The organism is Winogradskyella sp. 4-2091 (assembly GCF_045765065.1).
GTDB lineage: Bacteria > Bacteroidota > Bacteroidia > Flavobacteriales > Flavobacteriaceae > Winogradskyella.
On sequence record NZ_JBJKOD010000011.1, the window covers coordinates 1 to 115,343 of the forward strand.

At 31.5% G+C, this 115,343-nt stretch carries 101 protein-coding genes (1 of these 101 running past the window's edge); 47 read left to right on the forward strand and 54 right to left on the reverse strand.

Annotated elements, in window-relative coordinates; genetic code table 11:
• Positions 1-149 precede the first annotated feature (149 nt).
• From ACJBCC_RS13440 to ACJBCC_RS13455, 4 genes are all read left to right on the forward strand, one after another.
• A complete protein-coding gene (locus tag ACJBCC_RS13440) occupies positions 150-653 on the forward strand; it encodes a two-component regulator propeller domain-containing protein (RefSeq protein ID WP_407557463.1) in 504 nt (167 codons plus the stop codon).
• Positions 625-2,274, forward strand: a complete 1,650-nt coding sequence (locus tag ACJBCC_RS13445; protein WP_407557464.1) for a triple tyrosine motif-containing protein — start codon at positions 625-627, stop codon at positions 2,272-2,274. Before ACJBCC_RS13440 ends, ACJBCC_RS13445 begins: the two co-directional genes overlap by 29 nt.
• 162 nt (positions 2,275-2,436) lie before the next feature.
• Positions 2,437-2,622 carry a hypothetical protein gene (locus ACJBCC_RS13450; protein WP_407557465.1) on the forward strand — a complete coding sequence of 62 codons (186 nt, stop codon included), beginning with the start codon at positions 2,437-2,439 and terminating at the stop codon, positions 2,620-2,622.
• A 346-nt stretch (positions 2,623-2,968) separates the two neighbouring features.
• Positions 2,969-3,238 carry a hypothetical protein gene (locus ACJBCC_RS13455; RefSeq protein WP_407557466.1) on the forward strand — a complete coding sequence of 90 codons (270 nt, stop codon included), beginning with the start codon at positions 2,969-2,971 and terminating at the stop codon, positions 3,236-3,238.
• On the opposite strand, the gene ACJBCC_RS13460 is transcribed toward ACJBCC_RS13455, so the two are convergent.
• A complete protein-coding gene (locus tag ACJBCC_RS13460; protein WP_299099935.1) occupies positions 3,228-3,959 on the reverse strand; it encodes an NrtR DNA-binding winged helix domain-containing protein in 732 nt (243 codons plus the stop codon). The genes ACJBCC_RS13455 and ACJBCC_RS13460 overlap by 11 nt on opposite strands.
• A gap of 259 nt (positions 3,960-4,218) precedes the next feature.
• Between ACJBCC_RS13460 and ACJBCC_RS13465 the strand changes: the two genes are divergently transcribed.
• The 10 genes from ACJBCC_RS13465 to ACJBCC_RS13510 all read left to right on the forward strand — a co-directional run bounded on the left by ACJBCC_RS13465 (position 4,219) and on the right by ACJBCC_RS13510 (position 15,135).
• Positions 4,219-5,124: a hypothetical protein gene (locus tag ACJBCC_RS13465; RefSeq protein WP_407557467.1), complete on the forward strand. Its 906-nt coding sequence runs from the start codon at positions 4,219-4,221 to the stop codon at positions 5,122-5,124.
• A 51-nt stretch (positions 5,125-5,175) separates the two neighbouring features.
• Positions 5,176-6,240, forward strand: coding sequence for a substrate-binding domain-containing protein (locus tag ACJBCC_RS13470; RefSeq protein WP_299099939.1), 1,065 nt, complete (start codon positions 5,176-5,178; stop codon positions 6,238-6,240).
• 17 nt (positions 6,241-6,257) lie between these two features.
• Complete coding sequence (locus ACJBCC_RS13475) at positions 6,258-7,772, forward strand: sugar ABC transporter ATP-binding protein (RefSeq protein ID WP_299099941.1); 1,515 nt, start codon at positions 6,258-6,260, stop codon at positions 7,770-7,772.
• A gap of 23 nt (positions 7,773-7,795) precedes the next feature.
• Positions 7,796-8,764: an ABC transporter permease gene (locus ACJBCC_RS13480; protein WP_299099943.1), complete on the forward strand. Its 969-nt coding sequence runs from the start codon at positions 7,796-7,798 to the stop codon at positions 8,762-8,764.
• A gap of 24 nt (positions 8,765-8,788) precedes the next feature.
• Positions 8,789-10,285, forward strand: coding sequence for a mannitol dehydrogenase family protein (locus ACJBCC_RS13485; protein ID WP_407557468.1), 1,497 nt, complete (start codon positions 8,789-8,791; stop codon positions 10,283-10,285).
• Positions 10,286-11,170, forward strand: coding sequence for a carbohydrate kinase family protein (locus ACJBCC_RS13490; RefSeq protein ID WP_299099947.1), 885 nt, complete (start codon positions 10,286-10,288; stop codon positions 11,168-11,170).
• A gap of 257 nt (positions 11,171-11,427) precedes the next feature.
• The gene (locus ACJBCC_RS13495; RefSeq protein WP_299099949.1) at positions 11,428-12,480 is read left to right on the forward strand and encodes a serine hydrolase; all 1,053 of its coding nucleotides are present in this window, start codon (positions 11,428-11,430) and stop codon (positions 12,478-12,480) included.
• 70 nt (positions 12,481-12,550) lie between these two features.
• Entirely contained in the window at positions 12,551-13,405 is an 855-nt protein-coding gene (locus ACJBCC_RS13500; protein WP_299099950.1) for a CPBP family intramembrane glutamic endopeptidase, read from the forward strand.
• A 63-nt stretch (positions 13,406-13,468) separates the two neighbouring features.
• Positions 13,469-14,194 (forward strand): NAD(P)-dependent oxidoreductase, encoded by a 726-nt coding sequence (locus tag ACJBCC_RS13505; RefSeq protein WP_407557469.1) that lies wholly within the window; start codon positions 13,469-13,471, stop codon positions 14,192-14,194.
• 47 nt (positions 14,195-14,241) lie between these two features.
• Complete coding sequence (locus ACJBCC_RS13510) at positions 14,242-15,135, forward strand: alpha/beta fold hydrolase (protein ID WP_407557470.1); 894 nt, start codon at positions 14,242-14,244, stop codon at positions 15,133-15,135.
• 58 nt (positions 15,136-15,193) lie between these two features.
• Here ACJBCC_RS13510 and ACJBCC_RS13515 read toward each other — a convergent pair whose 3' ends face one another.
• Positions 15,194-15,487 (reverse strand): hypothetical protein, encoded by a 294-nt coding sequence (locus ACJBCC_RS13515; protein WP_407557471.1) that lies wholly within the window; start codon positions 15,485-15,487, stop codon positions 15,194-15,196.
• Between the two features lie 307 nt (positions 15,488-15,794).
• Between ACJBCC_RS13515 and ACJBCC_RS13520 the strand changes: the two genes are divergently transcribed.
• From ACJBCC_RS13520 to ACJBCC_RS13580, 13 genes are all read left to right on the forward strand, one after another.
• A complete protein-coding gene (locus ACJBCC_RS13520; RefSeq protein WP_407557472.1) occupies positions 15,795-16,403 on the forward strand; it encodes a hypothetical protein in 609 nt (202 codons plus the stop codon).
• A gap of 33 nt (positions 16,404-16,436) precedes the next feature.
• Positions 16,437-17,006 (forward strand): hypothetical protein, encoded by a 570-nt coding sequence (locus ACJBCC_RS13525; RefSeq protein ID WP_407557473.1) that lies wholly within the window; start codon positions 16,437-16,439, stop codon positions 17,004-17,006.
• A 70-nt stretch (positions 17,007-17,076) separates the two neighbouring features.
• On the forward strand, positions 17,077-17,640 hold the full coding sequence (locus ACJBCC_RS13530) for a hypothetical protein (protein ID WP_299099962.1): 564 nt from the start codon (positions 17,077-17,079) through the stop codon (positions 17,638-17,640).
• A gap of 335 nt (positions 17,641-17,975) precedes the next feature.
• Complete coding sequence (locus ACJBCC_RS13535; RefSeq protein ID WP_407557474.1) at positions 17,976-19,721, forward strand: tetratricopeptide repeat protein; 1,746 nt, start codon at positions 17,976-17,978, stop codon at positions 19,719-19,721.
• A 135-nt stretch (positions 19,722-19,856) separates the two neighbouring features.
• Positions 19,857-20,378: an RNA polymerase sigma factor gene (locus tag ACJBCC_RS13540; protein WP_407557475.1), complete on the forward strand. Its 522-nt coding sequence runs from the start codon at positions 19,857-19,859 to the stop codon at positions 20,376-20,378.
• 4 nt (positions 20,379-20,382) lie between these two features.
• Positions 20,383-21,051 carry a hypothetical protein gene (locus tag ACJBCC_RS13545; protein ID WP_407557476.1) on the forward strand — a complete coding sequence of 223 codons (669 nt, stop codon included), beginning with the start codon at positions 20,383-20,385 and terminating at the stop codon, positions 21,049-21,051.
• A gap of 134 nt (positions 21,052-21,185) precedes the next feature.
• The gene (locus ACJBCC_RS13550; protein WP_407557477.1) at positions 21,186-22,313 is read left to right on the forward strand and encodes a serine hydrolase domain-containing protein; all 1,128 of its coding nucleotides are present in this window, start codon (positions 21,186-21,188) and stop codon (positions 22,311-22,313) included.
• Positions 22,314-22,433: 120 nt separating this feature from the next.
• A complete protein-coding gene (locus tag ACJBCC_RS13555) occupies positions 22,434-23,075 on the forward strand; it encodes a hypothetical protein (RefSeq protein WP_407557478.1) in 642 nt (213 codons plus the stop codon).
• Between the two features lie 6 nt (positions 23,076-23,081).
• The gene (locus ACJBCC_RS13560) at positions 23,082-23,942 is read left to right on the forward strand and encodes an SDR family oxidoreductase (RefSeq protein ID WP_407557479.1); all 861 of its coding nucleotides are present in this window, start codon (positions 23,082-23,084) and stop codon (positions 23,940-23,942) included.
• Positions 23,878-25,101, forward strand: coding sequence for a serine hydrolase domain-containing protein (locus ACJBCC_RS13565; RefSeq protein ID WP_407557480.1), 1,224 nt, complete (start codon positions 23,878-23,880; stop codon positions 25,099-25,101). Before ACJBCC_RS13560 ends, ACJBCC_RS13565 begins: the two co-directional genes overlap by 65 nt.
• 198 nt (positions 25,102-25,299) lie before the next feature.
• Positions 25,300-26,412 carry a hypothetical protein gene (locus ACJBCC_RS13570; protein ID WP_407557481.1) on the forward strand — a complete coding sequence of 371 codons (1,113 nt, stop codon included), beginning with the start codon at positions 25,300-25,302 and terminating at the stop codon, positions 26,410-26,412.
• Between the two features lie 533 nt (positions 26,413-26,945).
• On the forward strand, positions 26,946-33,215 hold the full coding sequence (locus ACJBCC_RS13575; RefSeq protein ID WP_407557482.1) for a hypothetical protein: 6,270 nt from the start codon (positions 26,946-26,948) through the stop codon (positions 33,213-33,215).
• Entirely contained in the window at positions 33,172-33,942 is a 771-nt protein-coding gene (locus ACJBCC_RS13580) for a hypothetical protein (protein ID WP_407557483.1), read from the forward strand. Before ACJBCC_RS13575 ends, ACJBCC_RS13580 begins: the two co-directional genes overlap by 44 nt.
• 737 nt (positions 33,943-34,679) lie before the next feature.
• Here ACJBCC_RS13580 and ACJBCC_RS13585 read toward each other — a convergent pair.
• The 3 genes from ACJBCC_RS13585 to ACJBCC_RS13595 all read right to left on the reverse strand — a co-directional run bounded on the left by ACJBCC_RS13585 (position 34,680) and on the right by ACJBCC_RS13595 (position 36,648).
• Positions 34,680-35,411, reverse strand: coding sequence for a DUF6090 family protein (locus ACJBCC_RS13585; protein WP_407557484.1), 732 nt, complete (start codon positions 35,409-35,411; stop codon positions 34,680-34,682).
• Positions 35,412-35,425: 14 nt separating this feature from the next.
• Entirely contained in the window at positions 35,426-36,301 is an 876-nt protein-coding gene (locus ACJBCC_RS13590) for a YihY/virulence factor BrkB family protein (RefSeq protein ID WP_407557485.1), read from the reverse strand.
• Positions 36,302-36,456: 155 nt separating this feature from the next.
• Positions 36,457-36,648, reverse strand: coding sequence for a cold-shock protein (locus ACJBCC_RS13595; RefSeq protein WP_299099989.1), 192 nt, complete (start codon positions 36,646-36,648; stop codon positions 36,457-36,459).
• Between the two features lie 205 nt (positions 36,649-36,853).
• On the opposite strand from ACJBCC_RS13595, the gene ACJBCC_RS13600 reads away from it, so the two are divergent.
• Positions 36,854-37,117 (forward strand): hypothetical protein, encoded by a 264-nt coding sequence (locus ACJBCC_RS13600; RefSeq protein WP_299099991.1) that lies wholly within the window; start codon positions 36,854-36,856, stop codon positions 37,115-37,117.
• A gap of 438 nt (positions 37,118-37,555) precedes the next feature.
• Here the strand turns inward: ACJBCC_RS13600 and lpxD (ACJBCC_RS13605) are convergent, their stop codons facing one another.
• The 6 genes from lpxD (ACJBCC_RS13605) to ACJBCC_RS13630 form a co-directional block, all read right to left on the reverse strand.
• Entirely contained in the window at positions 37,556-38,545 is a 990-nt protein-coding gene (gene lpxD / locus ACJBCC_RS13605) for a UDP-3-O-(3-hydroxymyristoyl)glucosamine N-acyltransferase (protein ID WP_407557486.1), read from the reverse strand.
• 305 nt (positions 38,546-38,850) lie between these two features.
• Positions 38,851-39,969 carry a DEAD/DEAH box helicase gene (locus ACJBCC_RS13610; RefSeq protein ID WP_407557487.1) on the reverse strand — a complete coding sequence of 373 codons (1,119 nt, stop codon included), beginning with the start codon at positions 39,967-39,969 and terminating at the stop codon, positions 38,851-38,853.
• 109 nt (positions 39,970-40,078) lie between these two features.
• A complete protein-coding gene (locus ACJBCC_RS13615) occupies positions 40,079-40,720 on the reverse strand; it encodes a DUF4251 domain-containing protein (RefSeq protein WP_407557488.1) in 642 nt (213 codons plus the stop codon).
• A 44-nt stretch (positions 40,721-40,764) separates the two neighbouring features.
• Positions 40,765-42,315, reverse strand: a complete 1,551-nt coding sequence (locus ACJBCC_RS13620) for an SDR family NAD(P)-dependent oxidoreductase (RefSeq protein WP_407557489.1) — start codon at positions 42,313-42,315, stop codon at positions 40,765-40,767.
• A 12-nt stretch (positions 42,316-42,327) separates the two neighbouring features.
• Positions 42,328-42,777: a KTSC domain-containing protein gene (locus ACJBCC_RS13625; RefSeq protein ID WP_299100003.1), complete on the reverse strand. Its 450-nt coding sequence runs from the start codon at positions 42,775-42,777 to the stop codon at positions 42,328-42,330.
• A gap of 86 nt (positions 42,778-42,863) precedes the next feature.
• Positions 42,864-44,420, reverse strand: coding sequence for a DEAD/DEAH box helicase (locus ACJBCC_RS13630; protein WP_299100005.1), 1,557 nt, complete (start codon positions 44,418-44,420; stop codon positions 42,864-42,866).
• Between the two features lie 204 nt (positions 44,421-44,624).
• On the opposite strand from ACJBCC_RS13630, the gene ACJBCC_RS13635 reads away from it, so the two are divergent.
• Together ACJBCC_RS13635 and ACJBCC_RS13640 are read left to right on the forward strand one after the other, a co-directional pair.
• The gene (locus tag ACJBCC_RS13635) at positions 44,625-45,554 is read left to right on the forward strand and encodes a peptidoglycan DD-metalloendopeptidase family protein (RefSeq protein ID WP_299100007.1); all 930 of its coding nucleotides are present in this window, start codon (positions 44,625-44,627) and stop codon (positions 45,552-45,554) included.
• A 59-nt stretch (positions 45,555-45,613) separates the two neighbouring features.
• A complete protein-coding gene (locus ACJBCC_RS13640; RefSeq protein WP_299100009.1) occupies positions 45,614-47,848 on the forward strand; it encodes a type IA DNA topoisomerase in 2,235 nt (744 codons plus the stop codon).
• A gap of 3 nt (positions 47,849-47,851) precedes the next feature.
• On the opposite strand, the gene ACJBCC_RS13645 is transcribed toward ACJBCC_RS13640, so the two are convergent.
• From ACJBCC_RS13645 to ACJBCC_RS13665, 5 genes are all read right to left on the reverse strand, one after another.
• On the reverse strand, positions 47,852-48,322 hold the full coding sequence (locus ACJBCC_RS13645; protein ID WP_299100011.1) for a GyrI-like domain-containing protein: 471 nt from the start codon (positions 48,320-48,322) through the stop codon (positions 47,852-47,854).
• Positions 48,323-48,442: 120 nt separating this feature from the next.
• Positions 48,443-49,021 carry a fasciclin domain-containing protein gene (locus ACJBCC_RS13650; protein ID WP_299100013.1) on the reverse strand — a complete coding sequence of 193 codons (579 nt, stop codon included), beginning with the start codon at positions 49,019-49,021 and terminating at the stop codon, positions 48,443-48,445.
• A gap of 177 nt (positions 49,022-49,198) precedes the next feature.
• Complete coding sequence (locus ACJBCC_RS13655; RefSeq protein ID WP_194241988.1) at positions 49,199-49,657, reverse strand: cold-shock protein; 459 nt, start codon at positions 49,655-49,657, stop codon at positions 49,199-49,201.
• 237 nt (positions 49,658-49,894) lie between these two features.
• Positions 49,895-50,356 (reverse strand): hypothetical protein, encoded by a 462-nt coding sequence (locus ACJBCC_RS13660; RefSeq protein WP_407557490.1) that lies wholly within the window; start codon positions 50,354-50,356, stop codon positions 49,895-49,897.
• A gap of 2 nt (positions 50,357-50,358) precedes the next feature.
• Complete coding sequence (locus tag ACJBCC_RS13665) at positions 50,359-52,830, reverse strand: zinc-dependent metalloprotease (protein WP_299100017.1); 2,472 nt, start codon at positions 52,828-52,830, stop codon at positions 50,359-50,361.
• A gap of 135 nt (positions 52,831-52,965) precedes the next feature.
• Between ACJBCC_RS13665 and ACJBCC_RS13670 the strand changes: the two genes are divergently transcribed.
• Together ACJBCC_RS13670 and ACJBCC_RS13675 are read left to right on the forward strand one after the other, a co-directional pair.
• Entirely contained in the window at positions 52,966-53,262 is a 297-nt protein-coding gene (locus ACJBCC_RS13670) for a DUF3817 domain-containing protein (protein ID WP_299100020.1), read from the forward strand.
• On the forward strand, positions 53,255-54,487 hold the full coding sequence (locus ACJBCC_RS13675) for a mechanosensitive ion channel family protein (RefSeq protein ID WP_299100023.1): 1,233 nt from the start codon (positions 53,255-53,257) through the stop codon (positions 54,485-54,487). The genes ACJBCC_RS13670 and ACJBCC_RS13675 overlap by 8 nt, the downstream gene beginning before the upstream one ends.
• Positions 54,488-54,489: 2 nt before the next feature.
• On the opposite strand, the gene ACJBCC_RS13680 is transcribed toward ACJBCC_RS13675, so the two are convergent.
• The gene (locus tag ACJBCC_RS13680; RefSeq protein ID WP_407557491.1) at positions 54,490-54,882 is read right to left on the reverse strand and encodes an acyl-CoA thioesterase; all 393 of its coding nucleotides are present in this window, start codon (positions 54,880-54,882) and stop codon (positions 54,490-54,492) included.
• A gap of 199 nt (positions 54,883-55,081) precedes the next feature.
• Here ACJBCC_RS13680 and ACJBCC_RS13685 point away from each other — a divergent pair, with 199 nt between their 5' ends.
• Positions 55,082-55,498, forward strand: coding sequence for a glyoxalase (locus ACJBCC_RS13685; protein ID WP_407557492.1), 417 nt, complete (start codon positions 55,082-55,084; stop codon positions 55,496-55,498).
• Positions 55,499-55,503: 5 nt separating this feature from the next.
• On the opposite strand, the gene ACJBCC_RS13690 is transcribed toward ACJBCC_RS13685, so the two are convergent.
• The 3 genes from ACJBCC_RS13690 to ACJBCC_RS13700 form a co-directional block, all read right to left on the reverse strand.
• Complete coding sequence (locus ACJBCC_RS13690; protein WP_407557493.1) at positions 55,504-56,181, reverse strand: DUF2461 domain-containing protein; 678 nt, start codon at positions 56,179-56,181, stop codon at positions 55,504-55,506.
• A 92-nt stretch (positions 56,182-56,273) separates the two neighbouring features.
• Entirely contained in the window at positions 56,274-56,459 is a 186-nt protein-coding gene (locus ACJBCC_RS13695; protein WP_407557494.1) for a hypothetical protein, read from the reverse strand.
• A gap of 111 nt (positions 56,460-56,570) precedes the next feature.
• On the reverse strand, positions 56,571-57,479 hold the full coding sequence (locus tag ACJBCC_RS13700) for a mechanosensitive ion channel family protein (RefSeq protein ID WP_407557495.1): 909 nt from the start codon (positions 57,477-57,479) through the stop codon (positions 56,571-56,573).
• A gap of 296 nt (positions 57,480-57,775) precedes the next feature.
• Here ACJBCC_RS13700 and ACJBCC_RS13705 point away from each other — a divergent pair, with 296 nt between their 5' ends.
• Complete coding sequence (locus ACJBCC_RS13705; RefSeq protein ID WP_299100035.1) at positions 57,776-57,997, forward strand: hypothetical protein; 222 nt, start codon at positions 57,776-57,778, stop codon at positions 57,995-57,997.
• Between the two features lie 136 nt (positions 57,998-58,133).
• On the forward strand, positions 58,134-58,547 hold the full coding sequence (locus ACJBCC_RS13710; protein ID WP_407557496.1) for a hypothetical protein: 414 nt from the start codon (positions 58,134-58,136) through the stop codon (positions 58,545-58,547).
• Between the two features lie 70 nt (positions 58,548-58,617).
• Here the strand turns inward: ACJBCC_RS13710 and ACJBCC_RS13715 are convergent, their stop codons facing one another.
• The 23 genes from ACJBCC_RS13715 to ACJBCC_RS13825 all read right to left on the reverse strand — a co-directional run bounded on the left by ACJBCC_RS13715 (position 58,618) and on the right by ACJBCC_RS13825 (position 85,978).
• Positions 58,618-59,403, reverse strand: a complete 786-nt coding sequence (locus tag ACJBCC_RS13715; protein WP_407557497.1) for a tRNA pseudouridine synthase A — start codon at positions 59,401-59,403, stop codon at positions 58,618-58,620.
• Between the two features lie 186 nt (positions 59,404-59,589).
• On the reverse strand, positions 59,590-61,230 hold the full coding sequence (locus ACJBCC_RS13720) for a T9SS type A sorting domain-containing protein (RefSeq protein ID WP_299100042.1): 1,641 nt from the start codon (positions 61,228-61,230) through the stop codon (positions 59,590-59,592).
• 418 nt (positions 61,231-61,648) lie between these two features.
• Complete coding sequence (locus ACJBCC_RS13725) at positions 61,649-64,762, reverse strand: zinc-dependent metalloprotease (protein ID WP_299100044.1); 3,114 nt, start codon at positions 64,760-64,762, stop codon at positions 61,649-61,651.
• Positions 64,763-64,878: 116 nt separating this feature from the next.
• The gene (gene hisIE, locus ACJBCC_RS13730) at positions 64,879-65,526 is read right to left on the reverse strand and encodes a bifunctional phosphoribosyl-AMP cyclohydrolase/phosphoribosyl-ATP diphosphatase HisIE (RefSeq protein WP_407557498.1); all 648 of its coding nucleotides are present in this window, start codon (positions 65,524-65,526) and stop codon (positions 64,879-64,881) included.
• A gap of 39 nt (positions 65,527-65,565) precedes the next feature.
• Positions 65,566-66,321 carry an imidazole glycerol phosphate synthase subunit HisF gene (hisF, locus tag ACJBCC_RS13735; protein ID WP_407557499.1) on the reverse strand — a complete coding sequence of 252 codons (756 nt, stop codon included), beginning with the start codon at positions 66,319-66,321 and terminating at the stop codon, positions 65,566-65,568.
• Between the two features lie 89 nt (positions 66,322-66,410).
• Positions 66,411-67,136 (reverse strand): 1-(5-phosphoribosyl)-5-[(5-phosphoribosylamino)methylideneamino]imidazole-4-carboxamide isomerase, encoded by a 726-nt coding sequence (gene hisA / locus ACJBCC_RS13740; protein ID WP_407557500.1) that lies wholly within the window; start codon positions 67,134-67,136, stop codon positions 66,411-66,413.
• A gap of 65 nt (positions 67,137-67,201) precedes the next feature.
• The gene (gene hisH, locus ACJBCC_RS13745) at positions 67,202-67,783 is read right to left on the reverse strand and encodes an imidazole glycerol phosphate synthase subunit HisH (RefSeq protein ID WP_407557501.1); all 582 of its coding nucleotides are present in this window, start codon (positions 67,781-67,783) and stop codon (positions 67,202-67,204) included.
• Positions 67,784-67,872: 89 nt separating this feature from the next.
• The gene (hisB, locus tag ACJBCC_RS13750) at positions 67,873-69,006 is read right to left on the reverse strand and encodes a bifunctional histidinol-phosphatase/imidazoleglycerol-phosphate dehydratase HisB (RefSeq protein ID WP_407557502.1); all 1,134 of its coding nucleotides are present in this window, start codon (positions 69,004-69,006) and stop codon (positions 67,873-67,875) included.
• 91 nt (positions 69,007-69,097) lie between these two features.
• Complete coding sequence (gene hisC, locus ACJBCC_RS13755; protein ID WP_299100057.1) at positions 69,098-70,141, reverse strand: histidinol-phosphate transaminase; 1,044 nt, start codon at positions 70,139-70,141, stop codon at positions 69,098-69,100.
• A gap of 109 nt (positions 70,142-70,250) precedes the next feature.
• Positions 70,251-71,543, reverse strand: coding sequence for a histidinol dehydrogenase (hisD, locus tag ACJBCC_RS13760; protein ID WP_407557503.1), 1,293 nt, complete (start codon positions 71,541-71,543; stop codon positions 70,251-70,253).
• Between the two features lie 57 nt (positions 71,544-71,600).
• On the reverse strand, positions 71,601-72,458 hold the full coding sequence (hisG, locus tag ACJBCC_RS13765; protein WP_407557504.1) for an ATP phosphoribosyltransferase: 858 nt from the start codon (positions 72,456-72,458) through the stop codon (positions 71,601-71,603).
• A gap of 267 nt (positions 72,459-72,725) precedes the next feature.
• Complete coding sequence (locus tag ACJBCC_RS13770; RefSeq protein WP_299100063.1) at positions 72,726-73,538, reverse strand: prohibitin family protein; 813 nt, start codon at positions 73,536-73,538, stop codon at positions 72,726-72,728.
• Between the two features lie 17 nt (positions 73,539-73,555).
• Entirely contained in the window at positions 73,556-75,589 is a 2,034-nt protein-coding gene (locus ACJBCC_RS13775; RefSeq protein ID WP_407557505.1) for a VWA domain-containing protein, read from the reverse strand.
• A 191-nt stretch (positions 75,590-75,780) separates the two neighbouring features.
• Positions 75,781-76,371 (reverse strand): DUF6515 family protein, encoded by a 591-nt coding sequence (locus ACJBCC_RS13780; RefSeq protein WP_407557506.1) that lies wholly within the window; start codon positions 76,369-76,371, stop codon positions 75,781-75,783.
• Between the two features lie 222 nt (positions 76,372-76,593).
• Positions 76,594-76,893: a hypothetical protein gene (locus tag ACJBCC_RS13785; protein ID WP_407557507.1), complete on the reverse strand. Its 300-nt coding sequence runs from the start codon at positions 76,891-76,893 to the stop codon at positions 76,594-76,596.
• A gap of 130 nt (positions 76,894-77,023) precedes the next feature.
• On the reverse strand, positions 77,024-77,752 hold the full coding sequence (locus ACJBCC_RS13790; RefSeq protein WP_407557508.1) for a LytR/AlgR family response regulator transcription factor: 729 nt from the start codon (positions 77,750-77,752) through the stop codon (positions 77,024-77,026).
• A 2-nt stretch (positions 77,753-77,754) separates the two neighbouring features.
• Entirely contained in the window at positions 77,755-78,729 is a 975-nt protein-coding gene (locus ACJBCC_RS13795) for a sensor histidine kinase (RefSeq protein ID WP_407557509.1), read from the reverse strand.
• 69 nt (positions 78,730-78,798) lie between these two features.
• A complete protein-coding gene (locus tag ACJBCC_RS13800; RefSeq protein WP_407557510.1) occupies positions 78,799-80,019 on the reverse strand; it encodes an ABC transporter permease in 1,221 nt (406 codons plus the stop codon).
• Positions 80,020-80,021: 2 nt separating this feature from the next.
• Complete coding sequence (locus ACJBCC_RS13805; RefSeq protein WP_299100077.1) at positions 80,022-80,765, reverse strand: ABC transporter ATP-binding protein; 744 nt, start codon at positions 80,763-80,765, stop codon at positions 80,022-80,024.
• A gap of 5 nt (positions 80,766-80,770) precedes the next feature.
• Complete coding sequence (locus ACJBCC_RS13810; protein ID WP_407557511.1) at positions 80,771-81,976, reverse strand: efflux RND transporter periplasmic adaptor subunit; 1,206 nt, start codon at positions 81,974-81,976, stop codon at positions 80,771-80,773.
• An 11-nt stretch (positions 81,977-81,987) separates the two neighbouring features.
• The gene (locus ACJBCC_RS13815; protein WP_407557512.1) at positions 81,988-83,316 is read right to left on the reverse strand and encodes a TolC family protein; all 1,329 of its coding nucleotides are present in this window, start codon (positions 83,314-83,316) and stop codon (positions 81,988-81,990) included.
• Between the two features lie 135 nt (positions 83,317-83,451).
• Complete coding sequence (locus tag ACJBCC_RS13820) at positions 83,452-84,687, reverse strand: hypothetical protein (RefSeq protein ID WP_407557513.1); 1,236 nt, start codon at positions 84,685-84,687, stop codon at positions 83,452-83,454.
• A complete protein-coding gene (locus tag ACJBCC_RS13825; protein WP_407557514.1) occupies positions 84,680-85,978 on the reverse strand; it encodes a DUF4270 family protein in 1,299 nt (432 codons plus the stop codon). The genes ACJBCC_RS13820 and ACJBCC_RS13825 overlap by 8 nt, the downstream gene beginning before the upstream one ends.
• Positions 85,979-86,252: 274 nt before the next feature.
• On the opposite strand from ACJBCC_RS13825, the gene ACJBCC_RS13830 reads away from it, so the two are divergent.
• The 4 genes from ACJBCC_RS13830 (at position 86,253) to ACJBCC_RS13845 (ending at position 89,516) form a co-directional block, all read left to right on the forward strand.
• The gene (locus ACJBCC_RS13830) at positions 86,253-87,260 is read left to right on the forward strand and encodes a Kelch repeat-containing protein (protein WP_407557515.1); all 1,008 of its coding nucleotides are present in this window, start codon (positions 86,253-86,255) and stop codon (positions 87,258-87,260) included.
• Between the two features lie 122 nt (positions 87,261-87,382).
• A complete protein-coding gene (locus ACJBCC_RS13835) occupies positions 87,383-87,736 on the forward strand; it encodes a DUF4907 domain-containing protein (protein WP_299100090.1) in 354 nt (117 codons plus the stop codon).
• 21 nt (positions 87,737-87,757) lie between these two features.
• Positions 87,758-88,804 carry a sensor histidine kinase gene (locus ACJBCC_RS13840; protein ID WP_407557516.1) on the forward strand — a complete coding sequence of 349 codons (1,047 nt, stop codon included), beginning with the start codon at positions 87,758-87,760 and terminating at the stop codon, positions 88,802-88,804.
• Positions 88,785-89,516, forward strand: coding sequence for a LytR/AlgR family response regulator transcription factor (locus ACJBCC_RS13845; protein WP_407557517.1), 732 nt, complete (start codon positions 88,785-88,787; stop codon positions 89,514-89,516). The genes ACJBCC_RS13840 and ACJBCC_RS13845 overlap by 20 nt, the downstream gene beginning before the upstream one ends.
• Positions 89,517-89,599: 83 nt before the next feature.
• Here the strand turns inward: ACJBCC_RS13845 and fabG are convergent, their stop codons facing one another.
• The 10 genes from fabG to ACJBCC_RS13895 form a co-directional block, all read right to left on the reverse strand.
• Positions 89,600-90,346: a 3-oxoacyl-[acyl-carrier-protein] reductase gene (gene fabG / locus ACJBCC_RS13850; protein ID WP_407557518.1), complete on the reverse strand. Its 747-nt coding sequence runs from the start codon at positions 90,344-90,346 to the stop codon at positions 89,600-89,602.
• A gap of 172 nt (positions 90,347-90,518) precedes the next feature.
• Positions 90,519-93,491 (reverse strand): M16 family metallopeptidase, encoded by a 2,973-nt coding sequence (locus tag ACJBCC_RS13855; RefSeq protein ID WP_407557519.1) that lies wholly within the window; start codon positions 93,489-93,491, stop codon positions 90,519-90,521.
• A 118-nt stretch (positions 93,492-93,609) separates the two neighbouring features.
• Entirely contained in the window at positions 93,610-94,482 is an 873-nt protein-coding gene (gene sucD / locus ACJBCC_RS13860) for a succinate--CoA ligase subunit alpha (protein WP_299100101.1), read from the reverse strand.
• A gap of 73 nt (positions 94,483-94,555) precedes the next feature.
• Positions 94,556-94,966, reverse strand: a complete 411-nt coding sequence (locus tag ACJBCC_RS13865; RefSeq protein ID WP_407557520.1) for a nuclear transport factor 2 family protein — start codon at positions 94,964-94,966, stop codon at positions 94,556-94,558.
• Entirely contained in the window at positions 94,966-95,901 is a 936-nt protein-coding gene (locus ACJBCC_RS13870; RefSeq protein WP_407557521.1) for a UDP-3-O-(3-hydroxymyristoyl)glucosamine N-acyltransferase, read from the reverse strand. The genes ACJBCC_RS13865 and ACJBCC_RS13870 overlap by 1 nt, the downstream gene beginning before the upstream one ends.
• A gap of 46 nt (positions 95,902-95,947) precedes the next feature.
• Complete coding sequence (gene efp / locus ACJBCC_RS13875; RefSeq protein ID WP_299100107.1) at positions 95,948-96,514, reverse strand: elongation factor P; 567 nt, start codon at positions 96,512-96,514, stop codon at positions 95,948-95,950.
• A gap of 47 nt (positions 96,515-96,561) precedes the next feature.
• Positions 96,562-97,347: an acyl-ACP--UDP-N-acetylglucosamine O-acyltransferase gene (gene lpxA, locus ACJBCC_RS13880; protein ID WP_367179558.1), complete on the reverse strand. Its 786-nt coding sequence runs from the start codon at positions 97,345-97,347 to the stop codon at positions 96,562-96,564.
• 82 nt (positions 97,348-97,429) lie between these two features.
• Positions 97,430-98,836, reverse strand: coding sequence for a bifunctional UDP-3-O-[3-hydroxymyristoyl] N-acetylglucosamine deacetylase/3-hydroxyacyl-ACP dehydratase (locus ACJBCC_RS13885; protein WP_299100109.1), 1,407 nt, complete (start codon positions 98,834-98,836; stop codon positions 97,430-97,432).
• Positions 98,823-99,851 (reverse strand): UDP-3-O-(3-hydroxymyristoyl)glucosamine N-acyltransferase, encoded by a 1,029-nt coding sequence (lpxD, locus tag ACJBCC_RS13890; protein WP_299100111.1) that lies wholly within the window; start codon positions 99,849-99,851, stop codon positions 98,823-98,825. The genes ACJBCC_RS13885 and lpxD (ACJBCC_RS13890) overlap by 14 nt, the downstream gene beginning before the upstream one ends.
• Before the next feature lie 51 nt (positions 99,852-99,902).
• Positions 99,903-101,132: an HD domain-containing protein gene (locus ACJBCC_RS13895; protein ID WP_299100113.1), complete on the reverse strand. Its 1,230-nt coding sequence runs from the start codon at positions 101,130-101,132 to the stop codon at positions 99,903-99,905.
• 191 nt (positions 101,133-101,323) lie between these two features.
• Between ACJBCC_RS13895 and ACJBCC_RS13900 the strand changes: the two genes are divergently transcribed.
• The 8 genes from ACJBCC_RS13900 to ACJBCC_RS13935 all read left to right on the forward strand — a co-directional run bounded on the left by ACJBCC_RS13900 (position 101,324) and on the right by ACJBCC_RS13935 (position 109,794).
• A complete protein-coding gene (locus tag ACJBCC_RS13900) occupies positions 101,324-102,871 on the forward strand; it encodes a PglZ domain-containing protein (protein WP_407557522.1) in 1,548 nt (515 codons plus the stop codon).
• A 181-nt stretch (positions 102,872-103,052) separates the two neighbouring features.
• Positions 103,053-103,508: a tRNA (adenosine(37)-N6)-threonylcarbamoyltransferase complex ATPase subunit type 1 TsaE gene (gene tsaE, locus ACJBCC_RS13905; RefSeq protein WP_407557525.1), complete on the forward strand. Its 456-nt coding sequence runs from the start codon at positions 103,053-103,055 to the stop codon at positions 103,506-103,508.
• A 244-nt stretch (positions 103,509-103,752) separates the two neighbouring features.
• Positions 103,753-104,307 carry a hypothetical protein gene (locus ACJBCC_RS13910; protein WP_299100117.1) on the forward strand — a complete coding sequence of 185 codons (555 nt, stop codon included), beginning with the start codon at positions 103,753-103,755 and terminating at the stop codon, positions 104,305-104,307.
• Between the two features lie 112 nt (positions 104,308-104,419).
• The gene (locus ACJBCC_RS13915) at positions 104,420-105,619 is read left to right on the forward strand and encodes an alanine dehydrogenase (RefSeq protein WP_299100119.1); all 1,200 of its coding nucleotides are present in this window, start codon (positions 104,420-104,422) and stop codon (positions 105,617-105,619) included.
• A 48-nt stretch (positions 105,620-105,667) separates the two neighbouring features.
• Complete coding sequence (locus tag ACJBCC_RS13920; RefSeq protein ID WP_299100121.1) at positions 105,668-106,045, forward strand: hypothetical protein; 378 nt, start codon at positions 105,668-105,670, stop codon at positions 106,043-106,045.
• Positions 106,046-106,136: 91 nt separating this feature from the next.
• Positions 106,137-107,156: an NAD-dependent epimerase gene (locus ACJBCC_RS13925; protein WP_407557523.1), complete on the forward strand. Its 1,020-nt coding sequence runs from the start codon at positions 106,137-106,139 to the stop codon at positions 107,154-107,156.
• A gap of 157 nt (positions 107,157-107,313) precedes the next feature.
• Entirely contained in the window at positions 107,314-108,693 is a 1,380-nt protein-coding gene (locus ACJBCC_RS13930) for a nucleotide sugar dehydrogenase (RefSeq protein ID WP_299100125.1), read from the forward strand.
• A gap of 99 nt (positions 108,694-108,792) precedes the next feature.
• Positions 108,793-109,794, forward strand: a complete 1,002-nt coding sequence (locus ACJBCC_RS13935) for an acyltransferase family protein (RefSeq protein ID WP_367179564.1) — start codon at positions 108,793-108,795, stop codon at positions 109,792-109,794.
• 232 nt (positions 109,795-110,026) lie between these two features.
• Here ACJBCC_RS13935 and ACJBCC_RS13940 read toward each other — a convergent pair whose 3' ends face one another.
• A protein-coding gene (locus ACJBCC_RS13940) for an Ig-like domain-containing protein (protein ID WP_407557524.1) crosses the window boundary here: on the reverse strand, positions 110,027-115,343 show its 3' portion. Its footprint extends 1,757 nt past the window's final position; only the last 5,317 of its 7,074 coding nucleotides appear in the window; its start codon lies beyond the right edge, outside the window; the stop codon is at positions 110,027-110,029.

Genomic DNA, 115,343 nt, shown 5'->3' on the forward strand with positions numbered 1-115,343 from the left:
ATCTCAATTGAATTTGGATTTTCACTTTAATAATTGAATTCATTGAGTTTGTGACGAACACATCAATAATAGTGATGAATATTTTAAACGTTTTTGTTGTAGATATTTGTATGCTATTAAAAATAGTATTTTTGTAAAAACCTTATGTGTTGATTAACTATAAACATTCATTTTTAGTTGTTTTATTACTAACTATATTTTTCTTTAGTAATGCGCAGGAATCCATTTATAAACACTATGGCGTTGATGAAGGTTTGCCAAGTTCTGAAATTTATGATGTCTATCAAGGTAAGGATGGAAATATTTGGTTTGCTACAGATAAAGGATTGTCTCTTTATAATGGTTATGAATTTAAAAACTTTGACATTAACGATGGACTACCAGGCAATGTAGTACTTCGTTTTTACCCACAAACAAATGGTCAAATTTGGTGCTATACCTATCATAATCAAGCGTTGTTTTATTTTAACGAAACTTTTTATGGATTTACTGCATATAAGTACAATAACAGGTTACAAAAGGAATTTAGTCCTTCGAGTATTATAAAAAGTTGTTTTATTGATGAAACTAATACAATACATATTGGTGGTACAAATATAAATGGCGAGTTACTGATTAGCAAAGATGGAGAAGTTACCAAAAAAACATACTAGTGATGCTTATTTTCGTTTTGATTTTTTTCCAGAGCGCTACGTTGTTCTAAATAAATACTCTGAAGAATCTATATCTTATTTTACGTCTTCAGATAAGGACGTCTTATCTAATCGGTTTTACAAAAGAAGAGGTATTGGAACACACTTATATGCTTCTTGGCTCATACCTAATAAAAAAGCCATTTTTATGGATGGAGATTCCATTGAAATTATTAGTGATAAAAAACACATTAAATTAAGGAACTCTAATAGCAAAGCACTTGGCATAAAAGTAATAGATAGTACACAGTTTTTTATTGGCTATTTATTTGGTGGTAGTAAAATATTAAATGACAAAGGTGAGGTTGTCAAAGCATTTTTAAAAGGTAAATCGGTTACTAATTTCTTAATTGATCACGAAGGTGGTTATTGGTTTACAACCTCAAATTCAGGTGTTTACTATATTAAGAATCCATTAGTTTCTATTAATTTATTTCCTAATGGTAACACTTCGTCTCATATAAATTCTTTAATAAGAAAAAATAAAGATCTCATCGTTGGTTTTAGAAATGGAACGGTAGCCACAATTACTTCTGATAAAACGATAACCTATACAAAATCGAATACATCTAATGCACCTTCAGCTGCTTATGTAGAATATGATTCCATTCTTAATACAATATATACAGCCAGAAATAATTTATTTGAGTTTAACCATGAAACACAGCATGATTTCTATTTAACCAAATTATCAGAACCCGTAATTAACCAAACTATATATGCGAGTAACCCAAATGGTTTATTAGATTTAAGAAAAAATGAACTTATAAAACTTCCCAAACGTGTACAAGATGTCTGTATTTATAAAAAAGATACTTTAATAGGAACACCTTTTGGATTGTTTAAGAAGCATAAAGACAGTTTAGTGACTTTATCTCATCAATCCGAATTATTAAACTATAGAGTAGAAGACATTGATTTGAGTAAAAACGGAGAATTGGTATATATCGCTACGCAAGGAAAAGGTATTGTAGTTTATGGAAAGGACGTATATAACATCTCAACAAAAGAAGGTCTTACAAGTGATGTAATTAAAGAAATTTTTGTAGACAATGATTCCACTATTTGGGCATGTACAAATAAAGGTTTAAACCGAGTAGCGTTTAATGAGTATGGTTTTAATATTACAAGTATTGATAAAAATGCTGGTTTATTAAGTAAGGAAGTAGAAGATGTTGAAATTATAAACGACACCTTATGGGTTGGTACAAAGGATGGATTATGTTATTTTCCAAAACGCGCTTTGGACTATAAAGAAATTAATTCTAGTTATTTAAAATTAGAAAAAGTTACTGTTAATGATAAAGATTATCTTAATGAGGATACACCTAAATTATCTTATAAAGAAAACAAAATTACGCTTTTAGTTCAAGGTATTTCTTTCGCCAATAATAGTAATATAGAATATCAATATAGATTAAAAGAAGTTGACCAATCTTGGAACACTTCTAAAAGCCGAATTATAAGTTTTCTTAACCTAAGTCATGGCACATACACATTTCAGGTTAAAGCTTGTATTGGAAATACTTGCTTTACAGAAGAACAAATAGAATATAAATTTATTATAAAACCACCATTTTGAAAATCTGCATGGTTTTATAGTTTTTGTTTTATTGCCTTTGTTGGTTTAGTCTATCTTTTCTTTAAAATAAGAGTTCTGTCTTATAATAAAGATATTACAAGAGAATTTATTCGTTTACTTGTAAAGAGATTAAAAGGCGATGATAAATTTTTAGAAATAAGAATGAATGGCGAGGATATTAAAATACCAACTAACGCAATATTATACATTAAATCTTCAGGTAATTATTTAGACATTTTTACAGTTTCTAAAACCTACACCATACGTTGTAAAATTGGAAACTTTATAGCTACAACACCATACGCATTAGAATATTTGCGTATCCACAGTCTTATATTATTAGAATAGATAAAGTTACTGGCAAATCTAAAAATTCAGTAACCATAAAGGAGCAAACTATTCCGGTTGGAGAAACTTTTTTAGATCAATTAGATAAAATACACTTCTAAGTCAATTTTTTTTCTGAAGACATACTTTCTTCTAGCGCTCAGGCTAAACGGTCATGTTTTTCCGTTGTAAAACACATTCTTTTAATCAATTAAAATAAAAGTTTCATCACTAATTTATAGGGTATCCGTCACAAACACAATGTTTATAGCGGTTTTGGTGTTAACAATTAAATAAGTTTGATCCATATAATTAAAACCTACAATATTTTATGCAATCAATTAAACGCAATTTAAAACGAAATCAATTGAAAAAAGTAACCTACAAAATGGTGCTTGTAATAGGCTTCTCTTCTCTAATTGCATGTGGAGGAGGCTCAGAAAAACAACCAGCAATTGCAGACGGTTTTTCGGATATAGAAAATGATATAAAAAATGAATTTGGGAGCGATGCTTATTACACGGATTTAACTATAACCTATAAAAAATCTATTGGCAATATTATTGGTGTTACAGTAACTGAAGATCTAAGCACTTTAAAAATAATTTTAGCCATAAACACTTTAATTACATACTAATTAAATAATTTTTCTGAAACATTTTATCATAAATATCTACACTAAACATATATAGTTGTGAAGGTTTTTTAGATATACCAACTTGTTTCTCATCTAAAGCAATTATGTATTTTTTATTAATTAGTTTTCTTCTAAAGTTTCTGTTATCAATATCTATACCAAGAATAGATTGATATAAATCCTGAACCTCATTGATAGTAAATTTATCTGGAAGTAATTTAAAAATAATTGGCTCAGACAAACATTTTACCTTTAAATCTTCATACGCTTCTAAAATAATATTTTTATGATCGAAACCAAGTTCTGGTAAATCATTAATAGGAAACCACTTTGCTCTATACTTGTTTTTGTTTAAATCTACATCTTCTGTTTTTAATAAAAAGTAATAGGCTATTGTAATTGTTCTCAGATTAAATTCTTCATTTTTAATCCAAACGAGATCTTTGTCACCCATTAATCGATCTGGACTTCCAAATGCTTTAAACTGTTTTTTATATTGATTAGTTAAACCTGTTAATTCTTTTAGAACTCTAGTTGCCGTCTCATCTAAAGTTTCATGTTGATAAACATGATATCCAGTTAATACATAATCATCTACCAAGATTTCGTTTTTAGATTCTAGATAACGTTTTATTAATAAAACATTTAAAGACTTAGTTTTTAGATCATATCCAAAAACAACACAATCCACAGATATATTCAATATTTTTTCGAATTCCATAAACTAATTTAAATACAAAAATAACTAAATGTTTTGTTTACTTCAAAAAAAACAATAATTAATAAACGTCAAAAGTACATTAAATGTGTATTACATCAAATACAATAAAAACTTAACATATTAATTATTTGACAACAATATATTATCATAAACACAAATAAATTACAAATAATTTGGTTATTACTATTTTTTTACAGTACATTTGAAAAACAAGCGTACTTATGACGTTTATAAAAACTAACTAATAAACTAATATAATATGGAAACAAATTTTAAAAGGCGTAGTGATGATCTATCATTAATTAATGTAAATTTTCAACTTAAATCTAAATCCCCAACTAAATCGATTTTATTTTGTTTTATAATGCTCCTATGCATAACATTTGCTGATGCTCAAGATGAAAAAATCGAACAATTTGAAAACGACAAATCTGATTCTACAATGATGGAAAATTATAAGCCATTTAAGTTTGGAGCTCATTTAAAAAACATGCATACCTGGCATGGATTCGTTGTGCAATCGGGTCCAATATTTGCAACTAATTTAGAATATAATACTAGAAATAAGAAGTTTACTTTTGGTTTTTGGGGAGGAAGTAGTTTTGGTACTTCTGGCAATTCTTATAAGGAATTTTCAATTTATGCGGTGTATAGATTTACGGATAAGTTTTTTACAGAGATAGTAACACATAATAATTATACAGGAGTTGAAGAGCGAGGAGAAAAACTTCATTATTGGGCATACGACAAGACAACTAGCTATAATTTTGTTGATGTAAATTTTGGCTATAATTTTAATAAATTCTCAGTATATTATGGTATCATACTTTTTGGTCAATCTCAAGATGTTGCCAAAGATTCAAGTGGAGCCTTATTATACGATGCAAATGGTAATTTAGAAGATAGTTGGACTAACTACGCTGAAGTAAAAGCTACTCTTTATGAAAAAGAAGGCTATAAATTGAGTGGTTTTGTAGGTGGAGCTTGGTCTTTTCATACAGATAATACGTTTTACACGCAACATAAAGGGAATATTATTAATGTAGGTCTCGCTTTAGCTAAAGACGTAGATGTTATTGGTTATAAGCTACCAGTGGAAGTTACTGCTATGTGGAATCCAGAAAAGCAAAAAACAGTACTACAATTAGATATTACTTTATTTTAAAAAACAATAAACAAACAACAATAAACAAACAATAATATAAAGACAACAATTATGAAAACACTAAATTTTAAATCCGCTTTAAAAAGTATGTTATTACCAATAATGGTATTAGCATTGATGGTAAACTTAACTGGTTGTGTAGAACAAACAGCTACAACCGACGAAAATGTAAATAGTGCTGAAGACACAAGTGAAGTTGTAAAAAGTACTATAGACTTAAAAGGAAAGAAAATAGGATATGCAACACCTTCATTAAATGCACCTTATTACCAAGCTTTATTACAGAGTATAAAAGCTAGTACAGAAAAAAATGGAATGACATTTTTGTCAGCTGATGGCCAAAATGATATAAACAAACAAATTGCTGCAGTAGAGGATTTAATAACCAAAGGCGTAGATGCTTTATTATTAAATCCTAAAGATCCAGATGCATTAGTAGGTGTAACTAAAATAGCTAAAGCAGCTGGGATTCCTGTATTTATTATCGATAGTTCTATTGATCCATCTGCGGATTTTGTAACCACTATTCAGTCAAATAATCACGCAAATGGAGCTTTAGCAGGAGAATGGGCTGCTAAAAAGTTTGGAAATAAAAAAATGAATATAGCTTTATTAAGTGGTAATGCTGGTAATCCTGTAGGAAGAACACGTAAGCAAGGTTTATTAGAAGGTATTACAGAAGAACAACTAAGAACACAAGGAAAAATTAATTTAGATGTAAGAACGCAGATGTATACCGAGTGGTCGTATGCTGGTGGTTTAAAAGCAATGGAAGATGTTTTAGTTGCCCATCCTGATATTAATGTAGTTATTACAGAGTCTGATGTTTGTGTATTAGGTGCTATTAAAGCAATTAAGCAAGCCGGAAAAACTGATGATATTTTAATTGTAGCAGGAGCTGATGGACAAAAAGAAGCTATAAAATATATAATGGATACAGATTTTTACGGTTGCACAGCAATGAATAGTCCAGTTCAAATTGGCAAAAATGCTGTTGAATACGCTATTCAATATATGAATGGAAAAAGAGATTTTCCTAAAACCTCATTTACACCACCATTATTAATCACTAAAGAAAACGCAGCAAAGTATTACAACCCAAAAGCATTATTTTAATATAAAACTTATTTGATATGAATAATTCAGAAAGTGAATACCGAGTTGAAATGACCGGAATATCAAAGAGTTTTGGTGTTGTTTCAGTACTCGAAAATGTAAATTTAAAAGTAGAGCACGGAGAAATCCATGCTTTACTTGGCGAAAATGGAGCTGGCAAATCAACATTGGTAAAAATATTAAGTGGTGTCCATCAAAAAGACGGTGGCAAAGTATTGCTTAATGGAAAAGAAATTAATCCTAAAAACACCCACGACGGGCAGGTTTTAGGTATTAGCGTAGTATATCAAGAGCTATCTTTAGTAAATGATTTATCAGTTGCAGAAAATATTTATTTACACAAATTAGGTGCAAGTAAATTTTGGATGAACTGGAAACAACTCATTAAAGATGCACAAGAACTAATCGACTCTTTAGGTTTTGAAATTGATGCTTCCGCAAAAGTGCGAGAATTAAGTATTGTTCAAAAACAAGTCGTAGAAATTGCAAAAGCATTATCAGAAGACACTAAAGTTCTCATTTTAGATGAACCAACTACTGTTTTTGACCCTACTGACACTCAAAAATTATTCGACAACCTATTCAGACTAAAAGAAAAAGGAATCTCAATTATTTACATTTCTCATCATTTAGAAGAAATATTTAAAATTGCAGACTCTGTTACCGTTCTAAGAGATGGACTTGATACAGGAAGTATGTCAACAGCAGAAACAAACACTGATGGCGTAATTAGATTAATGATTGGTAGAGAGCTTACTGACTTATATCCTAAACGTGATGCGAAAATCGGTAATAATCCTATTTTCGAAGTTAAAAATTTAACAGCAAGAGATAACCTAGTTCATAATGTTTCTTTTAATGTTAAACCAGGGGAAGTACTTGGAATTGCTGGTTTAGGGGGAAGTGGGAGAACAGAAACAGCAAAACTTATTTTTGGAGCAGACAAGAAAAAGTCTGGAATTTTAATGTTAGATGGTAAAGAAATAAAAACTAAATCACCTGTAGATGCGGTTGCTCAAGAGATTGGTTTTGTTTCAGAAGACCGAAAAGAAGAAGGAGTCTTTTTACCGTTATCTATAAGAAGAAATATAAGTGTTACTAGCTTTAGATCTATTTCCGGTAAACTAGGCTTTATTAATACAGATAAAGAGTATAAAAAAGTTTTAGGTCTAATAGATAAGTTAAACATTAAGGCTCCAAACTCCGAGGTTGATGTTAAAAATCTATCTGGTGGAAATCAGCAAAAAGTAGCCTTAGCAAAATGGTTAAGTATTGATAGTAAGATAATTCTTATTGATGAACCAACTCGTGGTGTAGATGTTGGTGCAAAAGTAGAAATTTACAACCTAATTAACGAAGTCGCTAAGAAAGGGGTTGGCGTAATAGTTATTTCTTCAGATATGCCAGAAATAATGGGGATTTCAGACAGGATACTTGTAATGCATAAAGGTACTATTTATGGAGAATTAGCAAAAGAGAAATTCTCTGAAGAAAATATTTTGCGCTATTCTATTGGAGAACCAATTAAATAATAATTCATTAAATAAACGAAATTATGGCTTTAACTATAAAAGAACAATTTAGTAGTCCTGGTGGCATACTAAAGTTTTTAATAAAATATAATACAATATTTATTTTCATATTACTGGTTGTTTTTTCAGCAGTAATATCAGATGTGTTTTTTACATCAGTAAATTTATCTAACTTATTAAAACAAGTTTCAGGTATTGGAATAATTAGTATAGGTATGCTAATTGTTATTTTAACTGGTGGTATTGATTTATCCGTAGGATCTATGGTAGCATTGTTAGCTGTTACATTTGCTATATTAGTCAATACAGTTGTCTTACCTATTGCAATTGTACTTACCATTATAATAGGATTTTCATTAGGCAGTGTTGCTGGTTATCTCGTTGCTTTTCAAAAAATGGCACCATTTATAGCCACATTAGCACTTATGACTGTTGCTCGTGGCTTAGGTTTTATTTATTCAAAAGGTTCACCAATTACTTTTAAGACACCTGGAGGAGAATTCATGTCTAATTTTGCAAATAATTCTATTTTAGGTATTCCAAATATTGCTCTTGTATTTTTCATTATCGTAGCTTTTGCCGCTGTGATGTTAAGATTTAATGTCTTCGGACGACTCATTATAGCGATGGGAAGTAACGAAGAAGCTTCACGATTATCTGGTATCAAAGTAAATAAATATAAATTTTTAGTTTATGCTATTTCTGGCTCATTAGCTGCAATTGCAGCAATTATTGTTGCTTCTAGAACAAATTTAGGATCCCCAAATATGGGTATGGCATGGGAATTAGATGCTATAGCTGCTGTTGTTATTGGTGGTGCTAGTCTAAATGGAGGTAAAGGATCTGCTATAAATACTTTAATGGGTGTTTTAATTTTAGGTCTCATAGGAAATATACTTAATTTATTAAATGTACCATCTTATCCGCAACAAGTTGTAAAAGGGGCAATTATAATTTTTGCAGTGTTATTGCAACGTTTTGACAATAAATAACTTTTAATTATTCAAGAATTCTCAATGAAAAATTTTAAATTAAACAATCAAAATATATCTCAATTTAGCGAGATCGTTTCTATCCCTAAGTATGATAGATCTAAAGTAAAAACAGGGATAGTTCATGTTGGTGTTGGTGGCTTTCATAGAGCACATCAGGCACTTTACACAGATCAATTATTACACGATAATTCTGTTACTGATTGGGGAATTTGCGGTGTAGCTTTATTAGACTTTGATCAAAAAATATATAATACGCTTAAAGACCAAGATGGATTATATACTTTAATACTAAAAGAACTAGACGGTTCATTAACTAGACGTGTAATAGGTTCTATCGTAGAGTATTTATATGCTCCAGAAAACCCAATGGTTGTTATTGAAAAAATGGCGCATCCAGATGTAAAAATAATTACTCTAACTATTACAGAAGGCGGTTATAATTATAATGAATCGACAGGAGAATTTGAGTTTAAAAACCCAAATATTATACACGATCTTGATAATCCAAAAGCTCCAAAAACAATTTTTGGATTTTTAACTCAAGCCTTAAAATTAAGGAAAGAAACAGATAGAAGTGGTGTAACTATTCAATCTTGTGATAATATTCAAGGAAATGGTCACATTACTAAAAAAATGGTTTTAAGTTATATTGAGGTTGCTGCCCCAGAAATTCTGACTTGGGTTAAAAACAATGTCTCTTTTCCAAACAGTATGGTAGACAGGATAACACCTGTAACTTCGCCATTAGATATATCCAAACTAAAAGAAGATACTGGTATTGAAGATGAATGGCCAGTTGTTTGCGAACCATTTAAGCAATGGGTTATCGAAGATAATTTTATTGCTGGTAGACCACAATGGGAAAATGTAGAAGCGCAATTTGTTAAAAATGTAGAGCCTTATGAAAAAATGAAGTTAAGTTTACTTAATGCTGGTCATTCAATTTTAGGGATTTTGGGAGCTTTAATGGGGTATACTACTATTGATGAGTCCGTTAGTAATGCATCAATTAGTAATTTTCTAAGAATTTATATGGGTAACGAAGTGACTCCCACCTTAGACAATTTAAATGGTATTAATCTTAAAAACTACAAACATTCATTAGTGCAGCGTTTTGGAAATGAATACATAAAAGATCAGATTGATAGAATTTGTTCCCAAAGTTCTGCTAAAATCCCAATATTTATTATACCAACTATAAAATCCCAATTAAAATATAAAGGAAGTATTAAGCATGCAGCTTTTTTGATTGCTGCATGGGCAAAATATAGTTTAGGTAAAAATCAATATGGAAAAGAATTGAACATTATTGATGTTATGAAAGAGTCATTAAATGAAAAAGCAATATTAGCAAAAGAAAAACCTGAAGAGTTTTTAGAATTAGAAACCATTTTTTCAAATCTAAAAAACGATCCGATTTTTGTCAGCACATATACAAATGCTTACAAAAATATTTCAGCGTATGGCATACAAAAAAGTATAATAGATATTAACAGTACTATATTAAACGAAATATAAATGAAAGACTTGGTTTGTTATGGAGAAGTGCTCTGGGATGTATTTCCAAAGCATAAAAAAATTGGAGGAGCTCCATTAAATGTTGCCATACGGTTACAATCACTAGGTAACAATGTTGAAATAATTAGTTGTATTGGTAAAGATAAAAGAGGGGATAAAATAAATACGTTTTTATTAGATCAAGGTATAAATACCGATAATTTACAGGTTAATGAGAAGTTAAAAACAGGAAATGTAAAAGTTATACTGAACCAAAAAGGTTCGGCTTCTTACGACATAAAATTTCCGAGAGCGTGGGATAATATTCAATTAACAGAAAGTGCAAAACATAGCGTAAAAAATGCAGATGCCTTTATTTATGGTAGTTTGGTTGCAAGAGATGATACATCTAGAAACACATTATATCAGTTATTAAAAATAGCTAAATATAAAATATTCGATATAAATTTAAGAGAACCTTATTACACTATTGATTTATTAAAATATTTAATGAATGAAGCAGATTTTATTAAATTTAATGATGACGAAATTTTTGAAATTGGCAAAGCTTTAAATTCAAAAACGCATTCTTTAGAACAAAATATAAAATACATAGCCTCGATTACAAATACACAATCTATTTGTGTTACCAAAGGTAAACATGGGGCTATTCTTTATTATAACGAAAAATTTTACTATAACAGTGGTTACCAAATTGAAGTTATAGATACAGTAGGTGCGGGAGACTCTTTCTTAGCAACTTTAGTTGATTATTTAATAAACAGTAAGAATCCTCAAGAAGCGATTAACATTGCTTGCGCTGTTGGTGCATTAGTAGCAGGAAGTGAAGGGGCTAACCCCAAATTAAATTTAGAAATTATCAATAAATTTGTTAATCAAAACTGAATTTTTAATAATTAACTATCTTCTATTTATTATACAAATTAGCTATTTCTTAATTAAAATATAAAGGAAGTAAAATAGAATGATGATAAAAACTATATTATAAAATTAATAATTTTTTACTTTAAAATTAATCCAACGTAAATAATAATAATAATAACAATTCATCATACTTATCGTACAGTTCAGAATTATATAATACACTTTCATTTACAGTTAACATATTTTTGACTAATATTAATATTTTTTTAGTTAGAATTATGGAAAATATAAAAAGGAAAACTAGCAAAGGCAAGCAAGTATTTAGAGTATTGTTACTTCTTAGTACCTTTATTTCCTTATGGTTTGTCCCTTGGATATTATTAAAAGCATGGATTCTACCTTTACCAGAGACAGTTCAAGCGCAAGTAGAGCAATCATTGAGTTATGGGTTCGATGGTGTTATTGTATATGTAGATGAAGCCGGAAAACCACCAGCATTTTATACCGCAGGATATCATAATACAAAAGAGAAAATACCTGCCAGACCTGATGCCTTATTCAAAATTGCGAGTATTAGTAAGTTGTACGTTGCTGTGTCCATTAGTCAATTAGTTAACGAGGACCAAATTTCTTTGGATGAAACTGTAGCATATTATTTTCCTGAGCTTAAAGATAGAATAGAGAATTCAGATAAAATTACAGTGAGGATGATGGTTCAGCACCGAAGCGGCATTCCTAATTTTACTGATAATCCAGAGTATTGGGAAAACCAACCTAACACCAATATAGACGTGCTTAAATATGCGCTAGATCTACCAGAAAACTTTGAACCAGACCAAGAATACGGCTATTCTAATACCAATTATTTATTGCTTTCTAGAATAATTGAAAATGTAACAGGTCTTAACCGACAAGACTATTTTAAAAAGAGAATTTTTACACCTCTTGGTCTCAATAATACGTTTGGTTCAATTAGTGAAGTGAAAAATTTGGATAACGTGATGAGTGGGTATTATGTTGGTTTAGATGACGATTTTAAAACAGAAGACCAAGGTATGATAGCCACAGCAGAAGATGTTGGGATATTCTTAAGAGCTTTAAATGATGGTAGCTTACTTAATGAGGAAGAAGTGAAAATTTACGCATCACTTTATGAATTTAATCATGGTGGATTGGCAGCTGGTTATCAATGTATGGCAGAATACCATAAAGATATTGATGCTGTAGTTATTCAATTTATGAATACAACGGATTTTGAAGGTTACCAATGGAATTTATTAGAAATAACACATAGTCGTGTTGTGAAAATTTTACGGAAGGCAAAGGAGTAAAAGCACTATTTGTGCAACGCTGTAACAAATTAAGAAGTATCTCTTCGATTTATAAATAAATCAATCAATCATGACAGAATCAATCGAAAGTAAATATAAAACCTGGAAAACAATTTTTATATTTCTCGGGCTTGTAATTGCATTAACTTCACCTTTTCATTATGCCATAGTCAATTTATATCCATCAAGAATCTATGTTGGAGCAATTATGTGGTGTCCTGCAATAGCTGCAATTATTACTTTAAAAATTAAAGGACGTAAAATTTCATCTTTAAACTGGAATTGGGGAGATTGGAAATATATACGATGGTCCTATTTTGTGCCTGCCGTATATGGCGTAATCACATATTTATTAATCTGGATTTTTGGATTCGGAAGCTTAGCTAATGAAGACGTAATTACAGAATGGGGAAAAGAGCTTGGTTTGTTTGGCATAGGAACTTTAAGCCCAACAGCAATAACAATCATCGCTATTATTTTATTAGGCACTGTTGAAGTGATAAGAGCTTCGGCAACAACTTTAGGAGAAGAAATAGGATGGAGAGGATTTTTTATATATGAATTAAGAAAAGTACTGTCCTTTACTGGTGTTTCTATTTTTAGTGGAATTATATGGGCTGCGTGGCATTGGCCACTGTTGGTTTACTATAGTAGTAATGTGTTATTAGAATTCATAACATTCTTTATTGTAATCATTTCTATGTCATTTGTTATGACTTACTACACTTTTAAATCTAAAAGCCTGTGGCCTGCCGTAATTTTTCACGCCGTAAGTAATGTCTATATCCAAAAAATAATGCCTTCGCTAACCATAAAAGTAGAAGGAACTGAACATTGGCTTGGCGAAAACGGAATTATGTTCGCCATAGTAACCTTTGTTTTTGGGTTATACTTTTGGAGAAAGGCAGTAAAAGAGAATTTATAGAAATAAAAATAGATCATCAATCAATCAATCAATCAATCAATCAATGAATCAATCAAAATCAGTATGACAGTTTTAGTAGTAGGCGCAAGTGGTGCCACAGGACAAAAATTAGTAGAACAATTACGTCTTCAAAAACATAAAGTTAAAGTCATCGTTAGGTCACCAGAAAAATTACCAAAATCATGGCAAAACGATGCTCATATTCAAATAATTTCTGCAAGTGTTTTAGATTTAAGTGATAGCGAAATGTGCAATATTGTAAGGGGTTGTAATGCAGTGGCATCTTGCCTTGGACATAATCTAACGTGGAAAGGAATTTACGGACAACCAAGAAAATTGGTTACAGATGCTACAAAACGGTTATGCAACGCCATAAAAGCAAACAATCCACAAACGCCAATAAAGTTTGTTCTAATGAACACTACGGGAAATAGAAATAGAGATCTCAATGAACCTATTTCATTTGCACAAAAATGTGTCATTGGGTTGCTTCGTATATTATTACCACCTCATGTAGATAATGAAGCAGCAGCAGATTATTTAAGAACTGAAATTGGGCAAAATAATACTGCAATAGAGTGGACAGCAGTGCGGCCAGACGGATTAATTAACGAAGACGAAGTCTCTGAATATGAGGTTTACAAGTCGCCAACACGAAGTGCCATTTTTAATGCCGGAAAAGTAAGTCGAATTAATGTAGGTCATTTTATGGCTAGTTTAATTACAGATGATAGCTTATGGGCAAAATGGAAAGGTCAGATGCCTGTCATTTATAGTGTATCACATTAGGTATTATCAATCAATCAGAATTCATCAATCAACAAATTAAATCAATCATGTTTTTTAAATCAGAAGAAGGAAAAACAGAGATCCTCGAACTTTATAATCAAAAATTACAAGAACTCAACATTATTTATACGGAAGAATGTATAGATACACAATTTGGAAAAACTAATGTTATCATAACTGGGAATGCTCAGTTGCCACCATTAGTACTTATTCATGGTACAGGTGGTTGTGCGCCATTAATTTTAGAATCCTTTTCGGATCTTTCTAAACATTATCGTGTATTTGCTGTAGATGTTTTGGCTCAACCAAATAAAAGTGATGAGCATCGCTTAGACATAAAATCCTTAGACTATGGTCATTGGCTATTAGAAGTAATTATTAAATTAGGTCTTAAAAATGTTACTTTAGTTGGGTTTTCATTTGGCGGACTTATTAGTCTAAAAGCCCTTGAGTTTAGTCAAATTCCTATAAAAGAAGTATTTCTTATTGCTCCTGTTTATATTGTAAATGGAAACCCATTTGTAAACATATGGAAACTATTTATTCCATTAAAAAAGTTTATTAAAACGAATGATAAAGAACAGATTACTAAAGTGATGAATGCACTTTTTTCAGAGTATGATGATTTTGCTCTTAACTTCTTATCGAGAACGTTTCAATATTGCAATATGGATTTCTCATCATTACCAATTATAACTAAAAATAGTGCAAAGGACATTGATACACCAATTACAATCTTTGCGGCTGAAAATGATATTATTTTTCCAGGTAAAAAAATGATAAAAAGAGCTAAACGATTATTTCCATCATTAGAAGAAGTTATTTTATTAAAAGGCTCTAAGCATGTGCCTAATAAAACGGATTTTAAAATAATAGAAGAAACTATAATAAACGCAGCAGAAACATCTATAAATAATGAGTTCAAAAGCTTTACGAGATAATGTCAGCTTTTGAACAAATTATTTAAAATAAGGTAATAATTTTAAAGTTGAATGCAAATTATGAACCTTGAGAATTATCAATATTTAATTCTAAATTCTCATTATGAGAACTACCTAAACTATGATGGCGGTTTTCTTCATCAGAAAGCTTAGCATTTGTTAAAGGTCTCGATGCTCTACTACTAGGTATATCTAAATCTTTAGCGGCAAAATCTGGTTCAATTTCTCGTTTTTTAAGAATTTCATCGTCACCATTATCTTGTCTTAGATTTCCAGACTTATCGCCAAGTATGTTTTCGTCTTCTTTAGTGATTTCAGAATTATAAGATTCTTTATTTTTTTCATTTTTCATAATATTTTGTTTTGAGATGAATTCAAATTTAGAATTTAACTACCGCGTATATTGACGTTAAACCTTAAAATATTGATGCTTTTGATAAATGCGACGCGCGTTTAATAACCTCTCTTTTCATAATGAAAGTTTGGTTGATGTCATCCTTTTTGCAATAAAAATAGAGTGTTTATACATCGTTAACAATTCATCATTTTAAATCAACAGTTCAGACATTAAACTTCAAAATCATCAATTAATCTTGAGAAATTTGAAAAATCATTAATCAATAATTAATTAATCAAAATCAATTTAAAAACGAACAATTATGAAAACAATTAAAAAACAAATTATGTTAAGAATGGCTTGTGTAGCCTTTGTATTATTATCGAGTATAACATATGCACAAAACACAGAATCAAAATTAGAAAGCACTACAGTAAGAGAAGGATTTATTATAGAATTCGTAGTAGGAGGAGGTGTTATCAGTGTAGAAGATTGTGAAGGCATCCAAACTTTTGATAAATCTCAAGGTTCATTTATTTTTCCAGATTTAAAATTGGGATACATGTTAAATGACAAACTGGCTATTACTGCCGCAATGCCAGGAGCGATTTACGAATTTCAGGATAACGACAGACACTTTGGTAGTTTTATACCTTCTGTACAATATTGGGTAAAAGACCGTTGGTGGATTCATGGTGGAATTGGCCTAGCTATTGATGCACCAGCATTGTATGATATAAAAGACGATGTCAATGATGATTGGAATTTTGGATGCGCAGTAATGGCAAGTACAGGTTATGAAATTTACAAAAAGAAAAATTTCGCACTTAATTTACAATCAAATTTAGTGCTTGGTCGTGCAAAATTAGATGGCGATGCGCATAGAGATGCCGTTACTTTTAATATCGGATTAGGGTTTAGCTGGCTCTAGGTTAGAATTAACAAATTCACTTAAATTTTTATTATGAAAAAAACAATATTTACGTTGATTTTGTGCGGACTAACTTTTATCGCGAAATCACAAAACACAAGTGTAGAAAAATCAATATTTGGATTACAAACTGGAGTATTAGGAATCTGGGCATATAATGAAGCAAGACTTTCAAATACCATAGCATTAAGAACAGAACTTGGTTTTGATTTTGGTATTTGGGAAACTACTTTTTACGATGATTATGATGCTCCATTTCTATTAACACCTGTTATAGTTGTGGAACCAAGGTTCTATTACAACCTCAAAAAACGCTCAGAAAAATCAAAAAGAATTGATGGTAATAGTGGCAATTTTATTGCTTTAAAAATGGGCTACCATCCAGATTGGTTTGTCTTATTCAATAAAGACAATGCTCCTGTTGTGAGTGATTTTTCCATTATACCAACTTGGGGAATTAGACGAAATTTAGGCAAACATTTTAATTATGAAGCAGGTCTTGGAGCAGGATTTAGTCACACATTTGCTAAACGAGCTGGTTATTCAAAGGACAAGAGTGAGATGGAATTAAATATGCACTTACGTATAGGGTATAGATTTTAACTTAAAAAAAGAAAATACTAAACATTAATCTATTACCGTGTATTCTATTGCTAGCACTTATTTGAAAAAAATGAAACGATTAACCAATTTTATTGAAAAGAATAGTTCAGGAAAAAAAGTTTTAGGACTTTTTATCTTGACAAATGTTGTTTACATCTTTATGCTCACTGTTACAATTCCTAAAACAATGGAATTCTCTAACGGAATGAAATTACTGGATATGATGCCTATAGGTTATGATTTAAATTATGTAAGTGAATTATTCAGTTTGCTTGGAGAAAATGGACGTTTGACTTATCTAACTAACCAAATACCTGTGGATATGATTTATCCTCTACTATTCGGACTCTCTTACTGTTTGCTTTTGGGATATTTCTTAAAAAAACTGAACAAATTCAATTCCCCTTATAGCTTTCTCTGTCTATTACCCATAATTGCCGGGATTGCAGACTATTTGGAGAATTTCGGAATTATTACAATGCTTAAAAATTATCCTGAATTGAAAGAGGCTACAGTTTATGCAACCAATATATTTTCGGTTATAAAAAGCATTTCAACAAGTATATTTTTTATTGCATTGATAGTAATATTAATAGCACTTGGAATTAAAGTATTAAACAAAAAAATTAAATGAAAAAAGCGTCATGGATGACTATATAGGCTTTATTTTCGGGGTTTCTATTTTTTACTATTGAGTTCATGAATCTCGCATACTCTATTTGGGTTAAAAGCGCATATTAGTAATCTTATTCTATAAAAATTTAATCTATAAACTTTTTCTCTCAGTTATTGGAACACTCTTTTTAAGGATGGGTAATGGAATGGAAGAAAATATGTGGAATAGTTTGCAATATAATGACTTAATAGGATTTTTTTTTGATTCTATTATGTTTTCATACTTTTACATTGCTTTAAGTAAACTATACGTTGATTAACCAAAAATCTATAGCTGTATTACCTTTTGTCAATATGAGTAATGATATTGATAACGATTATTTTTGTGATGGAATTACAGAAGAAATAATTAATGCACTTACCAAGGTAAAGGGTTTAAAAGTTATAGCAAGAACCTCTTCTTTTGTATTTAAGAACAATAATTTAGATGTTAGACACATTGGCAACAAATTAGGTGTAGCGACAGTTCTAGAAGGAAGTATAAGGATTTTCAATAAAAGAATACGTATCAATATTCAATTGATACGCACAAATGATGGTTTTCAGGTTTGGTCTCAAAATTTTGATAGAAAATTAGATGATGTATTTGAGCTTCAAGATGAAATTAGTTTAATCATTGCAGACCAAATAAGAGAAAATTTTGGTCATCTGGATATTTCAAAACGAATCTCTGTTGTTGGCACTAAAAGTATTGATGCTTATAAGCTGTATTTAAAAGGGAGAGCCTATCAATTAAATTGGATTTTAGAAGACTATATTGAAGCCATTAATTACTACAAAAAAAGTATAGAAATAGATCATAATTTCTATGATGCCTACTTTGCATTAAGTCGATCTTATGGTATTTTATCAAGTTGGGGATGTATTGATAAAAAGATAGGAGAGGAGAGCGCTAATCACTATTTAAATCAAGGTTTAAAGATTAATTCAAAATCTTATTTAGGTTATTTTTCTGAATCTTCATTAAGTTTTTGGAACGAGTGGAATTATACCAAAGGCATAAAACTTTTAAAAACGACCTTAGTTAAAAATCCGAGTTATGCTATAGCTTACGAAGGTATTGCGGAAATTTACATGGCCACCAATCAATTAGATGAAGCCCTATCAAATATTAATAAGGCCATAGAAATTAGTCCATTATCTCCTAATCATCATTTTACAAAAGGGAATATCTATTTTCTAAATCGAGATTATATTGAGGCCGTAAATCACTTAGAAGAATGCTTAAGAATTGATCCTAATTTTACTTTAGCAATTGAAACAAAATTGGCGTGTTTCATGTTTTTAAATGATACTTCTAAGTTCAAAGATTATATCGCTACGATGCCACAACTTATAAGCCCTAAAGTTTGTGAAATTCTATTTAACCTTATTAATAAAGAAGCCTCTAACAATGTGATAAATGAGGATCTTATTGATATCGAAACGAGTTTTAAAAGCATTTATCCTTGGCATTTTTATTACCTCATACATGCTGGTAAAATAGAAAAAGCATTACAAATATTTGAAGACAAAATGAAATTGAAAATTGGGCAACTTATCAATTTTCAATTAGATCCATTTTTAGATCCTTTAAGAAAGTATGAACGTTTCCGGTTTATTGAAAAACAAATTATGTCTTCAGGATGCTCTACTTCAAATAATAAAGCCTCAAATAAAGTAGAAAATGAATCGCCAAAACCTCTTACGCATTCCGAAATTGAGAATTACAAGGTCGTTATAGCAAACTATATAAAGGATAATGAACCTTATTTGAATTCTAATCTTTCATTAAAAGAACTCGGTAATAGTATCAAGTTGCATCCTAATAAACTGTCTTGGTTGCTTAATGCTGAATTTAATAAGAACTTCAACGATTATATAAATCAATTCAGATTAAAACATTTTAAAACCATTGCTTTAAACCCAAAATTCAATCACATCACAATTTTAGGATTGGCTTATGATAGTGGGTTTAATTCTAAAAGTGTATTTAATACTTACTTCAAAAGAACAGAAGGCATTACGCCAAGTCAATGGGTGAAATCCAATAAAAAATAACTGTTCAATACCAATTTATTTTCTGCCGTATTTAGGTTCTGAATTATATATCAGAACGATTGATGCTGTCTTAACTTCTAAGTTTGAAAAAGTTTTTTCGTGAAATGTGTGATTTTATTCAGCATGTAACGATTAATGGATAAAGAAGCTAAAATAGCAATGAAAGGCTCATCGACAGAGATTGACATATCAGATATTATAGAACAAAACAAAAACCTTATTTACAAGGTTGTGAATAGCTATTGCTCAGATATCAATGAGCAGGAAGATTTAATTCAAGATATTATTTTTCAGGTAATAAAGAGTTATAAAACATTTGATCATAATGTGAAAGTTACAACATGGTTGTATAGAGTGGCATTTAATTTATCAATTTCATATTACCGAAAACTAAAAACTAGACAGAAACATTTAGTTGCTATGCCTTCAAAAATGGTGTCAATCCAAGAGGAGCAAACGAATAATACAGATGAAAAAATCAAACAATTAAGACAGTTTATACAAGAGTTTGACCCATTAAATAAAGCCATTGTAATAATGTATTTAGATGGTAATAGTCATAAAGAAATTTCTGAAACCTTAGGGATTTCAATTAGTAACGTTGGCACCAAAATTAGTAGGATTAAAAATCAATTAAAGAAAAAATTTAAACAATAAAATCATGGAACACATCGAAATCATAAACCTTTGGAAAAAAAGTGAATCTCTATTACAAGAGAACAGAATTTTAAACTTAAAACTTTTAAAAGAAATAAAACTAGAAAAAGCAAAAACGTCCATAAAAAACTTACTGTTTTTGCCAATTAGCTCATTAGTGTTTTATACCATACTGGGATTCTATGCTATGTATTTTGCGATTTCATACGCTCAACATTGGTATTTTACATTCTCTGGAGTTGTAGTTGCATTTTTCTCATTCTGGTTAGTTTGGTCTTCTATAAAACAGCTCAAACTCATTTTTTCTATTGACTATTCTAAAGCAGTAGTCAATATTCAAAAAAAGTTAGTAAAACTTAAAATATCAGTAGTTCAAAATTTCAGAATTGTGGCTTGGTTATTACCATTTGGTCCGTTTGTTGGTATTTTCTTTTTCAAAGTATTATTTAACCTGGACGTTATGACTTTACTCAACTTTAATATGATTATATCTTTTAGTATAACCACAGTTTTACTAGAAGTAGTTTCATTAATGCTATTAAAGGCATTACATCCAAAAAATATCAATTCAAAATGGTTGAATTGGTTATTAAAAGGTAGCGGAAGTCAAGTTAATGATGCGTTGCAATACCTCAATGCTATTGAAGAATTTCAAACTGAACCATCGCACTAAACACACATCATATTCAAAATAATTAAAAGAAATAATTCCGAACGTTTGAAATTATAATCTAGAACGATTGGAGTACTCTTAAATTCCAAATTTGCATCATCAAATAATTATCAATCAAGTAAAAACGAACACAAATGAATTTATCAAATCAATTAGTCTCAAACTTTACTAAAAATAGTATGAGTAAAACATTAAACCAATTAAAGATCGTTGTATTTCTATCTGTATTAACCTTAGCAACATCTTGCGCAACAGATGATGACAACAACACGCAAAACAATAGTTATACAAGCGCAGAAAATGTATTAACGGATATTGGTTTTCAAGGGTATGCTATTATCACTAAAAACGGAAATGATTTAGTGCGTCAAGGTTTTGGATTAGCAAACCAAAGCAGTGCAAAACCTCAAGATTATAATCTTGCTTACCGCATTGGTTCTGTTACAAAAACATTAACTGCAGCAGCTATTGTGCAACTTAAACGCGATGGACTAATTAATAGTTTTAATCAAACATTAGATGAATTTGATCCAGAGTTTCCAAACGGCAATCAAATTACAATTGCACAATTATTATCACATCAATCTGGTATTCCAGATTATCAATTTGTAGTTGAAGATGCTTATGAGCAAGGTGCAACTTTAGATGAAGAAGATATATATGAAGTTATAACCTTAATGATCTCAGAAAATGGTCTCAATTTCACACCAGGTTCAGGTAAACAGTATAGCAATTCAAACTTTCTTATTGCGGCTTTGCTAGTACAAGAATTATCTCAAATGTCTTACCACGATTACATTCAGCAAAATATTTTTACGCCTTTAGGAATGACAAATACTTACAAGGGTAACAATAGTATTAATACAAATAACCATGCAGAAGGTTATAAAAATGGTAATGTGAATAGTACATATCCTATGACTATTGCATTTGGTGTAGGCGACTTTAGTAGCACACCAAATAATATGGAAATTTGGACAGATGCCGTAAAAGCAGATTGGTTTACAGATTCTGAAAAAGCCGAAATATTTGCTCAGAATGTGCCAAGCGGATTTGTTGATTTTGGTTTAGGTTGGTTTACAACTCAAGAAGGTGATACAACTATGTATTGGCATGGAGGCGATATAAATGGGTATTGGAGCATGATAGGTTTTGTGCCAGAATATAACGCAACCATTGTGTTGTTAAGTAACAAGCAAGATGATTCTGGTTCACAACGAAGTACAATTATAGAGCAACTATTAACAAACGAGTTTAATTAAGCACGTGTATAGTTCAATTAAAGGCTGTGCTGTTAAAGCAGAAGCATTAAATCAGTCGCTTTACCAGTTCAGCCTTAAGTAAATACGTAGTTAAAACAATCAATCAAATTAACACTAAAAATGAAAAAACTTTTAATCATAGGTTTAATGCTGTGTACTTTAAATGGATTTGCACAGAACGAAGAAAATACCATTAACGATAACGCAGATTATAAATATAGAGTGAGTTTTCCTGCAATAATACTAGGAAACATTGGCAAAGGAGGTGAAAGAACCAATACAGAACACATTGAGCTTCATTTTAAACGCGAATTAGATGCCAAGAATATAATAGGTTTAAAATTTGCAACTTGGAGATTATTCCAACCAATGGGAATACAATGGTGGGACGGTCTTTTAGATAAAATAGATTCTAAAACTGAGTTTTATCCTGGTCATCTTAGAGAAACAGGTGTAGGATTTACGTATCAACGTATGCTTTGGAAAGGCTTATTTGCGTCCGTAGAAGTTTTGCCACAACTCAAAACTTATTTAGATGAAAAAGACAAAAAGATAGCGAACGGTTTCAAACTCTACACGTCTTACCATGTTGGGTATCATTTTTCATTTGGCAAAAAGAAACGATTCTTTATAGAGCCTCAAATTCATTGTCAAAACTGGATTTTCGATACCAATACACCAGCAGAATTTAAAGCGATAGATAATCAATGGAAATCTTACTTTCTGTTTGAACCGAATTTGTATATAGGATTCAAATTTTAATGTAAAATGAAAAAATACAATTCACAAACCGTATTATTGGCAGGTGCAACAGGTTACTTAGGCGGCTACATTGCTAAGGCATTAGTAGAAAGCAACTTTAACGCTAAACTTATTACAAGGTCATCTAAAAAATTGCAACAATTTAATAGCAACGCCGTAAAAATAATAGAAGCAGAAGTCACTAAAACAGAATCTATAAAAGGTATTTGTGAAGGTGTAACTACAGTTATTTCTACCGTTGGTATTACAAGACAAAAAGAAGGATTAACGTATATGGATGTAGATTACCAAGCTAATGTTAATTTACTAAACGAAGCCAAAAGGGCAGGCGTAAAGAAATTTATTTATGTATCTGCTATAAACGGTAATAAGTACAGACATCTCAAAATATTTGAAGCCAAAGAAAAATTTGTAGATGTTTTAAAAAATTCTGGTTTAGAATTTACAGTAATTCGTCCTAATGGATTCTTCTCAGATATGAAAGATTTTTTGGATATGGCCAAACGCGGAAAAATATATCTATTTGGAAATGGCGAGCAAAAATTTAATCCCATTCATGGTGAGGATTTGGCAATTGTGTGTTTACAAGCTATTAACACAGCAAATAATGAAATTGTTGTTGGTGGTCCAGATATTTTAACCTTAAATGAAATAGGTGAGATGGCCTTAGATGCGCTTGAGAAACCAATAAAAATCATTCATCTACCAGATGGGTTGAGAACATTTGCAATTTGGAGTTTGCGTACATTTACATCATCTAAAACTTATGGACCAATTGAGTTCTTTTTAACGCTTATGGCTGATGATAATATTGCACCAAGATTTGGGAGTAAACGGTTGTATCACTTTTTTAGGGAAAACAAATAATTATAATGAGGTTATGTTAGTAAATTATAAGATTCTAAAAGCGAAAATACTAGTGATCTGTCTATTGTTTTTTTCAAATATAATCATAGGTCAAAACGATTCTATTAGTCAAAGAATTATTAGTAACATTAATCCGCACTCAGAAGCTCCTGTTCATAGTATTTTGCTTTATTTAGAAAATGAGAATAGTGGCGTCATTTACAACGAAGGTTTTGGTACAGCCTCAAAATTAGGCCATGCGGTTACAAAACTTAGCGCTTTTAAAATTGCGAGCAGTACCAAACTTTTTGTGTCTACTATTATTCTTCAGCTTGAAGAAGAAGGTAAGCTTAGCATAAATGACACCATTAGCAATTACTTAGATGCTATTGATTACCTCGATTTTAATAATCTGCATATTTTAAATGGTATAAAACATGCACAAGAGATTACTATAGAGCAATTATTAGCACATCGTTCTGGTTTAGCAGATATTTTTACGGATCGTGAAGATGAATTTTTTGAACTGCTTTTTCAAAATCCAGATAAAAATTATACTCCAGAATCTATAATTGAACTTTACTATCAGTTCAATTTAAATAAAGAACCAAAGTTTATACCTGGTCAAGGTTGGCATTATTCTGATATTAATTATCTCTTATTAGGCTTAATTATAGAGCAATTAGATACTAGTAAACTAGCGCAATCTATACGAAATAGAATATTGCAACCCTTAGAAATGAAACATACATTTTTTGAGTATTATGAAAATCCAATAGCCAAATTAGATAAGATTCATCAATATTTTGGTGCTATTAATTTTTCTAAACTTAATACCTCATTCGATTGGGCAGGAGGAGGGCTTGTATCTACAAATTCTGATTTGGTGCTATTTATAAAAGCATTATTTAATTATAAACTTATCAATAAAGAATCTTTAGCCAAAATGATTGATGTTAAAAGCACAAAGGACAACGAAAGCCGTTATGGACTTGGTGTTTATGAGTTTAATTTAAATGGAAATATCTACTATGGCCATTTTGGATTTTATAACACCTTTATTGGTTATTGTCCTGCATCAAAATTAGTTCTTTCTTATAGTATAAGTCAGGCGAATCCAGATTTTAATACTTATGGGTTTATCAGTGAATTGAGCACTCTTTTTGCCAATAAACAATAAGAAAGAGCTTTGTAGAAAGTGTACGAAATATTTTATTTAAATTATTTTCATATATTTACGTAATCATTTGATAATAAGTGGTTAATCCTCCTTGAAAATTACTGATAATTGCAGGTTATTCCCTTTTTAATAGATTTTATTCAATCTATTACTATTAGCTATTAATTTTATTTAACCGTTAACCAAAAAGCAATTATTATGAGACTATTTTACTTCTTTATTCTAATCCCAATGGGATTATTAGGACAAGACTTGCAGAAATCTAATTCTACAATCGACTATTTAAAAGATTTTAGTTTATCGCAATCTGACTATTTAAAAAAACTAACGTTTAATGCAGCCATTAATTCTAAAAATAATTTATATGAGGAATATGAATTAGCAAAAATGGCACCACCAACTAATGGACCAAATCAATTCCATATTGATTTTGTAGGTACAGCAAATTTGCAACAAAATATTAACGAAGCTAATGAAGATGTCCAAGGTTCTGCTGGATTAGGAGTTATTTTTGAACGTTACTTTCTTAAAAAAGGCAGTGATGGAAAGCCAGATAGTGACTCTAAAATGAAGCTCGTAGAAAGTTTAGATATGGAAGCTTATATAAATGTGGCGTCGAGTATTGATTCATTGAGAGCTAAGGTGGTTTCAGATGAAGTAACAAATCAAAGGTTATTTGGACATTATATTCTTAATCCTGTAAGCCCAAAACAATCTATTTTTATAAATACAAATATCTATTTTAACCCAGAGCTCGACTGGGAAAAAGGGAGTTGGATTACAAAAGTTATAAGCGGCATGAATATGAGAGTTAACGCCTCTAACGTACTATGGAACTACAATAACGGAACAGATAACATTAGCCAATATGCTGGTTCAATTAGTTTTAGGTATGGTTTTTTTCATGAGTTCTTACCCAATGATAGAATAAGAGACGATGAAAACAAGAGACGATATAGTGTGCGTTTTGGATTATACTATGGATCTAGACATGTCACAGGAGACATATCATCTGAAGCAAATAACGATTTAAGAAATCAATTTTTAGGAACTGTAGATAAAAATTATAGTGGACTAGAACCCGCTTTTAGTTTTAGACTAAATAACATAATAGCAGAATTTACAGCTCCAATGATGCGTGGTTCATCAGAAAGTGCTATTGAAGGATTAACAGATATCCAATTTCAATTTTCCATTCGTTTTGTCGGAGGATTTAGTTTAAAGGTAAATGAAAAAGCTAAGAATGATGACGACGATGACGATGACGATGATGACGGTATTAAAACTGTTGAAGAAGTTAAGGAGGAGTAATATGCTTTTATGCAGCCCGCATTGAGCGCTAATGAAATGTAAAGATGCGCTTTATTCAAAGGTTTCTATTATGAATTACCGAGTTCGTGAATCGTCGTGTCTCGATGTGGTTAAAAGCGCATGTTAAATATTACTTTTCTTTATTTAATGTTTCTCTACTCAGTTAATGACATCAAGGTACGAAGATTCATGAACTCAACTAAAACAATATTATCCTTGTGAATAAACACTCTTTTTCTGAAATCGAGGAACGAAGATTCACGAATTCCCATTTATTAAAATATTAAACAATGAGTAAAGGGCAGTGGAGTGGATAAAATGTGTGTGGAATGTATATAAGAAGTTAATAACTTTCAATTATTTATATTTTTACATCAGAATAATTCTTACAAATTTAATTACATTTAAGTTCTCCCTTAATTAAAAGCTTTTTAAATATTGTTTAGTTTTAATATATCTGTGGATATTTATTAATATTTACATGAACACAAGATTTTTTCAAATAGAAAACTCAAATTATAACAAGAGTCCTAATGAAATTAGAAGACAGCACAAATAAGTTAGTATCATATTCACGAGCTGGAGATGTGTTTCATTATCGTTGGGCAGCTAGGCGTTGTTTGAGACTAATACAACCAACTTCAAACCTGATTAAGGTTATTATCGAAGGATCAAAGGAAAGACGTAAAGCAGGCGAGTATGTTATTGATGTATCCGAATATTACAATGATGTTGACTTAAAAAAGAGAATTGAGTATTATCAATTGAAACATACCACAGTACAGCAGAACAAGCCTTTTACTCTAAGTGGATTACAAGATACTATTATAGGTTTTTCTGAGAGATATCAGCAACATGTAAAAGAGAAATCCTTGAATGGAGTTTCCTTTACAATAATTACAAATCGAAAAATTGACGAAACCTTTAAGCAAAATTTAATAGACATTATAAATGGTAATAAGGTAAATAAGAGATTTAGCGAAACTCTAAAAAAGTATACAAAACTTAACAATAAAGAATTAATTACTTTTTGTGGTTTATTGAATTTAGAAGATAGTGAAGGTGATTATAATAGCCAGAAAGAAGAATTAAAAATTGAAATGGCAAGGCTTCAGCCTGGTTCAATTGACCCAGCTCAGTTGGCTAGTATAGTTTCCTTAGTGCAAGAGAGAGTTCTTCCTGACTCAAACGGAGAAATAATTAAGGAAGATATACTTAGACCTTTCGGAGTTACTTCTGAAAAACATTTGTTTCCCGCACCTTCAATGTTCGAAGAGTTAGAAAAAATTACTATGAGAGACCAATATCTAGACATATTGGATATCATTAAAACGGAAGATCAACCGCTAATTATTCATGCAGAAGGTGGTGTTGGAAAATCCGTATTTAGTAATTACATACAAAGAGCATTACCTGAGGGTTCATTAGGAATAGCTTATGATTGTTTTGGTTCTGGTAAATATCGTAGTCGTAGCGAACCAAGACATAGACACAGAGATGCACTTGTTCAAATATCCAATGAATTAGCATCTTTCGGGCTCTGTGAGAGAATTCTAGTTAAGGATACCACTCAGGAAAGTGATATTATGCGTGGTTTTTTAACCAGAATCAGGTCATCAATTAGTTCATTAAAAAATGTGACTAAATCTGCGAGACTAGTTATTTTAATTGATGCTGCCGATAACGCAGAAATGGCGGCTCAAGAATTTAGTGACTCATGCTTTGCTAGTGAATTATTAAGGGAAGAATTTCCTCAAGATTGTAAACTCGTATTACTTTGTCGACCTGAACGTACTCATCTATTAAAGCCTTCAAATTCTATTACTCAATTGAGCCTTCTTCCGTTTTCAAAAGAAGAATCTTTTGAGAATTTAAAAAATTGGTTTCCAACAGTGAATGAAAGTCAGGCTTTTGAATTTCATCGATTGACAAGTGGAAACCCTAGAGTGCAAATGAACTCGATAGCTGCAGGTCATTCTTCTATGAGTAAATTATTAGAATACCTCGGACCTTATGGAACAACTGTTGAAGAACAAATTGAACAACAGTTGAATAGTGCTGTACAAAAAATAAAAGACAACTTACCGTCTAACTATCAATCTTATGTAGACAAAATATGCACAGGATTGGCAAGTTTGCCACCTAATATTCCTATTCAGGTTTTATCCCAAGTTTCTAAAGTGAAAGTTGAAGATGTGAAAAGTTTTGTTGCAGATATTGGTCGTTCATTATGGATGCTGGATTCGTCAGTACAGTTTAGGGATGAACCAACTGAGACATGGTTTCGAAATACATACTTAGGTTCACAAGAAGACTTTGCTAATTATATTAATGTACTAGAACCACTAGCTAGTAAGAATACCTATATAGCACAAGTACTTCCTCAACTTTATCTCCAAGCTGGTCAATACGAGCAACTAATTAACATGGCGTTGTCTGATAATTTTTTACCTAAGGAAAATCCAATAGATACTAGGAATATACTAGTATATCGACTTCAATTTGCTTTTAAAGCAGCTCTGAGGTCAAATAAGTATGGAGATTCAATCAAACTTGCTTTAAGAGCTGGCGAAGAAATGGCAGGAAATCAAAGACAACAGAATCTTTTTCAAAACAATATAGATCTTCTTCCTGTTTTTCAAGACAAATCAAAAGTTCAGGAAATTGCTTTTAAAGGCCTATTAAAAAGTGAATGGGTAGGTTCTGAAAATGTATACACAGCCTCTTTACTCAGTGAAATTCCAGAATATCATGGAGAGGCTAGTGGTTATTTGAGATCTGCTCTCAATTGGTTACACATATATTTTAGAGAGTCTAAGAATGATCCAGATAAAGATAGAATTAACAAAGTCAGCTCAGAGGATATTCTGGAAATAGCTTTAGCTTGTCTAAATCTTAATGGAGTAGAATCATCAATAAAATTTCTTAATGGTTTAAAACCAAAGAAAAACATATTTTGGATAACCAAACGACTTATTAGTCAACTAATTGATGCGAGTAGATTTAATGAAATTGATGAAATTCTTAGTTATACAAAAAATAACAAATATCATGTTATTGCTATTGTAAGTGAATTAATGCAAGTTGGACATTTTGCCGAAACAGTTTATCTGGAAAGATGCTTGAGTCTATTATCTCAGAATAAATCACGTATTAAGAAATCGAATGATTATTTCAATGATAATATAAATCATTCAATTGTATCTTTTTTAGAAGTATGCCTTTACCGAAAAATGAATACTAAAACCATTCTTCAGGTACTGAATTATTATATTCCGAATATAGGAACTAGAGGTGTAGGTACAAGGTTTAATTCAAATGAACGAACAGTATTTCTTAAAGCTCTTTCTATTAGAAGTGTTATTTCAAAGAATTTCGCTGTCAATTTAGATGAATTAATTCCTGATGTTTATAAAATTGATAATAAAGAGCGAGACTATTCTGAAGAAATTCGCGACTTCAAAGAATTGGTCGGTGGCCTGTATCCATGGTTTTTGCTTAGATTACAGTTAATTTTGGGAGATATTGATGATTTATATAAACGCTCAAAACAAACAAATGAAGATTCCAATAAAGCATATGCTAATCGATATAGATCCTATGATGATCTACCTAGAGAAATAGCTAATGTGTCATCATCTGTTTTGTTTTATTGCCATCAACAGAAACCTATTATTATCAAACGGTACTATGATAATTATATTAAAGACAATGCTTCTATTAAAATTCCTCAGCAAATAAACTTATTGAGAGTTGGTAATAGAGTCAGCCATTTAAGTTCTGTATTATTAGAACTAGAGCGTTCCACATATGACTCAATTAAAGGGTTGAAAGAGTCTAGCCCTGAAGAAATTGCTGATTTCTATATTTCATTAGCACGTGCCATTTTACCAAGTTCTAAGGATGATGCAGCAGTCTATTTTGAAGATGCTATAAATATTGTGTCTAAATTTGGAGATGAACTTGTTCAACGATGGAATGCAGTTGATGCTTTAGGAGATAGATCTGCCACAGAATCCACAGACGAATTAGCTTACAGGTTTATCCGTTGTACCGAATTGGTAGGGGAATTTGTATATCGAGAAAAACATTGGGATAGGTCTGGTGCATTAGTCACTTGTACAAAAATGTCTCCCCAAATTGGATTATCAGCGCTAAGCAGATGGCGCGATAGAGAGATTGGGAGATTTGAGTGTCAAATGGAATCACTCTTAAATTATTTAGTAAGATCAGAAACAATTAACCCAGAGGAAGGATGGTCAATGATTCGTTTTTTATCTGATCATCATTTAAATAAATTATTAGAAATCTGTTTGGAAAAAGCATCATCAATAAGCTTAAAAAATAAAATTTTTATTGATGCATATGACTTATTAAGTAAAGAGGGTAGTGGTCCTAATTATTGGAAGAAAATGAAGTCTATTGCGGTTAAACACCAAATAAGTATAATAGGTTTGGACAATCTTTCAGGTTTTAATAATACCAAAAAGTCGAATAATTCACAAAAAAATAAACTAGTAAAAACTAGTACTAAAGAGATAAAAAAATGGGAACGTGTATTTGAAGACTTTAATATATTGAGCCTTGAAGGGTTAGCTACTTTGACAGATAGATTCTCAAATGAATTTTTGAAAGGAAAAAATCATCATTATTTCAGGTTAGTTGATTTATATAAGGAAATTCTTAACCGAATCAAGGCTAATGAATTATATGATTTTATTGATCTACTTTTTATTTCCGATGAAGTAAACTATTATGAATGTAAAGAAGTTCTTGCATCAATACCCGATTTATGGAAGAACAAAGTGAGCTTTAAAACGAAATGGCCATCTATTATTAATCGATTAGGCACCCGATATGCTCACGAGCTTGTCAATAATTACTCTTTTGTTTCGGCAGTAAGAGATCTGAATATTGATGATAACTTAGAAACGGATTTAAGAAAGGGGATTTTTCATGGATTATCACAAGGACAAGAATTCGCCGATGCTAGTGTACTTTTTGGATTTGTAGAACGTGCATCGACTTTTATAAAAGCTAGCGAGGCATGTGATTTAGTTGATTATGCTTTATCTAGGTTCGAATTGCATATAGAAAATGATTTTGGTGATGGTCCATGGAATAAATGGTTGCATGTCTCGGATGACATCAATAACAATATTGCTGGTTTTATCTGGTCGGCATTAAGCTCACCACATTCTAAAACTCGATGGAATGGATGCCATGTAGTTAAGAAAATTGTAGATTTCAATTCTTCTCTAGTTTTAAATTCTCTGATTCATTGGCTGGAACAAAATGAAGTAGGAGCCTTTGGCAGTAAACACTTTCCATTCTATAACTTACATGCACGACAGTTTCTATTAATTGCGCTTTGCAGGGTTTCAGTTGACTATCCTAAACAATTAATTAGCTATAAGAATGTATTTTTAAAATTAGCTCTTTTCGAGTCGCACATATTAATACAAAAGTTTTCATCTGAAATTGCATTGAACATTGAGAATGCTTACTCCGGAGCTTATAGTTCTAGAGAAATTTCCTTATTAGAAGAAATTGGTAAAAGTAAAGAAGCAAGAAAGGAAAAATATGGATATCGCGTAGATAGCTATCTACATGAAGCAGGACAAGTTGACACTAATTTAGATTTCAATTTTGGGTGGGATTTTGACAGATATTGGTATCAGCCTCTAGGTGAAGTTTTTGGAGTTTCAGGGCAACAAATTCAAGATCTATGTGCTAATGTGATTATTAAGGAATGGAAAATAAAAGCGAAAGGTGGTTATAATAATGATCCACGTGTTATTCTTTGGAATAGTTCTCATGATCGGGGCACGTGGCATGATCATGGACGCTATCCAAAGACAGATAATTTTGATTTTTATTTATCATATCATTCAATGTTAGTTACTGCAGCTAAGTTGGTCAAAAATATGCCAGAAATTAATACAAGAGATTGGAATGAAGAAGGTGCATGGAATTACTGGTTATCTTCCCATATATTATCCAGATCAGATGGTAAATGGTTATCGGATTGTAGAGATCATCTACCAAATATAAGACCTGATTGGACAGATAAAGACCAATATGAGGGGTGGATAACAGATATTCAAGACCAAGATTTTTTAAAAAGCATTAGAACTAAGGTTGAAAATAAAACTTGGCTTAACATCAAAGGCGGTTGGACAGAAAGAGACGATTCAAGGTATGAAACGTATTCAGTTTCAGCAGCCTTAGTTTCAAAAGAAGGATCTGATTCACTGCTTAGAGCCTTGTCAACTTGTAGCGATTATCATGACTATAAAATTCCTGATTACGAAGAAAGTAGGGTAGAAATTGATCAAGATATATTCAGACTTGAAAGTTTCATAGTCAATCCAGATGTATCTAATGGTATTGATAAATTTGACCCATACGGTGAGAATATAACGTATCCTCAGTTTTCATTAAGTGAAGAATTTGTTAAAAAACTTAACCTTTCATCAGATAGTGAAGGCAAAATATGGTATTCTAGTAATGGACAGGTGGCTTTAAAATGTGATGCTTGGAATAGTAATCTCAATAGATACAGTGAAGAACCTGATCAATCTGGTATGCGTTTAAGTGCGTCATTAGATACGCTCAAAATAATCTGTCAGGTGTATGATTGTAATTTAATTATTGATGTGAATATAAGTCGAAATATTGATTACAGGTATCGATCCAACAAAGAGAAAGACAAATACGAATACATAACAAATCATAAAATTTATTTACTGTCTGAAGATGGAAGACTTAAAAGTGCAACAGAAGATTATAGAATTAGGTAAGACAATAGTAAAGGAGTTAAAACTAGATCCAGGTGTAGATACGCTATCAAAATGGATGGCTCATTACCTTGCTGAAAAGATAGAATTAACCAAAAGCTTAAAAGGGGAGAAGAAAAAGAAAGCTGATAAAGAGTGTGTTGAAATTATTTTGAAATTATGGGATCGTAGATGGTCAATTCCAAATAAGAAATCATTTTTTAGTGATTTTGAGCCTCTAATGGAAACATTAGAAAAGCTCAACCCAGAAAGAGAAATACCTTTTTTTTATAATCCAATTATTCAACTTGGACTTGAAAAAGAGGATAAAAATAATGAAAGGACTCAAACACATTTTGATGATGCACTCAAAGTTGATAAAATTGCTAGATCAATCATTTTCGATTTATTAAGTCACGCAGTAAACGAATTAGAGTTAAGTGATGATAGAGAAGAGTTAATAAGAAAATCTATTAGCAGTATAGATTATATAGATAGTCGAATTATTACAATTACAACTGACTATAATAAGTTACTTAAAAGTAAAAATGAACGCGCTAATAATGAGTATGAAGAGGAAATAGAAACCCTCAAAAATAGAATAAATAATTTGGAAGAATTTTCAGATCTTAGAGATTCATTAATTAGTAAATATAAGGAAAAGCTAAAAATCTTAGAGAAACTATCAATTACTAATAAACAAAAAAAACTAAAAAATAAGATTTTAAAAATTAGACATTATGTAAAATAGAATTTTAATATTTAGCTCGGCCTCATAAAATTTTGGTCAAAACAATAGGTGAAGTGAGCGTATATGTTTTAGGGATCTAGCAATACATTACATAAAGGAAACTAGCTATAAATAGGACTTCAAAGCAATCTTAATCAGTTCAGAAGTTTCCTAAAATATAGCGAATAAGCCGTTAATTGTTTCCAAAATTATATGCAGCCTTGAATTTTTGTTTCTTTTGTTTCAAGACAAAAGATATTAGAAACTTAAAAAAGACTGTTTGGAATTCTAAATATAACAAGTGCATAGAATTTTGTTTTTTTCAAAATTTATGCTCTTGTGGCAATCCACGAGAATCGTCTAAAATTTTTTATCACTTACATTTTGTCATTTACACGATTTTTAAATAGTAATCAAAAGCTAGCTTTTATTGTGCGGCTGGCAAGCGGCTGGAAATTGCATATAAAATAAATTACAATAGTAATTTGATTTTATCAACGCAATATGCGGTTGACAGCGGACATTTGACATAATATTCAATTTCAAACCCGCAATTAGCTTGTACATAATCTATAACGTTATATAACAGTATAGCTGTCATAGAACTCAGATTATGTCAAATATCGCCAAAAAGCGCTATTACGCTAATTGTTATAATTGTCCTATAATTTATATTATGTAAAATAGAATATTTCTGAACCCATATTCTATTTGAGTTCTTTTATATTAGCAAGATGCTCTATGTAAATATTAAAAACCTATTGATCTTCTATAAGAGCGTTCAATTCTTTTAAATGTGTTGCATACATTTGTTCTACTTCAGCAAGAATTGAGTCGTAACCGTCAACATATAAAAAACGCATGTGTAGCACACGGTTTTTATAATCATCCGAGCCAAAATATTTATATTCTTCAACCGTAAAACTTCCGTTATCGCCAACCAATTTTTCATACCACGAGAAATTGTCCTTAATGTGATTAATGTTTTTTATTAATTCATCTTTCATAATATCTTCCATTGGTCGCAATGTTTTGTCAACAACATTGTAATCTTGTTCTATTTCTAACAGTTTGTTAGCCAATACGGTATTTTGAGATGATACTTTATCTAATGACGATGATAATATTGGGTTTACAGGTAAAAACTGAATACCAATGGTTACTAAAAATGGTGCTTGAGATACAATTGTTAAACGTTCGGCTTTCGTTTTATCCTTTTTGAGGTATAAATTATACAGTTTTAAATTCTCGTTAATTTCTTCGCGTGTCTCTTTAATTATAGTAATATCAGAAGTTAATTTTTGCTGTATTTGCTTGGCTATTTTCAAACATTCTTTCTCTGCTTTTTTATCTTCATTATAGTTATTAATTGCCACAGCAACCAAGATACCAATCACTACTAATATAATTTCGCCTATGGCGTAGAGAAGATATTTTTTAAGGCGCTTCCCTTCTATCATTTTAAATCTGTTCTTGTTAAATAACTTCATATATAGGCTTAAAGTTAAGAAATATAATCGCCTTCAACATACTGATCTGCATATTGTTTGGTAAAATGTGCACCAAACAATAAAATTAAACTCGTATAAGATACCCAGAGCATTATTAAAATAATAGAGCCTGCCGCACCATATGTTGAACCTGGTTCCATGGTATTAAAATATAAAGCCAGTAGATATTTACCAATTAAGAAAAACACTGTGGTTAAGCCTGCACCTACGCGCACTGATTGCCATGTAATTTTGGCTGATGGCAAATATTTAAACATGGTTGCAAACAATACGTATATAAATCCTAAAGAGATTAAAAAATCTACTAAATATAAGTAATCAAACCAATTATCTGGTAATAAACGATTTAACTGTGTGCTAAATGCGCTTAATAATGATGTTAATACAAAACTGGTTAACAACAAAAAACCTAAAATTAATATAAAACCAAAACTTTTTACTCTACTCATTAGTGTAGAGATAATGCTGTTTTTGTACGTTGGAATTTGTTCCCAAATCGTATCTAAGGCAGATTGCAATTGAAAAAATACACCTGTAGAACCATATAATAAAGTGGCAATACCTATAATAGTCGCAAATATTGATGTTTTCTTTTCACTTTGGTTTTCAATCATTGTTCTTATCGCATCTGCAGCATCTGGCCCTATAGCCTTTGTAATTTCGTCTAATAATTCACCTTGCACTAAGTCTTCTCCCCAAAAATTACCCACTACTTTTAAAATAATAATCACTAAAGCAGGCAACGACAACACAGCGTAATATGCAACAATTGCACTACGTTGAAATGGTTCTCCTGCAAACCATGATTTAAATGATTTAACAAGTAAACTTGGTAGATGTGTAATGTTAAATGTTTTTGTTTTGGCCATATACGTCAAACTTTCACCATAAAATTATTAATTATTCTCCACGTGAATTAGCTTATATGCTATGATTGTTGTCTTATAAAATCGCTTTTATAAACAAAAAAAAGCCCATCAAATTAATGATGAGCTTCCATAAATTCTAGGTTAAGCCAAATATTTTAGATAACTTTTACGTTTACTGCGTTTAATCCTTTTTTGCCTTCTGTAAGATCGAATTCTACGGCATCGCCTTCACGTATTTCGTCTATCAATCCTGAGATGTGTACAAAATGCTCCTTGTTTGAACCTTCTTCTGTTATAAATCCGAATCCTTTGTCATCGTTGAAGAATTTTACTGTTCCTTTAATCATTGTATTTATATTTTATTTTAATAATTACTTAGTAGTATTCAACAATGATGCCAAAAATTGAAAGGTTGTTAATTATCCGATTTTAAGGTGATTACATCCATATCGTCGGAGAAATGGGTTGGTTTAACTCTCATTTTAGTTGTGGTATCCATTAGTCAATACCTTCGTATGTAGATATCCCTCAGTCTATTAAAACCTATATATTATGGAAACAAAATTCTCTTTGTTTAACCAGATTAATAGTTTATGTTACTGGTTATTAATTTCTAGTGAGTACCGAACTTCAGTAAAACTAGATGCTGACAACGATACCTACAGCGTTTGCATTATGCATGCTGGTGTTGAACTCTATGCCAATACTATACAAGGATTTAGTAAACGAAATGCTAATTTTTTAGAACATGAATTAGACGGTATGGTTGCAGGTTTGTTGCATTTAAAGCAAAATGTAGAACAGAAATCGGCTTAAGATAGTTCACGGTTTTACTTCATTCAGTTGTGTATATTAACTAAATCAATATTGGTTTATATTTTTTTAGATTCTGAAACAAGTTCAGAATGACAAATTAATAGGAACTATGAAATATGAGGATAGTTAATTTTTCTAGCTTTATAATTATTTTATGAACTGTCATACTGAACTAGTTTCAGCATCTCTATAAGGTTTAAAAACTGAGCCATTCATCACTTCTGAGATTTAATAGTCTGTCATGCTGAACTAGTTTCAGCATCTATCTATCTATCTATCTATCTATCTATCTATCTATCTATCTATCTATCTATCTTCGGCAGCAAAATCAGTCATCACTCTAACGTAAGAATAAATAGATATAATATTAAAAGACTTATAGATTTAATAGTTTGTCATGCTGAACAAGTTTCAGCATCTCAATTCTGTAATAAATTACTATCGCGCTAATTTCCTAAGCGCAACCCATTGCTTAAGCATTTCTCTAGAGTCTACAGCAGGATAACCCAAAACGGTTTTTCCGGCAGCAACATCATTCATTACACCAGAACCAGCACCAACTGTAGCACCAGAATGAATAGTAGTATGATCTTTTATAGAAGCAGATCCACCAATTATTACACCATCACCAAGCGTTACAGAACCTGCAAGTCCTGAACTTCCTGCCATAATGCACGAGCGTCCTAATACACAATTATGTGCAATTTGAACCAAATTGTCAATTTTACAACCATCACCTAATATAGTAGAACTAAATTTCCCACGATCTACACAAGAATTGGCACCTATTTCAACACCATTACCAATAACAACATTACCAATATGTGGAATCTTCACCAAACCTCTACCATCATCACTTGGTCTATAACCAAAACCATCTGCACCTATACTTACATTATTATGAAAAATACAATGCGCACCAATTACAGATCGCTCTCTAATAATGGTACCAGACCAAACCGTAGTATGATCTCCAATGGTTGTATCATCGAGTATCGTTACGTTTGGGTAAATAGTAACATTATTTCCTAAAACAACATCTTTACCAATGTAAGAACCAGCACCTACTCTACTTCCACTGCCGATTTTAGCAGATTTATCAACCGTAGCTGACGGATGAATTTCAGTTTCAAAATGAGGTGTTTCAGGTGTAAAAGACTCTAATAATTTAGCCATAGCTAAATCGGCATTCTTAACTTTTATCAATACGCGATTATCGCCAGGTTCTATATCTAAATTGTCATTCACAATGGCCAAACTTGCTTTAGAATCCTTCCAAAGCGCAGCAAATTTTCTATTGCCTATAAAAGTTGCTTGATTTTTATTTGCCTTTTGAATTTGCTCTAATCCGGTAATTTTATTTGTAGTTGTACCTACAACTTCGCCATTTATAAAGGCATTGATGTCTTCAATTGTGAATGATTTCATTAGTGTAATCGTGTTTGTTGTTTATTAGACACACAAGATAGTATTAAAATACGACAATGCAATTCTATCTTGCTATGAGATTGGGATTTTTGTACTTGAGTTTTGTGGAAGTTATTTAGTTTTTAGAACAATCTCTCTCGATTTGTCATTCCGAATGAGGTACGAAGAGGAATCTCATCTCTTAATGCTTTTAAATGTATGGTAAAAAGATATGAATATCAAAACTAGAATTATTCCATGTGATTTCTCGTCGCTCGTTCCTCACTTTGTCGAAATGACAAGTAAGTTCTAAAACTTAAAACCAACTACATCGTTATCTCTCTAAACACAATACCTAAAGCTTTCTGAGTATCAATTACTTTCTGCATTTCACCAGGAATAATAAGAGCTATAGATTGTCCTGTTTTTCCTGCTCTTGCTGTTCTTCCGCTTCTGTGTGTATAGTAATCTAAATGTTCTGGTAATTGATGATGCAATACAAAAGCTAAGTTATTAACATCAATACCTCGTGCTGATACATCTGTAGAAATTAAAACTTGAATGCTTTCATTTTTAAACGCACGCATTACCTTATCGCGTTCCTTTTGTTGCATATCACCTTCTAAAGCACCAACGGCAAAACCTTCATTTTGTAATTGCTCAGCTAAGGCTTTTGTACCTGCTTTTGTTCTGCAGAAAATAATACCTCGCTCGTCTTGACGTTTATCCAAAATTCGGATAATCATATTAACCTTGTCCTTTATTGATGTTTGAATAAAGTGATGTGAAATATTTTCATTTACCAAAGCATTTTTATTCACTTCAATTCTTACAGCACTTGGCGACATGTAGTTTTTAATTATGTTTTTTATTTCTTCAGGCATGGTTGCAGAAAATAACCATGTATTTCTTCGTGACGTGTTGAATTTTAAAATTTTATTTAAGTCTTCCTTAAAACCCATACTTAGCATTTCATCAGCTTCGTCTAAAACTAAGGTTTTAATCTTCGAAATATCTATAGAACCTCTTTCAATTAAGTCTAATAAACGGCCAGGAGTTGCCACAACAATATGAGTGGTTCTTGTTAGGTTTCTAATTTGTTTATCAATTTTTTCACCACCATATACACCTTCTGAAAATATCTTTTGGTCTACATATTTAGTAAATCTGAAAAGTTGTTTTTGAATTTGTTGAACCAACTCACGTGTTGGCGCTATAATCAAAGCTTGCACGTCAGAATTATTAGTGTCAATACTATGCAAAACAGGTAAGCCAAAAGCTGCTGTTTTTCCAGTTCCTGTTTGAGCCAAGCCTATCAAATCAGTTTTAGATTCAAGTAAAATTGGAATTACGGTTTCTTGAATTTCCGTTGGATTAACAATGTTGAGTTCTTTTAATCCTTTTATATAAGATTTATGAATTCCTAATTCTTTAAATGTAGCCATAGTGTATTTATTGTTGCGCAAAGGTAATTTGTCCTTTGAATAAACACTACAATTTATTGTAAAATATAAAGGATATTTCTAGTTTATGCTTTAGAGGCTTAACGCGTCTCTATTCAGATTCATTTTTTTCTCTGAGTCTTCCGCTATATTTAATAAAAGTCTTATACGTCGATGTAATATTGACAGCTACTTTACTATTAGGAAATAGTTCTAGTTTTACGTTATAAGTTTCTGAAGGCTCATCAATTTGCTTAATTTCAAATTCAATGTCGAGTCTTTTTTTGGACTCATTAATAGTCTTTACATATTTTTCGGGAATTCCATTAAACACAATACCACTATTGCGACCACCATAATTACCTGCGCTTAAACGTCTTTCTCCAAAAAATGACAAATTACCTGATACAGAATCGGTATTTATTTCGATAAAATGTCCGTCTCCTGTGACATCTATTCTACTCGCATTATTGCCTGTTTGGGATAAAAATAAGGCATTGGCTACTCGTTGAGTCGCTGCTGTATTAAAAGGATAAACAACATCGATATCTATGTAATATTCCTCTCTTTCCAATAACATTTGTAACGTGTTAATGGCATCAGACGGTTTCTCAGCATCATCAACGTTGCTAGATTTACAACTCCACATCGTCGTTAATACAACAAAAAATATAATTAGATTAGATTTCTTAACTATTGCTTTTTTAACCATAATAACTAAGATAGCAACAAAAGATTGAATTATCAGTAACATTAACAGTCTTTTATGTTATGAAATCTTTGCTAAATAACTACCAATTACCAGCTAATGGGTCTATAATCTTTTAAGAATTTGCCAGACCAATGCTTACCTGTGTTTATACCATCAAATAATGGATCCATAACACGTGCTGCACCATCTACAATATCTAAAGGTGGCTGAAAATCGTGCAATTCTTGTTTGCGTTTTGCTAACTCAGCTGGATCTTCATCTGTAACCCAACCAGTGTCTACAGCATTCATAAAGATACCTTCTTTAGCTAAACTACCAGCTGCAGTATGCGTTAACATATTTAAAGCTGCTTTTGCCATATTAGTATGTGGATGACGATCTTCTTTAAAGAAACTATGAAACTTGCCTTCCATAGCTGAAACATTGATAATGTGCTTCTTACCTGTATTCTCTTTCTTCATTACTTCAGATAGACGATTGCACAAAACAAAAGGTGCTACAGAATTTACTAATTGGACTTCTATCATTTCTGTGGTCTCAATTTCTCCAAGTTTTAATCGCCAACTATTGGTTTTTCTTAAGTCTACTTGTTGCAAATCAGCATCCAGTTTTCCTTCCGGGAAAACTTCTTGAGAAACTAAGGTATTATCAAAACTATATGGAATTTGAGATAATTTAGCTGAAGCTCTTAATCCAATACCTGGTTCTGGTCCATGCCAAGTCACTGGCATATTTTTATTAGATGATGCGCCAGAGGTTAGTTGTTTTAATTCATCTAAACATTCTGTATGATCATTGAGTAAATCACGTGCAAATTTCGGTAACTCCTCAATTGGTCGTTCTTCATTTGGCATTAAATGGCTATAAAAACCTGCTGGTCGTCTAACGGTTTGTGCTGCATTATTGATAAGTATATCAAGCTTTTCGTAACGTTGCTCTATAAAATTACAGAAGATCTCAACACTTGGAATATGTCTTAAGTCTAAACCATGAATTTTTAGTCGGTGTCCCCATTCTGTAAAGTCTTCCTCTTTAGAAAAACGCAATGCAGAATCTACAGGGAAACGTGTTGTGGCAATTACTGTTGCACCACCACGTAAAAGCATTAATGTAATATGATAACCAATTTTTAATCGAGAACCAGTGATTACAGCGACTTGTCCTTTTACATCTGCAGTTTGAAAACGTTTAGCATAGTTAAAATCGCCACATTCTTCACACATGGTATCGTAAAAATGATGCAGTTTAGTAAACATCGTCTTACAGACGTAGCAATTTCTAGGTGATTCTAGCTCAAATTGTTCTTTGGCTTTTAGATCAGCTTCTGGCAATAATTTTGGCGCAACAAAAATATGCGCTTCTCTGGCACTACGTATACCTGTTTCTTTACGAGCATTTTTATCTCGTGCAGCCTGTTTTCGCTTAGCGGCTTTTTTTGCGTCTTTTTTACGACGCGAAAATTCTTCTCTACTAGGACGTGATAATTGTCCGGAAGCCTTTATTAAAGCCGTTCGTTGTGGCTTAGGAATTTCAAATATCTGATCTGTATCAGCAACTAAACGTTCTAAAATAGAAATGCAGTTTTCAATCTCATTGATAGAGATATCGTCAAGTTTCTCTGAATTTTCGTTGCTCATAACTAATTGATATTATGCTTCTTGAAGTTCCCTCTTAGATTTTCTGTATAAATACGAATTAAAAATACTTCGTCTTGCAAAACGCATTTGTTTATCAGAATTTAAAAATTTGATAAAAACACCTTTAGGCACTCCAAAATACTCATAAGTAGAACCGTCTAAAAATGTGATTTCTAAAAGTTGACCTTTATGCTGAAAATCTAAAATTGAAGAATTTGTTATTGTATTGGTATATTCTTCAAGATTTAAAGCTTTAGTTTCTGGCGCAATACTCACTAAAAAATGATAGCCATCGATAATTTCAACACTCTTTTGCTCTGCCTCTTCTTGGCCAGCATCTCCATCTTGAAATTTATCTGGATGCCACTTTTTTACAAGGTTTCTATACGTTTTCTTTAAAGATTTTAAATCAATAGAATCTTCAATTGAAAATAACTTTTTGTACTGGTTAATACGTTTCATTTTTAGTGCTTTAATTTGAGGCGCGAAACTACGCTAATTTATGAAGCATAAAGCAATTAAATGACTTTAATTACAAAGTCCTTGGTTTACTCATCCTCTGGAGGAAACCCGTGGATTTCTTCAAATTTTTCATCGAAATTAGTCCTTAAATATGAGTTTAACTTCTTTTGATAATCATCCTTCAACCATTTTAAGAAGTTGTAAGTACTTCTACTTATACACTTGGCATAGGTCTCAATACGTTGATTAATATCTTCCTTAAGAAGTTTTGCTAAAGCAAGGGCATCGTATACATCTTCACTATTTTCAATACAAATTTTAGCATGATGTTCAATAGAACGTTCTAACACAACTTTACTAGATTCTCCTTTAGCAACAGCATCCTTATAAGTTTGTTTAATATCAAAATATGTGTCTTCAGATTTTGAAAACTCTTCTTTAACTTCCTCTGATAAATCGTGCTTAAAATTAGACTCAATAGCCTCATCATCTTTAATACGATCAGCATACCAATTTGGTGACTTAAAAATAAGTTGCCAATCTAAATCTGCGCCCCAAGGACCAAATCTGTAAAGGTTGTTTCCTAAATCTATTGTTGTAAATTTAGATTTGTTGTTTAGAATACGAGAACCACGACCAATCATTTGATAATATAGAGTCAATGATTTTGTAGCTCTGTTTAAGATAATAGTATCAATGGTTGGTTCATCAAAACCTGTAGTTAAAATACTTACTGAGGTTAAGATAGCATCTGGCGTTTCATGGAACCACTCTAAAATTTGTTTACGTTGTTTTTTAGTCGCTGTATTATCTAAGTGCATAATAGGAATTCCGGCTTCCTTAAAGGCATAATACACACTAATAGAAGTGTTAATTCCGTTATTAAAAATTAAAGTCTTTTTACCTAGCGAATGTCTTTTATATGCATCAATCAACTTTTGCAACATCGCAGGACTAGAATATAAATCTTCAGAAGATTTTACAGTATAATCGCCATTAGATCCTACTTCTAAAGAGGTTAAACCCATATCATAGGCATACGTTTCTGCACGTGCTAAAAACTCATTCTCGATAAGATTCTCAATTGTTTCTCCTGTAATAAGTTCGTCGTAGTTATCCTTCATAGGTAACTCTTTATTAGAACTTAAAGGTGTTGCAGTAACACCAAGAATAAAGGATTTTTCAAAAAACTTAAACAGTTTGGTAAAAGAATTATAATGGGCTTCATCAATAATAACTAAACCAACGTCAGAGATATCTAACATATTATCGTTTAGTCTATTGTTAAGCGTTTCTACCATGGCCACAAAACAAGAATAGTCTGCTTGGTCATCTAAATTAGCCTTACTATTAACCACTTTGTTTGTAACACCAAAACCATCTAACATTTTAGAGGTTTGATTACAAAGTTCTACTCTGTGCGTCATAATCAAAACCTTCTTTTTGTGATTCTTTAGGTATTGACGCACCATTTCAGAGAAAATAACCGTTTTTCCACCACCTGTTGGTAATTGATACAGTAAGTGATAATCTTCGCGTTCGGAATCAAATTTTTCGAAAATCTGACTTATGGCACCTTGTTGGTAGTCATATAATTCTTTATCAGTTTTTTTTGCTTGAACAGCTTGATTTGTTTGAGACATAAATATAATTTCGGATTATCTTTTGAAGCTGCAAATTTACAACACTTTCGCTCACAAAAAAAGTATCAATCCTATAGATACGTAGTAAAAGTAAAAAAGAATAATTTTAATAAAAATTGAATAACTGATTTTAGAAATTAAATATTGAAAATAATATTTATTATATATTTACGTTTCAAAAATTATTAGATCATTAATCCCTCTATGAAATATCTTTTTTTCTGTGTTGTTTTTGTCTGTACTAGCTTATTTATTTACGCACAGAAAGACTCAATTTCTACTTCTTTAAAGATTGAATTAAACACAAGCAAGTACAAAAAAGGTGTAATTAAGGAAGCTATTGAAATTCCATTAATTGTAAAACCTACGAAACCTGTAGTAGATATAAAAGCAGATCATTGGGATAATACAGATCATCATCCATATCATGACTTTGGTCAAAAATTTCCTTTAGAGTTGTTTTTTACCGATAGTACGTATGCTTCACCTGTTTCACATAAAAAAGTCATTACATCGCATTATGGTTGGCGACGAGGACGACCTCATAATGGTATTGATATTGACCTAGTGACTGGTGATTCAGTAGTTTCCATTTTAGATGGTATTGTGAGAATTGCGAAATACTCCAACGGATTCGGAAACGTTGTTGTTGTTAGGCATTTTAATGGATTAGAATCTACTTATGCGCATTTATCTTACATTGCAGTAAAAGCCAATGACACTATAAAGAGAGCACAATATTTAGGAAAAGGTGGTAATACAGGAAATTCAAGGGGAAGCCATTTACATTTAGAACTGAGTTATAAAGGTCAACCCATCCATCCTGAATATTTATTTGATTTTTCTTCAAATAATAAAATTAGATCTAAGCATGTTTGGGTAACACAAAAATGGACACACGCACGTTTTCACAATTCAAAACGCGTAAGTAAAATTAAAGTAATTAAGTCTGCAGATGAAGCTGCTATGGCTAGTTTAGCTAAACAGCCTAAGTTCTATGTGGTAAGAAAAGGAGATACGCTCTATGGTATTTCTAGACGAAATAATATGTCTGTTTCCAGACTATGCAAAACAAATGCTATCAATCAAAATACAACCTTAAAGATTGGGCAAAAATTAGTTTTAGAACTCTAATAAATTCCTTATTCAACTATAAAATTCTGTATTTTCGCAGTCATTAAACTGAAATCTATTTGAAAGTCTGTATAGCCGAAAAACCAAGTGTTGCAAGAGAAATTGCAGCTGTTTTAGGAGCAACCACGAAGCGCGATGGTTACTTTGAAGGCAATGGCTTTGCCGTAACCTATACTTTTGGACATCTCTGTACCTTATACGAACCAGCAGATTATAAACCGTATTGGAAAAGTTGGGACCTAAACAACTTACCAATGTTACCAGAGAAATTTGAGGTTAAGGTGGCCAAAAATGATGGTATTAAAAAGCAATTTAATATTGTAAAAAGTTTATTTGATAAAGCCGACTTAGTCATAAATTGTGGTGATGCTGGCCAAGAGGGAGAATTGATACAGCGTTGGGTCATTAATAAGGCGAATTACAAAGGTAAAGTACAACGCTTATGGATTTCATCTTTAACCACTGAAGCAATAAAAGAAGGCTTTAAGAATTTAAAGCCTGCAGAAAATTACGATAATCTTTATTACGCTGGTTTTTCTCGTTCTATTGGTGATTGGCTTTTAGGAATCAATGCAACCAGGTTATATACTGTGAAACATGGTGGATATAAACAAGTGCTTTCTGTTGGTCGTGTGCAAACTCCTACGCTTGCGATGCTTGTAAACCGTTTTAAGGAGATTGAGAATTTTGTACCACAACCATATTGGGAATTACAAACTCTTTATAGAGACACACTTTTTAGTTATGAAGAAGGTCGTTTTCTTAAAATGGAAGATGGCGAAATATTAGCCAATAAAGTCAAGGAAGATCAGTTTGAAATTGTATCTACAACCAAAAAGAAAGGTACAGAATATGCACCTAAATTATTCGACTTAACTGGGTTACAAGTATATTGCAACACCAAGTTTGGTTTTTCTGCAGATGATACGCTTAAAATAGCTCAAAAACTATACGAGAAAAAAGCAGTAACTTATCCTAGAGTTGATACTACATTTTTACCAAACGACGTGTATCCTAAGGTAAAAGGCATTTTATCTAAATTAACGGATTACGCGACGCTTACAGCACCTGTTTTAAGTAAGAAGATTAAGAAATCTGCTCGCGTATTTAACGATAAAAAAGTAACAGATCACCATGCCATTATACCAACAGGTATGCAAACACATCTGCAGTATAATGAACAACAAGTTTATGATATTATAGTCAAACGATTTATTGCTGTTTTTTATGACGATTGTAAAGTTTCTAATACAACGGTAATTGGTAAAGCAGCAGATGTCAATTTTAAAACCACAGGAAAAGAGATTATATCTAAGGGTTGGCGTGTTGTTTTTGAGAAAAAAGATGAAGGAATAACCAGCAGCACATCAAAAGATAAATTATTACCAAATTTTGAAAAAGGTGAAAAAGGACCACATGAACCGTCATTTTTAGAAAAACAAACTAAGCCACCTAATCAGTTTACAGAAGCTTCGCTTTTGCGTGCTATGGAAACTGCAGGAAAACAAGTTGAAGATGACGAGTTAAGAGACTTAATGAAAGAAAACGGTATTGGTCGTCCGTCTACACGTGCCAATATTATTGAAACACTTTTTAGACGTAAATACATAAAACGAAATAAGAAACAGATACTACCAACAATAACTGGCATCCAACTCATTGATACCATACAAAATGAGCTGCTTAAATCTGCAGAATTAACGGGTTCATGGGAAAAACAATTAAAGGATATTGAAAAAGGTGAATTTAGTGCAACAGCTTTTATTCGTGGAATGAAACGTATGGTTGATGCCTTAGTTTACGAAGTACGAAGCGAAAAAGTAGAAACTAGAATTTCTGCGGTTAATAATAAACCTGTTGGAAAATCTAAACCTAAAAGTAAACCGAAGTCAGCAGCTTTAGTTGGTAGCGCTTGCCCAAAATGTGAAACTGGCTCACTTTTAAAAGGAAAATCTGCTTATGGCTGTAATTTATACGGTAAATCTTGTGATTTTACATTGCCGTTTAGTTTCGGAAATAAGAAAATATCTGAAAAGCAATTTATTCGTTTAATCACTAAAGGTTCTACTGTAAATTTAAAAGGCTTCAAAGTTGAAAATCAATCTGTTGAAGGGCTAATACGCTTTGATGATAATTTTAAACTAAAATTAGAACCTAAGCAAACCACTAAAAAAGCAGTTTTAAAAGCAGGAGATGCATGCCCTAAATGTAAAACAGGGAAAGTGCTAAAAGGAAAAACAGCATTTGGTTGCAGTAATTATAAAGTAGGTTGTGATTTTAGAGTAGGATTTTAGAATTTAATTAATTACTAATTTTACTGGTACATAAAAATCTTCTTCAGAATCAGGACTTCCATTAATGTACTTTGCTCCCATCACTTGAAAATGTGGTCTATTATCTATTTTATAACCAGAAGACGGTAACCATTCGGTCATAATTTTTTGATAGGTTTCTGATGCATTAATGCCTTTATGAAGAAAAATAGCATAGTCTCCACTAGGTATTGTAAACGTTTCCATTTCAGTTGGTATATTTTCAAAATTAGAAACTTCGGCACAAGCTCTTATTTCAAATGGTTTATCCATAGCATTAAAATTACTATATACTTGAATAGCTATTAATTCTGTATTTATTAATGCTTTAATTTCATTTTTCCGAGGCATAAATTGTTTCCAAAGTGCAATAATTTTTCCGTATTCGCCATGACGCATTGTACTTTTCTTGCCAATTAGTTTTTTCTCTGAAATCGAAATTATTTTTGGTGTCATTTACTAGTTATCATTAGAAACTTAAAGGTATAAAAAAAAGCACAAGTATAAACTTGTGCTTTTCCAGAATTAGCTAACCAATCAACAAAAAAGCTAATTCTTCCCTAACCAATTTATATATTACATTCCTGGTAATACTACAGTATCTACAACGTGGATAACACCATTTGACTGATTTACATCGCTTATTGTAACCATAGACGTGTTACCAGATTCATCTTTTAATACTAAATTTTTTGCATCCATCATTGCAGTTAACGTTCCACCTTGTACAGTTGTAAACGTTGCTTTGCCATCTCCTTTTTTTATAGCTTTCATAATATCTTTTGCGCTATATTTCCCTGATATGACGTGGTATTTCAATACAGCTTGTAGACTTTCTTTGTTCTCAGGCTTAAGTAATGTTGCAACTGTTCCTTCTGGTAGTTTATCGAAAGCTTCATTAGTTGGTGCAAAAACAGTAAAAGGACCATCACCTTGTAATGTTTCTACTAAATCCGCAGATTTTACAGCAGCAACTAATGTTGTATGGTTTTTAGAGTTTACGGCATTAGAAACAATATCTTTTGAAGGATACATAGTAGCTCCTCCTACTATTTTAGTGTCTTTATCCATTTTAGAATCTTGAGCCATTACGGTAGATCCAAATATTAAAGCAAATGCAAATGCTATTGAAGTAATTATTTTTTTAGTTTTCATAATATGTGTTTTAAGTTTATTGTTACTCTATTTACGAAGTTATTAGAAGTATGGTTTTACAAAACTCGATATTTTTTTAAAAACACCTCTAAGTACTTGATAAACAATTCATATAAATGCATAAAAAAAAGCCACTATCTAAGATAATGGCCTTCAATTTTATAAGAAGTAAAAGAATTAAGCTTGTTTTACACGTACGGCATTCATTCCTCTTTGTCCTTTTTCTAATTCAAAAGTCACTTTATCGTTTTCTGCAATATCGTCAATGATACCACTAACGTGAGTAAAGTGTTTTTCGTTTGTTTCTGTATCAATTATAAATCCGAATCCTTTAGAACTATCATAAAAAGAAACTTTTCCGTTTCTAATTGGATCAAATTCTTCTACATCAGAATCGTCTTTTTGTGGTATTCCAATAACAATGTTTTCGGCTTTAACCTTTACTTTCATTGAAGGATCTGGTGGAGTATCTGTAAGATTACCATTATGATCTACATAAGCAAGTGGAATTCCACCTGAACCATTCTCTTCCTTTTGAAGCTTACGCGCTTCCATTTTCTTGCGCTTGTCTTCTCGTTTTTTTAATCGTTTTTTTTCTTTTTCACTTTTACTAAAAGTTTGTTGTGATTTAGCCATTCGTAGTTTTAAAAATTAATATATGTGTGCTTTTGAAAATATTGTAATGCAAACAAGTTAATTAACTTAACAATGAATAGTATTAAAATCTAGCACAATAACTTATAAATTAAGCTATTTTTTGTAGTATATCTTCAATAAGACAGTTGCAAAGATACAATTTCTATACCAATTATTAAAATGTCCTCAACACAAAATAGAATTTCTATTACGTTACACTTGATATAATTAGTTTAATTAAAGCTTAACTAATTTACCACCATAATTTAATTCGTTACCATCCATTTTTGTAATGACCAAAAATGCATTGCCATTGGGTTTTACTTCAATTGTAATCTTGTGCGATATGGCGTCAATATCAATTAAAACTTCCTGCTTTTCATCATTATAATCTACGCTAATTTTACTGTTATCCTCATTTATTGATAAAATCATTCTATCTTTTGAAAAACCATTTAAGCGACCAGATACAGATGATTTATTAATTTGAATATTATTAAGCTCACCATCTAATGTCTCTCTGCCTTCATCATTATAGATCACATTCGCTACAAATTGATAATTGTCTGATTTTATGGTAGACTTCGTGATATTATAGATAGGTTGAAATCTTTCTTTTTGAGTTTGTTTAGTCTGTGCAGTAACAATACTACCAGCAGATAAACTAAATATTAAGGCTATTAAAATTAACTTTTTCATAATTATTTTGGGTCTAAAATTGCATTTATTCTTTCAATACCGTCTTTATAATGATATTGTGTCTCAGTGTTAATATTAGTTCTTGATGCTGAAGTTAACATGCGCTTAACAACATTTAACTCGCCTCTAACTAAGGCTCTAACATCTGATTGATTGACATTATAATATTGTCTGCTTCGTCTAGGATCTAATTCTTCTGTCATTAAATTAAACATAGCATCCAAATATACACGTTGCAAGTTACGTCTAAATACTGAAACATTTTTACCAGAATTGGTCTCAGACCATATCCCTTTTCTTAAATCTCTAAGCATTTCTAATGCTGAATAGTTTTTTGAATCTAATGCGTCATGATCTATAAGACGTCCTAAACGTTCAAAACTCAGTAAGTTATTTAAGTGCCTGGCTTGGTAACGTCTAATTTTTTCTGTGTAACTCGCGTAATCAATGTTTTGAAGAATACTTTTATCAATCAAAAATGTTGGTGTTTCAAAAGCATTTTTATGTAACCATTGAATAGCAGATTTCTGATAAGCCTTATCTACCGGATTATAAACCAAACCGTCTTGCGATGGATTTTTTGTATCTTCCACAACACCACCAACGTGTGTTACGACATGGCCAATATAACGGCTCCAAACACTTAACAATTCGCCGTAAAGTTCTTCTAAGTCTTCATAGTTATCAGTTTTATCACTTGTCCAAGACGGTAAATTTTCAGCAACAATTTTTAGGTTTTTTATTCCATAAGTACTAGCTAATATGCTGTTATTTCCTATATCTTCAGTCTGTGCTGTTGGATCAAAACGACTACTCTGCTTACCAAATTTATAAATTGGATCATTTGCTTTCTCTATAATCCATTTATTTAAAGTTTCTTTTTCATCATCTGCAGATTTTGATGCATCTATATATCTATATCCATAATTAATAGCATAATTATCATAAGGTCCTAACTGCCTAACAAACCTTATGTTTTCATCACCTGGTTGCGCTATGTAATTGTAACGTGCGTAATCCATTATAGTCGCAGCAATTCCGTTCTTTTGCGTAAAAGCACCATCTCTATAGCTCTCTACATCATAAGCGTAGCTTGCACTCATGTTATGTGGCAGACCTAAAGTGTGACCGACTTCATGTGCAATTACCATTTTCATCATTTCTCCAATTTCTTCATCTGGTGTATTTAACGTTCTTGCAGAAGGATTTGCTGCACCTGTTTCTAATAAATAACGATTACGATAAGAGCGTAAATGATTATGGTACCAAATAATATCACTTTCAATTATTTCGCCACTTCGCGGATCTGAAACACTTGGTCCTGTAGCATTTCTTGTAGTACTAGCAACATATCTTACTACTGAGTATCTAATATCCTCTGGGCTAAAATCTGGATCTTCTTCTTTAGTTGGTGGATCTTTAGCTATAATAGCATTCTTAAAACCTGCAGCTTCAAAAGCTTGTTGCCAAAGCTCTATACCATCTTTCATATAAGATCTAAATTTCATTGGTGTTGCAGGATCTAAATAATAAACTATAGGCTTTATTGGCTCAACTAGCTCTCCTCTATTATAAGCTTCTATGTCTTTTGGTATAAGTTTCCAGCGTCTCAAATAAGTTTTTTGGTCAGCTTTTAATTCTTCACTACTATAATCGTATTTACTTAACGTAAACCAACCTACACGTTCATCAAAATGTCTAGGTTGCATTGGTATTTTAGGCAATAAAATCATCGACTGATTCATTTGTACACTAATCGTTTCGTCTCCTGTATTTACAGGAGGATTAACCGCGTTGTATGTGAAATCTTGTACAACTTCTATGTTTTCAGGAAAACTTTTGACAGAATTTATGAAGCTTCTACTCTTATCTAAATTTTTAACTTTATAGGCAGATCGCAGTCGCGATGACATACCACTTATGGACTTTACATCAGATCCATAAAATTTAGTTACATCAATAACTACTGATGTTGAATCGTTTGAAAAGGCTGCGATATCAAAAGCGTATAAAGTAGGCTCATAATTATTAGCCTTAACAGACACATTAATTGGTAAACTATCTGATGCAACTGCACTTGAAGATTTCTCTTTAATTAGTATTTTAGATTTAAAACGTTCCCAATTTATCAATCTTGTATTAGTTTTTGTACCAGCGTTTACATAACCACCTCCTAAGTTAGACGGTAATTTGGCAAAACGACTCACTAACAACATATCTGTATTTAGATATTCCATTGGAATTTCAAAGAAATACTTCTCGCCTACTAAATGCACATCAAATAATCCCTTATCGGTTATTGCATCTTTAGTAATTACTTGGCTATAAGCTTTTATTTTACCAGATTTCTTTTTAGTTGATGGAGGTTTGGTTTGCGTTGTATTAGAATTACTTTTCTTTTTAGCCGTAGATTGTGCAGTGGCACAAGAAAGTACAATTAGAGAACTAAGAGCTAATGTCAAGATTTTTTTCATGAATTGTTACGTGTTTTAAAGAATCATTTTGCTAAAGATACTTAAAGAATTATAGTTATAAAAAAAATCTTAAAAGCTGTTAAATTCTACTCTTATCTCTTCAAACTACAGTACTTTTGCAGCAAAATTTAAACCATGTTAAAAGTCTTACCTATTTTTAGAATTGTTGCGTTATTAGAAGGTATATCTTATATCTTATTATTATTTATTGCGTCTCCTTTAAAATGGTTTTATGATGATCCTCAGTACGTAAAAATGTTAGGAATGCCTCATGGTATCTTGTTTATGATTTACGTTGTCATGGCAGTACTAATTAGTTCTGATATGAAATGGACAACACGTACCTTATGGATTGTATTAATTGCATCTATACTACCTTTTGGTACATTTTATATTGAAAAAAAATATTTAAATAAGACGAGTCGTGCTTAATATTAGACACATTGTATACGATATTTTAATAGATAATGGTCTCTCTGTAGAAACCGCTATTTTTATAAATATGTTAGCATTATTGTTGGCAGTATTAATAATAGCATTTGTAGTAGACTATATTACAAAGCGTTTACTTTGGCGTTTTTCTTCGGCAGTAGCTGCACGTACCAAAACTAATTTCGATAATATTTTAGTAGATAATAGGTTGCCAAGAAATATAGCTCACATTGTGCCTCTTATTATTTTAATAGAATTTGTACCACAAATTTTTTCAGATTTTGAATACGCAGAAACATTTATAAGTAAAACACTTAGAGTCATTGGTATTGTACTTACTTTAAGTATTATTAGAAGTTTTTTAAAATCTATAAAAGATTACCTCAAAACAAAATCCAGTTATAAAGACAAACCTATAGATAGCTATATACAAGTCTTTATGATCTTTGCTTGGCTCATTGGAGGTTTTTCTGCAATAGCTATTTTAACCGGAATTTCATTTATAAAATTTGCCACGACTTTAGGTGCAGCATCAGCGATAATTATCCTTATTTTTAAAGATACCATTTTAGGATTTGTAGCAAGTATACAAGTCTCTATAAACGATATGGTACGCATTGGCGACTGGATTACTTTTGAAAAATATGGCGCTGATGGTGGTGTTACCGAAATAAATTTAGCAACAGTAAAGGTTCAGAATTGGGATATGACTATTACCACCATTCCAACCTATGCGTTGATTTCTGATTCGTTTAAAAACTGGCGAGGCATGAAAGATTCTGGTGGTCGTAGAATTAAGAGGTCTGTAATTATTAAAGTTTCTACGATTAAATTTTTGAATGCTGAAGACATTGAAAAACTTAAAAAAATTCAGTTAGTTTCCGATTATATAGAAAATAAATCAAAAGAAATCATTGAATATAATACTGAACATGGCGCAGATAAATCTGTTTTGATCAACGGAGTTAATCTTACCAATTTTGGTGTGTTTAGAAAATATCTTCAAACTTACGTAGAAAACCATTCTGCTATCAATGAAAATATGACATTGATGGTACGTCAGTTAGAGCCTACTGCTCAAGGCATCCCAATGGAAATCTATTGTTTTAGTAAAGATCAACGTTGGGAAAACTATGAGTTTATAATAGGTGATATTTTTGATCACGTTTTAGCGGCTGTTAAGTATTTTGATTTAGAAATTTACGAGTTGGCCTTAAGTAAATAAGTTTATTTATCGGCTAATCTATCTTTTACAAATTCAATTTCAGTTTTTCCATGTGGCTTAGGTTTGCCATCCTTTCCTAAGTTTACCATAACTATATTATCTACAGTTAGAATTGTCTCTCTTGTCATCTTATTTCTAGCTTCACATTTTAATGTAATTGATGATTTGCCAAACTTAATTACTTCAATTCCTAGCTCAACAATATCTCCTTGTACAGCAGAACTCATAAAATTAATTTCGGATATGAATTTGGTAACAATTTTTGAATTTTCGAATTGTATTATCGTATAAAGTGCAGCTTCTTCGTCTATCCAAGCCAAAAGTTGTCCTCCAAACAAGGAACCATTTGGATTTAAATCTTCGGGTTTGACCCATTTTCTAGTATGAAATCTCATATGTATGTTTTATTTTTTTTGTTATAATTATACTATAAAGGTAAAGCTTCAAGTAACAATTTTCTTCAAATCTTCATTCGTTTTTTAGATACTAAAATGCACATTGTTAATAACAGCGTTAACAAGAAACTGCTATTCTAAATTTAGCGGTATCTTAATTACTTAATTTAGTTGAGTATTAATCCTTAATGTTTTCAATATGGCTTCAAGATTGAACAACCTACTCTCTATAAGACCACAAATATTATCTGCTAAAGTCTATGAAACTACGAGTGCAGAAGAGTCCTTTCAGAATAAAACTTTAAGACCAATAATAAAATTACAACATGATTTATTAATAGCTGTGTTTAAAAACTATATCAGAAAACATAAGAATGTTTTCTTAGATTTAAATTTAGATAAACAACTGAATTACATTTCTAATGCCATTAAAAAAGACATAAAATTTAGAAATTCTTTAAAAGGAATGGTTATAGGTCAGTTTACGGTTGATGAATATGAGGAATACATTAAAAACTCATCTGCCCTTAATAAACGAATGACGAATATTATAAAGGAACGTTTAATACAAAGTGTTCAGCTTTTTAATTCTGAAGAAGTGCTTCAAAACTTATAATTTGTTTAGAGTAATGATTCTCCATTAAGGTTGGTGGTAAGTACATCACTCATATAATCAAAAAATGGTCTTATGTTCTTAAAAGATTCATTGACTTCTTCAATAAAACCATCTGCTAATACTTCCTTATCTGTGTAGTTTTTGGTAAATATAAATTGCTTCTTACGTATTAGATCTATTGCAGAATGTTCTTTATTGAAGCCTTTAGGTGCTGTTTTTAATTCCTCACCCACAAAATTCCCCCAAGTTGATTTAAAGGTTTTGTTGTTTAGAATGTCTCGCATCTCACTGTCGTCCATTTCAAACTCTTTTCTAATTCTTAATAAATCTTCTTTACTAGGTTGCCAAAAACCTGTTGCTATAAACGATTCGTTATTAGGCTGAATATGTAAATAATAGCCACCTCTTAATTCAGGTTTTTTTCTCGCAAATGAGCCGCTAAAGTGAGTTTTATATGGCAATTTATTCTTTGAGAAACGCACATCTCTATATATCCTAAAGATTTTAATCTTTTCAATCTGATCATGAGTATTCATTAAGTCGCCCAGATGATTATAAATGGTTTTCATTTTGGCCTCAATAGTTTTAAACTCGGGCTTATTATCATTAAACCATTCACGGTCGTTATTTTTTTCGAGTTTTTTAAAAAAATTAAGGACGTCTTTAGGTATTGTATAACTCATAATATATCTGAAATTTGATAATCTAATTTTTATAAAAATATAAAAAGCCATCGAAATGATGGCTTTTTAATTTTAGTATTTAATAGACACTATTATTTATTATCGTCTACAGCATCTTCTACTTCATCTGAAACATCCTCTGCTGCATCTTCCATAGCATCACCTGTATCTTCTACAGCGTCCTCAATTTTTTCTCCTGTACTTTTTTGCTCTCTGCAGCTTGTAGTTAATAAACTTAAACTGAATAAGGCTATAAATAAATAACTTAATTTTTTCATATTGAATTGTTTTAATGATTATTATATTACAAATATCGCATTGATATTATTGTTGCGTTTGCTCTTATGAGTATTATATTAACTTGTATCACATTAAGCAAAAACAGATTATTAGTTTTGATTATTAGCGAATGCTTCTTTTAAATTTGAGGCTTTAACATCTAACTTATTATCGAACTGTAATGTTCTTATAGGGAATGGAATATTGATATCTTCCTTATCGTAAGCTTTCTTTATTTCAATAATGGCTTTTGTTTTTGCTCTCATTTTCTCTAGCATACTTTCTGCATCAATCCAGAATCGACATAAGTAATTAATAGAACTTCCACCAAACTCTGTGTAATAAAACTCTACATCATCAGCTGATTTAACTTGATCGAAAGTGTTGGCAATAACATCTTTTGTTAATTGTTCTACTTTTTCTAAATCAGATTCATAACCTACACCACATTCTATAAATACTCTCATTTTTGTGGTAAGTGAGTAATTTTTTAGTGGATTATCTAAAATTGTCTTATTTGGTATAATCACAATGTTGTTATCTGCTTCTTTAAGTGTAAAATCTTTAAGATTTATATCCATCACTTCTCCAGAATACCCTGTAGTCTCTACCCAATGTCCTATTTGTATTTTCTTTCTAAAAGACAGAATTAAACCTGCAAATGTGTTTGCAAGTGTGCCTTGAAGTGCCAAACCTATAGCTAAACCAACTACACCAGCACCTGCAAGTAATGACGTTAAAGCTTTTCCTAGATTTAGAACTCCTAATGCCATGAATAAACCAAGTGCTACCACAATTACTGCACTGACTCTAGATATTGCTCCTTTAATTGATTTTTGCTCCACCCTTTTATCAATAAGTTTAGTTACTAACTTACTGACGTATTTGGCCGCATAATATGCAGCAACCATAACGACAATTGCTAGTATCATATTCGGTATGCTTTCAATAATGGCATTGAACCAACCGATTAATTTTTCATATAAATTTCCTAACGCTGTATTAAATTGCTCTTTCATTTATTTAAATGTTTTTAAAATATTAATGTAATAGAAACATGGATATAGACGTAGATCTTAAAACTGCCTCAATTTGGACCAATATTATTGGTTTAATACAAAGGTGCAATTCCTTGTTTGATATGATTTGCTCTAATGCAATAAGTCTTAACTCAAAACAATAATCCCTGAAAACATTTAAAATAAGTGAGATAAACTAATAGTGGATAAGTGGTTGACAATTGTTCAATAATAAACTTGTGAGTTGTGAGATTTTTTGCTATTATGCACTACTTTTAAAAACATATATAATATTTATGGGTAGACCAGCAACAAGACCAACTAAACTAAAGGACGGTTACTATATTGAAATTAGAAATAAAGGCTCAAGATCAGGTGTTAAACTATACAGTGGTACTAAATTACAGATGCATCGTGCAATTAAAATGTACGAACGTTCTAAAGAGGTACTAATCTTAGGTGAATCTGTTGACGGAAAATTTGTAAACAAAGAGCCAAAGCTTCATGTTGTAGGTTAAACTTTTTAACCTTATTATAAATTAATTACATATTGCAATTCATAGTTTTACAATTTTTTTCATAAATTGTTAATTGATATGGTGTGAAATTTCACTAATAACTAACTAATTAATTAACTCTATTATGATTAACTCTATGAACAAACCTCCAATTTGGTATTGGATAGTGAGTGTATTAGCATTATTTTGGAATGGTGCTGGTGTTATGGCTTACTTAGCAAGAGCATTTGTTACTGATGAAATGATTGCTCAGTTACCAACAGATCAACAAGCAGAATATTTAATTGAATATCCTACTTGGTATACGGCAGCGTTTGCGTTGGCTGTTTTTTGTGGTTTTTTAGGCTGTATTGCCTTATTAATTAGAAAAAAATGGGCACATGTGCTTTTTATTATTTCGGCGTTAGGTGCGATAACTCAACATGTTTATTTATTTGCAACTGTTGATATGACTGGAGTCACTATTATTATGCCTATTATGGTAATCGTAGTATGTATATTTTTAATATGGTTTGCAAAGCTTGCAATAAAAAAGCAATGGGTTAATTGAAATTTAATAATCAACCAATTAAAAAAAGGTATTAGATGTAAATCTAGTACCTTTTTTTGTGATTACACATTTATTGAAATTCTACAGAATGTAAAATTAAACCTGATGCGGGAGCTATGTAGTCCATAACCTCTGTACTATCTGGCTTTAGGGTAGATTCAATATAATCTAATGTAACTTCTCCTCGGCCCAATTTAATAAGGCAACCAAACATTAATCGTATCTGATTTCTCATAAAGCCTTTTCCAACAACTTTAAAAACATATGATGATTCTGGGAAGAAATTAGCCTTATAGATTGTATTGTCAACAATTTCTGAAACCTCGATTGCTCTATAGTACTCTCCTTTATCTGTTGCTCTATAACAGTAGGTTTTAAAATTATGAGAACCTTCAAATAGATTTGCTCCTTTCTTCATTAAATCAACATCTAGAGGTTCTAATATTGTTGTTAATATTGGTGCACAAAATGGGTGGTTTTTTCTACCTTCAGAAAATACGTAGTGATATTCTTTTAACTTTGAATCTTGAATAACATTAAATTTATTATCAACTTCTTTAATGGATAAAGCTCTAATATCTTGAGGCAAATTATGATTAAATAGATCTAAGAATTCTACAAAATCTAGAATAGGTTGATTATATATAAACAATTCTAATGCCGCTTCATTTGCAGAAACCATAGCATCTGTTCTCCCAGCGCCTAATGTTTTAAATTTTATATCTTTAAGAATGTACTTTAAAGTACGATCTATCATTAAATGAACCGTTTTTACATCAGGTTGTTTTTGCCAACCATGAAAACGATAACCTAGATATTGAATTTTAATGAGGTAATAATAACGTTTATCAAACATCTTAACAAGAACGTTATTTTAAATTAAATTCCAAAAGTATTCTGAATTTTAAAATTGTAAAAAACAAAAAAATGAACAGAGATAACTCTATTCATTTTTTTTAAAAACTACCATAATCTGGGTTAGGGCATCGATTATGGTAGCTATTAAATAAACAACAACTTAACTAACAATCAATAAAATCATTTAATTTATAATTAATTTTTCTACTCTCTTTTCATTTGCTTTATTTCCATTTAATGCAAGGATATAAACTCCTGGAGTTAAATATTTAACATCTAAAATTTGAGTTGTACTTTTTGAATTTAAGGCGCTTTCTAATATTAAACGACCATTTGTATCATATAATTCGGCTTTTGTATCACTATATAACTGTCCTTTTATCTCAATTGTTTCATTATTATTATTAGAAATAATACTAATCGCTTCTAATTCTGAATCCACTACACTCAATGCGTTAGTAGTATAGTTAAGATAAAAACGACCTGTTCCTGAAATATCTGATTCTGGAGTGAAAACAAAATCATTTGTATTTAATAATGTTGACGTATTATTTAATGTATCTTCTAAATAGATTTCTACATTATCTGGCATATCAGTATCTAAAATACTAATAGTAACTAATTGACCTTGTAAAGCATTAACACCTAATGGCACTACAGCATCATACATAGAATCTGGATTTAATGCCTGAATAGCAAGAGCTACACCTGTATTCTCTTCAACTAAATTAGAGTATATTGAAAATTCTGGAGCCGTTTGTCCATAAAGACCTGTATCATATCCTGGATCAAAGCTGCTTGTTGCATTACTATTGAAGTATATATCGGTACTAAAATTAGAACCATCAGAACTAGAATTTAATTTAATATATCCATGGTGAGGTGAAGTTGTTTCTGATCTTCCTGCGATGAAATCATCTGAAGTTCCAGTAGTACGCATAGAAGCTGTAAAATCAACTGATCCTCCTCCCATTTTAGACTTTACAAAAAACGCTTGACCTGGAGCTAATTTTTCTGTTGTTATAGGAGAATCAATAACTGCTTGGTTCCAAATTACCCATCCGTCTGAGGCATCACCATCGTAACCATATATAGCTTGATAAGCACCTGTCTGAAACTGAGTTTTATTATGATCAAAGAACGCTTCGAAATCAATGTAAGAAGGATAAGGGTTTCCTATTAAATTCCACTGAGCTCCAAAGGCTCCATCAGAAATAGGAATTCCTAAAACATCACCAGTTTCAACCGTACCAGTAAAGGTTAATCCAGCGCCATCAGTTGTCGCAGCTCTATATCCTTGTCCTGCACTTATAAAAGTGGTAGCATTACCTAAGACATCATAATTAATATAAGATCCTAAAGACGTATCAAAAGGTCCAAAAGCTCTAAGGTTTCCTGAAGATGCTAAGTTCGTATTAACAGTAGCAAAAGCTGCAAAGGCTTGACCCGAAACTGGTGCTGAGATTAAATCATTAGTACCAATTTGTTCTGTATGTCTATGGTAGTTAGCTAAACCAATGTAAGTTCCTTCACATAAAAAACTAGAATATGATGATGATGTAGATTCAAGATCTATTAAAGTGGCTGTTAAAGTAACTCCTGTCTCTACAGTTAAAATAGATCCTGGTTTTACAGTAATGGTTGCAACAGTCATATTAGTATTTATATTTAAAGTACCAGACTGAATGATTAAATTATCTATTGATGTAATAACACCTGAAGGACTCCTAATACCATCGATATAAGTATAATCAGTTTGAGCACCAATAAGATTTGTTAAAGAAAGGGTTAATAACGCAAGTAAAGTAATTTTTTTGAATTTCATAATATTTGATATTTAAGTTAGGTTAAATTTCTGGTTCAAAATTATAAAACATTCACATACAATCGATTAAACGCAAAAAAAATCGATTAAAAAAATTATTTAATCGATTAAAGATACAAAAATCCGACAAAAGGTATATTTGTTCGATAAACGGTTAAACGTCTAAAAAAGTAGTTCATCGATGAAGTCCACGACTTAATGGATTGTCTGCTTAGTAGCCAATATGCAGTACTTAAAAAGGATCCAAACCACTAAAAAACGCCATTATAGCCTTATTAAACAATTGTTTATGTATATATTGAAAGTCTTGTAAACTTTCTATTAATTATATTTGAGCCTATATACTATTTATAACTACGTAAAATTATTAAGGCCACTAATATATAAGTAGCCTCAATATTAATTTATTTTATAGATTTTATTTTAGTACTACTTTTTTAGTTTTGAAGTTATTTTGGTCTGAAATTTTTAATATATAGATACCAGTACTTAACGAAGACACGTTTATCCTATTAGAAACATTGGAAGAATTTAATTGTTTATTGAGTACAAAACGTCCTTGTATGTCATATAACTGAGCTATACTGCCTGAGTTCAATAATCCATCAATTACTATGCTATTAGTAGATTGCTCTGTAAATATAGTAAGGTTGTTTAATTCATTATAATTGACTGATAATGATTGAGTGGCATATTGAATATAAAAACGTCCTGTACCAAAAAGATCTTGAGATGGCGTAAAACTATATTCACCTGTATTTAATAATACTGATGTATTTTCTAAAGTATCATTGAAATAAATATTTACATCTGTTGGTATGTTAGAAAAGCTATCAATTGAAATTGTTATTTGTTCATTCGCAGTTGAGTTAATACCTATAGGTACTATAGTATTGTTTAAATCATTATATGGTAACGATTGTATAGCGAGGTCTAACCCTTCATTATCCTCTACTAAGTTAGAGAATATTGAGAACTGACCAGCACTACCTCTATAAGAACCTGCATCGTAACCAGAATCTAATCCTCTTGTAGTTCCCTCAATAAAATAGATTTCTGTCGAAACAGTCTTAAAATCACTAGTTAAATTTAGCTTACAAAATGCAACATTAGAATTTGAACTTCTACCAGCAATGAAATCATCCGACGTTCCAACACGCCTCATACTTGTGGTAAAATCAATTAATCCGCCTCCAGATTTAGATTTCACATAAAACCCTTGTCCTGGAGCAATTAACTCTGTTACTGTTGTGTTTGCAATAGTTGCTAAATTCCAAACCGTCCATCCATCATTGGCATCACCATCATAACCATATACAGCCTGAAAAGCTGTTCCAGTAGCAAGTTCAGTAGAATTCTCAGTGAAAAAGTCTTCAAAATCAATATAAGATGGATAAGGGTTACCTATTAAATTCCAAGCAAAGCCAGCAGAAGCATCTGTTATAGGTATATCTAATACATCAGTATTAATTGGAGAACCAATAAATGATAATGTTCCTCCATCAGTGGTAGCAGTTCTATAACCTTTACCAGCTTCGATTGTGGTTAGTAAATTAGTTACAATATCATAATTTTGGTATTCACCTGCAGCTGTATTGTAAGGTGCAAATGCTCTAACTAAAAGTGAAGCTGGCAAATTAAGAACATTTAATGTTGCAAAATCAGGAAAAAGTTGTCCAGATATTGGAGCAGAAATTAAATCGTTAGTTCCACCAATTTCAAATCCTACCAAGGACACATATCTATTATACACAACTGAACCTGTTATAGAGCCATCCGAAATTAAACTAGAAAATTGTTGTGAAGTAGAATTTAATGTCACTAAAGAAGTAGAAAGTATTACTCCCGAATCTATAGTAAGGGCTGCTCCTGGATCTACCGAAACCGTATTACAACTTGTATTAGCAGAGATATTTGCAGTACCTGCTTCAATTATGAATGTATCCGAAGAATTTGATACACCTATTGGGTTGGTTGGTGACCAACCATTATTATAAGTATACGTTGTATTTACATTGGATTCCACATAAATTGAATAATCTTCTGATTGACCATAGATTAACGACGAATAACATGATGAATTAATTAGACCTACACCAGTATAACCATCATCTACATCGGTTATTAATCGCATTCTCACATAGTCTCCATACGGTATTGCTGTTGGATAGCTTAACACGATAGGTACAGTTGCGTTAGCAGATATATCTTGAGAAAAATGCTGAAATTCAGAATCATCGTCAAAATCTCCGTCATTATTCCAGTCTATCCACACACCTAATTGTTGAAAATTATTAGTATACATTCCTACATTTAAAGTATTAGAAACCGATGCATCTATAATAAAAGAATTTGAACAAGAAGCGAGATCTATGTTTCCACCATCATTTTGTGAATATGAAGATGATTCAATATTTCCATTTAACTCTACGCTTAATATTCCGGCATATACAGAAGGAGAAGAATTAGTGCTACATGCTGTCATAGGAGCAATATAACTCGGATCTAATGGCGTAGCTCCTTTAGATTTAACAATCAATGTGCCTTCCATTATCCCTCTTACTCTAGTTTTTTGATCGTTTGTAAGTCGGTCTGAACAGCTATAATAACCCATTATATTATTGATGGTATTGCTATCTACCCATGGCAGTCCGGTACAACTATTAATTACAGGACATGTACTTGTTTCTCTTCTATGTGGCACTGTATCTGCACAACCATCACTATCTGTACCAACAACAGCATCTAATGGGCAATCATTTCCTATACCATCACCAATAAATGTATGATGTAAATTTAAATAATGACCTGCTTCATGAACTACAGTACTATTATCTCCATTTGAATTTAATCCCCAACCATTTGTATTTCCTGGGTCGTAACCAAAAACGGAAGCCATCATTACAGAGCCATGATTCGTATAATTTTCACCATAATAATAGGCGTAGCCTTGATAGCCATATCCGCCATCATTATTATCTAATTCCGTGACAATCCATATGTTGAAATATTCATTTTTAGGCCAACTACTAAATGTTACAATATCCGAATAATCAGCTCCATTACTATTTGAAACATTTACACCATAATCAGAATAACCAGGTAATCCTGAAGCATCAACTCTCAGAATTCCATCTGTTGCGTTACAGTTGGGATCTCGTTGTGCTAATACAAATTCAATCTCAAAGTCCACTGCACTTGTTGGAATTTGACCACGATAATAATCATTAAGATTATCTATGCTACTTTGTATTTGAGCATCTGATATATTTGAGCCTACACCTTCTGCCTCTCCTAAATGCAAAACATGTATAACAACTGGTATTGTTAAGACATTTGTCATTTTAGATAGGTCTCTATTTTTTAAAGCCTCCATAGCCTTTTCCTCAGTTAACCTTTCTAATTCAACAAAATTAGGATCTAAAAGCAATTCTTGTCTTTTTATGTCAGTAGCACATTTCTGTTGAGCTTCAGAAAATGTTGAAAAAGTAAAAGCAATTAATAGTGCAAGAGCAAGATTGAAACGATACATATTAAAGAAATAAAAGAGTTATTTTTAACAAAATTATTCCGTAAAATACTTATTTAAACGATAATACGTTTAAAATTTACATTTATTCTTAAAAATTTAAATTATATGCAAAGATTTTAATTTCTCTTTAACAATACGTCAACCACATCATTTAATTTAAACCCTTTTGCCTGAAGTAACATTAAATAATGAAACAATAAATCTGCACTTTCTTCTAAAAACAAATCATCATTATCATCTTTTGCTTCGATAACCACTTCTACAGCTTCCTCCCCTACTTTTTGGGCAATTTTATTAATACCTTTTTCAAATAAAGAAGCTACATAAGACTTTTCAGAGTTACCGACTTTTATTCTCGAAGCAATCGTTTCCTCTAATTCTGAAATAAAACCATAGGTTTGAGCATTAGTTTCGTTCCAACATGTATCTGTTCCTTTATGGCATGTAGGACCTGCCGGACTTGCTTTAACTAATAAAGCATCACTATCACAATCTAGTTTTATATCTACTAAATTTAAAACATTGCCACTCTCCTCGCCTTTTGTCCAAAGTCGCTGCTTAGACCTGCTAAAAAATGTGACTAATTTAGTATCAATGGTTTTCTTTAATGCATCAGCATCCATATAACCCAACATTAATATTTTGTTAGTTGCCGCATCTTGAATTACTGCTGGTACTAAGCCATCTGGACTTTTATTAAAATCTACGTTCATAATTATTTCTTTTTTGTCATTTCGACAGAGCAAAGCGACGAGAAATCTCATAATTAATTGTGAGATTCTTCACTTCGTTCAAAATGACATTTATATTCTCACAGGAATATCCTGTTTTTTTAATTCTTCTTTTAATTCTAATATTGGTATTTCGCCAAAATGAAACACGCTTGCTGCTAATGCTGCATCTGCTTTACCATCTTTAAAGGTATCTACAAAATGTTGAATAGTTCCTGCACCACCTGAAGCTATAATCGGGATATTAACCAAATCAGATAAATGTGCTAAAGCCTCATTTGCAAATCCGGCTTTTGTACCATCATGATTCATAGACGTAAATAGTATCTCTCCTGCGCCTCGTTCTTCTACTTCTTTTGCCCAATCGAACAATCTTATTTCTGTTGGAATAGTTCCTCCTGCTAAATGCACCAACCATTCGCCTTCAACCTCTTTGGCATCAATAGCTACAACAACACATTGACTGCCGAATTTTTGAGATAACTCACTAATTAATTCTGGTCGTTTTACCGCCGAAGAATTAATAGATACTTTATCTGCGCCGCAATGCAACAAATCATCTACGTCTTCAATAGATGAAATTCCACCACCAACTGTAAACGGAATATTGACTTGTTCCGCTACTTTTAAAACCATATCATGCATGGTTCTTCGATTTTCTAAAGTCGCAGCAATATCTAAAAACACCAATTCATCTGCACCTAAGTCTGCATATTGTTTTGCCAATACAACTGGGTCGCCTGCATCTCTTAAATCTACAAAGTTGACACCCTTAACGGTTCTTCCGTTTTTAATGTCTAAACATGGTACTATTCTTTTTGTTAACATAGTTTTCTGTCATTCCTGCGAAGGCAGGAATCTAATTATTTAATTCTTCAAAGTGGATTCCTGCCTTCGCAGGAATAACAACAATTTGATTATCCATTAATTATAAAATTCTCTAATTCTTTTAAACTTATTCTATTCTCGTAAATGGCCTTACCAATAATAACACCTTCGCAGCCCATTTCTTTTAGTTGAGGCAATTCATCAAATTTTGAAATACCACCAGAAGCAATAAGCTTTATATTCTTATTTTCCTCTAAAATCCTCTCATACAACTCAAAACTTGGGCCTTCTAACATACCATCCTTTGAAATATCTGTGCAAATCACATATTGAATACCTTTAGCTTGATAGTCTTTAATAAAAGGAATCACTTCTAAAGTACTTTCTTCTTGCCATCCACTAATCGCGATTTTTTCATTATTGCAATCGGCTCCAAGAATGATGCGCTCTGCTCCAAATTTTGAAATCCAATTTTGAAAAACATCTGGATTCTTTACTGCAATACTTCCTCCTGTAATTTGATTGGCTCCAGAATTAAAGGCGATTTTCAAATCTTCGTCAGATTTTAAGCCTCCACCAAAATCTATTTTAAGATTGGTTTTAGTTGCAATGCTTTCTAAAACTTTATAGTTTACGATGTGACTCGCTTTTGCTCCATCTAAATCTACAACATGAAGATACTCAATACCTGCATCTTCAAAAGATTTGGCGACTTCTAACGGGTTTTCGTTATATATTTTTTTAGTGTCGTAATCACCTTTTGTGAGTCTTACGCACTTTCCTTCTATGATATCTATTGCTGGTATTATTCTCATCTTTTAGCTTTTGGCTTTTCGCTTTTGGCTCTTAGCAAAGGGCTAACAGCTAATAGCAAATAGCTTTATAATTCAATAAAATTCTTTAATATCTGCTCTCCTGTCTTTCCACTCTTCTCTGGATGAAACTGAACACCATAAAAATTATCATTTTCTAATGCCGAAGCATATTCTAATTCGTAATTTGATGTGGCAATGGATTCGTCACAATTTTCAACATAATAACTATGTACCAAATACATAAATTCGTTATCCTTAATATCTTTAAATAAATCAGATTTTAAGTTTGAAATGGTATTCCAACCCATTTGAGGCACTTTGACCTTGTTTGAAAACCGTTTCACTTCAGTATTAAAAATCCCTAAACCTTTAGTATCGCCTTCCTCAGTGTGGTTGCACATAAGCTGCATACCCAAACAAATACCTAAAACCGGTTGTTTTAATGTTGGAATCAATTGGTATAAACCACTTTCTTTAAGCATTTTCATTGCTGAACTCGCTTCGCCTACTCCTGGAAAAATCACTTTATCTGAAGCAATAATTTCATCTGGATTGTTACTTAAAACAGCTTCTACACCTAATCGCTTAAAGGCGAATTGGATGCTTTTTATGTTTCCTGCTCCGTAATTTACTATTGATAATTTCATTGACAATTTATTGTCATTCCTGCGAAGGCAGGAATCTAATTATTTAATTCTTTAAAGTGGATTCCTGCTTTTGCAGGAATGACAAATCTTTACAACATTCCCTTTGTACTCGGCAAAATCATTTTTTCCACATCTTGCTTTACAGCCATTTTAATCGCTTTTGCAAAGGCTTTAAAAATGGCTTCAATTTTATGATGTTCGTTATCGCCTTCTACTTTAATGTTAAGGTTACATTTTGCGCCATCTGTAAAAGACTTGAAAAAATGATAAAACATTTCTGTTGGCATTTTTCCAATCATTTCACGTTTAAATTCGGCTTCCCAAACGAGCCAATTCCGACCTCCAAAGTCAATACCTACTTGCGCCAAACAATCGTCCATTGGTAGAGAAAATCCGTAACGTTCTATACCTAGTTTGTTTCCTAAAGTTGTAGCAAATACTTCGCCAAGTGCAATTGCTGTATCTTCAATAGTATGGTGTTCATCAACTTCCAAATCGCCATCAACTTTAATGTTTAAATCTAATTGACCATGACGCGAAATTTGGTCTAACATATGGTCGAAAAACGCAATACCAGTATCAATGTTGCTTTTTCCGGTTCCATCTAAATTTAGGTCGATTTTAATTTTTGTTTCATTGGTGTTTCGTTCTATAGAACCAACACGTTCTGTGGTTTTCAGGAATTTATAAATAACTTCCCAATCGTTTGTTTCTAAAGCGATGTAGTCTTCTAATTCAGCATTACTAACGGTAACTTCATCAGTTCCTAAATTGGTGTTGTCATTAATAAAAATGCCTTTAGCACCTAAATTCTTAGCTAATTCTACATCAGTTAATCGGTCTCCAATGACAAATGAATTTGCTAAATCATAATCCTCAGAAAAATACTTGGTTAATAAGCCTGTATTTGGCTTTCGGGTTGGCGCATTGTCTTTGGCAAATGTTCTGTCAATGAACTGTTCTTTAAAAACTATACCTTCAGCTTCAAACGTTTTTAGAACAAAATTATGAACTGGCCAAAAAGTATCTTCAGGATAAACCTCAGTGCCTAAACCATCTTGGTTGGTTATCATCACGATTTCAAAATTCAATTCTTTAGCGATTTTGCTTAAATATTGAAATACTTTTGGGTAGAACTCTAATTTCTCAAACGAATCTATTTGCTCGTCTGCAGGTTCTTTAATTAGTGTTCCGTCTCTGTCTATGAATAATACTGGTTTCATCTTTATCTGTCATTCCTGCGTTGGCAGGAATCTATTTTAAATTATAGTTTATCATTTTGGATTCCTGCCTTCGCAAGACTGACAACCATTGTTATAATTGGTTTAATACTTCGATTAATTTCTCATTCTCAACCTGAGTTCCAACTGTGAACCTCAAACAATTTTCACACAAAGCTTGAGTTGTTCTATTTCTTACCACAATTCCTTTTTTAACTAATTCCGCATATCGTTTATTAGCATCATCTACCTTGACTAGCAAAAAGTTAGCGTCTGATAAGTAAACTGTTTCTACAAGTGAAATATCTTTTAACTTTTCCGCTAATAATTCGCGTTCAGATAAAATTGTGCTAACTTCTTCCTTTATTGTTTCCATAGTATTTAATCGTTCTGAGGCTTTATCTTGCGTTAGTTGATTAATATTATATGGTGGTTTTATTTTGTTTAAAACAGATATAATTGCTTCAGACGCAAAACAAATTCCTAATCGGATTCCGGCTAAACCATAAGCTTTAGACAAGGTTTGTGTTACGATTAAATTTGGAAATTCTTGCAAACGTTTTAACCAACTTTCTTCTTTTGAAAAATCGATATACGCTTCATCAATCACTACAATTCCTTTAAACTTATGTAATAATTCTTCTATTCTATTCGCTTCAAAACTATTGGCTGTTGGATTATTTGGCGAACACAAAAACAACACCTTCGTTTGCTTGTTGGCAGCTTCTAAAATTGATTCAATATTCGGCTGAAAGTCCGATTGTAATTGAATTTCTACATTCTCCACCGCATTAATATTAGCCAACACAGAATACATGCCGTAAGTTGGTGGCAACGTAATAATTTTATCACGATTTGGTTCGCAAAACGCTCTAAATATTAAGTCTAACACTTCATCACTTCCGTTTCCTAAAAGGATATTTTTTTCTGAAACTCCTTTTAAATCTGCTAATTGACGTTTCAATTTGACTTGCTGAGGGTCTGGATAACGATTTACGTTTGTATTAAACGGATTTTCATTGGCATCAATAAACAGCATTCCGTCTGTAATGTCCTTATATTCATCTCTTGCGGAAGAATAAGGTTTGATGTTACGAATGTTATCTCTTAATAGATTATTTATGTTGAAATTTTTCATATTGTCATTCTGAATTTATTTCAGAATCTTTAGTTTAGTTGAGATACTGAAACAAGTTCAGCATGACACAACATTTTATTTTTAACTTATTTATAATACTGAAACGAGTTCAGTACATTTTCTCCAAGTCTTTCAATCTTAGAGTTACCGCATTCTTATGCGCTTGCAACCCTTCTGCTTCTGCCATAAGTTCAATAGCATTTCCTATATTTTGAATCCCTTCTTTCGATATTTTTTGAAAGGTCATACTTTTTTGGAAACTGTCTAAATTCACACCTGAATACGCTTTTGAAAATCCATTAGTTGGTAAGGTATGATTAGTACCTGAAGCATAATCGCCTGCGCTTTCTGGTGTGTAATTTCCAATAAAAACAGAACCAGCATTACTGATATTTTCAACAAAAAAATCATCGTTTTCAGTAGCAACTATAAAATGTTCAGGACCATAAGCATCAATTAATTCTAAAGCAGTTTCAAAATCATTAACCACAATTGACTTTGAGTTTGAAATGGAAACCTTAGCCAATTCTTTTCTTGGTAAAGCTTCTAATTGGGATACAACTTCTGTACTTACTTTATCGGCAAAATTCTTAGATGTCGTCACCAAAATCACTTGGCTATCTGCTCCATGCTCAGCTTGGCTCAATAAATCTGAAGCCACATAAGCAGCATTTGCAGAATCGTCTGCCATTACCAAAAGTTCACTTGGACCAGCTGGCATATCAATAGCAACACCATATTGCGTCGCTAATTGCTTTGCAACCGTTACAAACTGATTACCAGGGCCAAATATTTTATAAACTTGTGGAATTGTTTCTGTACCAAAAGTTAAACTAGCAATGGCTTGAATTCCTCCAACCTTTACAATTTTAGTAACGCCACATAATTGTGCAGCATATAAAATTTCGTTAGCAATTTTTCCTTCTTTGTTTGGTGGCGAACATAACACAATGTCCTTACAATCTGCAATCTGTGCAGGAACAGTCAACATTAAAACCGTTGAAAACAAAGGTGCTGTTCCTCCAGGAATATAAAGTCCGACTTTTTGAATAGGCCGTTTTTCTTGCCAACAGCTTACACCAGACATCGTTTCTACAAAAACTTTATCTGTTTTTTGAGCACTATGAAATTTTTCAATATTAGCTTTTGCTAATTGTATTGCCGATTTTAGATTTTCATCAACGTTGTTGGCTGCTTCTGCTATTTCTTCTGGCGTAACCACATTATTTATAAGTGTAACACCATCGAACTTTGATGTGTATTTTTCAACTGCACTATCGCCATTAGTTTGAATCTCATTAAAAACCGTTTTTACAGTCGCTTCAATGTCTCCAATGGTTTGAGTTGGTCTTTTTAATAACTCTGACCAGGTTGATTTATCTGGATTAATATGTAATTTCATATTTTATAATTCTTAAAGCACTCAATATAATCTTGAGATTCCTGCTTTCGCAGGAATTTATAACACCATGTTTTCAATTGGACAAACTAATATACCTTCTGCTCCATTAGCTTTTAATTCGTCAATAATTTCCCAAAAATCATTTTTATTAATCACTGAGTGCACAGAACTCCAACCTTCAGTAGCTAAAGGTAAAACCGTTGGACTCTTCATTCCTGGCAATAAACCAATTATTTTTTCAAGGTTTTCGTTTGGTGCATTTAACAAGACGTACTTACTACCTCTTCCTTTTAAAACAGATTTTAATCGGAATTGAATTTTATCAATCAATTCTTGATTTTCATCAGAAATTAAAGGCGATGTTGCCAATACAGCTTCAGATTTTAATAAGACATCTATTTCTTTTAGTCCGTTTTTAAATAAAGTGCTTCCACTAGAAACAATATCACAAATACCGTCTGCTAAGCCAATATTTGGTGCGATTTCTACAGAACCATTAATGATGTGCAAGTTTGCTTTAACACCTGCTTTATCTAAAAACTGATTTACTGTATTTGGATACGATGTTGCAATACGTTTACCATTTAAATCCTTTAAACTAGTTGCGTTTGAAGATTTTGGTACTGCAATAGATACTTTACATTTAGAAAAACCTAAACGTTCTACAATGGTTAAATCGTTTCCTTTTTCTATTAAAACATTTTCGCCAATGATAGCTGCATCTACAACACCATCTCTTAAATATTGAGGAATATCGCCATTTCTTAAATAGAACACTTCCAAAGGAAAGTTACGAGCCGACGCTTTAAGTTGGTCTTTGCCATTATCTACAGAAATTCCGATTTGTTTTAAAATTCTCATGGAGTCTTCATTAAGACGTCCTGATTTTTGTACTGCAATTTTTAGTTTATTCATTTTTAAGTTTGATAATGTCTAAGAATCTCTGAGTTTAAAAAATAAAAAACCCGCTTGAAATTCTCAAACGGGTTTTTATAATATATCTTGAAATTATTCAATACAAATTCACCTCGCTTGATCGCTAGTATGAAAATGATGATGTAATTGAATAAATGTCATGTTTTTGTTTCTTATTACAAAGATTGTGAAATAATATTTTTAAATCCTAATTTATGATTAAAAAAATCACATTTTTAGGAAATAATTATTATTTCAACTTAAACTTTATTGATTTCCTAAAATAATTGGCATTCCAGAATCTCCAGAACCAATAACAATAACTTTACTATTTTGTGATTCCGATAGTTTTACTGTCGCTTCAATTCCTTTATCTTGTAGAATCTTATCTGTAAGCGACGCACTTAAAATACGGTTAGATTCTGCTTTACCTTTAGCTTCAATAATTACTTTTTCAGCTTCTTTTCTAGCACTTTCTAGTCTAAACTCATATTCTAAAGACTCTTGTTCTTGCTTTAATTTACGCTCAATAGCATCTTTAATAGTGTTAGGTAGTTTTACGTTTTCAACTAAAACACGCTTTACATTTACGTATTGTCCTTCTAATTCTATCCTTACTTGTTCTAAGATTTCGAGCTCAATAATATCTCTTTTACTAGAATATAATTGCTCTGGTGTATAACGACCTACGACACTTTTTGCAGCTGCATTAATAGCAGGACTCAATAATTCATTGACGTAATCTTCTCCTTTCGTCTGAATTAATTTTCCTAGATTTTTATATTCAGGTTCAAACCAAATTGTTCCACTTACGGTAATATCTAGTCCATTTACAGAAAGTACATTCATGTTATCTGATATAGATTGCTGACGTACTTTTTGAATAATCATATCATTCCAAGGTGCAACAATATGAAAACCTTCTCCATAGGTTCTTTCTGTATTAATCCCTTCTCCTAAAGGCTCAAATAAAACGCCTCCTTCTCCTGGCCCAATGGTTACTGCTGATTTTGCCACTAAAATGACGAGTATAATAATTCCGATTAAAATCGGCAATCCAACTTTAGGTAATTTTTCCATGTTTATTTTATGTTAGTTTATATTAGTCCGTTGTATTTTCTAATAAACCACTCAGCAAAAAGACTTAAAACTATGATGCCTAGCAGATATTTCCAATCTATCAAAGGTACGATATTTTTAGTGCTTTTTTGAATGGTTGCATAGCGCTTATCTGCAAGAAGATGCTCTATTAATAATTGAGATTGATTTGCAAAATAAGCTTCACCTTCGCTATTTATTGCCAATGCTTTTAATTTGGAAATATCTGCGTTAAGAAATTGTTGCTCCACATTATATTCTAAAACTTGGAAACTACCAGAGGATGAAACAGACTCTGAATTATGCTTTATCGTAAAATCATATAAACCAGCACTAATACCACTTAAATCTACTGTGTAGTTGCCATTATTTAGCAAAAGAGGCACTTCTCTAATACTCTCATCTTCTTTATTTTTTAAGATGATACTTAGTGAAGCTGAATTATCAAACTCAAAATTCTTATTAAAATATTGCGCTGAAATTATAACATCATCATTTCCGTTATAAAATGATTTGTAATCAATATTGATACGCTTTCGTTTTTTATTAGAACTTAAATATTGAACGAATTTATTAATAAATTCATCAAAATTGTTGAAGCTATTGGTGTTTAGAAAAGATTGTGCTCTCCATTTCCAAATATCTTCTCCATTAAGAATGGCATGTTTTGTTCCGTCGACTTCAATCGTGGCCAGTAATACATCTTCAGTAGTAATTCCGTTTACTGATTTGTATAATAAAGTTTCAAAAGGCACTGAAATTTGAAGTGTTCCAAACTCCGATTTTAAAGGTGGAAAACTACTGAAATCGAGATTTTCTACGATGAATGTTCCATAGTTTCTGTTTAAACTCGGTTGGTAATTTTCGGTTTGATTTGTTATTTTTTGTTTGAAATAATCTTGACTTTCATTTAAGATATTCCAGTTGGTCGTTTCGCCAGAAATAATAAATGTATTGATTTTTTGGTCTTGAATTTCTTTTAAAACTGAATTAAATGTATTGTTTGGCTGATACAATACAACTAATTGAAAGTCATTTATTTTAGACAAATAATCATTTGGCTTTAATATTGAAACGCTGCGTTGCTCATTACTTTCAATTGACTTTTTAAGTGCACCTAAATCTGGATGCATTCTGTCGTAAACCAAAGCAATATTTGTTTTCTGGTCTATGACTTCAACACCAAAATTCTTAGAATTATTGACTTTATTTTTTTCACTTTCTAAAGGCACCAATTCAACACGATACGTTTTTACACCAACACTATTTGCCATTAAGGCTGTTGATATAATTTCGGAGGTTTTTGATGCACTAAACTGAAGTTGTTTTCTAAACACAACGGAATTACCAGACCAAATTTTTAGTTCTGTAGTTATGCTTTCCGTACCACTGTAGTTTGCAATAATTTCAACCGGAAACTTATTTTTTAAGTACACATAACGATTAACATTTAGTTGCTTTATGCTTAAATCTGAATACACCGTAGAATCTCCTAATATCAACGGATAAACAGGCTGTTTAATGCTTTTGGCTACATAACTATAATCTGAACCGTAGGTTTGATTTCCGTCGCTAAGCATTACAATTGGTGCTGTTTGGTTAGCATAGACTTCGCCAAATTGTTTTAGTGCTAATGCTAAATTAGATTGACGCTTGTTAAAATTTAAACTATCTAAAGACGACACTGATTTGCCAAAACTGTAGGTTTCAATGTTAAAACGGTCGTTTAGTTCTGAATTTTCTTCTAATGCATCTAACAACTGCTTTGCATTATCGGCTTGTTTTAAATAAGAAACCGATTCTGAATTATCAACAGCAAGCACTAATGTTGGTTTTTCGTCAAAATACGTAAAGGATTCAAACTTAGGATTAATGAGTAATAGTAAAATACCGAATATAGAAATGGTTCTTAGTGCTGTAAGTAGGTGTTTTAAATTCGACTTAAATTTTGATTTATATATATACTGAAACAGCGCTAATAAAAGCGCTGTAACTGCAGCAATGGCTATGTAAAATATTGTTGTGTTTTGCATTACTTTAATTCTGGATGTAATAATTTTTAAACGTTAATTACATTCTCTTATTATTACGATCGCATAAGTTTCAAAATTACGAATAATTAGAAGATTTATTATAAAATCTTAATAAAACAAAAAAGAGAATAATTATAAAAACTATCCTCCTTTTCTATCAATCAACTAATCAATCTAATCAAATATATTATCTATTCCATGTCTATAATACCCACTACTTCGTAAGCTCTAGTGCCATCTATTTGTACTTTTTCGTATAAAATATTAGCATACTCGTAATACGTTAGACCATCAATGTTTACTTTTTCGTAGTCGTCTGGTAATTCGTAAACAATTGTTCCTATTTCTGGCTCTACTACTTCATACTCATTATCTATTTGTACATAAAAAGTACCATCTACATTATAATAATTATGGGCATTATGTTTTACCTTTTTAAAATGTGTAGGTAATACTTTAATTCTAAAACCTACTTTTGGTGCTATAACGATATAACGGCCTTGAGACTGCGTGTAATACTTATTATTAGCATAGTAATACGTTTGCCCTTTATGTTTTACCACTTTTTTATTAGGCACTGAACGTACTGAAACCACTTTTTTCGTTGGTTTTTTATAAGTTACTTTTGAACTAGGTATTCTTTTTGTTTTAGTGACAACATTCTTTTTTGTAGTCGTCGTTTTCTTTATTGCTGAATTCCTTTTTGTTTGCGCATTTACCTCTATTGAAGTTGCCATTATAATTATGGCTGGCAAAATGAATGCTTTTATAAATGTTTTCATAATATTTGTATTTTAAGATTAAACTTATTCTCATTATATATGACTTAATTTCATAATGATAGTTTAAAGATATTCGCATTATATCTGTAAAAAAAAGCAAATAGATGTTTCATTAAATTTCATCTACCAATTGGCTTATTTTATAGATATGCATTGTTAACTATAAGCTACAAAAAAAGCATACAAATTAATGTATGCCTTATTATTATCAAGGGTTTCTATTTATTTTAGCAAACTTAGTAAACCTGTTAATTCAGTTAAGTTTAAGCTAGAATTATTATCTGTATCCAACACATTAAAATTATCTGACACTGAACCAATAGCTTCTGTTGAGCTAATAGCTTCATCTTTATTGGTATCTAACAAACCAAAAAGCGTAGTAATTTGCTGAACTGTTGAATTAGAGCTTAATGAACCTAATAATGTTGCTGCATCTGATAAATTTGAAGTATTAACATTTTTTACACTATCACAACTAAACATTGTGATTACTACTGCTAATGAAAGTAAGATTTTTTTCATAATTGTATTTATTTATAAATTTTGACGCAAAAGTAATTCTACCTATTGAATTTCTAAAGAAGAATAGACCAACCTAGAATTTATATCTGTTAATTATATAATTTTATAGACGAAACAAAATTGAAAAGATTTACAAAGAGTTATTATTAATAAACTCTAAAAATTTTGGTTTATATTGTTCTGAAACAGTAATACGTTGATCTCTAATAATGATTTGGCTACGCTCTATAACATCAATATTATTTAAGGATACTATAAAAGAACGATGTACACGCATAAACTGAGTTTCAGGCAACTCTTGTTCTAAAGATTTTAAACTCATTAAGGTTAAAATTGGTTTTGGGTTGTCTTTCAACCATATTTTAATATAGTCTTTTAGACCTTCAAAATATAAAACATCTGCTAGTTTAATACGTAATTGTTTGTACTCTGATTTTACAAAAAGGAATTCTTTTTCCTCCGAAACAATAGGCTTCTTTTTCCCTTTTACCAATTCAAACCAAGTATTGGCTTTATTAGCCGCAGCTAAAAACTCTGCATAATCAAAAGGTTTTAAAAGGTAATCTATCGCTTCAACTTTAAACCCTTCTAAAGCATATTGATCGAATGCCGTTGTGAAAATGACACGTGTATCTTTTGGTAACATTTTTGAAAACTCAATACCTGTTAAATCTGGCATTTGTATATCTAAAAACAATAAATCCACAGGATTTGTTTTTATAAATTCCATAGCTTCAATAGCACTACTACATTTTTGTTTTAATTCTAAAAAAGGCGTTTTTTCAACGTAGCTTTCTACTAAATTAAGTGCCATTGGCTCATCATCTACAACAATACATGTTATTTTAATACTGCTCATGTTTAATTGGTTTCAATTTCTAATTGTGCTACAAATCGAGAATCTTTTACAAAAGTCTTAAAATTATTTTTGTTTGGATATAACAATTCTAATCGTTTTATAATATTAGGAAGTCCTATTCCTGAACCACTTTTATCATCTGTTTTTTTAGGTAAATTATCGTTTTCTATTGTAAATAATACTGTTTTTTCGTGACAAGTCAAGTTTATGTCTATAGAACTCGCTTTACTAGCAGACACACCATGTTTAAATGCGTTTTCAATTAAAGAGATAAACAATAAAGGTGCTATTTTAATCCCTTTTTCTTCTGCAGGAAAATTATAACTTATAGTTGTTTTATCTGATACACGAAGCTTCATTAACTCGATGTATTTTTTCATAAAATCTATTTCTTTAGATAAAAGAATAGATTCTACATTAGTTTCATATAGCATATAACGCATTAACTTACTTAAACTATGGATAGATGTTTTTGCCTGATCTGGCGAAATATCTACCATAGCATAAATATTATTTAAAGAATTAAAAAAGAAATGTGGCTGTAATTGATAATGTAAATGTTGTAATTCTGATTTTAACTTAAAATTAGCTGCTTCCTTACGTTCTGCCTCTGTTTTTACCCAACGTTGCGTACTTTTTAGAGCAATGGCGAAAAACAATGGAGCCATATAAGTCAATATTTGAATGTATAAAGCCATTCTAAATGGAGGCTCTGTTCTTCCTGTGTTTTCTATTCGTTTTTTAACTAACTCTTGAAAATAATGATCTTCAATATATTCTTTTAAATATAAAAAGAGAGCTATAAACGCTAAATTTATAATTATAAATTGCAGCATTTTTTTAGGAAACAAATAGCGATCTACTAAAACAAAATAATTGAAATAAAATACTATTGCTGAAAAAAATAATGGAATCCAAAAATGTGCTTTTATCCTATCTAATTCTTGTTCTTGTCCATACGATAAAAGGTAAGGCAAGGAAAATAAGGTTAGCCATACAAGCACATGGGAAAGGATCGTAATTGTTTTGTTTTTATACATAATATATTATTCGTAACGTAACGCAGTTATAGGATCTAAAGCAGAAGCTTTTCTAGCTGGATACCATCCAAAAAAGATACCTGTTACAGCACATACCGCAAAGGAAATCACAATAGAATATAAAGCTACACTTGTAGGCCAATTTAAGAATTTTTCTATGAATACCGTTGCTCCTAGCCCTAATAAAACACCCAAAATACCTCCTGTAATACTTATTAATATAGCTTCAATAAGAAACTGCATTAATATATCTGAGCCTTTACCACCAACTGCCATACGTAAACCAATTTCTTTGGTTCGCTCTTTTACAGAGACATACATAATATTCATAATACCAATACCACCAATTAATAGAGAAATACTGGCTACTGCAACTAATAAAATGGTTAACATTTCGCTAGTAGAACTAAAGGTAGAAATTAACTCTTCCATAGAACGCACACTAAAATCATCTTCTTCGTTATCCAATAGTCTGTGTTCTGTTCTTAAAATTTCAGACACTTGAGTTACAGCTGCAGGTGCATCATCTTCGCTAATTGCAGAAGCTACAATTTGGTTTAAATGATCTATTGCTAAAATACGTTTTTGTACCGTTGTATATGGTGCAATAACCACATCATCTTGATCTTGACCAAAAGTGTTTTCGCCTTTTTCTTCTAAAACACCAATAACTTTAAACGGTATGTTATTAAAACGAATCATTTGCCCAACAGGTTCTTGACCATCTGGAAACACATTATCTACAACGGTTTGTCCTATGACAACAACTTTAGAAGCTGATTTAACTTCTGCATCTGTAAACATACTCCCACTTTGTAAACCAACAACCTTAATATCTAAATATTCAGGGTTTACACCATAAATTGAAGAAGGCCAGTTGTTAGAACCATTAATAACCTGTCCGTTACCATTAACTACTGGTGTTATGTAACTAATTAAATTAGATTGCTCTTTTATTGTTTCATAATTAGCTAAAGTTAATGTTTGTACATCTCCTCCACTACCTCTTGCTGGTCCTCTACTATCTGCTCCTGGTTGTATAGTTATCATATTAGAACCCATGGCAGAAATAGTAGTACGTATACTTTCTTTAGAGCCTTCACCAATAGCTAACATAGCAATTACAGAAGCTACTCCTATGATGATACCTAACATGGTAAGCAATGTTCTTGTTTTATTAAGAATAATTGCCTTTGTTGCGATTTTAAATAAATTTAATAGCCTCATAATTAATGGTCTTGTTTAGGTAATTTTGCTAATTCAGTTGCTGCAGATTGTACATCATGATTTTGATAATCTTGCATAATCTCACCATCTTTTAATACAACAGTTCTACTACTAAACGTAGCAATGTCTGGTTCATGCGTTACAAAAGTTATGGTAATACCTTTTTTGTTTAACTCCTGAAATAAAGACATGATCTCGTAAGAGGTTCTAGTATCTAAGTTACCAGTAGCTTCATCTGCAAGAATCATTACTGGATTATTAACTAGAGATCTTGCTATGGCTACACGCTGTTGTTGCCCTCCTGAAAGTTGCGAAGGTGTGTGATGCAATCGCTCGCCCAAACCAACCATCTCTAAAGCTTTGATTGCTCTTTCTCTTCGCTCTTCAGAAGTTACTTTACTGTTATATAATAAAGGTAACTCTACATTTTCTATAGCCGATGTTCTTGCTAATAAATTGTAGGATTGAAAAATGAACCCAATCTTTTCATTTCTAATGGTTGCCAGTTCATTTCTACTAAGATCTTTCATACTCACACCATCAATTTCATATACTCCAGATGTTGGCTGATCTAAACAACCCAAAATATTTAACATGGTACTTTTACCAGATCCACTTGAGCCCATTATGGTTACAAATTCGCCTTCTTGTATAGAAAATGAGATACCTTTTAGCGCATGAACCGTTTCGGTTCCCATGGTAAACTCACGCTTTAAATCTTGTATTTTTATAATTTCTTTACTCATGGTTTTTATTTTTTTCTGTTACCTCCTGGACGTTGTGGCATAAATGGGCTTTCGCTTTTTTCTGTAGTTCCAGCTTCCGATTTAGATACACCTTTTAAACTATATACTAATTTATCGCCTTCATTTACACCACTTAAAATTTGAACATTAACACCATCACTGGCACCAAGTGTTACTGTTCTTGGAGTAATAGCACCATTAGACTCTAGTACCCAAAGTGTTTTATTATCTCTAGATTTTTCAGTATTATTTGTAGTTATTTGATGTTGCAGATTATAAGTAGCAAACGTTTCTCTTTCTGGTTTAAAGTTGATGGCTTTAGCTTCAGCAGTAAGCACTTTGTTTAACTCTAAAGTAAAAATAGAAATGGTTGCTGTGAGACCTGGCTTAAGTTTTAAGTCTTCATTTTCTGCTTTAATAACCACAGTGTAAGTCACTACATTTGAAGTTACTGTAGGATCTAAACGTACTTGAGTTACTACACCATTAAACGTTTTACCTATATAAGCATCTACAGTAAACTCTACACGTTGTCCTTCTATAACTTGACCTATATCTGCTTCATCTACATCTGCCTCTACTTGCATTTCTTTTAAATCTTGTGCGATAGTAAACAAGGTTGGTGTACTTAAACTTGAGGCAACGGTTTGTCCCTCTTCAATATCTTTGGATAATACAACGCCATCTATTGGCGAGTAAATATTAGCATAACCTAAATTGGTTCTGGCAGATTGCAAATCGGAATATCGTTGTGTTACCGTACCTTTTGCAGTTTGATAATTATAGTCTGCATCATCAAAATCTGATTTACTAATGACTTGATTATCGTATAAGGTTTTCTGTCTGTCGTAAATCGTTTTGGTATAATTTTTTTGACTAATAGCATTATCATAAGCAGCTTGTGCTTGTGTTAAAGAGGCTTGCAAATTGGTTTTATCTAACTCTGCTATTAATTGTCCTTCTTTAACTATCGAGTTATAATCTACATACACTTTTTCTACAACACCAGAAACTTGCGTACCAACATCTACTTGGTTTATTGGTTCTATAGTACCTGTTGCGGTTACCATAGTTGTAACATTAGCTTTTTTTGCTAAAACTGTTTCTGGTTCTATAATTACTGTATCCTCACCCTTAAAAAAACTAAAGGCTACTATAGCAAGTACTACTAGTACACTACTAATTATTATGGTTTTCTTATTTTTTTTCATGATTAAAATGATTAAAGTTTAATGTCGTTTCCTTGATAAAATTGTAATAATTGATGGTATAAAATATTTAAGTATTTCGCTTGCAAATAGTTTTGTTGTGCATTGGTAAATGTATTTTGACTTATCACTAAATCGGTTGTACTCAACGCACCTAATTCGTACTTTTTTTGAGCAAGTTTATAAGTTTGTTCAGCTGCGATTTTTGACGCTTCTGCCGCAATCATTTGCTCTTGGGTAGATACTGCATTTTGATAGGCTGTTTCTACTTTTTTATACACTTCCTTTTCAGTAGTTTGTTTACTAATTTCTGCCTTTTCAATATTTATTTGTGCCGTTTGAACAGCAGCTTTGGTTTGATTTCTATTAAAAATTGGAATATTCAATGACAAGCCAATTCTTTGATTAAAATTTACATTGAACTGGTCTGAGAAATTGTTGTCATTAACACTTGTATATCCCGAACCTAAACTGCTCACAAGAGATAATGTTGGTAGATAAGCCCCTTTTGCAATTTCTAATTCCTTTTCTTGCACTTCTACTCCTAGTTTACTTGCGTTTACTTCTGGCAGAATCCCTAAAGCACTATTATAAATTGAAAACTTATCAAGTTGAAGTGAAACGTAATTTGTATCACTACTTAAGGTTTGAATTTCAATGTCTTCAGTAGGATTTAATTCTAATAACTGCTTTAATTCAATAATGTATTGTTGATAAGTGTTCTTAGCGGCTATTATAGCATACTTATTCGTTGCCGCTTGGCTTTGCGCTTCTGTATAATCACTTAACGAAATTGAGCCAGCATCTAATCGTGCTTTAGATCTCTCAACTTCTTTTTCAGTTGCGATTAAATTATTTTCAGCGATAGTTATGCCTTCCTTGGCATATAAAATCTGTAGATAGTTTTCTAGAATACTCAAAATGATATTGTTTTGAGTTTCTTCGTGTAAAAACACACTTTGATTTTTCAACAACTCATTTTGCTGTATTTGATTTTCTATTTGATACCCTTGAAATAAAGTAAATGAGCTATTTAAACTCACATTTGTACTATAAATCTGATCCGATACAAAATCACTTGTAATAGGATCGATTGAATTTCCATTTGAGAAGGTTTCTGAAGCAGATCCATATAAATTTGGGAGACGTGAAGATTTTGCTGCACTATAATTTATTTCAGATTGTTCTAGGTTTAAACTAGCATCTTTTATCGTAATGTTATGCTCTAGTGCATAATTTAAACAGTCTTCTAAAGTCCAAATTTTAGTTGATGTAGCATCCGTTGTTTGTGCAACGACAAACTGGGAAGCGATAAGTGTTATTATAATAAAAAAACGTTTCATGTTTTCAGTGTTTTTAATTTACACTTCAAAGATGAAACGATATCTATTTTAAATAAAGTCTAATAGACGTTTGAGGTTATTTTCTATACTAATTGCCTTATTTTATAGAAGTCTTTTTCCTGATTTATTGGTATCTTAATTATATTTTCGTTGTTGAAACCATAAATCAGAAAGGGAAATATTGATATTAAGAGTGTTTACATATTCTTTTATTAGGATACTTTCCGTTGTTCCTTTTTTACCTAAAGTATATGAAATATTCAGTAAAGATCGTTTACCTAATGGCAAGCCTAAACCAATGGACGCTGCATAAGTATCAATTTTGGTATCATCTACCATTAAGTAACCAGAATTGTAGTTTAAGCCCATTCTAAAATCTACGCGTTTCCAATAATTAAAACTTTTAGGATCTACAGAATACGATGCACCAAAACCATAAATATTTTGGTCTACATAATCGCCAATGGCATCAGATTGATTAGTTGCAGACCAAAGATTTTTAGTATAATCTGCAGTTAGCATTAAGTTTTTTATTTTGGTGCTGTAGCCAAAACCTAGTTTTAATGGCATATCAAAACTATCTATTTCTTCGTCTTCGGTTTCCTCTAGTAAAGTATATGCTAAATTTGAATATTTACCAATCACAACATCTTTAGTTCCTTTTAAAACCGTTGGGAAATCTATGGTGAATCCAAAAGCGTGCTTATCTAAAAGATTATATTGAACACCTAATCCTAATTGCGCTCCTCTGTAGTAGTTAACTTCGTTAACTTCTAAGAAACTATTTGTAGTTAAAATTGATTCACTTTCTTCAATTTTTCCAAATAAATATGATGCTTTTATACCAACATTTAGATTATTAAAATAAGTTCTTCCATAATCTAATCTAATTTCGTTTAAACCTCCCGAACCTTCAATATTTGTTACAAACTCGTCGCTACTTCCTTCAACGTTACTTTGTAGACCAATTAGTGAATATCCTACACTTGTAGATGGTTTTAAAGTAAATGCTAAACCATATTTACCATCACTATTAAACCCAACAGAAACATTCGTAAAATTATAAGTCGATTGATAATCATCAGTATCACTACCTGAAAAACTAACAAGTTCAGCAGAACCGCCAACGTCTAGAAAAAACTCGTCTGGACGTAATGTTGCAACTGAAGCTGGATTGTAAAGATTAAGCCCATAAGTTGCATCTAAAGAAACACCTGTTTTTCCGAGGCCACTATTACGGCCTGTTCCAGAATTACTTTCTACACCTAGACCAAACAATGAATAAGGAGAACTCGTTAAATTATTGGTTTGAGAATAGCCAAATAATCCTAGTATCATTGCGCAAATAATTGTGTATTTATATTTATTCATAGATTGCATAGGTTAAGACTAGTTTAGTTTTAAATTCAGACTTTTCACTGTCGTTAAATATTATTTTGTTTATAGAAGAATTGTAATCACTCGGAATTAGAATAAGAGCATCTTCCGTTTCTGGACTTTCACTTAATTTTTGATCTATAAAATCTATAACCGGTATTGTGTATAAAATTTCATTAAACTCTGAATTATCAGTTGTAAGGCTTGCACTAACCACATCTGCACTGTTAGAAATTTGACTTGCCAAATCGTTATTTTGATCTATAGTATAAAGTAATAATGCATCGCTTAATGGTTGAATATCAGAGTGCGAAGTTGTATTTGGCTGAATATATAAGGTAGCTTCTAAGATAGTACCAGATTCTCCTACATCATAAATATCCTTTAATGTTGGAAATTCAATTTTAGTCACATAACCTGTACCAGACTGATTATAACTAATGCCATTACTATCTGAGGATGATAAATTATATTCTTGATCAGTTATTAATTCTAAGGGTAAGCCTGATACATCAGACTCAATATGATTGTAAAATTCATTTATAGATAAATCATAAGTGTATTCATCAGTATCTAATTCATCTGGAATTTTATAATAAAATCTCAAATATGTATCTTCACTAGATACGGAATAACCTATTATTGAACCATCGTCATTTGCTCCAGGTCTTATAGTAATTCCCTTTAGTTTTTGATAAAGAGATTCATTGTCTGTAATATTATTATCTCTAATATCATTAAATAATTCCTCGCCAAAGTCATAAGGTAACGTTACAAAAAGTGAATCTTTGCTTGGTGTAGGTATAAAGGTTCTGCTTACTAATGGTGTTGCTTCATAAGACGTTTCTGTAGTATTATAATAATATGAATCTTCACTACTCATTTTTTCAGTTAGTCTATGGATGTTTAGTGTAGAAACCTGAGTTGTATCATTATAATAATACGTATCATAGCCAAGAACTAAACCAACACTATCCAGAATTGCATCGTTATCTATATAATAAGATGCCGTATTAAGTTGGAAGTTTGATGATGCTGTTACAACACCCATATCATCATCTATATACTTCCCAATTAGTAAACTACTACTCTCAGAAGTAATTATTGAATCGAATTTCATAGTAGAAAATGCCACGGAAAAAGTATCAATAGATAATACCCTAATATGTGTATTTGTAAAATCTTCGCCAGCATTTATTCCTTCTACTTCTGTGTCTGTAGAACAAGAGGTTACAATTAATGCAAATGCAATAACCGTTGCTATTTTATTATAATATTTAATCATTCGGTTTGTATTGTTTATACAAATCAACTAATCAATAGAGCTAATAAAAAGTAAAATATACTGATAAGAATTATTTATCTACAAAGACGAGATTTTATACTATAAAAACATAGTGCTGGTTTTGTAGATTAAAATTATGGGTTAGTCTACAAAAAAAGTATGTCAGTCTATTTTATAATTATAGTACAAGTTGGGCTTAGTAAGTTAGCACTCTAAAATAGAGAAACTCTTTACTAGACAATCAAATAAGTTTAAACATAAATTAAAAATGAAAATGAAAACATTCAACCACAGAGCAGGTTTAAGATTACTTTGTTTATCTGCAATACTTACGCTTTTTTACAACTGTAGTACAGATGATGACAGCGATGATACTTTAGGAAATTGGGTAAAAAAATCTAGTTTTAATGAAGAAGCTCGTAGCAGCTCATCCGCTTTTACAATAGGAAATATGGGTTATATGGGAACTGGTTATGATGGCGATGATTATTATAATGATTTTTGGAGTTATAATATGGATACAAACTCTTGGCAACAATTATCAGATTTCCCTGGAGAAGAAAGAAGCTCTGCTGTTTCATTTGTAATTAATAATGAAGGTTACATGGGAACTGGTTATAATGGAGATACTAATGAAGAGTTAGCTGATTTCTATAAATATAATCCTTCAACAAATAGTTGGACACAAATTGCGGATTTTGGAGGTTCTGCTAGATATGGAACTGTTGGTTTTGGATCAGATCAATATGGCTATGTTGGCACAGGTTACGACGGTAGCGATAAAAAAGATTTCTGGAAATACAATCCAATAAGTGATTCTTGGGAAGAAATTTATGGCTTTGGAGGCGATAAAAGAAGAGATGGAATGACTTTTACTATAGGTAATGATGTTTATTTAGGAACTGGGATTAGTAATGGTGTTTACGAAACAGATTTTTGGAAATTTAATTTAGATACAGAAGTATGGACAGAACTCGAAGATATTGATGAAGATGATGATGATTACGTTTATAGATCTAATGCTGTAGCATTTACATTAGATGGTAAAGGATATGTGGCTTGTGGAGAATATGGCGGAAGTATTAGTACCGTTTATGAGTATACACCATCTTCAGAAGTTTGGGAAGAAAAAACAGATTTTGAACTTTATGCAAGAAGAGATGCCATTTCTTTTAGCAATGGAGAACGCGCTTTTGTTACACTAGGAAGAAACGGTACATTATACTTAGACGATAATATGGAGTTTTTCCCTAACGATGAGCAAGATGATGATGATAATTAATTGTATTGTTTAGATTGATTGATAGGCTATTAACTTTTAAGACACTGGTTAATAGCCAACCTAGAGTCAGGATAATGTTGGATATCCTTCAGAACTTCTGGCTCTTTTTTAATAGTAATACAATGAAAAAAAATTATACATACCTTTCTATTTTTATAGTGATTTCAATCTTTACGCTATTATTTATGTACTTTATAAATGCAGGAGATGAAAACCAAAACCTAGAAGCAAATCCTTATACTTTACAAGTCTTAGAAAAAGAAAGCTCGTGGATTTACGAAATATATAATCACGAAAACTTATTTATAAGACAAGAATACATTCCGTCAGTTAAAGGTAAACAATCCTTTAAAAGTAAGACAGATGCTGAGAAAATAGGAAAATTGGTGGTTAACAGATTGTCAAAAAATGCTTTTCCCAATATCAGTAAAAGAGATCTTAATGATAATAACATTAATTTTGAAGATATTAACTAGCATCTAAATTATATAATAGTGTTGAAAACCATCTCACATAAAGAATTAATAGTACATATCCTGGTTTGGATATGTATTAGTATTTTCCCATTATTTTCTGCTTACATAGATTTGGGTAAAATTCCTTCGGAAATGTATCTGAGACTTTCTTTACGTCCAATTTTATTTTATGCTAATTATTTAGTTTTTGTTCCTTACCTACTACTCAACAGAAAGTTACTGCTTTACATTTTTGTTTCAATTGCATTTTTAATTCTATACAATTATGTTTCAGAAGAACTAATTACTAATACAATTACCAGAGAGTTTAGAGACTTCCCTAAACCACCAAATATGCCAGCAGGTCCTTTTGGTATAAGACATGCTATTCCTGTGGTATTTTCATTATCTATTTTTCTATTAGGTGGTATTTTTAGTTTAGTGGTTGATTTTTATAAAAGAGATAGAGAATCTAAAGAACTAGAAAACGAGCAGAAAGAAATTAAACTTCAGTTTTTAAGAAATCAACTTAATCCTCATTTTCTATTTAATTCTCTAAATAGTATTTATGCACTTGTAAGAAGTAAGTCAGATAATGCACCAGAAGCAGTAATCACTTTATCAGAATTAATGCGTTACATGCTTTATGAAGCAGGTGATGAGCAAGTTTCCCTAGAAAAGGAAATAAATTACATTAAAAACTATATTGCTTTACAGCGTCTTCGCCTTAAAAATACTGAAGCTGTTAAACTTAACATAAAAGGAGAAACCAGACACCTAAAAGTTTATCCATTGTTATTAATTTCATTTATTGAAAATGCCTTTAAGTACGGAACGGATTATAAAGGGAATACTCAAATAGATATTAAAATTGTAGTGGAGAATAAAAAACTTCACTTATATGTTAAGAATATCATAGGTTTATATAAACGTGATGACAAAAATTCTGGAGTTGGCTTAGAGAATATTAAAAACCAACTTAATCATTTATATAACAATAATCATCAATTAACTATTAATGAGAGCAAAACTCACTTTAAGGTGGAATTAACAATTAATTTGAAAGAAGATGAAATGTATCATAATTGATGATGAACCTTTAGCAATAGATGTTATAGAATCTTATTGCCAAGCTCTAAGTTCGGTAGATGTGATAAGCACATTTACAAGTGCTATTGAAGCTTTAGATTTTATAAACAATAATAACATTGACTTAGTGTTTTCTGATATAGAAATGCCCAACATTTCTGGTATAGAACTTATAAAATCTATAGAAGGAAAAGTCCCTTATTTTATTTTTACAACTGCATATCCAGAATATGCCTTAGAAGGTTTTGATTTAAATGCTGTAGACTATTTGGTTAAACCCATTCCGTTTCCACGTTTTTTAAAAGCCGTAAATAGAGTAAAAGAAATGATAAAGCTTAATGATGTAAGCTCGTCCTTTAATGTGTCTTCTGCTGGTGGAGAAACAACTTCTGTTTTAGAAGATGACTTTATTTTTGTTAAATCTGAATACGAAAATCTAAAAATAGACATCAATTCTATTAAGCTTATTCAAGGGCTTAAAGATTATTTAAAAATTCATTCTGAAGCTTCAAAACCTATATTAACGTTAATGAGTTTTAAAGAAATTCAAGATAAATTACCAGAGAATACTTTTATAAGAGTGCATCGCTCTTTTATTGTAAATGTGAATAAAATTACATCAGTTCAAAAGAATAGAATCGTTATTAAAGACGAAAGAATTCCTATTGGAGAAAGCTACAAATCGATGGTTTATAGCCGATTAAATATTTAGTTATTTTGAATAAAATAATATTTCAAAAATAAAAAACAGCGCATAATAGCGCTGTTTTCTTTTATAATATTAATAGAGTAAAATTAAGTAAGCATTCCTCCATCTACGTTTAAAGTCTGTCCCGTAACATAGGCACTTAAATCGCTAGCTAAAAAGACGCATGCATTAGCAATATCTTCTGGTGTTCCACCTCTCTTTAATGGAATACCTGCTCTCCAACCTTTAACAGTTTCTTCATCCAATTTTGCAGTCATTTCAGTCTCAATAAAACCTGGCGCGATGACGTTGCTTCTAATATTTCTAGAACCTAATTCTAATGCAACAGACTTAGAAAAACCGATAATTCCAGCTTTAGAAGCCGCGTAATTTGTTTGGCCTGCATTACCTTTTACACCAACAACAGAACTCATATTAATAATAGAGCCTTTGCGTTGTTTCAACATGGTACGTTGTACCGCTTTAGTCATGTTAAAAACAGATTTAAGGTTAACTTCAATCACTTTGTCAAAGTCCTCCTCTCCCATTCTCATTAATAGATTATCTTTTGTAATACCTGCATTATTAATAAGGATATCAATAGTTCCAAATTCCTCTAAAACATCTGCTGCTAATTTCTGAGCATCGTCATAATTTGCCGCATTACTTTGATAGCCTTTAGCTTTGATGCCTTTAGAGTTTAATTCCTTTTCTAACGCATTAGCTGCTTCAACTGAAGAACTATATGTAAATGCTACATTGGCACCATGATCAGCAAATACTTCTGCTATGCCTTTACCAATTCCTCTACTAGCTCCAGTAATTATAGCCGTTTTTCCTTCTAAAAGTTTCATACTATATATTTAGTTTATATGTGTTTAATCTAAAATGAAAAATAATACGTCCTCTAATTATATAACATACTTTTCACTTCAATTCAAATATACCAATAACTAGTTGTGCGACATAAAAAAAACCTCATATTTTTATATCAATATGAGGTTTAGTTTAAGCTTACTTATAAGCTTATTGCTTCAGCTCTTCGGATTGATTATAATTAAATAAATAATCAATATCTAATTCTTTAATTGTTCCTAATTTACTCAAGGCATCAAAATCCATGTCTTTCTTGTTACCTATAACCATTACATTATATTCGGCACCTTTTATATTCTCATTAAAGAAAGTTTTCAGGTCATCCATGGTCATGTTTTTTATGGCATTATAGATTTCTTCTCTGTTATCATTATCTATACCTCTTTTTTGTAATCTTTCATAAGTCCAAAATATATTAGATTTAGTAATACGTTGCGACGCAATTTTCTTTAACGTACCTTCTTTTGCTTGATTAAATTGATCTTCAGCCTCTGGCATATCTGTCATTAACTCCATCATTGCATTAACAGCCTCTTCTAATTTATTCGCCTGTGTACCTACATATGCTGTGGTATAATCTGGTTGACCTGCTTCGCTTGCCATTTGGTAACTAGAGAATGCAGAATATGCTAATGATTTAGATTCTCTTATTTCTTGAAAAACAATTGAAGATAATCCGCTACCAAAATACGTGTTAAACAACTGAGAAGCCGCCATTTTTTTAGGGTCAAATTCTTCACCTTTACCTACTAACAATATTTCGCTTTGTACCATATCATAATCCACAAAATAAACATTACCACCAGTTTCTAAGTTTACGTATTCTACTTTTTCAGGATAATCTAATAATGCTTCTGGTATTTGATGATGTGTATTTAAAGCCGTTTTTGCTTCATCTACAGCATTTCCGTAGTAGAATATACGTTGTTTGTAGGCACGCATTTCTTTTATTTTATTTACGAGTTCTGTAGGGCTTATAGCTTTTAATTCCATTTGAGAATAAATATTTCTTAGTCTAGAATTTTCGCCATATTGTCCGTAACTCATTAAACCATTCCAGAAAATATTCCCTTTTTGAGTTTTCCCATCTTCTCTACCTTTTAAGATACTTTCAACATATTTATCGTAAGTTTCTTGATTTGGTTCTGCATTGTTCCACAAATGTTCTAATAGTTTTAAACCTGCATCTAAGTTTTCTTTTAAACCAGAAATACCAACATAAGTTTTGTCATTAGAAGAAAATACATTGTAACTCACTCCTATTTTGTAGAATTCTTGTTTTAGCTGTTCTGGAGTATAAGTGTTTGTTCCTAAATAATCTAAATAACCAGCAGCAAGAGAAACCATTCTATCGTTATCTTGTCCCATATCAAAAATGATATTTAAATTAAAGATATCGTTGTTTGGGTTTTCTACATAAGATAATTTAAGTCCGTTATCTGTTGTAAGCTCTTTAATTTCAGATTTATAATCTACAAATTTCGGCTTTAAATCTGGAGAAGTCATAGCATTTATTGATGCTAAAAAATCAGATTCCACGCCTTTATTTAATTCAATTGGTGTAATGCCTGGATTTTCAACCTTAACAATTGATGTATCTTCTCCTTTAAGTTTATGTACTTCTACATAATTATTTCCATAAAATGAATTTGCAAAATCAACAACTTCTTGCTTAGTAATTTTTTTCATTTCATCTAACATCTTTAGACGACTTTCCCAATTTTGCTCTCCAATAAAAGCATCTAGATAAGCGTAAGCTGTAGCAGATCCGTTTTCATATTCTCTGATTTGAGATAAACGCATATCATTAATAACGGCATCTAATAACCAATCTTCAAATTCTCCTTTTTTAATTTTTTCAACTTGATCTAAAAGTAAATCTCTAACTTCATCTAAAGATTGATTTGCTTTTGGAGAACCATAAAGTAAATGGAAACCATAATCATTATCAAAATTTGTAAATGATGACGCTCTTTGTACCATCTGCTTTTGATTAAGATTTAAATCTATTAATCCTGCTTGAGAATTAGCTAACATGTAATCCACGAGGTTTAGAATAACTTCATGATCTGATCCTTTTCCTTTAGACCTAAAAGCAACATAAATAGATTCTGCTGTTGGACCTAAAACTTCTTTTTTAACTGGCGCAGCAATTGGTTCTAACTCAGGGAACGTTGGGTGCTCAACTTCTTTTCTCTCATAACTTCCAAAAGCATCATTCACTTTTTTAATAGTTGTATCAAAATCTAGGTCACCAACCATTATTACAGCCATGTTGTTTGGCACATAATATTTATCAAAGTAAGCGTTAATAGCTTCCATTGAAGGGTTTTTTAAATGCTCAGAAATACCTATTGTAGATTGCGTACCATAAGGATGTGTTGGAAACAAACCTTCAAGCGTTGCAAAATATTGCTTACGTCCATCGCTATCTTGTCCTCTGTTAAATTCCTCATAAACAGCTTCTAATTCTGTGTGAAATAAACGTAGAACTAATTTACTAAAACGCTCGCTTTCAATTTTTAACCATTTATCAATTTCATTAGACGGGATTTTATTTACATAAACAGTTTGCTCGTTTGATGTAAATGCATTTGTACCTTCGGCACCTAATGAAGTTGACATTTTATCATATTCATTAGCGATAGAAAGTTTTGATGCTTCTAGTGAGATTTCATCTATTTTCTTGTAAATTTCTGTTTTCTTCTCAGGGTCTTTTTCTGCTTTATGTTCTTCGTATAAATCAGAAATCTGTTTAATTAACTTAGATTCTTCCTCGTAATTTGTAGTGCCAAACTTATCCGTACCTTTAAATACCATATGTTCTAAGTAGTGTGCCAAACCTGTGTTATCTGCAGGATCATAGGTAGAACCAGCTCTAACCGCAACGAGTGTTTGAATTTTAGGTTCTTCGTCATTTTTACCTAAATAAACTTTTAGTCCGTTGTCTAAGGTGTAGAGTCTTAAACCTGTTGGGTCGTTGCTAACTGTTTCATAATTAAAACCATTACTGTCTTCATGATTTTCAATTGTGTAACCTTGTTTCTTTGAATCAGTTTCGGTTTTACAACCAAAAATGATAGAAACCAATAGCAACAGCATTAGTGTCTTAGTGATTTTCATTTTTTTGATTAATTAATTGATTAGTAATTGTGAATTGATGGCATAAAAAAATCCATCAGCTATAAATATAGCTAATGGATTAATAACGTGAAGTTTTTAAAAATATTTTAACAGAAGTTTAGCCTAAAACTTCAGCAACTTTTTTACCTATTTCAGCCGGAGAATCTACAACGTGAATTCCACATTCTCTCATGATGGCCTTTTTTGCTTGAGCAGTATCATCACTACCACCAACAATAGCACCAGCATGTCCCATTGTACGACCAGCAGGAGCAGTTTCACCAGCAATAAAACCAATAACTGGTTTTTTACTTCCACTCTTTTTATACCAATTTGCAGCATCAGCTTCTAACTGTCCTCCTATTTCACCTATCATCACAACAGCTTCAGTTTCTGGATCGTTAATTAATAACTCAACAGCTTCTTTTGTCGTTGTACCAATGATTGGATCACCACCAATACCAATAGCAGTTGTAATTCCTAAACCTTGTTTTACTACTTGGTCAGCTGCTTCATAAGTTAAAGTTCCTGATTTAGAAACAATACCTACATTTCCTGATTTAAATACAAAACCTGGCATAATACCAACTTTCGCTTCTCCTGGTGTAATTACTCCTGGGCAGTTAGGACCAATTAAACGACATTCTTTATTTTTAATATAATTTGAAGCTTTAATCATATCTGCAACAGGAATACCTTCAGTAATTGTGATGATTACTTTAATACCTGCATCTGCAGCTTCCATAATTGCATCAGCAGCAAATGCTGGTGGTACAAAGATAATTGTGGTATCAGCAGCTACTTTTTCTACAGCTTCTGCAACTGTATTAAAAACAGGTTTGTCTAAATGTGTTTTACCACCTTTCCCTGGAGTTACACCTCCTACAACGTTTGTACCATATTCAATCATTTGTTCAGCATGAAAAGTACCTTCACTACCTGTAAAACCTTGAACAATTATGTTAGAATTCTTGTTTACTAAAACACTCATTGGTTATATCTATTTTTAGTTTTATAATTACTGTAACAAAAATAAGAGATTTAAAACGCAAATGCGACCTCTTTTATAATTTTATTTCTTTATAAGAAGCCATACTCGTTTCGTCATTTTCATTAACTTGATGACTAATTTCATAACCTCTAAATAATTTACCTTCTTTTACTTCCCAAATTGCTGTAAAATGAGCAATAATTGATTCAATATCAGGATCTTCTATTGTAAACCCAAACAAAGTATGACGCGTCGTTACAAAATTATTCGCCTCAATAAAATGTGTGAATTCAAAACGAACACTTTCAAAAGATTGCCTTGTACCTTTAAAAAACAATTCTAATTCTTTATAACCTAATAAATCAAACCCCTGACTGCTCGTCCAGTGTAACTCACAATCTCTATGAAAATATTTTGAAACAATATCTACATCATTAGCGATATCAGATTCATAGAATGCTTTAACAATATCTTTTGCTGACATTATAAATGTTTTATTTTTTGAAGAATTTCGGGTATTTTTTTGACATAAGCGCGTTCCTTAAAAAATGCTCTTGCATCTATGGCTGGTGAACCAAAATATGTTTTACCCTCATCTGTAGAGTGTCCTAAACCAGATTGTGCAAATAATACCGTTCCTTTTGCTAGTGTAATTCCGCTTTTAACACCAACCTGTCCCCAAATTGTGACATTGTCTTCTACAACAACACAGCCTGCAATAGCTGTATGTGAAGCTATTAAACATTTTTTTCCCAAAACGGTATCATGACCAATTTGAATATGATTATCTAATTTTGATCCTTCACCAATAGTAGTGTCTCCTGTAACGCCTCTATCTATAGTACAAAGTGCACCAATATCTACATGATCTTCAATAATGACACGTCCTCCAGACAGTAATTGGTCATAGCCTTCTGGTCTGTTTTTGTAATAAAACGCACTTGCTCCTAAAACGCTTCCTGAATGTATGGTAACATTATCACCTATAACGCTATCATCATAAATACTAACATTAGCATGTATTATGCAATTCTTTCCTATAGAAACATTGTTTCCTATAAAACAGTTAGGTTGAATAATAGTTCCTTCATCAATTTTAGCATCTTCCGCAATTGTTGAATTTGCCTTTTTAAATGGCTTAAAATGTGCTGTAATTTTATTAAAATCTCTAAAAGGATCGTCTGAAATTAAAAGCGCTTTACCTTCCGGACATTCAACATCCTTGTTAATAAGCACAATTGTGGCTGCAGATTCTAATGCTTTGTCATAATATTTTGGATGATCTACAAAAACAATATCACCTGGTTCTACCACATGAATTTCATTAATGCCTAATATTTCAAAATCTTCTGAACCTTTAAATTCGCAATTAATTAAAGTTGCTATTTGTTTCAAGGTATGTGGAAAAGGAAACTTCAATGGCTAAATGTTTTATAAATTAGATGGATACAAGAACAGATAAGACCTATTCTTTAATACGTTCTTTATAAGTACCTTTTGCAGTTTCTACTTTAATTTTATCGCCTTCATTGATAAACAAAGGAACGTTTACAATTGCACCAGACTCTACAGTTGCTGGTTTTGTAGCATTAGTGGCAGTATTACCTTTTACGCCAGGTTCTGTAGCCGTAATTTCTAATACAACAGAAGCCGGTAATTCTACCGAAAGTGGCATATTGTCTTCTGTGTTGATTTGAATGGTAACAACTTCACCTTCTTTCATTAAATCTGGTCTGTCTAAAGCCGATTCTAATAATCTAATTTGAGTGTAATCTGCTTCATTCATAAAATGGTAAAATTCACCATCATTATAGAGGTATTGAAACTTGTGAGTTTCCACTCGAATATCTTCTATTTTATGACCTGCAGAAAATGTATTATCTAAAACCTTACCTGTAGTTACACTCTTCATTTTGGTTCTTACAAATGCTGGTCCTTTACCAGGTTTTACATGTAAAAATTCTATAATTTTATAAATGTCATTATTGTATTTAAGACAAAGTCCGTTTCTTATATCTGAAGTAGTAGCCATTATTTTATTTATTTAATCTTTAATTATTAGTTTATTGATGATGCGTATTAATTGGATTTAAAATACCCTTTCATAATTCCACGATGAGAATTCTTAATAAATTGTAGTATTTCATCACGCTCTGGAGTTGCTTCCATTTCTGCTTCAATTAAATCTGACGCTTGTGTATTATTATAATTTTTTTGATAGAGCATTCTGTATATATTCTGAATTTCTCTAATTTTTTCTGTACTATAACCTCTTCGTCTTAATCCTACAGAATTTATTCCAACATAAGATAAAGGTTCACGAGCTGCCTTAACATAAGGAGGAACATCTTTACGAACTAAAGATCCACCTGTTACAAAAGCATGATTACCTATTGAACAAAATTGATGTACAGCTGTCATACCAGCCAAAATAACATAATCACCAACAGTAATATGTCCTGCAAGTGTGCTATTATTAGAAAAAATACAATTATTACCAACTATACAATCATGAGCAATGTGACAATACGCCATAATTAAACAATTATCACCAATAACAGTTTTCATTCGGTCTGTTGTTCCTCTATTTATAGTAACACATTCTCTAATAGTAACATTATTACCAATTTCTACTGTGGTATCCTCGTCATTATATTTTAAATCTTGAGGAACTGCAGAGATTACTGCTCCCGGAAAAATATTACAATTTTTTCCTATACGAGCACCTTCCATAATGGTTACATTACTTCCAATCCAAGTACCTTCACCAATCTTAACATTGTTATGTATTGTAGTAAAAGGTTCTATAACGACATTCTTTGCGATTTTTGCACCAGGATGCACGTATGCTAACGGTTGGTTCATTTGTTTTCTTTTTATTTTAATAAGGCAATTAAAATGCAATAGCCTTTAAAATTATTTTAATACTAATTAATAAAGTAATGTTTTACTTAACTTTTGATATTTGTGCCATTAGCTCTGCTTCTGCACATAATTTACCATTTGCGTATGCATAACCTTGCATATGGCAAATTCCTCTTCTAATTGGCGTTATTAACGAACACTTAAATATTAAAGTATCACCAGGCACTACTTTTTGTTTAAACTTTACGTTATCCATTTTCATGAAAAATGTTAGATAATTTTCAGGATCCGGAACCGTGCTTAGTACTAAAATTCCACCTGTTTGTGCCATCGCTTCTACGATTAAAACACCTGGCATTACTGGTGCTCCTGGAAAATGACCTCTAAAGAACTCTTCGTTCATAGTTACATTTTTCATACCAATGACATGGTTGTCAGATAACTCATATACTTTATCTAACAATAAAAACGGTTGTCTATGAGGTAACATATCCATTATTTGATTCACATCCATCAAGGGTTGAGAATTCAAATCTACTTGTGGTACATTATTACGCCTTTCGTTTTTAATGAGCTTAGACATCTTTTTAGCAAATTGGGTATTTACAAAATGTCCGGGTTTATTTGCTATAACTTTACCCCTTATACGAGTGCCAATTAAAGCTAAATCGCCTAAAACATCTAATAGTTTATGACGTGCAGCTTCGTTAGGATGATGAAGTGTTAGGTTATCTAAAATTCCGTTTGGTTTAACAGCTATATTGTCTTTATTAAATGCTACTCTTAATTTTTCCATGGTTTCTGGAGATAATTCTTTATCTACATAAACAATAGCATTGTTTAAATCACCACCTTTTATTAATCCATGTTCTAATAGCATTTCAATTTCATGTAGAAAACTAAAGGTTCTAGCATCTGCAATTTCAGTTTTAAAATCTGAAACTTTGTTCAACGTTGCATTTTGAGTTCCTAAAACTTTGGTCCCAAAATCTACCATTGTAGTAATTTGATATGCACTAGATGGCATTAAAATAATCTCACTACCTGTTTCTTCATCTGTATAAGAGACCACTTGTGTCACTTCATAAACTTCTCTAAAAGCATCTTGTTCTGCAATACCTGCTTCTTCAATAGCTTCAACAAAAAACTTTGAAGATCCATCCATAATTGGTGGCTCTGAAGCATCTAATTCAATTATAGCATTATCAATATCTAACCCAACTAATGCCGCTAAAACATGCTCGCAAGTTTGAATTGTAACACCATTTCTTTCTAAACAAGTTCCGCGTTGTGTACTTGTTACATAATTAGCATCTGCCTGCATTTTAGGACTTCCTTCTAAATCCACACGCACAAATACAAAACCCGAGTTTTCTGCTCCAGGTTTAAATACTAATTTAACATCAGCACCAGTATGAAGACCTACACCTTGCAGTGTTACTTCTTTTTCAATGGTTTTTTGTTTTATATCTGTTTTAATTATTGCCATCTACTTTTTTTTCTAATTCATTAATAGTTTTTGCAAGCTTAGGTAAATTTTTAAAATACACGTAAGATTTATTCCAATCAGAATAGCCAAATGAAGGCGATCCTTGTAATATTTCGTTATCCTTTACATTTCTACCAATACCAGATTGAGCCTGTACTTTTACATTATTACCAATTACTAAATGGCCGGCAATACCTACTTGACCTCCAATTTGGCAATTCTCTCCGATTTTTGAAGAACCAGCAACACCTGTTTGCGCTGCAATTACGGTATTTTTTCCAACTTCAACGTTATGCGCAATCTGAATTTGATTATCTAGTTTTACACCTGCTCTTATAATTGTAGAACCCATTGTTGCTCTATCTATAGTGGTACCTGCTCCTACATCTACATAATCTTCTAAAATAACGTTACCTATTTGAGGAATTTTAGCATAACCACCATCCTTTGTAGGCGCAAAACCAAAACCATCTGCTCCTATAATAGCACCAGAGTTAATAACACAGTTACTTCCAATAATACAATCTGAATAAACTTTTCCTCCTGAAAAAACAATTGAGTTTTCTCCTAATACCACATTGTCACCAATATAAGCATTTGGGAAAATCTTCACATTATCTCCTAATTGTACATTATTACCAATATACGCAAAAGCACCAACATAAATATTATTACCTCGACTCACCGAATCCGAAATAAAACTAGGTTGTTCTATGCCTGTTTTATTAAGTTTAATTTGATTATAGTACTCTAATAATTTTGAAAAACCTTCATAAGCGTCTTCCACTTTTATTAAAGTAGTAGAAATTGGTTTATCAGGTTTAAAATCTGTATTTACAATTGTAATAGAGGCTTCAGTTGTATATATATAAGGTGTGTATTTTAAATTAGATAAAAAGGTAAGTGACCCCTCAGTTCCTTCTTCTATCTTAGATAGTTTAGAAACCTCTATATTAGGATTACCAACAACAGTACCTTCTAAAATACCTGCGATTTGTTCTGCTGTAAATTTCAATTATTTATTTTTATAGTCTTGATTGATTTTCACAAAAATAGAAAAAAAGGATTACATTTTCTTTTTAGGATAGCACATATAATATTTAGTTATCGGTTTACTTAGTGCTTTTAAGTTTAATTGGTCTGATGCTTTAACGATATCCTTTATCTTTCCTGATTTAAATAGGATGTTAATTTTTTGAAACTTATTCTGATAAGCTTGATTTGTAAGCTCTCCGTGAAAAACGAAGTAATTAGCTTCTTGCTCAGTAATATTATGTTTTTGCATTAAAGCTTCTGTATGGCTTGCTAATTCCGAAGATTTAATGGCTTTATTTTTCAACTTTACCTTCAGTAAATTTCTCTCTAATATCATTTGACAAAGATTACTCAACACAAAATCTTTGTGGTTTTGCCATTCTTTTAAAGCCGCAACGATATCATAATCGTCTAGTTTTGAAAAAACTTGTAATGTTTCATTTGTAAAACTATCTGCATTTATCTCCGAAAACAGAAAATAAAACAGCGCATCACTACAGTTTAGTTTTTCGCCTTGCTGCACCAATTCTTTAGCACGTTTTAAAACACTCATTAACAATTGCTCTGCAACAACACCTGTTTTATGCATATAAACTTGCCAATACATAAAACGCCTAGCAATTAAGAACTTTTCTACACTTAAAATACCTTTTTCCTCTACGACTAATTGATCATTAACTACATTAAGCATCGTTATTAATCGTTCACTATTTATATTCCCTTCTGCAACACCAGTGTAAAAGCTATCACGTTTTAAATAATCTGCTCTATCCATATCCAATTGGCTAGAAATAAGCTCGCACATAAATTGACGTGGATATTCTCCTTTAAAAATAGAAATGGCTAACGTTAAACTTCCGTTAAACTCTGTATTAAGTTTTTCCATAAATCGCAACGAAATTTCCTCGTGAGAGACATCATTTACAATACTATGTTCCATGGCATGAGAAAATGGTCCATGACCAATATCATGTAAGAGAATTGCTACTAGCAAACCATTTTCTTCTTCACCAGAAATTATAACTCCTTTAAAACGAAGCACATTGATAGCTTTTTGCATTAAATGCATACAGCCCAAAGCATGATGAAAACGTGTATGATGAGCACCTGGATATACCAAATATGATAAACCCATTTGACTGATTCTTCTTAATCGTTGAAAATATTTATGCTGAATAATATCAAAGATTAACGAATTGGGAATAGTAATAAATCCGTAAATTGGGTCGTTAAAGATTTTAAGCTTATTTTTTGTAGGCAAAATTATAGTTTTTATTGCTAGTCGTTTGTTGCTAGATTTTTGCTTTGTCGTTCTGAATATATATCAGAATCACATATTTAAAAATTGATAATTACATTGTTAGATCCTGAAACGAGTACAGACTGACAAAATCATGTATTCAGCAAGCAAATAATTAAATCATTATTAATAATAAACAAATATACCATAACATGATAAATATTCTCTGGGTTGACGATGAAATCGATTTATTAAAGCCACATATTATTTTTTTAGAACAGAAAGGTTACACAGTGACTAAATGCCAAAGTGGAACTGAAGCTTTAGAAATAATCAATGATACTAATTTCGATATTGTCTTTTTAGATGAGAATATGCCAGGACTTACAGGATTAGAAACTTTAAACGAAATTAAAGAAAGACGTGCAAACTTACCTATTGTAATGATTACAAAAAGTGAGGAAGAATATATTATGGAAGAAGCTATTGGAAATAAAATAGCTGATTATTTAATAAAACCTGTTAACCCTAATCAAATTTTATTGAGTTTAAAAAAGAATTTAGACCACTCGCGTTTAGTTTCTGAAAAGACAACATCTAATTACCAGCAAGAATTTAGAAAGATTGCTATGGATTTGTCAATGGTTAATTCTTATGAAGAATGGGTGGATTTATATCAAAAACTCATTTACTGGGAATTACAACTTGAAGGGATTGAGGATGTTGGAATGACTGATATTTTAGAATCTCAAAAAACAGAAGCGAACAATCAGTTTGGAAAATTTATTGAAAAAAATTACGAAGATTGGTTTCAGCCCAATACTGATGCACCTGTAATGTCTCACACCTTATTTAAAGATAAAGTAGTCCCAGAACTCAGTGATAAACAACCAACAGTTTTGGTAGTAATTGATAATTTACGTTACGATCAATGGAAAGCATTTGAACCAATAGTTAATAATTATTACAAAAAAGCATCAGAATTAGCATTTTATAGCATTCTGCCGACAGCTACACAATATGCAAGAAACGCCATTTTTTCAGGCTTAATGCCAGCAGATATGGAAAGCTTATTTCCTCAATATTGGAAAAACGATACTGATGAAGGTGGTAAAAACATGCACGAAGGCGATTTTCTAAGAGAACAATTAAAACGTCTCGGTCTTGGGAATTTAAAGCATACATATCATAAAATCACAAATCTAAAAGCTGGAAAAAAATTAGTTGAAAATTTTAGATCTCTAAAAGATAATGATCTTAATGTAATTGTATACAATTTTGTAGATATGCTGTCGCATTCTAAAACAGAAATGGAAGTTGTTAAAGAATTGGCATCAAATGATAAAGCTTATCGATCACTTACGGTTAGTTGGTTTAAAAATTCGCCTTTATTAGAAATGATTCAGCTATCTCAGCAGCTAGGTTTTAAATTAATCTTAACTACAGATCACGGAACAATAAATGTAAAAGCACCTTCAAAAGTTATTGGAGATAGAGATACCAGTTTAAACCTACGTTACAAAACGGGTAGAAGTTTAACCTACCAAGATAAGGATGTATTAGCCGTTAAAAATCCAAAATCCGTTCACTTGCCTTCATTAACTATGAGTAGCTCATTTATATTTGCAAAAGGAGATATGTTTTTAGCTTATCCTAATAACTTTAATCATTACGTAAGTTATTACAGAAACACTTATCAACATGGAGGTGTTTCTTTAGAAGAGATGGTTATTCCTTTTGTTGTTATGGAGCCTAAATAGAAAAATTATTCTTACAATCATAAAGTAAATTAAAGACATTGTCTTGAATAATTCTTTAAAATACTGAAAGAATAATCCTTAAAATGCAAAATTAATCGATGAAATACGCTTTTTTTTAGGTTATCCAAAATATTTTTCTTACCCTTGTATCGTTAAATTATTTTAAAATTTAGTGGAAACAATAGAGTTCACATATTATTTAAAGGATATCGATGCAATTGCTGCTAGTATATTAGAGCATTTAGATTCTAAGATAATACTATTTAACGGTAGTATGGGAGCTGGTAAAACAACATTTATTAATGCACTGCTTAAAGCGATGCAAAGTGATGATGTTGCCACGAGCCCAACCTTCTCTATTGTAAATGAATACACTATACCTGACGATAAAATATACCATTTTGACTTTTACAGAATAAATTCTATTGAAGAAGCATACAATTTTGGAATAGAAGATTATTTAAGTAGTGATTCATGGTTATTTATGGAGTGGCCAGAGCGCATAGAAGAATTAATACCTGACAACTCTCAAACCATTACTATCACTGACATTGATAATAATAAAAGATCCCTCAAATTAACAATAAACGACAAACATTTAACCCATAAGTTAGCAATGAAAACAGTAAATCTATAATTTTACTTATAGAATAATTCCTACAGAAACCTACTAGTATTACGGTAAAACCGTAACTAATACCCCATAATCTATCGGATTTTAACTACTTTAAATTTGTAAGCACTAGATAATGCTTTTATTTTTGATGTATTAATTAATTAAATCCCTTTTATTATGAAAACTAAAAAAAACCTAGTACTAGCAATTGCTATTTTTGGTGGAATGTTATTTACTGTACAAGCTACAAACATTATTGATTTAGATGGACAGACTACAACAAAAATCGAAAAAAAGAAAAGAAAACTCGTTAAATGGGGTTAATAATAATTTAAGTAGAACAGCAATACTAGGTACTATTATTGCTACTTTTATTAGTTCTACTCCATTATTATATTTATTACACGAAAGTGTTCCAGATACAGCTGTTTGGGACACTTTTTTGGGTACATACGAAAGCGGTTTTTGGGAATCTGCTCAATATGCCATGTGGGTTTATACTGGTAAAGTAGTTCCTCTTATTTTAATGTTTATTTGGTTTTTTACTTGTAAACATTGGTGGTATCACGCTCTACTTGTACCGATTGTTATGTATTCGTTTCAAATAATTACTAGCTATCACGCTGAACTCGAAAATACAGATGAGAATCAAATTTTAATATTGTTACCCGTTTTAGTCATCGTAGTGCCTTCAATATATTTAATTAGAGCCAAAATGTTTAACAAAATAAACATGTCTAATAAAACTTTAGAAGAAATGGAAGCCGAGTTTATGATAAAACCTAAAGGCGTTTGGAGCAAGGTTAAACAATATTTTTAAAATTCACTTTCAATTAATATTCAAAAATTATAAATAATTTAAGGTTAGATTAATTTTAGTAATATTTATAACGTTTCGTTATATTGCATTACTATATAAATTAACTGACTCAATGAGTATATCTTTATCTCCCTTTACTAAAGCCCAATTATTACCTCAAGAGGAAACCTTAGAAATATTAAAGCAAAAAGGTGAGCTTTTTATAGGCATTCCCAAAGAAGCACATTTTCAAGAGCGCAGAGTTTGCTTAACTCCAGATGCGGTCTCAGCTTTAACAGCAAACGGCCATCGTGTTTTATTAGAATCTGGTGCTGGTGAAGGTGCTAATTTTAAAGATAAAAATTATAGCGAAGCAGGCGCAGAAGTTACAAAGGATACAGAAAAAGTGTACTCCTGCCCTATCATCCTCAAAGTTGAACCTCCTTCATTAGATGAAATTAAATTAATTAACCCTCAAACCTTATTAATTTCTGCACTTCAAATTAAAACTCAAGAAAAGTCTTATTTTGAAGCTCTTGCAAAAAAAAGAATCACAGCTTTAGCTTTTGAATATATAAAGGATGATGATGGCGCATATCCAGCAGTGAGTTCTTTGAGTGAAATTGCCGGAACGGCATCTATATTAATTGCATCTGAACTATTATCTAACGTAAATGGAGGAAATGGTTTAATGATGGGTAATATTAATGGCGTTCCTCCTACCGAAGTGGTCATATTAGGTGCTGGTACTGTTGGCGAATTCGCAGCGCGTTCAGCTATTGGTTTAGGAGCCAATATTAAAGTTTTTGATAGTTCTATTACAAGATTGCGACGACTTCAAAATAATTTAGGTCGCACTATCTATACATCAACAATGCAACCTAAAAACCTCATAAAAGCACTTAAACGTTGCGATGTAGCCATTGGCGCTGTTAGAGGAGTTAATAGAGCACCTATTGTAATAACCGAAAGTATGCTAAACCACATGAAAAATGGCTCCGTTGTTATAGATGTCAGTATAGATATGGGAGGATGTTTCGAAACTAGTGAAGTTACCACTCACGATAAGCCTACTTTTGAGCATAATGGCGTAATACATTATTGTGTACCAAATATTCCTGCAAGATATTCAAGAACTGCTTCAGTTTCAATAAGTAATATCTTTACGCCATACCTATTAGAAATTGGAGAATATGGAGGCATAGAAAATGCCTTAAGATTTGATAGAGGTTTAAAAAATGGGTTGTACTTTTACCACGGCATTTTAACTAATAAATCAGTAGCAGAATGGTTTGGTTTAGATTACAACGATGCTAATTTATTAATCTTTTAAAATTTAGTTGACTTCTTCTAGTCTACTGACAGAACATTTTATTTATCTATGAAATTTATAAATCGATTAGGCTATTATCTAGGCGGATTTGCAATAGGATTAATTCTATTAATGTTTTTTTTAAACGGTAAAGATGCATCTTGCGATTATAGCCCAAATGCTAGAACGGTAAAAAATATCAGTTCAAAATCTATTAACTACACTTCTGATGCTTCAAAATTTATAAATGATAATAAAATCGACTCAACCACAGTTGTTGATTTAATAAAATTTGGGAGTGTTAATTTTTCTAAAAGCAAGACAAAATTAGATTCTTGTAAAGTCTATTTTATAGATAATGCCTACAAAGAGCGTGAAATGGAGTTGAAAATTAAAAATTGTGACTCAATAGCGACAATCCTCGATATTAAGTATACAAACATCTAATTTGTTGAAATTGATTACCATAAAATTTAGAGGTATCACACAAAATTTTAATATTTGACATCCCTCTTTAAAATTGTAAAATTATTTTATCATGAAAGTATTAGTAACAGGAGCAGCAGGTTTTATAGGATTTTATGTATCAAAAATACTTTTATCTAAAGGTCATCAAGTGGTTGGTTTAGATAATGTTAACGATTATTATGATGTTAATTTAAAATATGATAGACTTAAAGAGTTAGGTATAGACAAAACTGAGGCTGAAGAATTTAATAGTATTTGTAAAAGTAATTCTACCAATTTTACATTTGTTAGAATGAATCTTGAAGATCGTATTAAACTTCCTAAGCTATTTGAGAGCGAAGAATTTGAAATCGTTTGTAATTTAGCAGCCCAAGCAGGTGTAAGATATAGTTTAGAAAACCCAGAAACGTATGTAGATTCTAACTTGGTTGGATTCTTAAATATTTTAGAATGCTGTAGAAACAATGCTATTAAACACTTAGTATATGCAAGTAGTTCTAGTGTTTATGGAATGAACAAAAAAATTCCATTTTCCACTGACGACAACGTAGATTACCCAATTAGCCTCTATGCTGCTACTAAAAAAAGTAATGAATTAATGGCACATACCTACAGTCATTTGTTTAAAATACCAACTACTGGTTTAAGGTTTTTTACAGTTTACGGACCTTGGGGAAGACCTGACATGGCGATGTTTTTATTTACAGATGCAATTGTTAATGATAAGCCTATAAAAGTATTTAACCATGGAAACATGGAAAGAGATTTTACTTTTATTGATGATATAGTTGAAGGCGTTGTGAGAATAATAGAAAAATCTACAACCGAAAGAATTGCTTCAAAAGAATTATATAAAGTCTATAATATTGGAAATAATGATTCTGTAAAACTTTTAGATTTTATAAAAGAAATTGAAATTAACTTAAATAAAGTTGCAACCAAAAACATGATGGAAATGCAACCTGGTGATGTAGAAAGAACTTGGGCAGATGTAGATGAATTAATAAAAGATTATGATTACAGACCTAACACATCTATAAAACATGGTGTTAAGTCTTTCATTGATTGGTTTAAAAATTATTATAAATAGGATTTTATTATTATTAAAAGGTCACGAAATCTATGTTTAGGTGGATACTTATCGTAAAAAAGTGTTCTTTATATATTATATTGCGCAAATAAAATAATTTCAATCAAATTTGTTGTCTTTTACGACAATTAACTCAAGTCTAAATAAACTTTAAATAATGAAAATAACAAATATTTGTTGTATCGGAGCTGGTTATGTAGGAGGCCCTACAATGGCAGTCATTGCAAAAAAGAATCCAAATATAAAAGTTACTATTGTTGATATCAATGCTGAGCGTATCGCAGCTTGGAATGATAAAGATGTTTCTAAACTGCCTATTTATGAGCCTGGTTTAGCAGAAATCGTTGAAGAAACAAGAGGTAAAAATTTATTCTTTACAACGGAAATAGATAAAACTATAAAAGAATCTGAAATGATTTTCATTTCTGTAAACACACCTACCAAAACTTATGGTAAAGGAAAAGGTATGGCTGCAGATTTAAAGTATGTTGAATTATGTGCAAGAAATATTGCGGAAGTTGCGACTACCGATAAAATTGTTGTAGAAAAATCTACATTACCTGTAAGAACAGCGCAAGCAATAAAGAGTATATTACATAATACTGGTAAAGACGTTAAGTTTAGTATTTTATCTAATCCTGAATTCTTAGCCGAAGGAACAGCCGTTCAAGATTTACTTAATCCTGATCGCGTATTAATTGGAGGAGAGTCAGAAGAAGCCATTGAAAGTTTAGCCAATGTTTATGGAAGTTGGGTTTCTCAAGATCGTATTTTAAGAACAAATGTTTGGTCTTCAGAATTATCTAAATTAACAGCGAATGCATTTTTAGCACAACGTATTTCTTCAATTAATGCTATTTCTGAATTATGTGAACATACAGAGGCTAATGTTAACGAAGTTGCTAAAGCAATTGGGATGGATTCTCGAATTGGACCTAAATTCTTAAATGCTTCTATTGGATTTGGAGGATCTTGTTTTCAAAAAGATATTTTAAATTTAGTCTACATTGCAAGAAGCTATAACTTACAAGCTGTTGCTGATTATTGGGAGCAGGTAATTATATTAAATGATCATCAAAAACGTCGTTTTTCTGATAACTTGATTAGTACTTTATATAATACAGTTTCTGGTAAAAAGATTGCAATGTTAGGTTGGGCTTTTAAAAAGGACACTAATGACACTAGAGAATCAGCAGCCATTTATGTAGCAGATCATTTGTTAAGCGAACAAGCTAATATAGCTGTTTATGATCCAAAGGTAAACGGAGAAAAGGTTCAAGTGGATCTGAATTATTTAAACACTAGATCTGAAGCTGAAAATAACGATTTGGTTAAATCTTACAATGATCCATACGAAGTAACAAAGGATGCTCATGCAGTTGCTATTATGACTGAATGGGATGAGTTTAAAACATATGATTGGCAAAAAATTTATAGCCAAATGAAAAAGCCTGCATTTATTTTTGATGGTAGAAACATATTAGATCCCGTTGAAATGAAAAAGATTGGCTTTGAATATTCTTCTATAGGAAAGTAATCCTAAAACATAGTAATATTACTTACATTCTTAACTTTTTTAAGACATTAATTAGAAAAATAAAAATTACGCTAAATGTTAAAAAAAGATTTAAGTCATATGAATTTGTTAAGAGCAGTTGGTATAACATTAGTTGTTCTTAGACATTCCTTTTCTCCTTTTCGAAATAGTTGGGATGTAAGTAAATATTATGAATACAATATTATTGCAGATTTCATTGGTAGATATACATCTACTATTTCTATGCCTCTATTTGTATTTATTTCAGGTTATATTTATTTCTTTTTACGAAATAATTACAACAAGTATTCCAGTTTTAAAATTTTATTTGAAAAAAAATCTAGGAGATTAATTGTACCTTATTTAATTCTTGCTCCATTTTACATTTGGGTATTTTTAGATTATAATTCGGTATTATCATTCTTGTCACATCTATGGGTTGGAGCCGGACACCTGTGGTTTCTTTTAATGATGTTCGTAATGTTTCTGTTATATTATAAATTTGAAACGTACTTATGTAAGCATTATGTTTTTAGCATCATTCTCGGTGTTTTCTTATATCTTATTGTACTACCGCTTAATTATTTTCATTTACAGCCTTTAGGTCTAGTGGCTAGGTATTTTATCTTTTTTCAATTAGGCAATCTATTCAACAAAAATTCAACAGTTATATTAAGTTTTTTGAAGGGAAAAGTGTTATGTATATTTTTAACACATTTGGTGTTATTTGTAATTTACTTTTGTTCAATAAAATTCTTTGACAATAAGTATATTCAATTTTCCATAAATCAAGTACTACTAGTTTTAAGTATTTTGTCTTTATTTTTTATATATGGGTTTTTAAATGTGATCATAACAAAACATGATAACTTAGTACAAAAAATTAAACCAACAATTTCATTTATAAATCACAATAGTTACTATTTATACCTCATTCACGAACCATTATTAAAAATATTTTTCACATTCCTCTTTGTGCAAAATCTACCAATTATACTAGCTATTTCATTGGCATTTGTGAGTTCTATGACAATTTCATTAATCTTAGGAAGTTTGTTGATGAAACTTAAAATAGGAAGAGAGCTAATCGGTGGTTCCTAAAATTTTGTATTATTCCTACTAAATTAATTTAACGGTAAAATAATAAGGCATTGATATAGCAAACTAACTTATTATGCAATCTCTGAATTATAAGTTCTATTGAGATTCAGTCAATTTTAATTTTCAACACTCAAATTACTACCAATAGATTTTATTAGTTAATAAAAAATCTTTAGACATAGATCAAATAAGTTTCAGGTCAATTGTAATTATTATTTAATAGTAAAATAATCTATTCTACGAGTAACTTTTTTGTTACGTTATTTCGTTCATCTACGAACTTTACAAAGTATACTCCAGCTTGGAATGATCTAATATCAATAGTCGTTGTTGTTGAAGGATTCATTTCTTCATTAAAAATTTGAGCCGTATGAACTAATTTACCGGTAATATCAAAGAATTGAATATTAGACACTTCTAATCCACCTGAAAGTTTCACATTAACTTCGTTAAAAGCTGGATTAGGATAAACAACCAATTCTACATTTTCACTATCGATTGGATTATCTGATTCCGTAGTACAAGTTAAATCTACTTCAACTCTAACCGTTGCTTCATCAAAATCTAATGCATTAAATACCGTAACTATATAATCTGTAGTTTCTGATGGAGATACTTCAATAGATTGAGTTGTCTCTCCCGTATTCCAAACGTAGTCATCTCCACCTGTTGCTGTTAAGGTTACAACATCGTTAACACAAATAAACATATCATCACCAGCATCTGCTATTACCGGGTTAAGTACATTAACTGTTACTTGTTTTTCATCGTAACAATCACCTACATAACCTCGTACTTCATATGTAGTTGTAATAGTAGGACTTACTGCAATGTTTGGCTGTGTGGCACCATTATTCCACTCATAACTATTAGCTCCTGAAGCTGAAAGGGTAATAAAATCACCATTTAAAATATCGACATTGTCACCGTTAGAAATAACAACTTCTGGACTAGGATCTACGTAGACAGTAACCGAATCTGAATCTTGTTGTTCCCCTTGAGTAACAATAACATTATACGTTGTTGTGGATATAGGAGAAACGATGATTGATTGCGATGTTTCACCAGTACTCCATGAATAACTATCTCCTTGGTTAGCTGTTAATACTACTTCATAGCTTAAGTTATCACATATGTATTCATCAGTACCCGCAGAAGCAATAAATAACGGTTCAACTGTTACTGTAATTTCTTGTGGCTGACTATCACATGAGTTTGAAGATCCAACTACAGTGTAGGTTGTGGTTTGGGTCGGGTTAACGGTAAGAGAACTTGTTGTATCTCCAGTGTTCCATAGATAAGTTACAGCTCCACTTACACTCAAAGTCGCACTCTCTCCTTCAATTATATATATATTTTCGCTTACACTAATTTCTGGTATATCATTAACCGTAATTACAACACTATCCGTATCAGAGTTTCCAAATTCATCATAAACAGTAACCGTATAACTTGTTGTTTCATTTGGTGTAACCGTAATTGATGCATCAGTGTTGCCAGTATTCCATAAGTAGCTTATTCCGCCAGAAGCATTCAAGGTTACACTTTCACCAATACATATTGAAACATCATTACCTGCATCAGCAATTATTTCGGGTATAACGATTACAGTAACTACCGCTTGACTTTGACAGCCTTCTGCTGTATAACCTATAGCAAAATAAGTCGTTGTTTGCGTAGGACTGACAGTAATTGTCTCTGTCGATTCACCAGTACTCCAAATGTATGTTTCCGCACCAGTTACAAATAGAGTTGTGCTGTCACCTTCAATAATTTCTACATCTTCAGATATAGTTAAAGTAGGTAACTCGTTTACAGTTACAGTAACACTGTCCGTATCCGAATTTCCAAAATTATCTGAAACAGTTACAGTATAAACTGTCGTTTCTGTTGGCGAAAATGATTGAGAAGCACCAGTTGCTCCTGTATTCCATACATAGTTATCTCCTCCAGTTGCTGTAATTACAACACTTTCTCCAATACAAATTGATACATCATTACCAGCATTAGCATCAATCTGAGGTATAACAGTAACGGTAACTTGTAATTCTTCACTTGCACAACCATTAGATGAATAACCTGTTACAGAATACGTAGTTGTTTGTCCAGGGCTAACTTCTATTACGTTAGAAGTTTGACCAGTACTCCAAACATACTGATCTGCTCCATTTACAACTAAAGTAGTACTTTCACCAGTATAAATAGATACATCTTCACTAAGTGTTACTGTAGTCATATCGGGTACGGTAACAATAACACTATCTGTGTCCATATTTCCATATTCATCAGAAACAACTACAGAATATGATGTTGTTTGTGTTGGATTAACCGTAATTGAAGCACTAGTTTCTCCTGTGCTCCATAAGTAATATAAACTTCCTGAGGCAGTAAGAGTTACACTTTCACCATTACAAATTGCAACATTAGACCCTGCATCTGCAATAACAATTGACGCAACAACAACTATAACTTCCTCGGTAATTTGACATCCGTTTTCTGAGTAACCAGTTACACTATATGTGGTTGATTCTATAGGAGATACTGAAATCATATCCGAGGTTTCTCCTGTACTCCATAAATATGAATCCGCTCCACTAACAACGATATCAGCACTTTCACCTTCAAGAATTGTAATTTCATCAATTAAATTAATTGTAGGTAAATCATTAACGATTACGGTAACACTATCAGTATCAGAATTACCATAATTATCACTTACCTCAACAGTATAGGTTGTTGTCACTTCTGGGTTTAATATTATGGAAGCATTATTTTGTCCTGTATTCCAAGAGTAATTAGTTCCTCCAGTTGCATTTAAAGTCACAAATTCTCCATAACAAATTTCTACATCCATTCCTGCATCAGCTATTACTTCAGGAATTACTGTCACAACAATTTGTTCCGTAATTTCACATCCTTCTATGGAATAACCCGTTACTGAATACGTAGTAGTTACAGCGGGTGTTACAATTATTTCATTTGTATTTTCCCCTGTATTCCATAAGTATGTATCTGCACCATTGGCAACCAAGGTTGTACTTTCTCCTTCATTAATAAGTACATCATCACCAACATTTATACTTGGTAGTTCATTTACAGTTACTGTGATGTCATCTGAATCTGAATTTCCGTAATCATCTGTAGCTGTAACAGTATATGTAGTATCTTCAATTGGGTTAACTGTAATTGATGCACCAATTTCCCCATTACTCCATTGATAAGTAGTTCCACCTGAAGCCGTAAGTGTCACGGTTTCTCCTGCACATATTGATAAATCAAAACCAGCATCTGCAACTATCTGAGGTATTACCGTTATTGTAACTTCGGATGTAGCTTCACATCCATTTAATAGATAACCAGTAACAGAATAAGTAGTTGTTTCTGTTGGTGTTACCGTAATAGACGTAGTGTTGTCACCAGTATTCCATAAATACGAATCTCCTCCAGAAACTTCAAGAGTAGTAGATTCGCCGATAATAATAACTAAATCTTCAGTTAATACAATTTCCGGAGTTGGTAAAACAGTTACTTCTACATCATCTGAATGAGAACATGTGCCATTAGAAACTTCTACTGTATAAATTGTGTTTTCATTTGGGTTTACAGTAATCGATTCTGTAGTTTCTCCTGTATTCCATAAAAATATATTTCCTTCAATCCCAGTAGCTGTTAGTGTTACAGATTCACCATTACATATTATTTGATCTTCACCAGCATCAGCCGTTGGTATAGGGTTTACAATGATAGTTACATCGTCAGTATCAGAATTTCCATAGTCATCTGTAACGGTTACAGTGTAAGTAGTATCTTCAGTAGGTGTAAATGTTGGAAACGCACCTTCATCTCCTGTATTCCATACATAACCAGTTCCTCCAGAAGCATTTAATGTGATGCTATCTCCTATACATATTGAAGTGTCTTCTCCTGCGTTAGCTTCAAGTAACTCTACAACATTAACTGTAATTTCTGAAAAATTTTCACATCCATATTCTGAAGTTCCTACAACAGAATATGTTGTAGTAACATCTGGAGTTACGGTAATTTCTGGAGTTATTTCTGTAGTATTCCATAAATATTCAACACCACCACTTGCTGTAAGTGTTGCTGAATTACCAATCATTATAAATATATCATTACCAATAGTAATATTTGGTAACTCTATAACATTGATAGTAACACTATCTGTACTTGTGTAACCATAGTCATCTTCTGCAGTAACCGTATATGTCGTTGTTAATGTAGGATTAACGATAATTTCAGAACCTTCTTCTCCATTATCCCAAGTATATGTAGAACCACCTGCAGCATTTAATGTAACAGATTCTCCACTACAAACCGTTACGTCTTCACCTGCATATGCTACAACTTCTGGTATTACCGTTACTGTTACGTTAACAGAGCTCGTACAGCCATTAACTCCAACAGAACTCACACTGTAAACTTCTGTAGAAATTGGACTAACTGTAATAGAATCCGTAATTTCCCCTGTGCTCCATTGATAATTATCACTACCACTCACTGTTAATAAAGTAGATTCACCTTCAACAATTACTATATCTTCTGAAATTATTAAATCAGGTGCTTCATTTACAAAAATTGTTACGTCGTCTGTACTTGTACAATTATTAGAACTAACTTCTACTGAATATGTAGTTTCTACAGTAGGACTAACTTCTATAGATTCTGTTGTTTCTCCATTACTCCACAAATAAGAAGTTCCTCCTGAAGCTGTTAAGAAAATAGTAGAACCTTCACATATCGTCTGATCTTCTCCAGCATTTGCAACTGGTAATTCATTAACGTTTACTGTAACGCTTGCATCAACAGAATTACCTTGATCATCTGAAATTGTAACTAAATAAGTTGTTGTTTCTGTTGGTGTTACATCGATTGATGGCGTTATCTCTCCATTATCCCATAAATAATTTAATCCACCAGATGCAGTTAACGTAGTTGTTTCACCAATACAAATATCAAAATCTTCTCCTGCAGTAGCCGAAGAGAGTGAATCAAAAAAAAACGTTAATGCAAAATTATCAACAGCCACAACACTGCCTGTTCCACCATTCCCACTGTAATAGGTTATTACAAAATCATAAGTTCCTTCTTCAACTAAATATGGTTCAAAATTTAAACCAACGTGTCCGTTTGGTAATCCTGCATAAATAGGATCACTTTCTATCCAGTTACCACTTGATGGTCCTGTCCACGTAACACCAACACTTTCTACTGCAGAGGTATCATCACCACCTTCTGGTATACATCTAAAGTTGATATATTCACTTTCATCTTCTAAATTAATATCAGTATCTCCAATAATATCATGTATAATTACATCTGTATCTGCATTGTATAAGGGATATGTTCCAAAAAAATCATCAACAACAGTGATTGATGAGCTATCTGAAAATCCGCCATCATTAGCAGTAAACGTAATAGTTACTTCTCCAACCATTAATGCTGTAACGTTTCCATCTTCATCAACTGTAGCAATAGTGTCGTCACTACTACTCCATATTCCAGAAATATCAGATGTGTTAGATGGAAAA

Coding starts and splice junctions, on each gene's coding strand:
- ACJBCC_RS13600 (WP_299099991.1), top strand. CDS start 36,854: ATGGAAACAAAATTCTCTTTGTTTAACCAGATTAATAGTTTATGTTAC.
- ACJBCC_RS13505 (WP_407557469.1), top strand. CDS start 13,469: ATGACAGTTTTAGTAGTAGGCGCAAGTGGTGCCACAGGACAAAAATTA.
- ACJBCC_RS13865 (WP_407557520.1), bottom strand. CDS start 94,966: ATGTCAGCAAAAGATATTGTTAAAGCATTCTATGAATCTGATATCGCT.
- ACJBCC_RS13575 (WP_407557482.1), top strand. CDS start 26,946: ATGAAATTAGAAGACAGCACAAATAAGTTAGTATCATATTCACGAGCT.
- ACJBCC_RS13800 (WP_407557510.1), bottom strand. CDS start 80,019: ATGAGGCTATTAAATTTATTTAAAATCGCAACAAAGGCAATTATTCTT.
- ACJBCC_RS13480 (WP_299099943.1), top strand. CDS start 7,796: ATGGCTTTAACTATAAAAGAACAATTTAGTAGTCCTGGTGGCATACTA.
- ACJBCC_RS13910 (WP_299100117.1), top strand. CDS start 103,753: ATGGACAGACTACAACAAAAATCGAAAAAAAGAAAAGAAAACTCGTTA.
- ACJBCC_RS13620 (WP_407557489.1), bottom strand. CDS start 42,315: ATGAGCAACGAAAATTCAGAGAAACTTGACGATATCTCTATCAATGAG.
- ACJBCC_RS13680 (WP_407557491.1), bottom strand. CDS start 54,882: ATGAGATTTCATACTAGAAAATGGGTCAAACCCGAAGATTTAAATCCA.
- ACJBCC_RS13625 (WP_299100003.1), bottom strand. CDS start 42,777: ATGAAACGTATTAACCAGTACAAAAAGTTATTTTCAATTGAAGATTCT.
- ACJBCC_RS13820 (WP_407557513.1), bottom strand. CDS start 84,687: ATGAATAAATATAAATACACAATTATTTGCGCAATGATACTAGGATTA.
- ACJBCC_RS13815 (WP_407557512.1), bottom strand. CDS start 83,316: ATGAAACGTTTTTTTATTATAATAACACTTATCGCTTCCCAGTTTGTC.
- ACJBCC_RS13690 (WP_407557493.1), bottom strand. CDS start 56,181: ATGAGTTATACAATACCTAAAGACGTCCTTAATTTTTTTAAAAAACTC.
- ACJBCC_RS13830 (WP_407557515.1), top strand. CDS start 86,253: ATGAAAACATTCAACCACAGAGCAGGTTTAAGATTACTTTGTTTATCT.
- ACJBCC_RS13590 (WP_407557485.1), bottom strand. CDS start 36,301: ATGGCCAAAACAAAAACATTTAACATTACACATCTACCAAGTTTACTT.
- ACJBCC_RS13900 (WP_407557522.1), top strand. CDS start 101,324: ATGATAAATATTCTCTGGGTTGACGATGAAATCGATTTATTAAAGCCA.
- ACJBCC_RS13720 (WP_299100042.1), bottom strand. CDS start 61,230: ATGAAATTCAAAAAAATTACTTTACTTGCGTTATTAACCCTTTCTTTA.
- ACJBCC_RS13650 (WP_299100013.1), bottom strand. CDS start 49,021: ATGAAAACTAAAAAAATAATTACTTCAATAGCATTTGCATTTGCTTTA.
- hisC (WP_299100057.1), bottom strand. CDS start 70,141: ATGAAAAATTTCAACATAAATAATCTATTAAGAGATAACATTCGTAAC.
- ACJBCC_RS13645 (WP_299100011.1), bottom strand. CDS start 48,322: ATGACACCAAAAATAATTTCGATTTCAGAGAAAAAACTAATTGGCAAG.
- ACJBCC_RS13585 (WP_407557484.1), bottom strand. CDS start 35,411: ATGAAGTTATTTAACAAGAACAGATTTAAAATGATAGAAGGGAAGCGC.
- ACJBCC_RS13560 (WP_407557479.1), top strand. CDS start 23,082: ATGAAAAAATACAATTCACAAACCGTATTATTGGCAGGTGCAACAGGT.
- ACJBCC_RS13500 (WP_299099950.1), top strand. CDS start 12,551: ATGACAGAATCAATCGAAAGTAAATATAAAACCTGGAAAACAATTTTT.
- ACJBCC_RS13710 (WP_407557496.1), top strand. CDS start 58,134: ATGAACAAACCTCCAATTTGGTATTGGATAGTGAGTGTATTAGCATTA.
- ACJBCC_RS13930 (WP_299100125.1), top strand. CDS start 107,314: ATGAAAATAACAAATATTTGTTGTATCGGAGCTGGTTATGTAGGAGGC.
- ACJBCC_RS13530 (WP_299099962.1), top strand. CDS start 17,077: ATGAAACGATTAACCAATTTTATTGAAAAGAATAGTTCAGGAAAAAAA.
- hisF (WP_407557499.1), bottom strand. CDS start 66,321: ATGTTAACAAAAAGAATAGTACCATGTTTAGACATTAAAAACGGAAGA.
- ACJBCC_RS13485 (WP_407557468.1), top strand. CDS start 8,789: ATGAAAAATTTTAAATTAAACAATCAAAATATATCTCAATTTAGCGAG.
- ACJBCC_RS13470 (WP_299099939.1), top strand. CDS start 5,176: ATGAAAACACTAAATTTTAAATCCGCTTTAAAAAGTATGTTATTACCA.
- ACJBCC_RS13460 (WP_299099935.1), bottom strand. CDS start 3,959: ATGGAATTCGAAAAAATATTGAATATATCTGTGGATTGTGTTGTTTTT.
- ACJBCC_RS13540 (WP_407557475.1), top strand. CDS start 19,857: ATGGATAAAGAAGCTAAAATAGCAATGAAAGGCTCATCGACAGAGATT.
- ACJBCC_RS13465 (WP_407557467.1), top strand. CDS start 4,219: ATGGAAACAAATTTTAAAAGGCGTAGTGATGATCTATCATTAATTAAT.
- lpxA (WP_367179558.1), bottom strand. CDS start 97,347: ATGAACCAACCGTTAGCATACGTGCATCCTGGTGCAAAAATCGCAAAG.
- ACJBCC_RS13630 (WP_299100005.1), bottom strand. CDS start 44,420: ATGTCTCAAACAAATCAAGCTGTTCAAGCAAAAAAAACTGATAAAGAA.
- fabG (WP_407557518.1), bottom strand. CDS start 90,346: ATGAAACTTTTAGAAGGAAAAACGGCTATAATTACTGGAGCTAGTAGA.
- ACJBCC_RS13775 (WP_407557505.1), bottom strand. CDS start 75,589: ATGCAAAACACAACAATATTTTACATAGCCATTGCTGCAGTTACAGCG.
- ACJBCC_RS13835 (WP_299100090.1), top strand. CDS start 87,383: ATGAAAAAAAATTATACATACCTTTCTATTTTTATAGTGATTTCAATC.
- hisH (WP_407557501.1), bottom strand. CDS start 67,783: ATGAAATTATCAATAGTAAATTACGGAGCAGGAAACATAAAAAGCATC.
- hisG (WP_407557504.1), bottom strand. CDS start 72,458: ATGAATAAACTAAAAATTGCAGTACAAAAATCAGGACGTCTTAATGAA.
- hisB (WP_407557502.1), bottom strand. CDS start 69,006: ATGAAACCAGTATTATTCATAGACAGAGACGGAACACTAATTAAAGAA.
- ACJBCC_RS13780 (WP_407557506.1), bottom strand. CDS start 76,371: ATGAAAACATTTATAAAAGCATTCATTTTGCCAGCCATAATTATAATG.
- ACJBCC_RS13725 (WP_299100044.1), bottom strand. CDS start 64,762: ATGTATCGTTTCAATCTTGCTCTTGCACTATTAATTGCTTTTACTTTT.
- ACJBCC_RS13885 (WP_299100109.1), bottom strand. CDS start 98,836: ATGGCAATAATTAAAACAGATATAAAACAAAAAACCATTGAAAAAGAA.
- ACJBCC_RS13565 (WP_407557480.1), top strand. CDS start 23,878: ATGATAATATTGCACCAAGATTTGGGAGTAAACGGTTGTATCACTTTT.
- ACJBCC_RS13655 (WP_194241988.1), bottom strand. CDS start 49,657: ATGGCTAAATCACAACAAACTTTTAGTAAAAGTGAAAAAGAAAAAAAA.
- ACJBCC_RS13665 (WP_299100017.1), bottom strand. CDS start 52,830: ATGAAAAAAATCTTGACATTAGCTCTTAGTTCTCTAATTGTACTTTCT.
- ACJBCC_RS13545 (WP_407557476.1), top strand. CDS start 20,383: ATGGAACACATCGAAATCATAAACCTTTGGAAAAAAAGTGAATCTCTA.
- ACJBCC_RS13785 (WP_407557507.1), bottom strand. CDS start 76,893: ATGAAAAAAATCTTACTTTCATTAGCAGTAGTAATCACAATGTTTAGT.
- hisIE (WP_407557498.1), bottom strand. CDS start 65,526: ATGAGATTTCTCGTCGCTTTGCTCTGTCGAAATGACAAAAAAGAAATA.
- ACJBCC_RS13695 (WP_407557494.1), bottom strand. CDS start 56,459: ATGAAAAAATTAAGTTATTTATTTATAGCCTTATTCAGTTTAAGTTTA.
- ACJBCC_RS13715 (WP_407557497.1), bottom strand. CDS start 59,403: ATGTTTGATAAACGTTATTATTACCTCATTAAAATTCAATATCTAGGT.
- ACJBCC_RS13635 (WP_299100007.1), top strand. CDS start 44,625: ATGAAATATCTTTTTTTCTGTGTTGTTTTTGTCTGTACTAGCTTATTT.
- ACJBCC_RS13925 (WP_407557523.1), top strand. CDS start 106,137: ATGAAAGTATTAGTAACAGGAGCAGCAGGTTTTATAGGATTTTATGTA.
- ACJBCC_RS13855 (WP_407557519.1), bottom strand. CDS start 93,491: ATGAAAATCACTAAGACACTAATGCTGTTGCTATTGGTTTCTATCATT.
- ACJBCC_RS13845 (WP_407557517.1), top strand. CDS start 88,785: ATGAAATGTATCATAATTGATGATGAACCTTTAGCAATAGATGTTATA.
- ACJBCC_RS13705 (WP_299100035.1), top strand. CDS start 57,776: ATGGGTAGACCAGCAACAAGACCAACTAAACTAAAGGACGGTTACTAT.
- hisA (WP_407557500.1), bottom strand. CDS start 67,136: ATGAGAATAATACCAGCAATAGATATCATAGAAGGAAAGTGCGTAAGA.
- ACJBCC_RS13935 (WP_367179564.1), top strand. CDS start 108,793: ATGAATTTGTTAAGAGCAGTTGGTATAACATTAGTTGTTCTTAGACAT.
- ACJBCC_RS13490 (WP_299099947.1), top strand. CDS start 10,286: ATGAAAGACTTGGTTTGTTATGGAGAAGTGCTCTGGGATGTATTTCCA.
- ACJBCC_RS13670 (WP_299100020.1), top strand. CDS start 52,966: ATGTTAAAAGTCTTACCTATTTTTAGAATTGTTGCGTTATTAGAAGGT.
- ACJBCC_RS13810 (WP_407557511.1), bottom strand. CDS start 81,976: ATGAAAAAAAATAAGAAAACCATAATAATTAGTAGTGTACTAGTAGTA.
- ACJBCC_RS13535 (WP_407557474.1), top strand. CDS start 17,976: ATGAGTAATGATATTGATAACGATTATTTTTGTGATGGAATTACAGAA.
- ACJBCC_RS13610 (WP_407557487.1), bottom strand. CDS start 39,969: ATGGCTACATTTAAAGAATTAGGAATTCATAAATCTTATATAAAAGGA.
- ACJBCC_RS13805 (WP_299100077.1), bottom strand. CDS start 80,765: ATGAGTAAAGAAATTATAAAAATACAAGATTTAAAGCGTGAGTTTACC.
- ACJBCC_RS13520 (WP_407557472.1), top strand. CDS start 15,795: ATGAAAACAATTAAAAAACAAATTATGTTAAGAATGGCTTGTGTAGCC.
- ACJBCC_RS13770 (WP_299100063.1), bottom strand. CDS start 73,538: ATGGAAAAATTACCTAAAGTTGGATTGCCGATTTTAATCGGAATTATT.
- ACJBCC_RS13495 (WP_299099949.1), top strand. CDS start 11,428: ATGGAAAATATAAAAAGGAAAACTAGCAAAGGCAAGCAAGTATTTAGA.
- ACJBCC_RS13445 (WP_407557464.1), top strand. CDS start 625: ATGGAGAAGTTACCAAAAAAACATACTAGTGATGCTTATTTTCGTTTT.
- ACJBCC_RS13615 (WP_407557488.1), bottom strand. CDS start 40,720: ATGTTACTGATAATTCAATCTTTTGTTGCTATCTTAGTTATTATGGTT.
- ACJBCC_RS13550 (WP_407557477.1), top strand. CDS start 21,186: ATGAATTTATCAAATCAATTAGTCTCAAACTTTACTAAAAATAGTATG.
- ACJBCC_RS13525 (WP_407557473.1), top strand. CDS start 16,437: ATGAAAAAAACAATATTTACGTTGATTTTGTGCGGACTAACTTTTATC.
- ACJBCC_RS13915 (WP_299100119.1), top strand. CDS start 104,420: ATGAGTATATCTTTATCTCCCTTTACTAAAGCCCAATTATTACCTCAA.
- ACJBCC_RS13685 (WP_407557492.1), top strand. CDS start 55,082: ATGGCTTCAAGATTGAACAACCTACTCTCTATAAGACCACAAATATTA.
- ACJBCC_RS13580 (WP_407557483.1), top strand. CDS start 33,172: ATGGAAGACTTAAAAGTGCAACAGAAGATTATAGAATTAGGTAAGACA.
- efp (WP_299100107.1), bottom strand. CDS start 96,514: ATGGCTACTACTTCAGATATAAGAAACGGACTTTGTCTTAAATACAAT.
- hisD (WP_407557503.1), bottom strand. CDS start 71,543: ATGAAATTACATATTAATCCAGATAAATCAACCTGGTCAGAGTTATTA.
- lpxD (WP_407557486.1), bottom strand. CDS start 38,545: ATGAAATCATTCACAATTGAAGACATCAATGCCTTTATAAATGGCGAA.
- ACJBCC_RS13825 (WP_407557514.1), bottom strand. CDS start 85,978: ATGATTAAATATTATAATAAAATAGCAACGGTTATTGCATTTGCATTA.
- sucD (WP_299100101.1), bottom strand. CDS start 94,482: ATGAGTGTTTTAGTAAACAAGAATTCTAACATAATTGTTCAAGGTTTT.
- ACJBCC_RS13700 (WP_407557495.1), bottom strand. CDS start 57,479: ATGAAAGAGCAATTTAATACAGCGTTAGGAAATTTATATGAAAAATTA.
- ACJBCC_RS13475 (WP_299099941.1), top strand. CDS start 6,258: ATGAATAATTCAGAAAGTGAATACCGAGTTGAAATGACCGGAATATCA.
- ACJBCC_RS13555 (WP_407557478.1), top strand. CDS start 22,434: ATGAAAAAACTTTTAATCATAGGTTTAATGCTGTGTACTTTAAATGGA.
- ACJBCC_RS13920 (WP_299100121.1), top strand. CDS start 105,668: ATGAAATTTATAAATCGATTAGGCTATTATCTAGGCGGATTTGCAATA.
- ACJBCC_RS13510 (WP_407557470.1), top strand. CDS start 14,242: ATGTTTTTTAAATCAGAAGAAGGAAAAACAGAGATCCTCGAACTTTAT.
- ACJBCC_RS13660 (WP_407557490.1), bottom strand. CDS start 50,356: ATGAAAAAGTTAATTTTAATAGCCTTAATATTTAGTTTATCTGCTGGT.
- ACJBCC_RS13515 (WP_407557471.1), bottom strand. CDS start 15,487: ATGAAAAATGAAAAAAATAAAGAATCTTATAATTCTGAAATCACTAAA.
- ACJBCC_RS13450 (WP_407557465.1), top strand. CDS start 2,437: ATGAATGGCGAGGATATTAAAATACCAACTAACGCAATATTATACATT.
- ACJBCC_RS13570 (WP_407557481.1), top strand. CDS start 25,300: ATGAGACTATTTTACTTCTTTATTCTAATCCCAATGGGATTATTAGGA.
- ACJBCC_RS13595 (WP_299099989.1), bottom strand. CDS start 36,648: ATGATTAAAGGAACAGTAAAATTCTTCAACGATGACAAAGGATTCGGA.
- ACJBCC_RS13790 (WP_407557508.1), bottom strand. CDS start 77,752: ATGAGCAGTATTAAAATAACATGTATTGTTGTAGATGATGAGCCAATG.